Source organism: Archangium sp. Cb G35 (assembly GCF_001896145.1).
In the GTDB taxonomy this organism is placed as follows: Bacteria; Myxococcota; Myxococcia; order Myxococcales; family Myxococcaceae; genus Archangium; species Archangium violaceum.
Genome location: NZ_MPOI01000017.1, coordinates 10001 through 124052 on the forward strand (window position 1 = coordinate 10001; position 114052 = coordinate 124052).

Annotated in this window: 100 protein-coding genes (2 of these 100 cut by a window edge); 23 read left to right on the forward strand and 77 right to left on the reverse strand. The window is 69.1% G+C overall.

Features of this window, described 5'->3' with window-relative positions; genetic code table 11:
* Positions 1–867, reverse strand: the 5' portion of a protein-coding gene (locus BO221_RS42250) for a YicC/YloC family endoribonuclease (protein WP_073566608.1). It extends 12 nt beyond the left edge of the window; 867 of the gene's 879 nt are visible here — the first part of the coding sequence; the start codon lies at positions 865–867; its stop codon lies beyond the left edge, outside the window.
* A gap of 76 nt (positions 868–943) precedes the next feature.
* On the opposite strand from BO221_RS42250, the gene BO221_RS42255 reads away from it, so the two are divergent.
* Positions 944–2044 carry a glycosyltransferase family 9 protein gene (locus tag BO221_RS42255; RefSeq protein ID WP_073566820.1) on the forward strand — a complete coding sequence of 367 codons (1101 nt, stop codon included), beginning with the start codon at positions 944–946 and terminating at the stop codon, positions 2042–2044.
* Here BO221_RS42255 and BO221_RS57730 read toward each other — a convergent pair.
* The 6 genes from BO221_RS57730 to BO221_RS42285 are packed head-to-tail and all read right to left on the reverse strand — an operon-like array spanning position 2033 to position 7300.
* Positions 2033–2275: a Trm112 family protein gene (locus BO221_RS57730; protein ID WP_073566609.1), complete on the reverse strand. Its 243-nt coding sequence runs from the start codon at positions 2273–2275 to the stop codon at positions 2033–2035. The genes BO221_RS42255 and BO221_RS57730 overlap by 12 nt on opposite strands.
* 12 nt (positions 2276–2287) lie before the next feature.
* Complete coding sequence (locus BO221_RS42265; RefSeq protein ID WP_073566610.1) at positions 2288–2779, reverse strand: adenylyltransferase/cytidyltransferase family protein; 492 nt, start codon at positions 2777–2779, stop codon at positions 2288–2290.
* Positions 2776–3792: a bifunctional heptose 7-phosphate kinase/heptose 1-phosphate adenyltransferase gene (locus BO221_RS42270; protein ID WP_073566611.1), complete on the reverse strand. Its 1017-nt coding sequence runs from the start codon at positions 3790–3792 to the stop codon at positions 2776–2778. Before BO221_RS42270 ends, BO221_RS42265 begins: the two co-directional genes overlap by 4 nt.
* A 49-nt stretch (positions 3793–3841) precedes the next feature.
* Positions 3842–4912 carry a tetraacyldisaccharide 4'-kinase gene (lpxK, locus tag BO221_RS42275; RefSeq protein ID WP_073566612.1) on the reverse strand — a complete coding sequence of 357 codons (1071 nt, stop codon included), beginning with the start codon at positions 4910–4912 and terminating at the stop codon, positions 3842–3844.
* Positions 4909–5931 carry a glycosyltransferase gene (locus BO221_RS42280; RefSeq protein ID WP_073566613.1) on the reverse strand — a complete coding sequence of 341 codons (1023 nt, stop codon included), beginning with the start codon at positions 5929–5931 and terminating at the stop codon, positions 4909–4911. The genes lpxK and BO221_RS42280 overlap by 4 nt, the downstream gene beginning before the upstream one ends.
* A gap of 40 nt (positions 5932–5971) precedes the next feature.
* Positions 5972–7300: a 3-deoxy-D-manno-octulosonic acid transferase gene (locus BO221_RS42285; protein ID WP_073566614.1), complete on the reverse strand. Its 1329-nt coding sequence runs from the start codon at positions 7298–7300 to the stop codon at positions 5972–5974.
* Between the two features lie 236 nt (positions 7301–7536).
* Here BO221_RS42285 and BO221_RS42290 point away from each other — a divergent pair, with 236 nt between their 5' ends.
* The gene (locus BO221_RS42290) at positions 7537–9702 is read left to right on the forward strand and encodes a M4 family metallopeptidase (protein WP_073566615.1); all 2166 of its coding nucleotides are present in this window, start codon (positions 7537–7539) and stop codon (positions 9700–9702) included.
* A gap of 135 nt (positions 9703–9837) precedes the next feature.
* Here the strand turns inward: BO221_RS42290 and BO221_RS42295 are convergent, their stop codons facing one another.
* Genes BO221_RS42295 through BO221_RS42305 form a run of 3 tightly spaced genes read right to left on the reverse strand, consistent with a single transcriptional unit; the run spans position 9838 to position 14667 of the window.
* A complete protein-coding gene (locus BO221_RS42295) occupies positions 9838–10998 on the reverse strand; it encodes a PHP domain-containing protein (protein ID WP_073566821.1) in 1161 nt (386 codons plus the stop codon).
* The gene (locus BO221_RS42300) at positions 10995–12776 is read right to left on the reverse strand and encodes an ABC transporter ATP-binding protein (protein ID WP_073566616.1); all 1782 of its coding nucleotides are present in this window, start codon (positions 12774–12776) and stop codon (positions 10995–10997) included. The genes BO221_RS42295 and BO221_RS42300 overlap by 4 nt, the downstream gene beginning before the upstream one ends.
* Before the next feature lie 7 nt (positions 12777–12783).
* Positions 12784–14667, reverse strand: a complete 1884-nt coding sequence (locus tag BO221_RS42305) for a DUF4388 domain-containing protein (RefSeq protein WP_073566822.1) — start codon at positions 14665–14667, stop codon at positions 12784–12786.
* Positions 14668–14905: 238 nt separating this feature from the next.
* Between BO221_RS42305 and BO221_RS42310 the strand changes: the two genes are divergently transcribed.
* A complete protein-coding gene (locus BO221_RS42310) occupies positions 14906–15475 on the forward strand; it encodes a GNAT family N-acetyltransferase (RefSeq protein WP_073566617.1) in 570 nt (189 codons plus the stop codon).
* Positions 15472–17100, forward strand: a complete 1629-nt coding sequence (locus BO221_RS42315) for an aspartate:alanine exchanger family transporter (protein ID WP_073566618.1) — start codon at positions 15472–15474, stop codon at positions 17098–17100. Before BO221_RS42310 ends, BO221_RS42315 begins: the two co-directional genes overlap by 4 nt.
* Positions 17101–17103: 3 nt before the next feature.
* Here BO221_RS42315 and BO221_RS42320 read toward each other — a convergent pair whose 3' ends face one another.
* Both BO221_RS42320 and BO221_RS42325 read right to left on the reverse strand, forming a co-directional pair.
* On the reverse strand, positions 17104–17727 hold the full coding sequence (locus tag BO221_RS42320) for a DUF2378 family protein (protein WP_073566619.1): 624 nt from the start codon (positions 17725–17727) through the stop codon (positions 17104–17106).
* A 105-nt stretch (positions 17728–17832) separates the two neighbouring features.
* Positions 17833–18357, reverse strand: a complete 525-nt coding sequence (locus tag BO221_RS42325; RefSeq protein WP_073566620.1) for a GNAT family N-acetyltransferase — start codon at positions 18355–18357, stop codon at positions 17833–17835.
* A 109-nt stretch (positions 18358–18466) separates the two neighbouring features.
* On the opposite strand from BO221_RS42325, the gene BO221_RS42330 reads away from it, so the two are divergent.
* The 4 genes from BO221_RS42330 to BO221_RS42345 are packed head-to-tail and all read left to right on the forward strand — an operon-like array spanning position 18467 to position 21648.
* On the forward strand, positions 18467–19075 hold the full coding sequence (locus BO221_RS42330) for a hypothetical protein (protein WP_073566621.1): 609 nt from the start codon (positions 18467–18469) through the stop codon (positions 19073–19075).
* Positions 19076–19108: 33 nt separating this feature from the next.
* Positions 19109–20263: a lipid-A-disaccharide synthase gene (gene lpxB / locus BO221_RS42335; protein ID WP_073566622.1), complete on the forward strand. Its 1155-nt coding sequence runs from the start codon at positions 19109–19111 to the stop codon at positions 20261–20263.
* A gap of 39 nt (positions 20264–20302) precedes the next feature.
* Positions 20303–21007: a polyprenol monophosphomannose synthase gene (locus tag BO221_RS42340; RefSeq protein WP_073566623.1), complete on the forward strand. Its 705-nt coding sequence runs from the start codon at positions 20303–20305 to the stop codon at positions 21005–21007.
* An 8-nt stretch (positions 21008–21015) separates the two neighbouring features.
* Positions 21016–21648: a MarC family protein gene (locus BO221_RS42345; RefSeq protein ID WP_043409618.1), complete on the forward strand. Its 633-nt coding sequence runs from the start codon at positions 21016–21018 to the stop codon at positions 21646–21648.
* 20 nt (positions 21649–21668) lie between these two features.
* On the opposite strand, the gene BO221_RS42350 is transcribed toward BO221_RS42345, so the two are convergent.
* From BO221_RS42350 to BO221_RS42445, 20 genes are all read right to left on the reverse strand, one after another.
* Positions 21669–22118 carry a hypothetical protein gene (locus BO221_RS42350; RefSeq protein ID WP_073566823.1) on the reverse strand — a complete coding sequence of 150 codons (450 nt, stop codon included), beginning with the start codon at positions 22116–22118 and terminating at the stop codon, positions 21669–21671.
* Positions 22119–22141: 23 nt separating this feature from the next.
* Positions 22142–23161, reverse strand: coding sequence for an OmpA family protein (locus tag BO221_RS42355; RefSeq protein ID WP_073566624.1), 1020 nt, complete (start codon positions 23159–23161; stop codon positions 22142–22144).
* 228 nt (positions 23162–23389) lie between these two features.
* Entirely contained in the window at positions 23390–24193 is an 804-nt protein-coding gene (locus BO221_RS42360) for an LpxI family protein (RefSeq protein WP_073566824.1), read from the reverse strand.
* A gap of 7 nt (positions 24194–24200) precedes the next feature.
* A complete protein-coding gene (gene lpxA, locus BO221_RS42365) occupies positions 24201–24977 on the reverse strand; it encodes an acyl-ACP--UDP-N-acetylglucosamine O-acyltransferase (RefSeq protein ID WP_073566625.1) in 777 nt (258 codons plus the stop codon).
* A gap of 21 nt (positions 24978–24998) precedes the next feature.
* The gene (fabZ, locus tag BO221_RS42370) at positions 24999–25469 is read right to left on the reverse strand and encodes a 3-hydroxyacyl-ACP dehydratase FabZ (RefSeq protein ID WP_369866019.1); all 471 of its coding nucleotides are present in this window, start codon (positions 25467–25469) and stop codon (positions 24999–25001) included.
* On the reverse strand, positions 25466–26521 hold the full coding sequence (gene lpxD, locus BO221_RS42375) for a UDP-3-O-(3-hydroxymyristoyl)glucosamine N-acyltransferase (RefSeq protein ID WP_073566826.1): 1056 nt from the start codon (positions 26519–26521) through the stop codon (positions 25466–25468). Before lpxD ends, fabZ begins: the two co-directional genes overlap by 4 nt.
* Positions 26522–26538: 17 nt before the next feature.
* Positions 26539–27105: an OmpH family outer membrane protein gene (locus tag BO221_RS42380; protein WP_073566626.1), complete on the reverse strand. Its 567-nt coding sequence runs from the start codon at positions 27103–27105 to the stop codon at positions 26539–26541.
* 103 nt (positions 27106–27208) lie between these two features.
* Positions 27209–29605, reverse strand: a complete 2397-nt coding sequence (gene bamA / locus BO221_RS42385) for an outer membrane protein assembly factor BamA (RefSeq protein ID WP_198956299.1) — start codon at positions 29603–29605, stop codon at positions 27209–27211.
* A 152-nt stretch (positions 29606–29757) separates the two neighbouring features.
* Positions 29758–30432 carry an ABC transporter ATP-binding protein gene (locus BO221_RS42390; RefSeq protein WP_073566828.1) on the reverse strand — a complete coding sequence of 225 codons (675 nt, stop codon included), beginning with the start codon at positions 30430–30432 and terminating at the stop codon, positions 29758–29760.
* 5 nt (positions 30433–30437) lie between these two features.
* On the reverse strand, positions 30438–32801 hold the full coding sequence (locus BO221_RS42395; protein WP_073566627.1) for an ABC transporter permease: 2364 nt from the start codon (positions 32799–32801) through the stop codon (positions 30438–30440).
* Between the two features lie 12 nt (positions 32802–32813).
* The gene (lysS, locus tag BO221_RS42400; protein ID WP_073566628.1) at positions 32814–34358 is read right to left on the reverse strand and encodes a lysine--tRNA ligase; all 1545 of its coding nucleotides are present in this window, start codon (positions 34356–34358) and stop codon (positions 32814–32816) included.
* A gap of 93 nt (positions 34359–34451) precedes the next feature.
* Positions 34452–34805 (reverse strand): anti-sigma factor, encoded by a 354-nt coding sequence (locus BO221_RS42405; RefSeq protein WP_233166506.1) that lies wholly within the window; start codon positions 34803–34805, stop codon positions 34452–34454.
* A 26-nt stretch (positions 34806–34831) separates the two neighbouring features.
* A complete protein-coding gene (locus BO221_RS42410; protein WP_073566630.1) occupies positions 34832–35467 on the reverse strand; it encodes an RNA polymerase sigma factor in 636 nt (211 codons plus the stop codon).
* 118 nt (positions 35468–35585) lie between these two features.
* Positions 35586–36705, reverse strand: a protein-coding gene (gene prfB / locus BO221_RS42415) for a peptide chain release factor 2 (RefSeq protein WP_233166507.1) whose coding sequence is annotated in 2 segments (ribosomal slippage) — positions 35586–36635 and positions 36637–36705 — 1119 coding nt in all. Because the reading frame shifts where the segments join, the coding sequence is not laid out codon by codon here.
* Positions 36706–36759: 54 nt separating this feature from the next.
* Positions 36760–38076 carry a DUF4105 domain-containing protein gene (locus BO221_RS42420; protein WP_073566632.1) on the reverse strand — a complete coding sequence of 439 codons (1317 nt, stop codon included), beginning with the start codon at positions 38074–38076 and terminating at the stop codon, positions 36760–36762.
* 125 nt (positions 38077–38201) lie between these two features.
* Positions 38202–39047 (reverse strand): rRNA maturation RNase YbeY, encoded by an 846-nt coding sequence (gene ybeY, locus BO221_RS42425; protein WP_073566829.1) that lies wholly within the window; start codon positions 39045–39047, stop codon positions 38202–38204.
* 23 nt (positions 39048–39070) lie between these two features.
* Entirely contained in the window at positions 39071–41551 is a 2481-nt protein-coding gene (locus BO221_RS42430) for an HD family phosphohydrolase (RefSeq protein ID WP_073566633.1), read from the reverse strand.
* A 109-nt stretch (positions 41552–41660) separates the two neighbouring features.
* On the reverse strand, positions 41661–42758 hold the full coding sequence (locus BO221_RS42435; protein ID WP_073566634.1) for a PhoH family protein: 1098 nt from the start codon (positions 42756–42758) through the stop codon (positions 41661–41663).
* 99 nt (positions 42759–42857) lie between these two features.
* On the reverse strand, positions 42858–44051 hold the full coding sequence (locus BO221_RS42440) for a DUF4388 domain-containing protein (protein ID WP_073566635.1): 1194 nt from the start codon (positions 44049–44051) through the stop codon (positions 42858–42860).
* Between the two features lie 13 nt (positions 44052–44064).
* A complete protein-coding gene (locus BO221_RS42445) occupies positions 44065–46302 on the reverse strand; it encodes a hypothetical protein (protein WP_073566636.1) in 2238 nt (745 codons plus the stop codon).
* Between the two features lie 112 nt (positions 46303–46414).
* On the opposite strand from BO221_RS42445, the gene mazG reads away from it, so the two are divergent.
* Both mazG and rpsT read left to right on the forward strand, forming a co-directional pair.
* The gene (mazG, locus tag BO221_RS42450; RefSeq protein WP_073566637.1) at positions 46415–47593 is read left to right on the forward strand and encodes a nucleoside triphosphate pyrophosphohydrolase; all 1179 of its coding nucleotides are present in this window, start codon (positions 46415–46417) and stop codon (positions 47591–47593) included.
* Positions 47594–47706: 113 nt separating this feature from the next.
* On the forward strand, positions 47707–47982 hold the full coding sequence (rpsT, locus tag BO221_RS42455; protein WP_073566638.1) for a 30S ribosomal protein S20: 276 nt from the start codon (positions 47707–47709) through the stop codon (positions 47980–47982).
* A 9-nt stretch (positions 47983–47991) separates the two neighbouring features.
* Here the strand turns inward: rpsT and lptE are convergent, their stop codons facing one another.
* The 4 genes from lptE to BO221_RS42475 all read right to left on the reverse strand — a co-directional run bounded on the left by lptE (position 47992) and on the right by BO221_RS42475 (position 52191).
* Positions 47992–48531, reverse strand: a complete 540-nt coding sequence (lptE, locus tag BO221_RS42460) for an LPS assembly lipoprotein LptE (RefSeq protein WP_233166508.1) — start codon at positions 48529–48531, stop codon at positions 47992–47994.
* A gap of 63 nt (positions 48532–48594) precedes the next feature.
* Positions 48595–49161, reverse strand: coding sequence for a hypothetical protein (locus BO221_RS42465; protein ID WP_073566640.1), 567 nt, complete (start codon positions 49159–49161; stop codon positions 48595–48597).
* 12 nt (positions 49162–49173) lie between these two features.
* Positions 49174–51672: a leucine--tRNA ligase gene (leuS, locus tag BO221_RS42470; protein ID WP_073566641.1), complete on the reverse strand. Its 2499-nt coding sequence runs from the start codon at positions 51670–51672 to the stop codon at positions 49174–49176.
* A 135-nt stretch (positions 51673–51807) separates the two neighbouring features.
* Positions 51808–52191, reverse strand: coding sequence for a response regulator (locus BO221_RS42475; RefSeq protein ID WP_043409778.1), 384 nt, complete (start codon positions 52189–52191; stop codon positions 51808–51810).
* A 128-nt stretch (positions 52192–52319) separates the two neighbouring features.
* On the opposite strand from BO221_RS42475, the gene BO221_RS42480 reads away from it, so the two are divergent.
* Both BO221_RS42480 and BO221_RS42485 read left to right on the forward strand, forming a co-directional pair.
* On the forward strand, positions 52320–53180 hold the full coding sequence (locus tag BO221_RS42480; RefSeq protein WP_073566642.1) for an Fpg/Nei family DNA glycosylase: 861 nt from the start codon (positions 52320–52322) through the stop codon (positions 53178–53180).
* Between the two features lie 53 nt (positions 53181–53233).
* Positions 53234–53890 carry a hypothetical protein gene (locus tag BO221_RS42485; protein ID WP_073566643.1) on the forward strand — a complete coding sequence of 219 codons (657 nt, stop codon included), beginning with the start codon at positions 53234–53236 and terminating at the stop codon, positions 53888–53890.
* A 12-nt stretch (positions 53891–53902) separates the two neighbouring features.
* Here the strand turns inward: BO221_RS42485 and BO221_RS42490 are convergent, their stop codons facing one another.
* Positions 53903–54382, reverse strand: a complete 480-nt coding sequence (locus tag BO221_RS42490) for a cupin domain-containing protein (RefSeq protein WP_073566644.1) — start codon at positions 54380–54382, stop codon at positions 53903–53905.
* 104 nt (positions 54383–54486) lie between these two features.
* Between BO221_RS42490 and BO221_RS42495 the strand changes: the two genes are divergently transcribed.
* Positions 54487–55263 (forward strand): alpha/beta hydrolase, encoded by a 777-nt coding sequence (locus BO221_RS42495; protein WP_073566645.1) that lies wholly within the window; start codon positions 54487–54489, stop codon positions 55261–55263.
* A gap of 18 nt (positions 55264–55281) precedes the next feature.
* Here the strand turns inward: BO221_RS42495 and BO221_RS42500 are convergent, their stop codons facing one another.
* The 3 genes from BO221_RS42500 to BO221_RS42510 form a co-directional block, all read right to left on the reverse strand.
* On the reverse strand, positions 55282–56445 hold the full coding sequence (locus tag BO221_RS42500; RefSeq protein WP_073566646.1) for an acetyl-CoA carboxylase biotin carboxylase subunit family protein: 1164 nt from the start codon (positions 56443–56445) through the stop codon (positions 55282–55284).
* Between the two features lie 82 nt (positions 56446–56527).
* Positions 56528–58354, reverse strand: coding sequence for a hypothetical protein (locus BO221_RS42505; protein ID WP_073566647.1), 1827 nt, complete (start codon positions 58352–58354; stop codon positions 56528–56530).
* Positions 58354–58818, reverse strand: coding sequence for a hypothetical protein (locus BO221_RS42510; RefSeq protein WP_143196012.1), 465 nt, complete (start codon positions 58816–58818; stop codon positions 58354–58356). Before BO221_RS42510 ends, BO221_RS42505 begins: the two co-directional genes overlap by 1 nt.
* A 149-nt stretch (positions 58819–58967) precedes the next feature.
* Here BO221_RS42510 and BO221_RS42515 point away from each other — a divergent pair, with 149 nt between their 5' ends.
* Complete coding sequence (locus tag BO221_RS42515; RefSeq protein WP_073566649.1) at positions 58968–61550, forward strand: PAS domain-containing protein; 2583 nt, start codon at positions 58968–58970, stop codon at positions 61548–61550.
* Here BO221_RS42515 and BO221_RS56755 read toward each other — a convergent pair.
* The 17 genes from BO221_RS56755 to BO221_RS42605 form a co-directional block, all read right to left on the reverse strand.
* Positions 61544–62158, reverse strand: coding sequence for a LysM peptidoglycan-binding domain-containing protein (locus tag BO221_RS56755; protein WP_158080011.1), 615 nt, complete (start codon positions 62156–62158; stop codon positions 61544–61546). The genes BO221_RS42515 and BO221_RS56755 overlap by 7 nt on opposite strands.
* Before the next feature lie 224 nt (positions 62159–62382).
* Entirely contained in the window at positions 62383–63174 is a 792-nt protein-coding gene (locus BO221_RS42530) for a hypothetical protein (RefSeq protein ID WP_073566650.1), read from the reverse strand.
* 16 nt (positions 63175–63190) lie between these two features.
* A complete protein-coding gene (locus BO221_RS42535; protein WP_073566651.1) occupies positions 63191–64225 on the reverse strand; it encodes a chemotaxis response regulator protein-glutamate methylesterase in 1035 nt (344 codons plus the stop codon).
* Positions 64222–65091: a protein-glutamate O-methyltransferase CheR gene (locus BO221_RS42540; RefSeq protein ID WP_369866022.1), complete on the reverse strand. Its 870-nt coding sequence runs from the start codon at positions 65089–65091 to the stop codon at positions 64222–64224. The genes BO221_RS42535 and BO221_RS42540 overlap by 4 nt, the downstream gene beginning before the upstream one ends.
* A gap of 25 nt (positions 65092–65116) precedes the next feature.
* Entirely contained in the window at positions 65117–67093 is a 1977-nt protein-coding gene (locus BO221_RS42545; RefSeq protein ID WP_073566653.1) for a HEAT repeat domain-containing protein, read from the reverse strand.
* Entirely contained in the window at positions 67090–67707 is a 618-nt protein-coding gene (locus tag BO221_RS42550; RefSeq protein ID WP_073566654.1) for a chemotaxis protein CheW, read from the reverse strand. The genes BO221_RS42545 and BO221_RS42550 overlap by 4 nt, the downstream gene beginning before the upstream one ends.
* A complete protein-coding gene (locus tag BO221_RS42555; protein ID WP_073566655.1) occupies positions 67704–68267 on the reverse strand; it encodes a chemotaxis protein CheW in 564 nt (187 codons plus the stop codon). Before BO221_RS42555 ends, BO221_RS42550 begins: the two co-directional genes overlap by 4 nt.
* A gap of 34 nt (positions 68268–68301) precedes the next feature.
* Complete coding sequence (locus tag BO221_RS42560) at positions 68302–70638, reverse strand: chemotaxis protein CheA (protein WP_073566656.1); 2337 nt, start codon at positions 70636–70638, stop codon at positions 68302–68304.
* The gene (locus tag BO221_RS42565; RefSeq protein WP_073566657.1) at positions 70635–71009 is read right to left on the reverse strand and encodes a response regulator; all 375 of its coding nucleotides are present in this window, start codon (positions 71007–71009) and stop codon (positions 70635–70637) included. The genes BO221_RS42560 and BO221_RS42565 overlap by 4 nt, the downstream gene beginning before the upstream one ends.
* A 51-nt stretch (positions 71010–71060) precedes the next feature.
* A complete protein-coding gene (locus BO221_RS42570) occupies positions 71061–71552 on the reverse strand; it encodes a M17 family peptidase N-terminal domain-containing protein (RefSeq protein WP_073566658.1) in 492 nt (163 codons plus the stop codon).
* Entirely contained in the window at positions 71549–71968 is a 420-nt protein-coding gene (nusB, locus tag BO221_RS42575) for a transcription antitermination factor NusB (protein WP_073566659.1), read from the reverse strand. Before nusB ends, BO221_RS42570 begins: the two co-directional genes overlap by 4 nt.
* Positions 71969–71970: 2 nt before the next feature.
* Positions 71971–72468 (reverse strand): 6,7-dimethyl-8-ribityllumazine synthase, encoded by a 498-nt coding sequence (gene ribE, locus BO221_RS42580; protein WP_073566660.1) that lies wholly within the window; start codon positions 72466–72468, stop codon positions 71971–71973.
* A gap of 77 nt (positions 72469–72545) precedes the next feature.
* On the reverse strand, positions 72546–73748 hold the full coding sequence (gene ribB / locus BO221_RS42585; RefSeq protein WP_073566661.1) for a 3,4-dihydroxy-2-butanone-4-phosphate synthase: 1203 nt from the start codon (positions 73746–73748) through the stop codon (positions 72546–72548).
* A gap of 23 nt (positions 73749–73771) precedes the next feature.
* Positions 73772–74416, reverse strand: a complete 645-nt coding sequence (locus BO221_RS42590) for a riboflavin synthase (protein WP_073566662.1) — start codon at positions 74414–74416, stop codon at positions 73772–73774.
* 124 nt (positions 74417–74540) lie between these two features.
* A complete protein-coding gene (locus BO221_RS42595; protein WP_073566663.1) occupies positions 74541–75785 on the reverse strand; it encodes a cytochrome P450 in 1245 nt (414 codons plus the stop codon).
* Positions 75786–75984: 199 nt separating this feature from the next.
* Entirely contained in the window at positions 75985–76878 is an 894-nt protein-coding gene (locus BO221_RS42600) for an alpha/beta fold hydrolase (RefSeq protein ID WP_073566830.1), read from the reverse strand.
* Between the two features lie 237 nt (positions 76879–77115).
* Positions 77116–78936: a methyl-accepting chemotaxis protein gene (locus BO221_RS42605; RefSeq protein ID WP_073566664.1), complete on the reverse strand. Its 1821-nt coding sequence runs from the start codon at positions 78934–78936 to the stop codon at positions 77116–77118.
* Positions 78937–79393: 457 nt separating this feature from the next.
* Between BO221_RS42605 and BO221_RS42610 the strand changes: the two genes are divergently transcribed.
* Positions 79394–80251 carry a UbiA family prenyltransferase gene (locus tag BO221_RS42610; RefSeq protein WP_158080012.1) on the forward strand — a complete coding sequence of 286 codons (858 nt, stop codon included), beginning with the start codon at positions 79394–79396 and terminating at the stop codon, positions 80249–80251.
* Positions 80252–80446: 195 nt separating this feature from the next.
* On the opposite strand, the gene BO221_RS42615 is transcribed toward BO221_RS42610, so the two are convergent.
* Complete coding sequence (locus BO221_RS42615) at positions 80447–81838, reverse strand: NAD(P)/FAD-dependent oxidoreductase (protein ID WP_073566666.1); 1392 nt, start codon at positions 81836–81838, stop codon at positions 80447–80449.
* Positions 81839–82062: 224 nt separating this feature from the next.
* Here BO221_RS42615 and BO221_RS42620 point away from each other — a divergent pair, with 224 nt between their 5' ends.
* Positions 82063–84480, forward strand: a complete 2418-nt coding sequence (locus tag BO221_RS42620; protein WP_143196013.1) for a YfhO family protein — start codon at positions 82063–82065, stop codon at positions 84478–84480.
* Here BO221_RS42620 and BO221_RS42625 read toward each other — a convergent pair.
* Genes BO221_RS42625 through BO221_RS42635 form a run of 3 tightly spaced genes read right to left on the reverse strand, consistent with a single transcriptional unit; the run spans position 84453 to position 88965 of the window.
* Positions 84453–84917, reverse strand: coding sequence for an SRPBCC family protein (locus BO221_RS42625; RefSeq protein ID WP_073566668.1), 465 nt, complete (start codon positions 84915–84917; stop codon positions 84453–84455). The two genes, BO221_RS42620 and BO221_RS42625, sit on opposite strands and share 28 nt — an antisense overlap.
* A 23-nt stretch (positions 84918–84940) precedes the next feature.
* Positions 84941–85834: a sigma factor-like helix-turn-helix DNA-binding protein gene (locus BO221_RS42630; protein WP_073566669.1), complete on the reverse strand. Its 894-nt coding sequence runs from the start codon at positions 85832–85834 to the stop codon at positions 84941–84943.
* Complete coding sequence (locus BO221_RS42635; protein WP_073566670.1) at positions 85831–88965, reverse strand: serine/threonine-protein kinase; 3135 nt, start codon at positions 88963–88965, stop codon at positions 85831–85833. The genes BO221_RS42630 and BO221_RS42635 overlap by 4 nt, the downstream gene beginning before the upstream one ends.
* Before the next feature lie 102 nt (positions 88966–89067).
* Between BO221_RS42635 and BO221_RS42640 the strand changes: the two genes are divergently transcribed.
* Positions 89068–89565: a PilZ domain-containing protein gene (locus BO221_RS42640; RefSeq protein WP_073566671.1), complete on the forward strand. Its 498-nt coding sequence runs from the start codon at positions 89068–89070 to the stop codon at positions 89563–89565.
* A 22-nt stretch (positions 89566–89587) separates the two neighbouring features.
* On the opposite strand, the gene ribD is transcribed toward BO221_RS42640, so the two are convergent.
* The 10 genes from ribD to plsX form a co-directional block, all read right to left on the reverse strand.
* A complete protein-coding gene (gene ribD / locus BO221_RS42645; protein ID WP_073566672.1) occupies positions 89588–90760 on the reverse strand; it encodes a bifunctional diaminohydroxyphosphoribosylaminopyrimidine deaminase/5-amino-6-(5-phosphoribosylamino)uracil reductase RibD in 1173 nt (390 codons plus the stop codon).
* Between the two features lie 6 nt (positions 90761–90766).
* On the reverse strand, positions 90767–91264 hold the full coding sequence (gene nrdR, locus BO221_RS42650; RefSeq protein WP_047856817.1) for a transcriptional regulator NrdR: 498 nt from the start codon (positions 91262–91264) through the stop codon (positions 90767–90769).
* Positions 91265–91282: 18 nt separating this feature from the next.
* On the reverse strand, positions 91283–92539 hold the full coding sequence (gene glyA / locus BO221_RS42655) for a serine hydroxymethyltransferase (protein WP_043409741.1): 1257 nt from the start codon (positions 92537–92539) through the stop codon (positions 91283–91285).
* 32 nt (positions 92540–92571) lie between these two features.
* Positions 92572–93021, reverse strand: a complete 450-nt coding sequence (gene rpiB / locus BO221_RS42660) for a ribose 5-phosphate isomerase B (protein ID WP_073566673.1) — start codon at positions 93019–93021, stop codon at positions 92572–92574.
* Between the two features lie 90 nt (positions 93022–93111).
* Positions 93112–94368, reverse strand: coding sequence for a beta-ketoacyl-ACP synthase II (fabF, locus tag BO221_RS42665; RefSeq protein WP_073566674.1), 1257 nt, complete (start codon positions 94366–94368; stop codon positions 93112–93114).
* A gap of 78 nt (positions 94369–94446) precedes the next feature.
* Complete coding sequence (gene acpP / locus BO221_RS42670) at positions 94447–94689, reverse strand: acyl carrier protein (RefSeq protein WP_043409801.1); 243 nt, start codon at positions 94687–94689, stop codon at positions 94447–94449.
* 105 nt (positions 94690–94794) lie between these two features.
* Positions 94795–95541 carry a 3-oxoacyl-[acyl-carrier-protein] reductase gene (gene fabG / locus BO221_RS42675; protein WP_073566675.1) on the reverse strand — a complete coding sequence of 249 codons (747 nt, stop codon included), beginning with the start codon at positions 95539–95541 and terminating at the stop codon, positions 94795–94797.
* A gap of 1 nt (position 95542) precedes the next feature.
* The gene (fabD, locus tag BO221_RS42680; RefSeq protein ID WP_073566676.1) at positions 95543–96475 is read right to left on the reverse strand and encodes an ACP S-malonyltransferase; all 933 of its coding nucleotides are present in this window, start codon (positions 96473–96475) and stop codon (positions 95543–95545) included.
* Positions 96476–96504: 29 nt separating this feature from the next.
* Positions 96505–97488: a beta-ketoacyl-ACP synthase III gene (locus BO221_RS42685; protein WP_073566677.1), complete on the reverse strand. Its 984-nt coding sequence runs from the start codon at positions 97486–97488 to the stop codon at positions 96505–96507.
* Between the two features lie 48 nt (positions 97489–97536).
* Positions 97537–98601, reverse strand: coding sequence for a phosphate acyltransferase PlsX (plsX, locus tag BO221_RS42690; protein ID WP_073566678.1), 1065 nt, complete (start codon positions 98599–98601; stop codon positions 97537–97539).
* Between the two features lie 250 nt (positions 98602–98851).
* Here plsX and rpmF point away from each other — a divergent pair, with 250 nt between their 5' ends.
* Together rpmF and BO221_RS42700 are read left to right on the forward strand one after the other, a co-directional pair.
* Positions 98852–99040 (forward strand): 50S ribosomal protein L32, encoded by a 189-nt coding sequence (gene rpmF / locus BO221_RS42695; RefSeq protein ID WP_043409813.1) that lies wholly within the window; start codon positions 98852–98854, stop codon positions 99038–99040.
* Positions 99041–99180: 140 nt separating this feature from the next.
* Complete coding sequence (locus BO221_RS42700; protein WP_073566679.1) at positions 99181–99585, forward strand: DoxX family protein; 405 nt, start codon at positions 99181–99183, stop codon at positions 99583–99585.
* Between the two features lie 15 nt (positions 99586–99600).
* On the opposite strand, the gene BO221_RS42705 is transcribed toward BO221_RS42700, so the two are convergent.
* Positions 99601–101550, reverse strand: a complete 1950-nt coding sequence (locus tag BO221_RS42705) for a glycoside hydrolase family 15 protein (RefSeq protein ID WP_073566680.1) — start codon at positions 101548–101550, stop codon at positions 99601–99603.
* Positions 101551–101994: 444 nt separating this feature from the next.
* Here BO221_RS42705 and BO221_RS42710 point away from each other — a divergent pair, with 444 nt between their 5' ends.
* Together BO221_RS42710 and BO221_RS42715 are read left to right on the forward strand one after the other, a co-directional pair.
* Positions 101995–102816 carry a mechanosensitive ion channel family protein gene (locus BO221_RS42710; protein WP_073566681.1) on the forward strand — a complete coding sequence of 274 codons (822 nt, stop codon included), beginning with the start codon at positions 101995–101997 and terminating at the stop codon, positions 102814–102816.
* 111 nt (positions 102817–102927) lie between these two features.
* Positions 102928–105549, forward strand: coding sequence for a DUF4962 domain-containing protein (locus BO221_RS42715; RefSeq protein ID WP_073566682.1), 2622 nt, complete (start codon positions 102928–102930; stop codon positions 105547–105549).
* Positions 105550–105616: 67 nt separating this feature from the next.
* Here the strand turns inward: BO221_RS42715 and BO221_RS42720 are convergent, their stop codons facing one another.
* From BO221_RS42720 to BO221_RS42735, 4 genes are all read right to left on the reverse strand, one after another.
* A complete protein-coding gene (locus tag BO221_RS42720) occupies positions 105617–107449 on the reverse strand; it encodes a serine hydrolase (protein WP_073566683.1) in 1833 nt (610 codons plus the stop codon).
* A 175-nt stretch (positions 107450–107624) separates the two neighbouring features.
* The gene (locus BO221_RS42725) at positions 107625–108914 is read right to left on the reverse strand and encodes a hypothetical protein (RefSeq protein ID WP_083682322.1); all 1290 of its coding nucleotides are present in this window, start codon (positions 108912–108914) and stop codon (positions 107625–107627) included.
* Positions 108915–108954: 40 nt separating this feature from the next.
* Positions 108955–109959 (reverse strand): hypothetical protein, encoded by a 1005-nt coding sequence (locus tag BO221_RS42730; RefSeq protein WP_073566684.1) that lies wholly within the window; start codon positions 109957–109959, stop codon positions 108955–108957.
* An 8-nt stretch (positions 109960–109967) separates the two neighbouring features.
* The gene (locus tag BO221_RS42735; protein ID WP_233166510.1) at positions 109968–110906 is read right to left on the reverse strand and encodes a pesticin C-terminus-like muramidase; all 939 of its coding nucleotides are present in this window, start codon (positions 110904–110906) and stop codon (positions 109968–109970) included.
* A 409-nt stretch (positions 110907–111315) separates the two neighbouring features.
* On the opposite strand from BO221_RS42735, the gene BO221_RS55670 reads away from it, so the two are divergent.
* Complete coding sequence (locus BO221_RS55670; RefSeq protein WP_198956310.1) at positions 111316–112710, forward strand: hypothetical protein; 1395 nt, start codon at positions 111316–111318, stop codon at positions 112708–112710.
* Positions 112711–112786: 76 nt separating this feature from the next.
* Here the strand turns inward: BO221_RS55670 and solA are convergent, their stop codons facing one another.
* Positions 112787–113908, reverse strand: coding sequence for an N-methyl-L-tryptophan oxidase (solA, locus tag BO221_RS42745; protein ID WP_073566833.1), 1122 nt, complete (start codon positions 113906–113908; stop codon positions 112787–112789).
* A gap of 110 nt (positions 113909–114018) precedes the next feature.
* Between solA and BO221_RS42750 the strand changes: the two genes are divergently transcribed.
* Positions 114019–114052, forward strand: partial view of a bestrophin family protein gene (locus BO221_RS42750; protein WP_073566686.1) — the start only. 902 nt of this gene lie beyond the right edge of the window; 34 of the gene's 936 nt are visible here — the first part of the coding sequence; the start codon lies at positions 114019–114021; its stop codon lies beyond the right edge, outside the window.

Here is a 114052-nt window from a genome sequence, read left to right on the forward strand (position 1 = left end):
CTGGACCTGTTCGCGGATTCGCTCGACTTCTGCCTTCATCGACACCACGCGCGAGGAGATCTCCGCGTGCTGGCTCTTCGAGCCCGTGGTGTTCACCTCCCGGTGCATCTCCTGCACGAGGAAGTCCATGCGGCGGCCCGACGGCTCGCTTCCCGCCATGAGATGACGGAACTGCTCGAGGTGGCTCGCCAGCCGCGTCATCTCCTCGGCGATGTCCGTCCGCTCGGCGAAGATGGCCACCTCCTGGGCGAGCCGCTGCTCGTCCACGGAGATGCCTCGCGCCAGCTCGGCCACGCGCTCGGCCAGCCGATGGCGGTAGTCCTCCACCGACTTCGGCGCCATCTGGGCCACTTCCTGGCTCCACCGCTCGATGAGTCCGAGCCGGGCCTCCAGATCCGCACGGATGGCCTCGCCCTCCACCTGGCGCATCTGCTCCAGCGCGCTCAGGGCCTGGGCCAGCGCCTCCTGCACCGCCTGCGTGGCCGCCTCCACGTCCATCCCCCGCTCCTCCAGCCGCATCACCCCCGGCTGGTTGGCCACATGCGTCCAGGACACCTCGGCCATCATCCCGAGCGCCTCGGCTACCTGGCGGTAGGCCCGCGAGTACTCCCGCGCCAGTCCGATGTCCACCACCGGCACCGTCCCGGCCGCAGTCACCGTCTGCCTCTTGATGAAGACCTCCACCGAGCCGCGCGCGAGCCGGTCCTTCACCTGCTTCACCAGCGCCGCCTCCAGCGCCGCCAACTCCCGCGGCACCCGCGCCTTCACCTCGCAGAACTTGTGGTTGAGCGAGCGCAGCTCGACGGAAAACTCCTCGTCGCGCACCCGCGCGCGCCCCGCTCCGAATCCAGTCATGCTCTTCAGCATTGGCGGCTTGCTAGGCGCTTCCGGCCAACAGGTCAAGCCACCTGCGCGAATCCTCTCTGCTATGGTCCGCCCCCCGATGGTCTGGCACAAGCGGCTCGAGTTGTGGGCGAAGCTGGCACTCGCTCTGGTGGCTTCCGCCCTCCTCTGGCGTCCCGGCCGGCGGCGGATGCCCGGAACCCCCCTCCCCTCCCCCCGGCGCATCCTCCTCGTCCGGCTCGACAACCGGGTGGGGGAGGCCCTCCTCACCACCCCTCTCCTCTCCACCCTCAAGGCGGCATCCCAACCTCCAGCGGTCCATGTCCTCGTCCACTCGAAGGTCGCCCGCGTCCTCGCTGGCCACCCCGAGGCGGACCGCATCATCCCCTTCGACCGGCGTCTCCTCTGGCTCGGCGCCCTCGCCCCCGGCATCCGCGCCCTCCGGCGCGAGCACTATGACGTCGTCGTCGACTGCTCCAACTGGTCCACTCCCTCCGTTACCTCCGCCCTCATCTCCCGGCTCGTGGGGCCTCGCGCCATCGTCATCGGCCCCCACCAGTGGCCCGTCCGGTATCTCCACTCGCTCTCCGTCCCCGCTCGGGAAGATACGACCCGCGAGGTGCTCCAACGCGTGCACCTGCTCTCCCCCCTCGTTCCCGGCGCGCCCCGTGAGGCGATGTCCTTCCGGCCTCCCCAGGTCAGTGACTCGTTCCGCTCATGGCTCGACGCTGGCTCCAGTTCGCCCCGCGCCGTGGTCAACCCCGGTGGGAGACTGGGTTGGAGACGCATCCCTCCCGAGGCCTTCGCCGCCGCGGCCCGGGCATTGATCGCCTCCGGGCGCACTCCCATCGTCACCTGGGGCCCCGGTGAGGAGGAACTCGCCCGCTCCGTCGTCGCCTCCGCCCCAGGCTCCCAGCTCGCCCCTCCTACCAACATCGACGAGCTCGCGGCCCTCATGCGCTCCGCCGGCCTCACCGTCTGCAACAACACCGGTCCCATGCACCTGTCCGTCGCCGTCGGTGCCCCCACCCTCGGACTCTTCTTCCGCATGGACATGGCCCGCTGGGGACATCCTCTCCCACCCCATCGCATGGTCGACCTCACCCCCGTCGTCGACTCCGGGGGAGATCTGCCCGCTCGTGTCTTCGAAGAGGTGAGCGCCTTCGCCTCAGGAGTCCCGGTACGGACTTCAGCTTCCTGAGCTCAGTGGGCGCGATTCCTCGGGGAGTAACACCGGCACTCCGTCACGGATGGGGTACGCGCGGGCACAGGTGGCGCAGCACAGCTCGGACGGAGTGGTGCTCCCGGGAGGAGAACCCGAGGGGCGGATACCCTCACCCCGTCCCTCTCCCGGGGGGAGAGGGGAAATTGTGAGCGGGCCCTTGCAGCTCGGGCACGCCAGTGTCGCGAGCAGCCAGTCCGGGAGATTCATTCCTCCCCTCCCCTACTTCGTCCCTCGCTCCGCTTGCAGCCGCTGCGCGAGCTCCGTCGTGCTGTGATTCTTCGGATCCCCCGCCACCGCCACCCGTCCTCCGTAGGCCCTCACCTCGTCACCCTCGGGAATCGTGTCCGGCGTGTAGTCCGTCCCCTTCACGTGCACGTCCGGCTTCAACGCCCGGATGATGTTCCTCACGTTCGGCTCGTCGAACACCATCACCCGATCCGTACACGCCAGCGCCGCCACCATCTCCGCCCTCTCCCCCTCGGGAATGTGCGGCCGGCCCGGCCCCTTGTACGCCCTCGTCGAGGCGTCCGAATTCACCGCCACCACCAGGCAGTCCGCCAACTCCTTCGCACCCTCCAGGTAACGCACGTGCCCGACGTGGAGCAGATCGAATACCCCGTTGGCCAACGCCACCGTCTTCCCCTCCGCCCTCCAGCGCTCACGCTGCTCCACCACCTCCGCCAACCGCTGCACCTTGTCCAACGTCCTCACCGCGCACTCCTCAGCTCGCCCAACAGCTCGTCCCGCGCCACCGTCGCCGTCCCCGGCTTCTGCACCGCCAACGCTCCCGCCACGTTCGCCAGTCTCGCCGCGTCCCCGAAGCTCCCTCCCGCCGCCAGCCCGAGCGAAAAGGCCGCGATCACCGTGTCCCCCGCTCCCGTCACGTCCACCGCCTCCTTCGCCCCATGCACCGGAATCACGTCCAGCCCGCCCTTCGCATCGAAGAGCGCCATCCCGTGCCGGCCCCTCGTCACCAATAGCGCCTGGCACTTCAGCCGCTTCACCACCTCGTGCCCCGCCTCCAGCAGCTCCGCCTCCGTCCTCAACGGCCTCCCCACCAGCGAGTGCAGCTCCGGCTCGTTGGGCTTGCACACCGTCACCCCCGTGAACGCCGACAGGCTGTAGCGGCTGTCCACGCACACCGGCAGCCCTTCCGCCGCCAGCCTCCTCAACGCCTCCCTCATCTCCTCCCCCACCACCCCCGCTCCATAGTCCGACACCACCACCGCGTCCGCGTCCTTCGCCGCCTCCTCCACCCTCTTCACCAACGCGCGTCTCAGCTTCGGCGGCAACGGCCCCCGCTGCCCTCGATCCAGCCTCAACATCTGCTGCCGCGTCGTGTTCACCCCTCCCGCCAGGATGCGCGTCTTCGTCTCCGTCTCCACGCCCTTCGCACTCACCGCGCTCAGCTCGATCCCCGCTTCGGCGAACAGCTTCCGCAACGCCTTCCCCATCTCGTCCGCGCCCAACAGCCCCACCGCCGTCACCCGGCCCGACAGCGAACGCACGTTCGCCGCCACGTTCGCCCCGCCTCCCAGCTTCACCTCCGAGGATTCGTGACGCACGATCAGCACCGGCGCCTCCCGGCTCACCCGGTCCGTCTGGCCGTAGATGTAATGGTCCGCGACCAGGTCCCCCACCAGCAGCACCCTCCGGCGCGCGAAGGCCAACGCATACTGGGCCAAGGGGGAAGCAGTCACTCGGGCGGGCAACACGGCAGCCATGGCGGCGCGTTGTCCCACAGCAACTCCCCTTCCACAAGCCGACCTTTTCCTACCCGAGCCCGAGCGCCCGCCGGAGGTGCGACTCGCCCTCGAGCACATCCACCCCAAGCCTCACCGTCCACGTCTCGAAGCCTCCGGGCAGCCGCACCCGGTCCTTCTCCGTCGTCACCACCCGCGCGCCCAGGCCCGCCGCCCGGCTGCTCACCTCGTGGAGCTCCCGCTCGCTGAAGCGATGGTGGTCCGGAAAGAAGGCCGTCCCCCGAACGTCCGCCCCCAACTCCCCCAGCGTCCTCAGGAATCCCCCCGGCCGGGCAAGTCCCGCCAGTGCCAACACCGGCTGCCCCGACAGCGCCTCCACCGGGTGGAGCCCTCCCGCTGGATCCACCCAGGCCGTGGGCCGGTAACGCGTCCTCACGCATGGCGCCAATAGAGGTGGCAGCTCCGGCCCGGGCACCGCCGCGGCTCGCACCCAGAAGAGCGTCGCCCGGCGAAGTCCCGTGAGCGGCTCGCGCAATGGGCCTCGCGGCAACATCCGGCCATTGCCGAAACCCACCGCTTCGTCCACCACCACCACGTCCTCGTCCCTCGCCAGCTTCCGGTGCTGGAAGCCGTCGTCGAGCAGCACCACCTCCAACCCGAACTCGTCCCTCGCCCGGCGCGCCAGCGTCCGCCGATCCGCACCCACCAGCACCCTCGCCTCCGGACACCGGCGCGCCAGCAACAACGGCTCGTCCCCCGCCTCCTCCACCGAGGGCAACGGCCCCGCTCCCGTGAAGCTCAACGGCTCCTTCGAGCTCCGCCCATACCCTCGCGTCAGGATGCCCACCCTCCTCCCCTCCCGCACCAACAACTCCGCCAGGTACAGCACCGCCGGCGTCTTCCCCGTCCCTCCCACGTTCAGGTTGCCCACCGAGACCACCCGCAGCCCCTCCACCCGCTCGCCTCGCAGCACCCCCGCGTCATAGAGCGCTCCCCTCAGCCTCACCCCCGCTCCGTAGCCCCACGCCAGTACCTCCAGCGGTGCCAACGCCGCCCTCCGGCTCCACGGCTCCGGCTTCTCCGGGTAGAAGACCCGCTCGATCGCCGTCGGCGCCTGTGATTTCGGGGCGCCCTCGCTCACCGCTCCGCCCTCGCCTGCTCGTAGAGCGCCAGCACGTCCGCGGCGATACTCGCGTTGCTCGGGTGCTCCACCAGCGCCCTCGCTCCCGACTCCGACGCCGCCACCACCGCTTCTGGCGTCAACTCCTCCACCAGCACGTCCGCCAGCGACGGCAGGTTCCCCTCGTCCACCGCCACTACCCGGACTCCACACGCCCTCGCCTGCGCCGCCGCCCTCGCGCTCCAGTCGTTCCCCAACCCCAACACCCAGACCTCGTCCAGCGCCCTCAGCCAGCGCACGAACGCCTCGCCCTTCTGGTACCCCGCGAACGTCACCCCTTCCTCCAACCCCAGCCTCCTCACCTGCTCGCGCACCGGCTCCACCAACCCTCCATCCCCCACCAACACCAGCCGCCCTCCCGCCTTCTTCTGGCGCAACCTCGCGAAGGCCTCCACCGCCAGCTCATGTCTCCTCGAGGCCTGGAACGTCGACACCATTCCCACCAGCGGCTCCCCCTTCAGTCCCAGCTCCCTCCGGAGTTCCTCTCGGTCCTCCGCGGGACGGAACAGCGGATCCACCAGCGGCGGCAGCACCCTCACCCTCTTCCCCACCAGCTTCGTGATGAGCGATGACGAGGGCACCGTGTACGCATCCGCCGCCGGCAGCGAGGCCCGCAGCGACCTCGGCGCATGCACCGAGCGGATCAACACCGCGCCCCCCGGCCTTCCCCAACGCGCCACCAGGTGATCGTGCGTGAAGTGCGCGTGCACCACGTCCACTTGCATCCGCCTCAGCCGCCTCGTGTCTCCCCACACCTTCCACGGCGGCGACTTCACCGAGAGCTCCAGCCCTCCCTCGTCCAACAGACCCAAGGCCTCGAACCTCGGCGCTCCCGGCTCCTCCGAGCTCACCTCCGTCCGCCGGCGATCCACCGCCACCGTGACCTCGTGCCCCGCTTCGCGCTGCGCCAACGCCAGCAACGCCACGTTCTCCGCGGGGCCACTCCAGAATGGACTCGCGAGCAGGTGCAGGATTTTCATCGCTGGTTTCCTCCGGAGGCCAGCACGGTGACGGGCACCCTCACCCCGTCCCTCTCCCGGAGGGCGAGGGGTGATTGGGATTGGGGGGCACGGGGTGATGCTTCTTCGCCAGGGCGTTCGCCATATGCTCCACGTTGCGCTGGCTCGCTCCCGATATCTGTCTCACCGTCGCCCTCGCCAACTCCCCCAGCGAACCCACCGTCTCCGGCTTCGCCAACAGCTCCGTCATCACCCGGTACAGCTGCTCCCCATCCTTCACCTGGATGCCTCCCCTCCCCACCAACACCTGCACGCTGTCCCGGAAGTTCTCCATGTGCGGACCGAACAACACCGGCTTCCCCTGCCCCGCCGGCTCCAGGATGTTCTGCCCTCCCCTCGTCGTGAACGATCCGCCCACGAACACCAGCGTCGCCAGCCGGTACGCCCTCGACAACTCTCCAATCGTGTCCAGCACCACCACCTGCCCTCCCTCCTCGTTCCCCTTCGAGCGCAACCCCGCGCTCAGCCCCGCCTCCTTCACCAACCCCACGATCCGCCCCGCTCGCTCGATGTACCTCGGCGCGATCACCAGCCTCAGGTCCGGGTGCGCCTCCAACAACCGCCGGTACACCCCCAACAGGTGCTCCTCCTCACCCTCGTGCGTGCTCCCGGCGATCCACACCCGCTCCCCCACCTTCAACCCCAACGCGCTCCGCAGCGTCTCGTCCTCCTGCCCCTGATCCGCCACCGCCAACGCGTCGAACTTCGTGTTCCCCGTCACGAACACCCGCTCGCCCGGCGCCCCCAACCCCAATACCCGCTCCGCCTCGTCCTCCCCCCTCATCAGGAACAGCTCCATGTCCCTCAAGGGGTTGCCGATCAGCCCGAAGAACAGCCGGTACTTCCCCTGCTGCGCCGGAGAGAACCGCCCGTTCGTCAACACCACCTTCCCTCCCGCCCGGCTCGCCGCGCGGATGAGGTTCGGCCAGATCTCCGTGTACTCGAGCACCAGCAGGTCCGGGCCAATCTCCTTCACCGCCCGCCGCGTCGCGCCCCACAGGTCGTACGGCGCGTACACCACCCCGTCCACCTGCTTCGCCAGCCGCTCGCGCCCCATCATGTAGCCCGAGTTCGTCATCGTGGAGAGCACGATGCGGCACCCCGGAAAGCGCGCCCTCAACGGTCCGAACATCGGCGAGAGCGCCAACAGATCCCCCGCGCTCGCCCCGTGCATCCAGATGGTCGGCCCCGGCCCCCGCGCGGGCAACTCGCCCTCCGCGTAGAAACCCAGCCGCTGCCGCAGCCCGTGCCGCGTCTTGCGGTGCAGCGACAACACCGGGAACAGCACGGCGAACAGCACATAACTGGCGAGGACGTAGAGCAGTCGCATGGCACCCGGGCCTCGCCCCTCTACCAGATGCCGCCCCTCCCGACAGCACACATCCCCCTTCCTGCTCTTCCCTCCAAAACCTTCAACCCAGAATCTTTCTCAGAATTTGGGAAAACAGGATAAACAGAACTTATCAGCAATCCTTGAAAATGTCGGACCCCTCGTGCACAGTGTTTTCCATCCTTGAGGCACAAGGATCAGGAGGCAGCACAGTGGCGAATCGCATCCGTGGAGTAATGGGAGTTGCGGCCCTGTCGTTGATGATGGGCGCCTGCACCGAAGGCAGCACGGCTGAGAACAACAAGCCCGGGGCGGTCCGGACGTTGGCGTCCGCGCTCGGCAACAACGTGGTGGACGCGGACAAGGACGGCGTGGCCCGTTTCATCACCGGTGACCTGGGCGCCCTGCCCGAGGCCGGCCTCACCGCGGACCTGAGCCCCGTGCTCGCCACCATCGCGCCCCAGTTCAAGCTGGACGCGGGCAACCTGACCCTCAAGCGCTCCTACACGGATGCGCAGGGTGACACCCACTTCCGCTATGCGGTGAGCCACAACGGCCGGGCCATCTACGGCGGCGAGCTGCGCCTGCACGCGCGCGGCGGGAAGATCATCGCGGCCAACACCAACGTACGCGGTGACCTGGTGGGCCCGGTGAAGGCCTCCATCGCCCCCGAGGCGGCCCTGTCCGCCGCCGAGCAGGACCGCGAGGCCCCCCAGGCCGCCCGCTTCGCCGGCTCGCCGGAGCTCTTCTACTTCCGCAACGGCGACAAGCTCGCGCTGGTGTACGAAGTCCGCCAGACCGGTGAGCAGGCCGACGGTACCCCCGTGGACGACTCGGTGCTGGTGAACGCCGCCGACGGCTCCGTGCTGCTGCGCATCCCGCACGTGCACACCGGCCTCAACCGCAGGCTGTACGACGGCAAGACGCTGTCCACCCTGCCCGGCACCCTGACCCGCTCCGAGGGCCAGGAGCCCGTGGCCGACGCGGTCGTCAACACCAACTACGACCACCTGGGCACCGTCTACAACTGCTACCAGAGCCTGTACGGCCGTGACTCCATCAACAACGCGGGCGCCACGCTCATCAGCACCGTGCACCACCGCGTCAAGTACGTGAACGCCTTCTGGGACGGCACCCAGATGGTGTACGGCGACGGCGACGGCGTCACCGCCTCCAACCTGGCCAACTCGCTGGACGTGACCGCCCACGAGCTGACCCACGCCGTGACGGACAACGAGTCGGACCTCATCTACTCGGGTGAGTCCGGCGGCCTCAACGAGTCCATGTCCGACATCTTCGGCGCCGTGTGCGAGTGGTACGGCGACGGCAAGGTCGTCAGCCCGCGCACCTGGCTCATCGGCGACGACGTGTGGACGCCGGCCACCCCGGGCGACGCCCTGCGCTACATGGCCAACCCCACCCAGGATGGCACGTCGCTGGACTACTACCCGGACTACGCCGCGGGCGTGGACGTGCACTACAGCTCCGGTATCTCCAACCTGGCCTTCTACCTGCTGAGCGAGGGTGGTACGCACCCGAAGGGGAAGACGACCCAGGCCGTGGCCGGCATCGGCATCGAGAAGGCCTCGCGCATCTTCTACAAGGCCAACGCGGACCTGATGACGCCGAGCACCACGTTCGAGCAGGCCAAGGTCGCCACCGAGCAGGCCGCCCAGCAGCTGGGCTACGACGCGGCCACCATCGCCTCGGTGACCAACGCCTGGAAGGCCGTGGGCGTGGGCGTGCCCGTGCCTCCTCCGGTCAGCATCCCGGTCGAGAAGAACACGCCGATCTCCGACATCTCCGGCGCCCGCGGCGCCAAGGCGTACTACAGCTTCCAGGTGCCCGAGGGCGCGACCGATCTGGAGGTCAGCATCTCCGGTGGCACGGGTGACGCGGACCTGTACGTGCGCTTCGCCAACGCGCCGAACACCACCCAGTACGACTGCCGTCCCTACAAGTCCGGCAACGCGGAGAGCTGCCTCTTCGCCGCTCCGGCCCAGGGCACCTGGTACGCCATGCTCAACGGCTTCAGCGCCTACTCCGGCGTGACGCTGAAGGTCACCTGGAAGGGTGGCTACATCCCCATCACCAAGGGCATCCAGCTCAACGGCCTCTCCGGCGTGGCCGGCTCCGAGCAGGTGTACAAGCTCGAGGTCCCCGCTCCCGCCAACGGCAACCGCAACATCCACATCCGCATCTTCGGCGGCTCGGGCAACGCGGACCTCTACGTGCAGCACGGCTCGGCGCCCAGCCACTTCGAGTACGACTGCCGCGAGGTGAAGGAGCACAACAGCGAGAACTGCAACCTCAACAACGCTCGCCCCGGCAACTACTACATCAAGGTCTTCGGAGCGAAGGGCGGCTACGAGAACCTCTCGCTGAGCGCCGACTACAACTGAGTTGATCGCACAGTGACACGGCGGCCGCTCTCGCTCACGCGGGGGCGGCCGTTTCACTTTGCGGGGTCACGGCGGGGAGGACAGGGACGGGCACCCTCACCCCGTCCCTCTCCCGGAGGGCGAGGGGAGGTTGGGTCAGGGGACCTGGGTTTTTTGTGCTGGCAGGACCTTCACCGGGCTCGGCGATATCCAGGGGCGCCACTGTCTTCCGAAGAAGCGTCCCGGTGCCTCCACCCACGCTTCCACCTGCACCGCCCCCTCCTCCACCAGCTCCACCGACCTTCCATCCGGTCTCAACCTCCCCGCCCCTCGGACCTCGATTCGCACCCGCTCACCGGCTCCCGGTGGCAGGTGCACCGTCAGCACGTCTCCTACTTGGGCCTCACGTCTCTCCGTTTTCAGGCCCTCCAACGTGAAGCCCTCGGGCTCCCCCAACGCACGGAAGGCGCAGACGGCGCCTCCTCCCGCCAGGCCCTTCACCACCAGGTCCGCCGCGGCCCGCGCGTCCTCGGGGAGCTTCCGCACGTCCGGCAGGTACATCGCCAACGCCCGGAAGACGTCCTCGTACCTCGGCAAACCGTGCGCGTCGTGCGCGCACAGCGCCACCCGCGGCTTCTCCCGCTCGAGTGCCAGCAGCTTCTCCATCGGCTCGGGACCCGGCTCGGCCAGGAGCATCACCCCGTGCACCGGATTGCCGAACGATGCCCCCACCGCCGGCAGCAACCGGCTGAACGGATTCCGCACCGCATCCCGGAAGAACGTGTCCGCCGAGTAGAGCTCGAAGCCATCCGCCCGCCGCGCCGCCTCCTCGTGGCTCCACGGGTTGCGTTTCTGCACCGGGTGCGCGAGCACGCTCACCCCACCCGCCTTCTCCACCGCCGCCTCGGCTTCCCCTCCGTCCATCCACTTCTGGAAGCCCTCCAGCGGACGCCGCAGGCCGAACGCCACGAGGTGCCCATGTGCCGTGGACAGCTCCACGCCCGGCACCATCAATACCCCGTCCACGAAGGCGGGCTCCCGCGGGGCCACGTCGTTGTGGTCCGTGAGCACCACGAAGTGCAGGCCCGCCGCCTTCGCCGCCGCGGCCACCTCCTCCACAGTGCCCCGCCCGTCCGAGCGCACCGTGTGCACGTGGAAGGCCCCTCGCACCCAACCCGGCCCCTCCGTCTGGGACGCCACCACCGGGTACTCCGCGTACGAGGCCGCCAGGGTGAAGAACCCCGCCACGCCCAGCACCAACAGCACCAGCCCCAGCAGCGCCCGGAGCAGCTTGCCCACCACCACCGCGGGTTTCACGCCGCTCCCCGCTCCGGTGCCGCCGTCTGCAGCGCCCACAACGCCGCGTAGCGGCCTCCCGCCTTCAACAGCTCCGCGTGGCTGCCCCGCTCCACCACCCGCCCCGCCTCCACCACGCAGATGATGTCCGCGTCCACCACCGTCGACAGGCGATGGGCGATCACCAGCGCCGTCCGCCCCGGCAGCACCGCCGCCAGCGCCGCCTGCACCTCGCGCTCACTCTCCGGATCCAGGCTGCTCGTCGCCTCGTCCAGCACCAGCACCGGCGCCCTCGACAACACCGCCCGCGCGATGCACAGCCGCTGCCGCTGGCCTCCGCTCAGCTTCACCCCGCGCTCGCCCACCCGCGTCTCGTAGCCCTCGGGAAGCGCCCGGATGAAGCCGTCCGCGTTCGCCACCCGCGCCGCCGCCTCCACCTCCTCGCGCGTGGCGTCCGGCCTCGCGTACCGCAGGTTGTCCAGCACGCTGCCCGAGAAGAGCAACGGCTCCTGCGTCACCAGCGCGAACTTCGCCCGCACGCTCGCCGCCGTGTAGCCGTCCACGTTCACACCGTCGAAGGACAGGTGGCCCTCCTGGGGCCGCTCGAAGCGCAGCAGCAGGCTGGTGAGCGTGCTCTTCCCTCCACCGCTCGGCCCCACCAGCGCCACCACCCTGCCCACCGGCAGCTCCAGCGTCAGTCCGTCCAGCGCCCGCCGCTCCCCGTACGAGAAACGCACGCCCTCCACCTGGATGCCCTTCTTCAGCGCCGGGGCCTCTACCGCTCCCGGCACGTCCTCCACCGGGTGGCGCAGGTCCAACAGAGAGAAGAGCCGCTCGCCCGCCGCGCCCGCCTGCATCGCGAACTGCGTCACCCGGCCCAGGTCCTTCACCGGCTGGTACACCAGCACCACCGCGGTGAGGAACGACAGCAGCGACTCGGGCTCCATCGCGTGCGTAGCCGCCGCGTAGGCCAGCGCTCCCGCCAACGCCGCGGCCGCCAGCACCTCCATCACCCCAGGCACTCCGCCTCGCGCCCACGCGGCCCGCACCAGCGCCTCCTCGTGCGCCCGCGCGTGCGCCGAGAAGCGCGCCAGCTCCGCCGCCTGCCCGTTGAAGGCCTGGATGGTGCGCATGCCGCCCAGTCCCTCCTGCAACTGCCCCGCGAGGTGACCCAGCTGCACCTGGCCCTCGCGCGTGCCCTTCAGCGCCTTGCGCGTCAGCTTCGAGGCCGGCAGCGCCGCCAGCGGCAGCACGCACAACATCAACCCGCCCAGCATCGGGCTGATGGACAGCGCCACGCCCGCCAGCACCACGATCTGCAGCGAGTCCCTCAGGTACGAGCCCACGGTGTACATGGCCGCCTGCTCCACCGCCTGCACGTCCGCGGAGAAGCGGCTGAGCAGATCTCCCATCCGCTCGCGCGCCAGCTGCGCGGGCGACAGCGAGGTGAGCCGGACGAACACCTCCCGCCGCAGGTCCGCCACCACCTTCTGGGCGAAGAGGCCCATGAAATAGAACTGCCCGAGGTACCCCACGCCCTTCACTACCCCCACCGTCAGCACCACCACCGGGAAGCCCCAAAGCACGGCCTCGCGAGACAGGCTCGACAGCCACGGCACCGGCTGCGCGCCACCAAAGCCCTCCTCGCCTCCCGACAGCAGGAAACGCAGCGCCGGGCCCATCAGGTACGCGTACGCGCCCGTGGCCAGCCCCACCAGCGCCATGCACGCGAAGGCCGTCACCAGCACCCCCACGTGCGGCCGGGCGTACCCCAGCAACCGCCTCAACGACGTCCACATCACGAAATCACCGGCCCACCTTGCGCAGCGCGGCCTTGGCGAGGTTCGCGTTGGGATTGAGCTCGAGCACCTTCAACAGCTTCTTGCGCGCCCCGGACGCATCGTCCATCTCGCTGTCGATGATGGCCGAGATGATGAGCGCCCGCTCCAGGTACGGGTTGAGCGAGAGCGCCTTGCGCAACACCTTCTGCGCCGCCTTGGCCCGGTCCTCCTTCGGCCCCGTGCCGGCCAGGAACGTGGCCCACGCCAGGTACGAGTAGTACTCGGGCTCCTGCGGGTTGAGCGTCACCGCCTCCTCGAAGTGGATGAGCGCCGAGCGGAACTGCTTGCGCTTCAGCGCCGCCTCTCCGCGCCGCAGGATGATCTCCGCGTCCACGTTCACCGTGGTGGAGCGCCCCACGTCCATGCGCGACATCAGGTACTGCAGGTACGCCTTGCGCTTCTCCTCCACCGACAACACCCGGTACGCCGCCGACAGCTTCTCCTGCACCGACTCCAGCAGGTCCTTCATCTCCGAGGTGTCGAACTCGGCGTAGCTGTCCGGATGGAAGTGCGTGGCGAGCTCGTGGTAGGCGCGCTCCACCGCCTCGCTGTCCGCGGCGATGTCCAGCCCCAGGCAACGGAAGTAGCTGCCGGTGATGATCTTCACCGCGCCGTCCCGCAGGTTCGTCTCCGTCTCCGGCGGCAGCGGCTTGCGCTTGCGCGGGGCGATGGACTCCTGCACCGCCACCACCTCGCCGGGACCCGCCGCCACCGGCGTGGACGAGAAGCTCACGCAGCCCGCCAGCTTGAGGAACCACAGCAGCGAGTACCCGCGCCGCAGATCTCCCCGCCCGTGCGCCAGCAGCTCCCTCAGCGGGATGCGCCCGTTCACCTGCATGGCGATCTTCAGATCGTCCGTGTTCAGCCCCAGCTCGGCCAGGTCCTTGCCGAACTCGGGCGTGCGCACCGGGAACTCCGCCTGGTGCGCGCGCAGCGGCGCGGCCATCACCTTGAGCGGAATGGCCCGCCGCGCCCCATCGAGGATCGGCGCCAGCGCCGGCGTCTCCACCGTGGCCACCTCGGCCTGGTACTCGTCGCCCGGATAGAAGGCGTAGCGGCCCTCGCGCATGCCGATGACCTGGGCCAGCCGGTCCGTCGTGTAGTCGCGCAGCAGTTGCAGCAGGTCCTCGCCCGCCGCCTCCACCCCCGCCTCCGCCAACGCCGCGCCAATGCGCAGCCCCGAGCCCAGCGCCTGCACCACCCGCTCCGCCTGCGCCTCCGTCACCACCTTGCGCTGCAGCAGATAACTGGGCAGGGCGTCCTGGCGCGCGCTGGAGTCGTAGTTCACCGCTCCGCCCCGGGCGAAGAACACCCGCCGCGTGAGATCCCTGTACGCCACCACCAGCACGCCATCGCGCTGCATCCGGTGCAGGGACACCAGCAGCGAGGGCAGCGGGAAGCCCTTGAGGTCGCCGCTGACCACCGCCGGACGCGAGAGCAGCGCCCGCACGCCCTTGAGGGGCGCCGCGGAGTTCGCGGCCACGGCCGCCAGCGACTGGAGCTTGCCCACCAGCTCGCCGGGCTTGAGCGGGTCCGCCACGTAGGCGTTCACCTTGAGGTCCAGCACCGAGGCCACCCCGCGCGCCCGGCCCAGGTGCCCCTTGTCGATGGCCACGATGGGCACTCGCGCGCCCTGGCTGTGGTTGCGGATGAGGTGGCCCACGTGCGCGCCCTCGAGGCGCGGCAGGTCCACGGACACCACGACCATGTCCGGGTTGTCGGCGACGAAGTGCTCCATCGCCGAGCCGGGGTCACTCACCGCTCGCACGGTGTACCCTGCTTGAGACAGCAACCCGGTCAGGTGCTCCAGAGTGGGCGGATGGCTCTCGGCCAGAAGAAGCGTCTTCAAGGGCCGCCGAGTGTACACATTCGGCCCGCTCGCATCAGGGGTATCCGTGCTCTCTCGCTCGCGGCCCCCTTCCTCCGCCTCCCGGAAACCGCTTACCCGGTTGCCCAGGGAGAAACCGGGCGCTCCCGGAGTGAAAGAGTTCAGGGAGAGCACCTCGCCCACCGTCCATGTGCAGGAGTCCGGGATCCTTGAAATCGGTGCGGGGACAGCCCCACCCTGGGAAAGTCGGGAGCGAGACATGGAGACAGAGACCACCCCCTGGCGCGGCTACACCCTGCGGCGGGCCCGCCCCGAGGAGCTGCCCGCGCTGCCGGACATCGAGAACCTCGCCGCGCAGCAGTTCCTCCAATCCGCCCATCCCTTCGCCGCCGGGCTGCCCGCGCAGACGCTCGAGCAGCTCCAGGAGTACCAACGGCACGGGGGCGTCTGGGTGGCCGCCACGGAACAGGGGAGCCTCGCGGCCTTCGTCCTGTGCAAGGAGGTGGATGGCGCGATGTTCATCGGGGAGATCGACGTGCACCCGGCCCATGCGCGCCAGGGACTGGGCCGGGCCCTCTTCGAGGTGGTGAAGCGCCAGGCGCTCGAGCGTGGCCATCCGGCGGTGCTGCTCACCACCTTCCGGGACGTGCCGTGGAACGCGCCCAACTACGAGCGCTGGGGCTTCCGCATCATGCGGGACGAGGAACCAGGCCCCGGGCTGCGCGCCATCCGCGAGCAGGAGACCCGCGCGGGACTCCCCGCCGCGAGCCGCGTCTGCATGGTGCTCCCACTGGACGCGACACCCGGCTACGGTCCCCGCGACCCATGATCGAGCTCCTCCTCCACAACCCGCTCCTGCTGCTGTTCGTCGTGGTCGGTATCGGCTACCCGCTGGGACGCGTACGGGTGGCGGGCAGCTCGCTCGGTGTCGCCGCGGTGCTGTTCGTCGGCATCGGCATCGGCGCGCTGCACCCCGACCTCAAGCTGCCGGAGATCATCTACCTGCTCGGTCTGGTGCTCTTCGTCTACACCATCGGCCTGAGCAGCGGCCCGTCCTTCTTCCGCTCCTTCGGGCCTCGTGGGCTGAAGTCCAACCTGCTCGTGCTGGGCATGCTGGCCCTGGGGCTCGGGCTCACGCTGGCCGCGCAGCGCCTGCTGGGGTTGCGGCCCACGCTCGCGGGAGGACTGTTCGCGGGCTCGCTGACGAACACGCCCGCGCTCGCCGCCGAGCTCGAGTTCCTCAAGCTGCGCGCTCCCCACGACACACAGGCCCTGGCGGATCCGGTGGTGGGCTATTCCATCTCCTATCCCCTGGGCGTCATCGGCGTGCTGCTGGCCATCGGCCTCACGCAGTTGCTGTGGAAGGTGGACTACAGCGCCGAAGCCGAGCGCACCCCCGAGCCCGGCTCCGCCCACCAGCCGCTCGAGGCACGGGTGGTGAAGGTGCTCCGCGCGCCCGAGGAGCCCCTGGGCGTGCTCATGCAGCGCCTGGGCTGGGACGTGATCTTCGGCCGGCACCAGCGGGGCGGCCACCTGAGCATCGCCGACCTCTCCACCCGGCTGCAGCCGGGGGACCTGGTCACGGTGGTGGGCCCCGCACGGGAATTGGATGAGGTCGCCGCAGGGCTCGGCGAGGTGAGCCAGGAGCCGCTGGCGCATGACCGGAGCGTGCTCGACTACCGGCGCATCTTCGTCTCCAACCCGGAGGTGTTCGGGCGGCGGCTGGCGGAACTGAATCTCCCGGGACGATTCGGCGCGGTGGCCACCCGGCTGCGGCGCGGCGACGTGGACATGCTCGCCCAGGAGGACACCGTGCTCGAGCCGGGCGATCGGCTCCGCGTACTCACCCGGCGGGACAGGCTCGATGAGGTCAGCCGCTTCCTCGGCGATTCGTACCGGGCCATCAGTGAGATCGACATCCTCAGCTTCAGCCTGGGGCTCGCCCTGGGACTGCTGCTGGGCGCGGTGCCCATTCCCCTGCCCGGCGGCGTGGACCTGAAGCTGGGCTTCGCCGGTGGCCCGCTGGTGGTGGCACTGGTGCTCGGATGGCTGGGACGCACGGGCCGCTTCGTCTGGGGCCTGCCCTACAGCGCCAACCTCACCCTGCGGCAGATCGGCCTGGTGATGTTCCTCGCCGGGGTGGGCACCCGCTCCGGCCATGCCTTCTTCTCCACGCTGACCCAGGGCGGAGGACTCTCGCTGCTCGTCGCGGGCGGCGTCATCACCTTCACCGTCTCGCTGGCCACGCTCGTGCTCGGCCACAAGGTGCTCGGCATCCCCATGAGCGTGCTCACGGGCCTGCTGGGAGGCCTCCAGACCCAACCCGCGGTGCTCGGCTTCGCGCTGGAGCAGACGAAGAACGATCTGCCCAACGTGGGCTACACCACCGTCTACCCGCTGGCCACGGTGGCCAAGATCATCCTCGCCCAGGTGCTGCTGGCGATGCTGCTGTGAGCCTCACCCCCAGCAGATGTCGTACTCGCTATCGAGCGCGGACGTCTGGCGGCCCCGCACCTTCAGCCCGAGTACCTTCGTCTTCTCGAGCAGCTCCAGCAGCACGCCCTCGTGGAACGGATAGGGGATGAAGGTGCGCTCCATCTTGAAACGGGCATGCGCGGGCTCCACCCATGACAGCTCGTACATGCCGAAGCTCAAGGCGATCCGGTACACCACGGGGAGGCAGTCCAGCAGGCGCCGTGCGTCGCTCCCGTGCATCACCCCCAGGGCCCTGCCCGCCGAGGACTCCCGGAAATCCGCCGCCGCCCTCCGGCCGAGCTGCCTCAGCGACTCCTCGATGTCCCCGTACCTCGCCGACAGCAATTGCACCGCGGTGGTGGCCATCCGGAGATAGGTGGCGATGGGGTAGCTGAAGAGCTCCACGAAAGCCGTCTCGCCACTGGCCTGGAGACACTGCCGCGCCGCTTCCGCGCCCCCCAGGTCCTCCATCGCCTTCAACAGGCCGATGCAGAACACGCCTCGCGCGGTGTCGGCCGGCGTTGCCAGGGAGATCCGCCGCGAGAAATCGCGCTCCCAGTGCTCCCGGGAGAACCGCGGTACATCTACCCGCTCTTGCTGGTTCATGTGTCCTCCCCCCATCCGTGCACCCCGGCGAGGTTTCCATGAGCGGGTCTCGAAGTCATGAAGCACCGACAAGCGAATCTTCAGCCATGCGACAGGTGCTGCCGCTCAAAGCATGAGAAACATCAGCTCCTCGTCGACGTACGTGTCACCAACGCGCAACGCGCGCTTCTCCACGCCGTAGGACTGGAAACCCAGGGCGAGGTACAGGGCGCGGGCCGCACCGTTGCCCACCACCACCTCGAGGTGGAGCTGTTCGACGCCGCCCATCTTCCTGCCGGCGTCGATCGCCGCCTCGAGCAGGCGCCTGCCGATGCCTCGGGACTGATACTCGGGGGCGACGAACATGCCCCAGATGCGGGCCTTGTGCGCCGCCTTGCGGAAGGAGTCGCGCCGCAGGCCCGTCATCCCCACCAGCTTGTCGTCCACGAAGGCGCCGAGCACGAGGTTCGTCGAGGGAGACTGGCTGTCGAGCCGGGCCCGCACCACGTCGAGGGGGACGTTCTCCTCTTCCTCGGGAGAGGAGGCGAAACAATCGGGGTGATCCCGAAGCGCCCGGAGCCGGAGGGACCAGAAGGCCGCCGCCTCCGCGGGGAGCAGGGTCCGGATGATCGGTTCGCTGGGAAGAGCCATACCGGGAGCCTGCTGCGTCCGGGGGTGTGCCGTCTACTCCGGCGAAGTCCCGCGCGACGCCTGGACGACTGGAGCATCCGAGCGGAGCCCTCGACCCCGGAGCCGCCCGATGCCCTCCCCTTCCGCCTCGCGCACGAGCCTGGCCCTCCTGTTGCTCCTCTGTACGTCCTTCGCGGCCCAGGCGGCGGAGGCCACCCCCGAGGCCTTCCTGGCCACGCACAACACGGAGGCGGTGAGGCTGAACCAGGCGGCCATGGGCGTGCTGCTGGGCTGGGCGGTACTGAACATCGGGACGGGGACCGTGGGGCACTTCACCACCGAGGGCGAGCGGAAGGCCTTCTGGCAGGCCAACGCGGCCTGGAACGTGGTGAACCTGGCCATCGGGGGTTTCGGCCTGTACGGGCAGCTCACCGCCACGCCGGAGACATGGGACCTGGCGCGCGGCCTGGCCGAGGGGCAGAAGATGGAGAAGCTCCTCCTGCTCAACGCGGGCCTGGACGTAGGCTACATCGCCTTCGGGGGCTTCCTGCTGGAGCGCGGGCTGCGCACGGACTCGGCGCAGCTGCGCGGGTGGGGAAAGAGCCTGCTGCTGCAGGGCGGATTCCTGCTGCTCTTCGACGTGGTGCTGTGGGGACTCAACTGGCACCTGAACTCGCAGCTCACGGCGCGGCTGGTGCCCGCCCCGAATGGTGTGGGCCTTCTGCTGACGTGGCCTTGAGCGGCGCTTCGGTTAGGATGCGCGCCGCTTCTCATGTCCACCGCCCCCCAGATTCTCGTCGTGGCCGGCGAGGCGTCCGGTGACGCCCACGCCTCCGAGCTCGTCGCCGCCCTCAAGGCCCGCCGTCCGGACCTCACCTTCTTCGGCATGGGAGGCTCGCGTCTGGCCGCCCAGGGAGTGGAGCTGCTCTACGGCGCCCACGAGGTCAACGTCATGGGCATCACCGAGGTGCTGCCCAAGATTCCGCGCATCCTCCAGGTGATGGGCGGACTGGCCCGTGCCGCCGCCGAGCGCCGCCCCGTCTGCGCCATCCTCGTGGACATCCCCGACTTCAACCTCCGGCTCGCCGCCCGCCTCAAGAAGCTCGGCATCCCCGTGGCCTACTACGTCTCGCCGATGATCTGGGCCTGGCGCCGCGGCCGGGTGAAGACGATCGCGAAGCTCGTGGACCGGATGCTCTGCATCCTCCCCTTCGAGGAGGATTTCTACCGGGAGGCCGGTGTCGCCGCCCGCTACGTGGGCAGCCCCGTGGTGGAGCAGGTGCCCTCCCCCGCCAGTGCCACCGCCTTCCGCCAGAAGCTCGGCCTGCCCGCGGAGACGCCCACGCTCGCCCTGCTGCCGGGCAGCCGCATGAGCGAAATCCGCCGCATCCTCCCCAGCATGGTGGGCGCGGCGAAGCAGCTCGTGTCCGAGCGTCCCGGGCTCCAGGTCGTCGTGCCGGTGGCCCCCACCATCCCGCGCGAGGAAATCCTCTCCCGCTTCCAGGGCAGCGGCGTGCAACCGGTGCTGGTGGAGGGCCGGGCCCCCGAGGTGGTGGGCGCCAGCGACGCGGCCATCGTCGCCTCGGGCACCGCGGCCCTGGAGGCCGGGCTGATGCAGCGGCCCATGGTGGTGGTGTACCGCGTCTCGCTCGTCACCTACCTCGTGGGCCGGATGATGTTGAAGGTGGCGCACGTGGCACTCGTCAACCTGCTCGCCGGCCGCCGGGTGGTGCCCGAGCTGCTCCAGGGTGACATGACCCCCGAGCGCATCGCCGGGGAAATCCGCCGTTTGTGGGTGCCAGGCACACCACGCGAGGAGATGCTCCAGGGATTGGAGGAGGTCCGCACGCGGCTGGGAGAGCACGGGGCCGCCGGCCGCGCCGCCGAGTCGGTGATGGAGCTGCTCCCCCCCGCCCAAAAAGTCTAGCAGCGGACCCCCCGCCGCTCTGCTATGTCCCGCCGCGCGATGAATCCAGCGCTGGTCTGCATCCCCACCTACAACGAGCGGGACAACCTCGAGCCCATCACCCGCGCGGTGCTCGCGGCCGATCCTCGCGTGGACATCCTCGTCGTCGACGACAACTCGCCAGATGGCACGGGGAAGATCGCGGACGAGCTGGCGGCCAGGGAGCCGCGCATCCGCGTCCTGCACCGCGAGAAGAAGCAGGGATTGGGGCGTGCCTACCTCCATGCCTTCCGCGTGGCGCTCGATGCGGGCTACCAGTACATCATCGAGATGGACGCGGACTTCAGCCATGATCCGCGCTACCTGCCCAACATGCTGGACATGGCGCAGGGGGGCGCGGACCTGGTGCTGGGCTCGCGCTACGTGAGCGGCGGCGGCACCGTCAACTGGGGCACCGGCCGGAAGATCATCAGCCGGGGCGGCTCGCTCTACGCGCGCACCATCCTCGGCGTGGACGTGAGGGACCTGACCGGCGGCTTCAAGTGCTTCAACCGCCGGGTGCTCGAGAGCATCGACCTGGAGGCGGTGCAGAGCACCGGCTACGCCTTCCAGATCGAGCTCACCTACCGCACCCTCAAGAAGGGCTTCACGGTGAAGGAAACTCCCATCGTCTTCGAGGACCGCCGCGTCGGTCAGTCCAAGATGAGCCGGAAGATCTTCCTCGAGGCCCTCACGATGGTGTGGAAGCTGCGCCTCACCGTGTAGAGGGGCACATGCTTTCCGAGCAGCTCTCCCTGTTTCTCGTGTCGCTCCCGGCGGTCCTCTTCGTGGTGGACCCGATCGGAGTCGTGCCCATCTTCCTGGCGATGACGTCGGGGGACTCCGAGGAGAAGATCCGCAGCACCGCGCGGCGGGCGTGCGTGGTGGCGTGCTCGCTGCTGGTGTTCTTCGCCGTCTTCGGCGGCGTCATCTTCAAGGTATTCGGCATCTCGCTGGGCGCCTTCCGGGTGGCGGGCGGCATCCTGCTGCTCATCACCGCGCTGGACATGCTGCGGGCGCGGCCCTCGGAGACGCGCACCACCCCGTCCGAGCAGGCGGAAGGTGAGACCAAGGATGACGTGGCGCTGGTGCCGCTGGCGATGCCGCTGCTGGCGGGCCCGGGAGCCATCGCCACCGCCATGGTGCTGATGGCCCGCGGCGGCGACAGCCTGCTGTCCGCCGTGCCCGTGCTGCTGGCCATCATCATCACCTTCGTGACGAGCTACTTCGTGCTGCGTGCCGCCGGCTTCGTGCAGCGCGTGCTCAAGCAGTCCGGCGTGGCCATCCTCGAGCGCGTGATGGGCCTCATCCTGGCGGCCATCGCGGTGCAGTTCATCGCGGACGGCGGGAAGGACCTGCTCCGGTAGCGAGAGCAGGTCCGGGCGGCTCAGATGCTGGAGGACACCCAGGCGCCGCCTTCGCTCTTCATCACCGCGCCCTTGGCCTCGCCGCCCAGGGACAGCTCGTCCGGGGCCGCGCGCTGCGCGTCGTAGATGTAGCCGCCCACGCGCGGCTGGAGGTAGAGCACCACCGCGTCCGTGGTGATGTTCTGCACCACTTTGTAGTTGGCACCGCCGCACGTGGGCTCGTCGCTCGCGAAGAGCCGCTCCAGCATGGCCTCCTCGGGCCGGCGCACGAAGACGAGCACCTGAGAAGGAGCGTCATCCTCGTCCGACGCCAGCCCGGCCAGCAGTTGCTGGGGCACCTGCTCGCGCATCAGCGCCTGGACCAGCTCACACTTGGCGGCCTCCTCGTCCGGGCGGATGAGGGAGGCCTTGGAGCGCATGCAGCCAGTGGCGGCGAGGGCCAGCAGAGCGGGCAGCACGAGTCGCTTCATCCGTCGGTTCTCCTTGGGGTGCATCACAGCTTCCGCCACTGCGGCGGAAAGGGGGTGGAGGCCAGGGCCGGAGGCTCGATGGCCAGGATGTATTCGGCGCGCCGGTTGGCGGCCTCGTCCGTCTCGTCCTGCGTGGGCACGCGCGGGGACTGCTCGCCGAAGCCCTCGTAGAAGATGGGCAACTTCAGGCCCCGCTTGCGCAGGTACGCGGCGATGATCCGCGCCCGCTCGAGCGACAGCTTCCGGTTGGAGTCCGTGTCCCCCACCGTGTCGGTGTGCCCGAGGATGTAGAGGCGCAGCTCCGCGAAGCGGCCGTAACGCGTCACCGCGCCGGCGATGAGCGTGTGGCTGGCGTCCAGCTTCCGCCGCTCCGCCGCCGGCACGTCCGCCTTGCCCGAGGCGAAGTTGACCTCCTCATGCGGGATGTCCACCCGCCACGGGAAGAGGTCCATCCCCGTGTAGAAGTCCGCGGTGTCGAAGGCCTTGAGCGAGATGCGCAGCACCTTGCCCTCCGCCTCCGGCCACGTCACCTCCAGCGGCTGGCCCGCGGGCGCGCCGTCGAAGGGCACCTCGCCGTCGAAGGCCGTCTTGCCGGTGTCCATCAGCACCGTCACCTGCGCGCGCGCCGCGGGCCGGGACAGCGTGAAGCGCAGCTTGCGCCCCGGCACGTCCACGTCCTCCGGCACCACCGTCATCTTCAACGGCCCCAGCAGCTCCGCGTCGAAGGACAGGGGGATGGAGGCCTCCTCCGCGTCCGGGAAGCGCACCACGAGCTCTCCCTCGTAATGGAAGCGGCCCTCGGGCTGCTCCAGCGGGAGGGCTCGCGTCGTCCCCGGCTTGCCTCCACCCTTCACCCTCACCTGCTGGCCGTCACCACGATCGAGCTTCAGCTCGAAGCCGGCGATGGGCTCCTCGATGTGCACCCGCAGCTCCGGCAGCCCCTTGCCCACCGCGGCCCGGGGCTGGAGCGACACGCGCACCGCGTCCGCGAGCGCGCACAGCGGGGTCAAGGCAAGGCACAGCAGCAGGAGACGGACGTTCATGCGGGGTGGCGACCTCCGGACAAGGCCAACCCTGGCCGGAGCGTGTGTTTCGGTGCAACGCGGACCCGGGGGGAAGCACGGAATAGTGTCCGGAACAGGCCCTTGGGCGGCGAGCATTCCACACAGTGGTGTGAATTGACGACCCTCACCCCAGCCCTCTCCCAGAGGGAGAGGGAGCATGCACGGTGAACAACCAGGGGGGCGTGGCACCCTCACCCCGTTCCTCTCTCAGGGGACTCCCACGAGGGTGATGCCCGCCTTGTCCGCCCCTCGGAAGAGCTCCGGCGCGTCCAGCAGCACCGTCTTGCCTGCTTCCAGCGCCAGTACCTTCGCTCCTACTTCCTGCATGACTTCCAGCGTGCGCGGGCCCACCGCCGGAAGATCGAACCTCAGGTCCTGCCCCGGCTTGCACCGCTTCACCACCACCGCCCCCGCTCCACCGTACTTGCCACCCCGCCGGATGGCCTCGTCCGTGCCCTCCACCGCCTCCAGCGCCAGCACGTGCCCGTTGTGCACCACCACCGTCTGGCCCACGTCCGCCTGGCCCAGCAGCGTGGCCACCTCCCGGCCCAGCGTCACGTCCTTCTCTTGCGCGGCGTTCAGCCGAGGCCCCGCCAGGTGTCCCTCGGGGCACAGCGCCTGCGCCAGCCAGTCCGTGGGCGCCACGATGGTGATGCCATGGGACTCGAAGTAGTCCGCCACCGCGCGCAGCAGGGCGTCGTCCCGGAAGCTGCGCAGGCGCGAGATGATGCGCACCGCGCCCAGGTCCGGCCGGGCCTCCGTCAGGGCCCGCACCCGGCCGATGCCCCCGGCCATCGCCGCCCGCTTCACCCCTCCCTTGCGGAAGGCGCGGACGATCCGGTCCACCTGACCCAGCTTCACCCACGTCAGCTCGGCGACCTCCGCCTCGAGCGAGGGATCCACCTCGCCCCGGTGGGCCACCGCCACGACCTCCAGCCCCTGCTCCCGGGCGGCGCTCGCGAACAGGAAGGGCAACCGTCCGTTGCCCGCGATGAGGCCGATGCGCTCCACGTTCACGTCAGCGCGTCAGCCCGCGCTTGCTCTGGCTGACGAAGTTCAGCAGGTACTCGATCTCCGAGTGCCCGCCCATCTCCGCCTTCAGCTGGGCCACCGCCTCCGCCAACTGCAGCTTCGAGCGGAAGAGGATCTTGTAGGCCTCCTTGATGCGGCCGATCTGCTCCTCGTTGAAACCGTGCCGCTGCAGGCCCACCACGTTGAGGCCGGCCAGCTCCGCCCGGTCTCCCTGCGCCGTGCAGTACGGGGCCACGTCCATCACCACCATGGAGCCACCCGCGATGAAGGCGTGCTTGCCCACCCGGGTGAACTGGTGCACCGCGGACAGCGCACTGATGATCGCGAAGTCCTCGATGAACACGTGCCCGGCCAGCGCGGCGCTATTGGCCAGGATGCAGCCGTTGCCCACCACGCAGTCATGGGCCACGTGGCTGTAGGCCATGAAGAGGTTGTTGTTGCCGATCCGCGTCACTCCGCCGCCACCGGCCGTGCCGATGTTCAGCGTCACCGACTCGCGGATGGTGTTGCCGTCACCGAGAATCAGCTCGGTGTCCTCGCCGGCATACTTCAAGTCCTGGGGCGCCGCGCCCACCGAGGCGAACTGGAAGATGCGCGTGCGCTCTCCGAGCGTCGTGCGCCCCTCGATGACGACATGCGGGCCCACTCGCGAGCCCGCGCCAATCGTCACCTTCTCGCCAATGATGGAATAGGGACCCACCTCCACTGTCTCGTGGAGACGAGCCCCGGGGTGGACCACCGCGGTGGGGTGAACCTGCGCCATGGGTATCTACCTCGTACCTTTTCAGGAAGCGTCGGCCGTGGAGCCGCCCGTGCCCTTGTTCTTGTCCACCACGGTGGCCAGGAATTCACCCTCGGCCACCTTCACGCCATCCACCGTGGCCGTGCCCTTCGTCTTCCAGATGGCACCCTTGTGGCGGATGACCTCGATGTTCAGCTGAAGCCGATCTCCCGGCACCACCGGCTTGCGGAAGCGCGCCCCGTCCACCCCCATGAGGTACGTCACCATGTTCTTGGGGTCCATGTTCTCGGTCTTGTACGCGAGAATGGCCGTGGCCTGCGCCAGCGCCTCCAGGATGAGCACTCCCGGCATCACCGGGTGCCCCGGGAAATGGCCGTTGAAGAACTCCTCGTTCATGGTGACGTTCTTGAACGCCACCAGCTTCTGGCCGGGGACGATCTCCACCACCCGGTCCACCAGGAGGAACGGATAGCGGTGCGGCAGCAACTGCTGGATCTCCTGGATGTCCATCATCCGGCCTTCTCCTTCTTCTCGAGCGTCTCGACCCTGCGGCGCAGGGTACGCACTTCCTTGAGCAGGTCGCTGATCTGCCCGAGAGCGGCCGACATACGCAACCATTCCCTGTGGGGTACGGCCGGGCTGCCGCTGACCACCTGCCCGTCCTCCACGTCATGGGCCACGCCGGACTGGGCGCCCACCTTGGCCATGTCACCCACACGGATGTGGCCCACCACGCCCACCTGCCCCGCCAGCACCACGCCCATGCCCAGCTCCGCCGAGCCGGACACGCCCGCCTGCGCGCAGATGAGCGACAGCGGGCCCACCTTCACGTTGTGGGCGATCTGCACCAGGTTGTCGAGCTTGGAGCCCCGGCCGATGACCGTTTCGCCAATCGTCGCCCGATCGATGGTGGTGCAGGCCCCCACCTCCACGTCGTCCTCGATGCGGACGATGCCGGACTGGGGCACCTTGTAGTGCTCCGGGCCGTTCTCGCCCTCGGGGTTGAACGCGAAGCCGAAGCCGTCCGCGCCCACCACACACGAGGCATGGAGGATGACGCGCGCGCCCACCTGGCAGTGCTCGCGCACGGTGACGTTGGGGTAGAGCAGGCTGTCCTCGCCAATGCCCGAGCCCTCGCCCACGTAGACACCGGGGAAGAGCACGGCGCGAGCGCCCACCGTGGCGCCCTTCTCCACCGTGGCGCCCGCCATCACCGTGGCCTCCGGGTGCACGCGCGCCTCCGGGTGCACGTGCGCCCCGGGCCGCACTCCGGCCGGGTACGAGGGCCTCGGGTGGAAGAGGCTGGAAATCTTCGCGAAGGCCAGGTGCGGATTGGCCACCCGCACCAGGGAAACGCCCTCGCGAGGCTCGGCATCCTGCGTCACCAGCACGGCCGAGGCCCGGGTGGCCTCGAACTGCTTGCGGTAGCGCGGATTGCCGTAGAAGGAGAGCTCGCCCGGACCCGCCTCGGCGAGTCCGTTGAGCCCTGTAATCAAGAGGCCGGCATCTCCGACGAGCTCGCCGCCCACATGGGTGGCGAGTTCACCGAGCCGGCGCGGGGTGATGGCGTTCACGAAGAGGCCTACTTCTTGGGAGCGTCCTTGGCGACCGGCGCATCCTTCGGCTTGGCCGAGGAGCTGTTGTAGTTCCGGATGACCTCGTTGGTCAGGTCATACTGGCTCATCGCGAACACCAGGCCGGAGTCCCGCTTCTCGAAGACCATGCCCAGGTTCTCGCGCTTGGCGATGCCGGCGATGACCTCGTCGATCTTCCCGATGATGGGCTCCATCTCCTTGCGCTCGCGCTCGGCGATCTCCGCGCGGCTCTTCTCGAACTTCTGCATCAGCTCCAGGTACTTCTTCTGGAAGTCGGCGGCCTTCTGAGCACGGACCTCCTCGCTCATGGCGCTGGCCTGCTTCTCCAGCGTCTCCTTCTCCTTGAGGAGGTTCTGCTGCTCCTGGGCGATCTCCTTCTCACGCCCCTCCACCCACTTCTGGAGCCGGTTCTTGGCGGCCTTGCCATCCGCCACCTCGACCAGGACGCGCTGATAGTCCACGTAGGCGACCTTCAGGTCCTGGGCGGCGGCCAGGGTCGGAACAGCGAGCGAGAGAGACAGGGCCAGAACCGACAGTTTGCTTCGAAGCGACATGTGCGACAGCTCCTCGGAGAGGTTTGGAAAGTCCGACGTTCCGGCCCCCTTCCCTGTTCAACGGCCGTGAAATCGGCCGGTTGGGAAGCGGGCAGGCCGCCTGTCAGAAGAAATTGCCGATCGTAAACTCGAAGAGGATGGGCTCGTCTTCCGTGCGCTTGTTGAGCGGGATTCCCCACTCGAAGCGCAAGGGACCGACCGGCGAGAACCAGCGGAAGCCGAAGCCCACCGAGGTGAACAGGCCCGCCAGCGGCAACGGCACACCCCGGTCATTGCGGATGACGAAGAAGTTCTCGTTGGCGGCGAACGCGTTACCCGCGTCGAAGAAGACGACGCCGCGGATGCCGGCCTTCTCGAAGACGGGGAACTCGAGCTCGAGGTTGAGGATGAACTGCTTGTTGCCACCCACGTTGAGCCGCTCGACGGGAGCGTCCGGCGAGCCCGAGCTGGGCGCCAGCAGCGAGGGGCTGATGCTGCGCAGCAGGTAGCCGCGCACCGAGTTGATACCACCCAGGTAGTAGAGCTCGGAGATGGGCAGCGGCCGGTTGGCATCCAACTGCTGGATGTAGCCCACGGTGGCGTTCGTCTTGAAGACGGCGCCCAGGGGCATGGGGAAGTAGAGGCGCGAGTAGGCGGTGTAGCGCGTGAAGAGGAACGGCGAGTTGCCGATGCCCAGGAAGGGCGGCGCGTACTCCACCGAGCCGTAGTGGATGAAGCCCTTGGAGGGGAACAGGCGGTTGTTGCGCTTGTCGTAGGTGACCGAGAAGCGCACCGAGCTCGTCACGCCGCTGAGGAAGCGGTTGGCCAGCAGCACGCCGCCGAAGTCCTGCGAGGCCGACACGTTCACGTGCTCTTGCGAGTAGCCCACGTTGAGGAGCAGGTCCTCGATCACCTGGTAGCCCAGCGACAGGTTGCCGCCGGTGGACTGACGGGTGAAGTCGACGTAGTCCGCCTCTACGCGGAAGAAGTCGGCGGACAGCAGGAAGTTGGTGTCCAGGAAGTACGGATCGAAGAAGGACAGCTGGACGAGCGAGCGCAGGCTGGAGATCTGCGCCGAGGCCGACACGCTCTGGCCCCACCCCAGGAAGTTGTTCTGCGACACCTGGGCCGTGAAGATGAAGTTCTCCACGTTGGAGAAGCCGAGGCCCACCTGGAAGGTACCGGTGGCCTTCTCCTTCACCTCCACCTGGATGACGATGGAGTCGTCGCGGCTGCCCGGGCGCTGGGTGACTTCCACCGTCTCGAAGAAGCCGAGCGCCGTCACGCGCTCCTTGCTGCGGCGCACGCCGGTGCCACTGTAGAGCTCACCCTCGTAGACGCGCAGCTCGCGGCGGATGACCTTGTCGCGCGTCTTGGTGTTGCCCACGAGCTCGATGCGCTCGACGGTGACCTGGGGGCCCTTCTGCACGTCGAACGTCAGGTCCACCGTCTTGGTGTCCGCGTTGACGTTGGTGACGGGGTTGATGTTGGCGTAGGCGTAGCCGCGGTCGTAGTAGACGTCCGTGATGGACTGGATGTCCTGGCCCAGCTCGGTGCGGCTGAAGTGCCGGCCCGTCCCGGAGCTCATCAACGTGGCCAGCTCCTCCTTGGGAATCACCAGGTCGCCAGAGAAGTCGATCTTCCCGATGTCGTAGCGATCACCCTCGGTCAGCTTGATGGTGATGTAGATGTCGCGCTTGTCGGCGGAGAGCGAGACGGTGGGCTTGTCCACGCGGACGTTGATGTAGCCCTCGTCGTAGTAGGTGGCCTGGATGACCGCCAGGTCGCGCTGGAAGGCCTCCTCGCGGTAGGTGCCCTCGCCGGTGACGAAGGAGAGGTAGCCACCCTCCTTGGTGATCATCACGTCCTTGAGCTTGGAGACGGACACCTGCTCCGCGCCCAGGAAGACGATGTCCTTCACCATCACCTTGGAGTTCTCGTCGATGACGAACACCACATCGACCTGGCCGCCCTCCACGGGGGAGATCTCGTGGGTGACCTCGGCGAGGAAGTAGCCCTTGTCGATGTACTTCTCCTGGATCTTCTTCTGGGTGCGGCGCACCGCGTCCATGTCCAGGATGGTGAGGGCCTTGACCTCGATGGACTCCTTGAGGTCGTCCTGGCTGAGCTCCTCGTTGCCGCGCAGCTTCACGGCGCGGATGGAGGGCCGCTCCTGGACGCGCACCACGTAGACGATGCCGCCGTTGGGCAGGCGCTGCGTCAAGAGTTGAACATCGGCGAAGTAGCCGAGCGCCCAGACGGCGCGGAGATCCTCGGCGGTACGGTCCTCGTCGAAAATCTCACCGGCCTTGGTGCGAAGGGCGCGGCGGATGGCCTCGCCCTCGACGCGGCGGTTGCCCTCGATGCGGATGTCGGTGACCTCGTCCTCCCGGACCTCCCGCTCGGGGGCGGCGGGGGCTTCGGAGCCGGGCGTGGCGGGAGCCGGGGGAAGAGCCTCGGCGGGGACGGAGGCCGGAGGCGGGGTGGCCTTGTCCGCCTGCGCGAGCACGCGACCGGGCATCACCGTCCATGCGGCGACGAGGAGCGGAACCAGGAACCTGAGCGAGAGAACGGGGAGCCTCAAGAGAGCGTTCGGCCTGTGAAGGGCGGGGCAATCTACGGGAGGAATTCGGCGGGTCTCAATGGGAAATCGCCGGGAGGGGGGCCAGGAAGTCAAGCCTCGGTCACCTGGCCGGCCACCAACCGCAGCCTTCGGGGCATGGAACGGGCCAGAACCTCGTTGTGGGTGACTACCACGGCGGTGATGCCCAGGTCCCGGTTCACCTCGCGCAGCAACTGGTGGATGCCCTCTCCGGTGGCGGGGTCCAGGTTGCCGGTGGGCTCGTCGGCGAGCAGTACCGCCGGCTTGAGCACCAGGGCCCGGGCCAGGGCCACGCGCTGGGCCTCGCCGCCGGACAGCTCCCCGGGGCGGTGCTCCACCCGGCTGCCCAGCCCCACCCGCTCCAGTAATTCCCGCGAGTAGGTATAGGTCTCGGTCCGGTCCCGCCGCTGGATGAGGGCCGGCATGGCCACGTTCTCCAGGGCGGTGAACTCGGGCAGCAGGTAGTGGCTCTGGAAGACGAAGCCGATGGTGCGGTTGCGGAAGTCGGCGATCTCCGCGTCGTTCATCGCGAACACGTTGCGGCCCTCGAAGCGCAGCTCGCCCGCGGCCGGGATGTCCAGCGTGCCCAGCACGTGCAGGAAGGTGCTCTTCCCCGCTCCGGACGCACCGATGAGGCTCACCAGCTCGCCCTTCTCGATGTCCAGCGACACGCCACGCAGCACGTCGATGCGCTTGCCGTGCAGGAAGTAGCTCTTGAAGACGTTGTGGATGGAGAGCAGCGCCATCTTCTTCACTCCGCCTTCAGGCCTTCCACCGGCTCCACGCTGCTCGCCTTGAGCGCGGGATAGATGGAAGCCAGGTAGGTGACCAGGACCGCGATGACCACCGCGAGCGCGGTCTGCACCGGCTCGATCTTCACCGGCAGTGCGGGGATGTAATAGACGGACGGGTCCAGTTTGATGCCCACCTTCAGGATGAAGTAGCACCACGCCAGGCCGGACAGGAGCCCCAACAGGCCCCCCGCCACGCCAATCTGTAGACCCTCGGCGAGGAATATCTTCACGATGCCGCCATCGGAGACACCGAGTGCCTTGAGCACGGCGATCTCCTTGCGCTTCTCCAGCACGAGCATGATGACGGTGGCCACGATGAGGCCGGCGGCCACCACGATGATGATGGACAGGATGATGCCCATCACCAGCTTCTCCAGCCGGAGCGCGGAGAAGATGTTGCGGTGGATTTCACCCCAGTCGCGCGAGCGGTAGGGGTAGCCACCCAGCTCGCGGGACACCGCCTGGGAGATGCGCCGGGCGTCGTCCACGTCCGCCACCTTCAGCTCGATGCCGCTGGGGCCATCGGTACCGAAGAGCTTCTGCGCCTCGGCCAGCAGGATGTAGGCGAACTTGGCGTCGTACTCGTACATGCCCGAGTAGAAGATGCCGGCCACGCGGAAGGCGCGGCTCTTGGGGATGAGGCCGGCGGGGCCCAGCTCGGCGCCCTGCGGGGAGATGACGTTCACCCGGTCCCCCACCACCACCCGGAGGATGGCGGCCAGTTCCCGGCCGAGGATGATGCCGGGCAGCACCTTGTCCGAGGCGCTCGTCGTGGACTTGCCGATGATCGGGTCCTCGGCCTCTTCCTCCTCGGGCTCATCGGGCTGCTTGCCGAACATCGTGCGCCGGGGGGCGATCTTCTGCGGCTGCTCGAGGTGATCCAGGTTGCCACCCGGCTGCATGTTCTGGCGCAGGTCCAACACCGAGCCCACCGTCTCCGGGTCGATGCCCTTGAGCACGATGCCCTGCACCTCGTCATCGGCGAGCACCATCACCGGGTTGTCGATGGACGGCGTCTGGCCCTGCACGCCGGGCACCTTGGCGATCTGCCCCATCAGCCGCTTGTACTCGGGCAGCTGGCCCGCGTACTTGGACACCACCACGTGCGAGTGGGCTCCGAGGATCTTCTTCTGGAGGTCCTCCTCGAAGCCGCTCATCACCGACAGGACGATGATGAGCGCCATCACGCCCACGCCCACGCCGCCCACCGAGAGCGCCGTCATCATCATGGTGGGCGACTGCTCGCGCAGCTTGAGGTTGTTGAGCGCGGAGGCGGCGGCGAGCGGATCCTTCAGGCCCAGGGCCCGGATGCGCGTGCGCTCCACGGCCGCCTCCACCGCGCGGATGATGCCGTAGACGATGAGCGGCGGGACGATGCCGAACATCAGCACCGCCAGCGTGCCCAGCAGCAGCGAGGGCCGGAAGACACCCACGTGGCGGCGGGCCACGAAGAGCTCGAAGCCCACCCGCAGGTCCAACCGTCCGCTGCCCGCGGCGATGAAGCCGGTGTTGATGCCCAGCACCAGCATGAGCACCAGCAGCGAGAAGACGAGCCAGTAGCCAATCACCGGGCGGCCGAGCATGTCCGCCAGGTACGTCACCTCGCGCAGCCGGTAGCCCAGCGACAGCTGGAGATCCGGCAGCTGCTCCATCAGCGTCAGCAGGATGGGCACGGGCAGGCCCAGGTAGATGACACCGATGGTGGCCTCGGGCATGGCCACCCGCCGCGCACGCGAGGCGCCCACGAAGCCACACGCGAAGGCGACCAGCGACGCGACGATCAACGACACGGCGAAGGCGACCGTCGGCGCCAGCCCCGACGACTCCCCCGCCGATGCGGAGCCGCCCCCGCTGGACAGGAACGTCTGCAGGAGGATGAGCACCAGCTCCGCCAGCAAGACGCCGCCGCCGTAGGCGCCCAGGGTGCTCCAGTAGAAGTCCCGGTACTGGGCCAGCCGCGGGTACAGCGTCGCGCCAGCGGCCGGACTCGGACCCTCGGAGGAGGCCGGGGCGCGCCGGATGCCGGAGGCGATGACCCCCCAGCCGGCCAGCCAGGCCGCCGCACCGGCGATGACGTACTCGGTCCCGACGGGCTTCACCGCGGACGGCAGGGCCGATTGCATCGACTGCATGCCGAGCGCGTTGAGTGCCTGCAGCAGCCCGCCCCAGCTGAGGGTGGACAAGCCGAGCGTGCCGGCCACACGCGCCCAGGCGTCGGCGCGGGTGATGGCCAGGCCGAGCAGCACGGCCCCCACGAGCGCCACGAGGGCGCCGCTCCAGATGAGACTCCAGCGGTAGACGGTCTGCCGTTCGGCGTTCACGAGATTCCCTGCCTACTTCGCAAGCGGCTTGAGGAGGGGGAAGAGGATGACGTCGCGGATCGACGGTGCGTCCGTGAACAGCATCGCGACGCGATCAATCCCGATGCCCTCGCCGGCCGTGGGCGGCATGCCGTGCTCCAGGGCACGGATGTAGTCCTCGTCGTAGTCCATCGTCTCCTGCTGGCCGCGCTGCTTGGCGTCCAGCTGGGCGAGGAAGCGCTCCTTCTGATCGAGCGGGTCATTCAGCTCGGAGAAGGCATTGCCGATCTCCCGGCCGGCGACGAAGAGCTCGAAGCGGTCGGTGATGTCCGGGTTCTGGTCGTTGCGGCGCGCCAGGGGGCTGACGGCGGTCGGGTAGTGGGTGATGAACGTGGGGTGCACCAGCTTCTGCTCCACGTGGTGCTCGAAGAGCGCGCCCACCAGCTCGCCGTGGTGCATGGTCTCCACGGCGCGGCGCTCGGCCTCGCCATGCGACGTCTTGAGCAGCTCGCTCCGCAGCCGCTCCGGGTCCGCCATGTCCTTGTCGCTCAGGGAGGGCACCACCTCGCGGATGGCCTCGGTCATGGGGATGCGCTTCCACCCCTTGCCGAAGTCCAGCACGTGCCCCTGGTACGTCACCTTGGTGTCGCCCGTCACCGCCTTCGCCGCGCCCGAGAGCATCTCCTCGGTGAGGTCCATCAGGTCCTCGAACGTGGCGTAGGCCTGGTAGAACTCGAGCATCGTGAACTCGGGGTTGTGCCGGGTGCTGATGCCCTCGTTGCGGAAGTTGCGGTTGATCTCGTAGACGCGCTCGATGCCGCCCACCACCAGGCGCTTGAGGTACAGCTCCGGGGCGATCCGCATGTACAGATCGATGTCCAGGGCGTTGTGGTGGGTGCGGAAGGGCCGGGCCGCCGCGCCGGACACCAGCGGGTGCATCATCGGCGTCTCCACCTCGACGAAGTCACGCGTGTCGAGGAAGTCCCGGATGAAGCGCACCAGCTTGTTGCGCTTGAGGAAGACCTGCTTCACGTCCGGGTTGGACACCATGTCGAGGTAGCGCTGGCGGTAGCGGACCTCGACGTCCGTGAGGCCGTGCCACTTCTCGGGCAGGGGCCGCAGGGACTTGGTGAGCGGCACGAACTTCGTGGCGGACAGGGTCAGCTCGCCCGTCTTCGAGCGGAACACCGCGCCCTGGGCGGCGACGAAGTCACCCATGTCCGTGAGCTTGAAGAGCTCGTAGGCGTCCCCGAGGGCGTCCTTCTTGAGGTGGACCTGGATCTCCCCCGAGCGGTCGCGCAGCTTGACGAAGGCGGCCTTGCCGAAGCTGCGCACGGCCACGATGCGGCCGGCCACGTCATAGACGGCGGGCTCGGCCTTCTCGAGCTCCTCCATGGACTGGCTGCCGTGACGGGTGAGGATCTCCGCGGCCAGGTGCTGGGGGCGGTAGCCGTTGCCGTACGGGTTGAAGCCGGAATCCCGCCATTTGCGCCCCTTCTCGAGGCGCTGGTCGTAGATTTCCTGCTCCTTGGACCCGAGGTCCGCTTCCGCGTTCTTGTTCTCTGGAGTGTCAGCCATGGGCGTAGGGGCGCGGCACCGTAGCCAAGCCCACCCCGGGACGCAATGAATGGCTGGAAGGGATGTTCCCGAAAAGACCCGGCCCGGCCCGTCTCAGGGCGCGGACATGATGAGGAAGGCCCCCACTGCGGCCGCGATGAGCAGCGGAATGAGGATCTCCACCGGCAGCCGGTAGTGCGCGTGCATCTGGTGCAGCCGCTTGAGGCCAAAGCGCCGCTGGCGCTTCACCCGCGTCATCACCATGGAGGCCAGCGCCGGGGGCGCCTTCTGCTTCTCCACGTTGCGCACCCGCAGCACGGTGGCCGAATAGCGCTGCCACCCCTGCGCGCAGTCACCGCACTCGTCCAGGTGCGAACGCACCGCCTGGGCCTTGTCGGCCGGAAGCTCCTCATCGGCGAGGGCGATGAAGAGGGCCTTGGTCTCGCGGTGGCTGAGCTGCGCTGGCATATCCCGGAGTCTCCGCTGAAAACCGTTCATTCCTCAAGCCGCCCCAGGAGATCCGCCAGCTTCTCCCGTGCCCGGTGGAGCCGACTCTTCACAGTACCCAACGCCAGCTCCGTGATGTCGACGATTTCCTCGTATGACAACCCCTCGATGTCCCTCAGGGCCACCAGCATCCGGGCGTCCGGCTCCAACTGGGAGATGGCCCACTGCACCCGCGCCTGTTCCCTGGCCGACTCCAGCGCCGCGTCCGGGCCCGGCGGCGAGCCCAACAGGTCCGCCAACGCCCCCTCGCTCTGCTCGCCGTACTCCTCCGAGCGTCCCCTGCCCCGCCGCTTCAGGTACTTCAGCCGGTTGATGCAGTGGTTCTTTCCAATCCGGAACAACCACGTGGACAGCTTCGAGTCCTCCCGGAAGCGCGACAGGTTCTGGTGGGCGCTCACGAAAACGTCCTGCACCAGATCGTTCGCCTCCTCCCGGTCCCCCAGCATCCGCACGCAGAAGTCGTAGAGCCGGTCCTGGTGCGTGTTCACCAGCGACTCGAAGGCCTCCGGCTCTCCCCGCCGCAGGCGCGCCAGCAACAGACGCTCCTCGCGCGCGGCGGCCTCGGCTTCGGCGGACACCGGCGTTCCCTCTGTCTCCATCCCGAGCACCCCGCTCGAAGACACCGGTGACCTCCCCACGTGGCCTACACCGCGCGCTTCCATCCTACCCCGCTCCGTTTCTCCCTGTTCCACGGCCTCGGACAACGAGGCCATGGAAAGGTTCCACGGGACTTCCGGGCAATTACTCGGGGACGTTGCGGTTGGGGTTCTTCACACCCATGAGCTGGGCGGTGACGAACTCCTCGAGGCTGCCGTCCAGGACGGCGTCCACGTTGCCCGTCTCCACGCCGGTGCGCAGGTCCTTCACCATGCGGTAGGGCGCGAGCACGTAGGAGCGGATCTGCGAGCCGAAGGAGATGTCCTTCTTCTGGGCCTCGGCGGCGGCCTGCTCGGCCTCGCGCTTCTTGAGCTCCAGCTCGTAGAGGCGGGCGCGGAGGATCTTGAAGGCCATGTCCTTGTTGGCCGACTGCGAGCGCTCCGTCTGGCAGGTGATGAGGATGTTGGTGGGCAGGTGGCGCAACTGCGCCGTGGAGGAGGTCTTGTTGACCTTCTGACCGCCCGCGCCACCGCCGCGGATGAACTTCAGCTCGTAGTCCTTCTCCGGGATGTCGATCTTGATGGTGTCATCCACCTCCGGATAGACGTCCACCGAGGCGAAGGCCGTCTGCCGGCGCGCGTTGGCGTCGAAGGGGCTGATGCGCACCAGCCGGTGCACGCCCACCTCGGCCTTGAGGTAGCCGTAGGCGAACTCGCCCTCGATCCGCAGCGAGACGTTCTTGAAGCCGGCCTCTTCGCCCTCCACCGCGTCGTTGATCTCGACCTTCCAGCCCTTGGTCTCGCAGTAGCGCGTGTACATGCGCATGAGCATGGCGGCCCAGTCCATGGAGTCCGTGCCGCCCGCGCCCGCGTTGATGTCCATGAAGCAGTGGGAGCGGTCCTGCTCGCCGGAGAGCATCCGCGCCAGCTCCAGCTTCGCGACCTCCGCCTCGAGCGTGCCGAGCGACTCCTCGGCCTCCTTCGCGCTGGCCTCGTCGTTGAGCTCGGCGGCGAGCTCGAAGAGCACCTGGGCGTCATCCAGGCCGCGCATCGTCTTCTCATAGGCGCTCACGCTCGACTCGAGCGTGGTCTTCTCCTTGAGCATCGCCTGCGCCTTGGTGTTGTCGTCCCAGAAGTTGGGGAGCGTGGACTCGCGCTCGATCAGTGCGATGCGGGACCTCTTGCGATCGAGGTCAAAGATGCCCCCGGAGCGCGAGCAGCCGCTCCCGAAGTCCGTTGATCTTCTCCATCGAGTCGTTGGCCATGTGTGTCGTGTCCTCGGTGTGCGCGAGGGGTACCCGCGCGCGATTGCCGGATGATCAGCTACCGGAAGCCTTCAGGGAAGGAGACAGTGGCTCCGCGGGCCGGGCCGACGGAGCCGCGAGACGGGCCAGGGTGCACGCCCCCTCCAGGCCCATCGACAGGGGGAGCAGGAGCGCGATGAGGCGCCAGTTGTCCTGGTCGAACGTGGGCAGCACCTTGAGCACCAGCCCCAGCACGCCCAGCGCCGCCAGCGTCCGCCACAGGCGCCGCAGCCGCTCGAGGGCCCGGGGCGAGCCGCGCATCAACTGGATGCCCAGGGGGACGGCCAGCAGGGTGAGCGGGTTGGCCAGGAAGAGGTTCTCGTTGCGGTACGTGACCGTGTGGTCGGTGAACAGCCACATGATGAACAGGGCGAGGCCCGGAATCCCGGCCACCAGGCCCACCAGCAGGTTCTGCAGGCCGAGCAGGATGCGCGGCGCCCGGGCTCCCCCGCTCCGGCCGAGCCAGAACCCCAGAGCCGCCGCGACGCCGCCCAGCAGCAGTCCCAGCACCAGCAGCACGGGCGCGTACTTCGGCGGCTCCGCGGGCGTCACCGGGCGGCCCTGCGCCGCGTAGATGTTGATCGTCTTCGCGACCAGCGGGTGCTTCTGCCCGTCCTCCCCCACCACCTGCAGCTCCGCCGCCTGACGCTCCAGCTCATCCGGGAGGAAGGCCTCCTGCCAGCGGGTGACGGGCTTGTCGATCTCGTCGTTCATCAGGAAGTCGAGCAGCAGGCCCATGGCCGGGCCGACGTCCGAGTAACGGCGCGTGTGGTCGCGCAGCGTCATGCGCCCGGGTCCACTCATGGCCTGGTGGAACTGGCCGCCCACCACCTTGTCGATGGCGTCGCGCAGCCGCGTCACGCAGTTGTCGTTGTAGTGGTGGTAGAGGTAGTGCCGGTTCTCCGGCAGCACGTTCACGGCGAGCAGCCGTCCCATCTCCACCTTCTGCGCGGGCGACAGGTTCAGCTCCTGCAGCCGCACGTCCCGGTTCAGCGAGCGGTAGAAGCGGAAGGTGCCCCCGGGGCCGGCGTCGTCCACCCAGAACTCGAGCCGCCCCATGGCGTAGCGGGCCAGCATGGTCGAGTCGAAGGAGAACATGCCGTAGTTGTAGAGGCGCGACTGCTTCAGCCGCTGATCCTCCACCACCAGCGAGCCGTGCCCGAACCACGACGCCACGTCATCCCCGGGCCCGAAGGTGACCAGGTAGATGCTCAGGTCCTGGCCCTGGCTCTCGCCCGTCCCCCAGGGAGGCAGCTCCTGGGCATGCGTCGGGGTGGAGGCCAGCAGCAACAGGCCGAACAGGCAGGTCAGCAATGGAGCAAGACGAGGCATTGTCCGTCCCAACAAATGAGGGCGGGCCTACCTATCATGCGCACCGCCCGACTCAACTCCGAGAGTGGCTGGCAGGTGAGCGGGCGTCCAGGGCATTCCCACCCCGGCCCACGGCGCGCGTGCCCTCACGTCATGAGCTTGCGGGCCCGGGGGGCCACGGCGTCGCCCACCATGCCGCTCTCGCCGAGCAGCCGCTCCTCGGTGCGCGCCATCTTCTGCGCGTCCTTGGGGCGCTCGTGGTCGTACCCCAGCAGGTGCAACAGGCCGTGGGCCAGGTAGCGCGCCACCTCGGCCTCGAGCGTCCGCTCGTACTCCTTGGCCTGCTTCTTCGCCGTGTCCAGGGAGATGACCACGTCCCCGAGCTGCCTCGGCCCGGGCGTGCCCTTGGGCAGGTCCCCCGCCGGGAAGCTCAGCACGTCCGTCGCCTTGTCCTTCTTGCGCCACGTGCGGTTGAGCCGGCGGATGGCGTGGTCTCCCACCAGGGAGATGGACAGCTCGCACCCCGTCAGCTCCAGCTTGCGCAGGAACGTCTCCGCCAGCTCCGTCACCTGCTTGGAGAAGCGCTTGCCCTGCGGGTGCGCCACCTGCACCGTCACCCGGTTGGCCTGCTCCTCCTCGGGCTCCTCCTCGAAGTGGGCCAGCTCCACCCGGAAGGCCGGCGCGCACACCGAGTAGTAGTCACACGCGCCCTGCCCATCGTTGCGGTGCACCACCCGGTGGTCCCGCGGCACCATCCCCAGCTCCCCTTCCCCGATGAGCTGGCGCCGGCCGTCCACCACCAGCGTCAGCTCCCCCTTGAGGACGATGACCACCTCGTCGAACGCGGCGGTCCGCGCCGGCCCGGACCAGCCCGGCGGCGCCAGCATCCGGGCCACCGACATGGAGTCGGTCCCCGTCGTCGCCGCGCCCACGAACTCCTCGATGCGCTTCCCATCCTCGCGCGGGATGATCTTGCCCTTGCGCAGCTTCACCACGTTCGGCCTCCTCCGCTGCTTCAGGTGCCCGTGCCCGCCGGGCGCGCCTTGCCATCCTGCTTCGTCGTCGTCCCCGCCACCGTCAGCGCCGCCCCCTTGGGGCCCGCCTGCAGCGCTCCCGCCGGGTACTCCGGGCGCGCATGGTAGATGCCCTCCAGCGTGTGCAGGAAGGACTGTGCGATGAGGTTCAGGTCCCTCAGCGTCAGGTCACACTCGTCCAGCTGCCCCTCGGAGAAGATGAGGTTGATCATCTTCTGCACCTGGGACTGCAACCGGGGCGTGGTGGGCTCGGGCAGCGCGCGCGTCGAGGCCTCCACGGCGTCGGCGATCATCACCAGCGCCGCCTCGCGGAACTGCGGCTTGGGGCCCGGGTAGCGGAAGATGCTCTCGTCGATGGGCTGAGCACCTTCCTTGCCCTCCTGCTCCTTGACGGCCTTGTGGAAGAAGTAGCCCACCAGCCGCGTGCCGTGGTGCTGCGGAATCGCATCCGCCACCAGCTTGGGCAGCCGGTACTGGCGCGCCATCTCCAGCCCCTCGGTGACGTGGCGCTTGATGATGACGGCGCTCATCGCCGGGGCGAGGCTGTCGTGCTTGTTGTCGCCCTTCTGGTTCTCGCCGAAGTAGAGCGGATTCCGGCCCTTGCCGATGTCGTGGTAGTAGGCGCACGAGCGCGCCAGCAGCGGGTTGGCTCCAATGGCCTCCGCCGCGTTCTCCACCAACGTGCCGATGATGATGGAGTGGTGGTAGGTGCCCGGCGCCTGGACGATGAGCTCCTTGAGCGCCGGGTGGTTGAGGTTGGCCAGCTCCAGCAGCTTCAGGTCCGACGCGTAGCCGAACACGGACTCGATGAGCGGCGTGAGCGCCATCACCATCACCGGCACCGCCAGGGCCGTGCCCGTGAAGGCGAACAGGGCCGTGATGAGCGTGTCCGGGGTGAGCCCCTTGCCCTCGGCCAGGAAGAGGCAGAGGACCGCCACCAGGTTGACGCCACCGGAGACCACACCCGCCCGGAAGAGGCCCACCCGGTCCTTGGCGTGGGCGACACGGTCCGCCGCCACCAGCGCGCCCACCAGCGCGTAGATGCCGAAGGACAGCGAGTTGCCCAGCATCACCCCGCACAGGCTCGCCAGCACCAGCGCGAAGAAGAGCGCCAGCTCCTCGGAGAGGATGAAGCGCACCAGCATGGCCCCGGCCGCCACCGGGAAGGCGTAATAGAAGGCCTCCAGGGGAATGGCCGTGTACCGGTCCTGCACCGCGTCCGCGATGGACACCCACACCTGCAGCAGGCCCAGCATGGCCACCAGCAGCAGGCCCAGCAGCATCGCGTCCTTGCGCGTGGGGCGGAAGCGCCGGAAGGCCGCCCGGCAGAAGGCGTAGATGGCCGAGATGAGCAGCGCCACCAGCCCCGTGCCACCCACCTGCAACTGCACCAGGTCCAGCCGGTCCGTCTGCGCCCGCATGCCGCGGATGGCCACCAGGTGCGCCTCGTTGACCAGTTCCCCGTCCCCGATGACCCGCTGGCCCTTCTTGATGGAGATGACGGCGTCCTTCACCGCCGCCGCCGCCTGGCGCCGCCGCGCGTCCGTCTCCGCCAGATTGATGGTGAGGTTGGGCCGCACCAGCCGCTTGGACAGCCTCAGCACCGCCCGCCGCTGCACGCCCGGCGCGTCCGGCAGCAGGTTGCCCGGGATGGACGCGAACCGGTCCATCTCCATGTGCGCCTCGCGCACGTCCACCACCGTGGGCGCCGTCCCCGGCAGCGTCTGCTCGCCCTTGTGCCTCAGGTCCCGTACGGTGATGCCCTGCGGGCCCTCGCGCGACACCTCCTCGCGCGAGTTGGTGATGTACACCGGGGTGGGCTCGGCGAAGCCGTACGCCCGCTCCACCAGCGCCACCGTGGCCTGCTCCACCGCCTCGGAGAAGCGCGCCGAGGCCAGCGCCTGGACGTCGTCATTGTCCAGCACCGCGTCCTTGCGCCCGAACAGCAGTCCCAGGAAGAGCTCGCGGTCCTCCGGAGTCACCAGGGACTGCTGCGCTGACTTGCGCGGCTGCGCCTTGCCCGCCTCCGGGGCCGCCCCCTCCTGCTGGGTGGCCTCCGCCCGGGCCGCCAGACGCTGACGCATCTCCTGGAAGGCCGCCCCCACCGACGCGCGGATCTCCAACAGCACGCCCGGGCTCAGGTCGTACACCGGCCGCACCGCGCCGCGCGCCTCCAGGCGCCGCTGCTCGGTCATCGACTGGTGGATGATTTCGTAGTCCCGCCCGGCCTTGAAGCCCGCGGGGGAGTTCGCCCGGAAGGGCTTGCCCAGGTGCTCCTCGGTGAGCGCCGGAATCTGCTGGCTGAAGAGGCCCGGAGAAATGACGAAACCGGCCGCCACCGACACCGTCAGTAGCAACAACACACTCGTCAGGCGCCGGCCCCAACGCGGGCCGAGCCGGAAGCGGTGGGCGAGCGCGTCCAGCGGACTGGGTCCGGGGGGCGACGAGTCCGGTTCGGCCATGGGGTTGTCCAACCTATGGGAGGCGTGGCGGGTTCATCAAGCAAAGCGGGCGGCGGGAATTCCCTCCGCCGCCCGCCGTCTGCTCACCCGGCCATCGAGCTAAGGAAAATCAAGGGGTTGGCGTGTCGGATTCAGACGCACCAGCAGCCACATCCGGTGCCGCTCCACCCGCCACCGCCGCTTCCGCTTCCTTCAGGGCCTTGGCGGCCTGCTGCGCCGCGTCGTACCGGTCGTAGGCGCGGATGACCTCCTGCACCAGCGGGTGACGAACCACGTCCACCTCGGTGAACTCGGAGAAGGAGATGCCCTCCACGTTCTTGAGGATGGAGCGCGCGTGGTGCAGGCCGCTCGTCTTTCCCACCGGCAGGTCCACCTGCGTCACGTCACCCGTGATGACCGCCTTGCTGTTGTAGCCCAGGCGGGTGAGGAACATCTTCATCTGCTCGATGGTGGTGTTCTGCGCCTCGTCGAGGATGACGAAGGAATCATTGAGCGTGCGGCCACGCATGAAGGCCAGCGGGGCCACCTCCACCACGCCCTGTTCGATGAGGTGCAGGGCGCGCTCCACGGCCATCATGTCGTGCAGCGCGTCGTAGAGCGGGCGCAGGTAGGGGTTGACCTTCTCGGCCAGGTCTCCGGGGAGGAAGCCGAGCTTCTCGCCGGCCTCGACGGCCGGACGCGCCAGGACGATGCGCTTGACCTTGCGCTCCTGCAGGGCGGCCACCGCCATGGCCATGGCGAGGTACGTCTTGCCGGTACCGGCGGGGCCGATGCCGAAGACGATGTCATGGGCGCGGATGGCATCCACGTAGCGCTTCTGCGCGATGCTCTTGGGGGCGATCTGCTTGTTGCCCGAGCTCTTGAGCACCGGGCTATTCATCACGTCCTGGAGAGACTCCGCCCCGCCGCGGCCGAGCACCTTGATGGCCTGCTCGACGTCCTCACGATAGATGGGACGGCCGGCGCGGATCATCTCCTCGAGGTTCTCCACGAGGCGCACCGTGAAGGCCACGGCGTCCGCCGGCCCGGACAAGTGGAGCTCGGTCCCCCGCTGTCCGACCCGGACGCCGAGCCGGCGCTCCATGAGCTTCAAGTTCTCGTTCTGGTTGCCACACAGTGCCAGGGTCGTCGCGTTATCGCGGACATCCACCTTGGCCGAGGTGGGGCTGACTGCTGCTTGAGCCTCTACTGTGGCGGGGTTTCGCAATTCGTCTAATCCCTCGGGACGGGTGTCGGACAATTCAAAGCCTCACTGTCAAGCTAACGTCCTCCCACTGCCAGCGAAAGGAGTAAGCGAGCAGCCCACCTAGCGCAGGGGAGACAGGAGGATGAACTGCCGATCTGACGTACGGCGGTAGTAGTAATCCTCCCGCCACGGGTAGCGGAGGTCCTCCTGCTGTAGGAGTCCCACCTCCACCAGGACATTCAAGCGCTCGGGGAGGGCGCCCTTTTCCAGTCGAAACACCTCCAGGGCGGCTTCGATTCGGGCCCGCTGGGCGCGCGCCAGGAGACGCTGGGCCGCCGGATCAGCGAACGAGGAGGCGGAGTCATCCCCCAGGTCCCAGGTGTCCGGCCGGAGCCGCGAGCCCACGAAGCCCAGCGCGGCCAGCACGACGACGGTGACGACGGCGCGGGCCACCACACCGCCCACCCGGACGAGCAGGTTGGCCGCTCCCCCCACGGAGGAGGCCCGGCCCGAGGCATGGTGGGCACGGATGTACTCGAGGTTGAGCAGGTTGACGAGCGCCTTGCTGGTCTCGAACTCGCCCATGCAGCTGAGGTCCACCAGCTTGCGCAGGTCGCGGCCGGGGGCGACGAGCTCGTAGACGCGGCGCTCGGAACTGCCGATGGACTGGAACTCGCCCTTGTTCTCGTCCTTCTTCTCCTCGGAGAAGGCGTCGTCGAAGGCGGCGTCGAAGTCGTCCTCCTCCTTCTTCTTGTTCTTGGGGTTGGGGGCCGGCAGCTCCTTGAGCCGCTCGAAGGTCATGGCCTCGCTGGAGATCTTCTTCCGGACGTGGGGCCACTCGTCCACCATCCGGAAGCCTTCCATCAGCACGCTCTCGGCACGCAGCGGTGTGATGGACTCGCTGTCCGGCTGGACCTCCTCCTGCTTGAACTCGTAGGTGCCCGCCTTCCAGAGGAAGAGCCCGTAGAGGGACTCCGTCACCTGGAGCTGCATCATCTGCTTGAGCTTCTGGGCGGAGATGGCACCGGTGCTGACGAGCACGTCACCCACGCGCTTGAGGGTGCGCTTCTGCGTCTCCAGCGCGCTCTCGAGCTGCTGCTCGGTGATGAGCTCGGCGCGCACCAGCATGTTGCCGATGAGATCCTTCTTCTTCCGGGTGACGCTCTCGGCGCGGACGATGGCGCCGTCCCGGAAGAAGACCTGGACCTCCTGCTCCTTGCTCTTGAGGAACAGGACACCCGTCTTCTGCTGCTGACCGATCAGCTGCAGGATGTCCGCGATACCAAAGTCCTTGAGCGTTCCCGTGAGGGCCATCGTCGGTCCCGGCCTACTCGTTCTGGCGGCGGTACAGGCCGCGCAACGTCAAAAGGTGGAGGGGAATGAGCAGCAGCAGCAGCGGCGCCAGCTTGAGGTACAGCGGAGCCTCGCCATACGGCGCGCGCAGCACCCCGGAGCGCAGCAGCACCCCGGACACCGCGAAGAGGAAGAAGAAGGCGTAGAGCGTGCCGCGGACCGGCAGCCCCTGGAACAGATGGCCCGCGCCGGACACCAGCGCGCCGACGGCGTACGACACGCCACTCTCCCACTGGCGGTGGCGCTCGATTTCAATCTGCTTGCGGGCCCGGACACGCGCCTCCACCGCGCCCTTGCGCGAGAAGGCGTTGACGCACTGGGCGCACATCTTGCTCGCCACGCCCAGCTCCTTGTCGCACCGGCGGCACACCGGGCGGCCGCACTTCTCGCACTCGCGCGAGGCCTTCATCGACTGGCCCGCGAAGCCGAGCCCGAAGGCCAGCAGCGCGCCCAGCACCGGCAGGCCCCAGGCGGTGAGGCCGGAGCCGCCCCCGAGCAGCCTGCGCGACAGCTGCGCCTCCACCCGTGCGCCGGCCTCCGGATCATCCGTGGGCGGCAGGTCCGCATCCACGAGCACGGGGGCGAGCAGCAGGCGGTTCATCAGCAGGCGATCCTCCGGCGGCCGCTGCCACATCAGCAGGCTGGAGTCGAGGCGCTGCGCGGCCTGGAGCGCATCGCGCGCCTTCTGGTTCTCGGAGCCAATCTCCGAGTCCGGAGCCACCGCGGCGCGGCGGCGGTACACCTCGGCCAGGTTGAAGGCGGGAGCGGCCAGTCCCGGATCCGCCGCCGAGGCCTCGGCGTACTTCCGTGCCGCTTCGTCCGTCTCGCCCTTGACCAGCAGCGCGTTGGCCCAGTTGGTCAGCAGGGCCGCGTGCGGGGCGCCGCTCATGGCCGACGCCGCCTTGTAGTGGGCGATGGCCTCGTCCAGCCGGCCGCGGCGGGCCTCGAAGCGCCCGAGCGCGAACAGCTCCGCGAACTCGATCTTGTACTCCTTGTCCTCGCTGCGCGCGCGCACCCGAGCCGCCACCACCTCCGCGGACAGGCCCCCGCGCTCCAGCATGTAGACGTCCTCGGCCACCGTCCCGGCGAAGGCCGACGTCTGGGCGATCTTCCCGGCGGCGAACGGCACGAAGGCCGCCGCCACCAGCAGCACCGCCCCCACCGCCCGCTCCAGCTTCGAGAGGTAGAACGACACCGACAACAGGAGGATGAGCAGCACGGGCACCAGGCCCAGCCGCAGCGCCACCGGCGTTCCAATCAACAGCAGCACCGCCAGGGCCGCGGACTGCCACCGCGCCGCCGCCCGGGGGAAGAGGTGGTGGAAGTCATGGAAGAAGAAGCGCGCCCGCCGCAGGAAGAGCACCCCCACCACCACCGCCGCCGTGGCCAGCACCGCCACCAGGAACACCGCGCCCAGGTCCGCCAGCGCCGGGCGCCGGTAGCGCGGATCCTTCAGCATCACCATCAGCGCGGCCTTGAGCTCCTGGCTGTACGCCCCCACGTCACCGGGCGAGCGGCGCGCATGGGCCTCGGCGAGCGCGAGCCGCGCATAGGGAAGGTTGGGCGAGAGCGACACCGCGTGCTGCAGCAACTGCAACGCACCGGCACCGTCGTTGGCCTTGCGCCGCCCCTCGGCCGCCCGGACGAAGCCGATGCTGAGCGACTCCATGTCCAGCGCGGCCACGTCGTCCTTGAGGGACACCAGTTCCTGCTGCGCCTTGCGCGCCGTCTCCATGTCCAGCGCGGCCACGGCCTTCCGCCACTTGTCCCAGGCGGCCTGTAGATCCGCGTCCGTCACCCGCGGGGCGAGGATGGGCGGAGGCGGAGGCCGGACCACGGGGGCGGGCGCGGGAGGCGGCGGCTTCGTCTCCACCGTCAGGGTGGCGGGCTTCTCGTCCACCGGAGGCGCGGCATCCTCCTCGTCCCGCCCCTTCTGGCCCTTGCGGTTCTTGCCGCGGCCCGCTCGCGGGCTGTCCTCCTCCGGCTCCTCCTCGGAGGAATCGTCGGAGCTCATCTCATCCGAGGGCTCGACCGTCATCTCCGACGGCTCCAACATGGACGGGTCGTCGTACCCGGGCTTCTCGGCGGGAGCCTGACGCTGGGACTTCTGCGCGGAGGGACGCGGCTTCTGCGCATGCGCCTGCCGCGCGGGCATCCACACGGCAAGGCACATCATCAACGACAGGAGGCGCAACAGGGGAAGGCGCGGCATTCAGGGTCCGGATGATAGGCGACGGGCCACCCCCACGGAAGTTGTCACCCCCGTTTCGCGGTTCCCCCGTGTTACAGGAACTCGCTCGCTCGCCCCGGGAGGAGAAGGAATCATGAGTGCAGCAGGGGAGCAATTGGACAGGCTGGTGGAAATCATGGCCCGGCTCCGGTCCCAGGACGGTTGTCCATGGGACAAAGAGCAGGACCTGCGCTCGTTGCGCCCCTATCTGACCGAGGAGGCCTTCGAGGTCATCGACGAGATGGATCGGGTGGCCGAGGGCGGCCCGTGGCGCGCGCTGGGCGAGGAGCTGGGGGATCTGCTCTTCCAGATCGTCTTCCACGCGCGGCTCGCCGAGGAGCTGGGCGAGTTCTCCATGGCGGACGTGTCCCGGTTCATCAGCGACAAGCTCACCAGCCGCCACCCGCACGTCTTCGGCGAGCGGCAGGTGGACGGCACCCCGCAGCCGCTGGCCAACTGGGCGAAGCTGAAGGCCGAGGAGCGCAAGAAGAAGACGGGCCGCGAGGGCTCGGTGCTGGACGGCGTGCCCACGGGTGCCCCCGCCCTGCTGCGCGCCGAGCGGCTCACGGAGAAGGCCAGCCGCATCGGCTTCGACTGGCCGAGCCTCCAGGAGGTGCGCGCCAAGCTGTACGAGGAGCTCGGCGAGCTGGACGAGGCCATCGCCTCGGGGAACCGGGACGCGTTGGAGCACGAGCTGGGGGACGTCCTCTTCTCCCTGGCCAACCTCGCGCGCTTCATCCAGACGCCGGCCGAGGACGCGCTGCGGATGGCCATCCGCCGCTTCACCACGCGCTTCCAGCACATCGAGTCCGCCCTGCGCGCCGAGGGCATCCCCCTGGGCGAGGCGACCCTGGAGCACATGGACCGGCACTGGGACGCCGCCAAGGCCGTGGAGAAGGGCCTGCCGCCCCCCATCCGCGTCCCCCGAGCGCCCCTGGTGGCCCTGCGCCTGCCGGTGACGGACCTCGCCGCCCAGCGGGCCTTCTGGGATCGGCTCGCCCCGCTCCTCGGTTGGAGCGCCGAGCGGGGGGCGGCCGGCGAGGCGGCCTATGGAGACGGGGCGTACCGGCTCGTCTTCACTCCAGGCCCGGGTACCCCCTCCCCCACCACCGTGACCTTCGGGGCCCCCTCCGCCGAGGCGGTGGAGCGGCTACGGACCCTCCTGGAGGGCGCCTCCCCCGGGTGCGTGCTCGAGGGAGGGGGCGCCACCGGGCGGATCACCTTCCGGGACCCCGCCGGCCTGCGTTGGGAATACGCCTTCGGAGCCCGCTGATTGATGGGACTCGGGCGTCCGGAAGGTGGCATGGATCACGCAGGTCTTGACGCTCAGTGGGCGCCGAAGTAGGTACGGCGCCTCTTTTCCACAGAAGTAAGCTGGAGATCACCTTGGCCAACACCAAGTCCGCAGAGAAGCGTAACCGCCAGGCCCAGAAGCGCCGCGCTCGCAACGTCAATGTCCGCACCACGGTGAAGGACGCCGTGAAGAATATGCGCGACACCCTCACCACCAAGGACACGGCGAAGACCGGGGACGCCCTCAAGGCCGCCACCCGCACCCTGAACAAGGCCGCGTCCAAGGGCGTCATCCACAAGCGCGCTGCCTCGCGCCGCATCTCCCGGCTCGCCAAGGCCGCGAACCGCGCCAAGGCCGCCGCGAAGTAATCGCGCCCCTCACCAGTTGCTGGCCAACCGGTCGTAACCCTCGCGCATCAACGTCTCTGCGAGACGCTGCAGCGCGGCCTGCCGGTTGGCCTCCACTTGCAGCACATCTCCGGACATGCTCGTCGTGCCCGGCAGGAAGTCCTCCGTACCGGAGACCTCCGTCTCCGCCAGTACCCGTCCGTCCCGCTCGAGCCGCAGCAGCACCACCGCGGACGCCTGGTAGCCCGCCACCTGGGCTCCGCTCCGCGGATTGCTCTGGAAGGAAGGCTCGGCGATGACGGTGGGCCCGTTGGCCACGCTCCGCACCACCCCTTCCAAGGTGGCCTCACAGGCCCCCGTACCGCCGAGCACCCCGGCGCGCACCAACTCCTGGCGCAGGACGCGGGTGAAGAGCACCTCCAGCCCCGGCTCGGCCGTGTCGTTGCGGAAGACGGGCGCGCACACCGAGCGCACCCCCTCGGGCAGCCCCGCGCCCCGGGACGTGAAGCGATAGCCGCACCCGGCAGCCGACAGCAAGAGAACCCACCCCATCACGCGCATGCGGGACATGGCGCCCACACTAGCGGCGCGATCCCACCGGTCAAGCGCCAGGGGTGCCCCGTCCGAAGCGGACTACACGGGGGGCTCGCTCACCTTCACGCCACGGGAGTGCACCACGTCCGCGAGCGTGCGCCACACCGAGCGCAGACGCTGCTCCTGGGAGGAGCCGCGGCGCACGGTGCCCAACTCCCAGCGCGTTTCCACCTGGCCGGTGGACTCCAGGACGAGCGTGTAGCGCCGGCTGGAGAACGCGAGGGCCAGCCCCACCAGCGCCAGCAGGCCGAGCAGGACACGCGGCCCCTGCTGGGAAACGAAGGGCAGCAGCACGACGGCCGCGGCGGTGAGGGCCAGGGCCTCGTAGCGCGGCCGATGCACCAGGGAGAGCCGGCGCAAGCTGGGCAGCTCGAGGAGGAAGGGCGTCGCGGAGGGACCCGGACGGAAGGAGAGGCGGTTGCCCTCGCCCGCGAGGACGCGCCCGCCCGGGAGCTCCGCCGAGAGGAAACGCTCCGTGGAGGTTGCGCCCACCGGAGGAGGCAGGGGGGCCTCGGGCAGCTCCCCCCCGCACGCGGCACAGCGGCCCGCCCCCGCCTGCTGGGGACGGCCGCACCGCTTGCACATGACGAGGACCTCGGTGGGCACCGGGCTCCCGTCTCAGCCGACGACGAAGTTCACCAGCCGCTTGGGGACGAAGACGAACTTGCGCAGCGTCTTGCCCGCCATGGCCGCCTGCACCCGCTCGTCCGCCTCGGCCGCGGCCCTCACGTCCGCCTCGGCCGCGTCCGCCGCCACGCGGATCTCCGCGCGCAGCTTGCCGTTCACCTGCACCGCGTACGGAATCACGTCGTCCACCACCAGCGACGGATCGAACTCCGGCCAGCCCTGAGTGACGGTGAAGTCCTTCGCGCCGTAGGACTCGGCGATCTCATCCGCCAGGTGCGGAGCGAACGGCGTCAGCACCACCGACAGGATGCGCACGGCCTCGGCCATGGCCGCCTTCTCCGCGGGCGTCTCCGCCGTGCCCAGCGCGTACAGCGCGTTCACGTACTCCATGGAGCCGGCGATGGCCGTGTTGAAGGAGAGCCGCTCGATGGCCTCCCCCACCCGCTTCAGGCACTTGTGCGCCGCGCGGCGGATCTCCAGCGCCTTGCCCTCGTAGGCCCCGGCGTGCGTGGACCCCGCCACGCCCTGGTGCTGCACGGCCAGCGTCCACACCCGCTTCAGGAAGCGGAACGCACCCTCCACCTGATCGTCGGACCAGTCGAAGTCACGCTCGGGCGGGCCGGCGAACAGCACGTAGGTGCGCGCGGTGTCCGCGCCGTACTTCTGCACGATGGAGGCCGGTGCCACCACGTTGCCCCAGCGCTTGGACATCTTCCGCCCGTCCGGGCCGTTGACGATGCCCTGCGTCACCAGGCGCTTCACGGGCTCGTCCACCGGGCTCAGCCCCAGCAGCTTCATCACCCGCGTCCAGAACCGGAAGTACAGCAGGTGCATCACGGCGTGCTCGGGGCCGCCCACGTACACGTCCACCGGCAGCCAGCGCTGGGCCTCCTTCGGATCAATGGGCGCCTCGTCGTAGTGCGGCGACAGGTAGCGCGCGAAGTACCAGCAGGAGTCGACGAACGTATCCATCGTCTCCGTCTCGCGCCGCGCGGGGCCCTGGCACTTGGGACACGTGGTGTTCACCCACGAGGGCACCTTGGCCAGCGGCGGCTCGCCCTTGCCCGTCAGCACCGTCTGCGTGTCGATCTCCGGCAGGCGCACCGGCAACTGGTCCAGCGGCACGGGCTGGCCCTTGCGCTCCGGATCGCACTTCTCGCAGTACACGATGGGGATGGGCGTGCCCCAGTAGCGCTGGCGGCTGAAGCCCCAGTCCTTCTGGCGGTACGTCACCTTGGGCTCGCCGCGGCCCTCGGCGCGCAGCTTCTCGCCCATCTTCTTGCGAGCCTCGGCCGACGGCAGGCCCGAGTACTCGCCCGAGTCCACCAGCACGCCGTCCTCGGTGGACGCCTTCTCCAGCACGTCACCCGGCGGCAGCTTGTCCCCCGTGGCCGGCTGCACCACCACCTTGATGGGCAGGGCGTACTTGCGCGCGAAGTCGAAGTCGCGCTCGTCGTGCGCCGGCACGCTCATCACCGCGCCCGTGCCGTAGTCGGACAGCACGAAGTTGGCGATCCAGATGGGCACCGGCTGGCCCGTGAAGGGGTTGATGGCGTGCGCCCCGGTGAAGACGCCCTCCTTCGTCGCGCCCTCGGCCGTGCGGTCCGTCTTGGAGACGGCCGCCATCTTCTTCACGAAGGCGTCCACCTCGGCGCGCTGCGCGGGCGTCGTCACCTGCGCCACCAGCTTGTGGTCCGGCGCCAGCACCACGTACGTGCAGCCATGGATGGTGTCCACACGCGTGGTGAAGACACGGATGCGCGCGTCACTTCCCTGGATGTTGAAGTCCGCCTCCACACCCTCGGAGCGGCCGATCCAGTTGCGCTGCATCGAGGTGATGCGCTCGGGCCACTCCTTCAGCTCGTCCAGGCCGTCCAGCAGGGCCTGCGAGTACTTCGTGATCCGGAAGGACCACTCGGGCAGCTCCTTGTCCACCACCGGGGACTCGCAGCGCTCGCACGTGCCATCCTTCACCTGCTCGTTGGCGATGACCGTCAGACAGCCCGTACACCAGTTCACCTTGCTGAAGCGGCGATAGACCAGCCCCCGCTCCAGCATCTGGATGAAGAACCACTGGTTCCAGCGGTAGTACTCGGGCTCGCTGGTGTTGACCTCGCGCGTCCAGTCGTAGCTGTAGCCCAGCGAGCGGATCTCCTTCTTGAAGGAGTCGATGTTCTCGCGGGTGCGCACCGCCGGGTGCACGCCGTCCTTGATGGCCGCGTTCTCCGCCGGCAGACCGAAGGCGTCCCAGCCCATGGGGTGCAGCACGTCGTAGCCCCGCATCTGGAAGAAGCGCGCGTAGACGTCACCGATGAGGTAGTTGCGCACGTGCCCCATGTGCATCTTCCCGCTGGGGTACGGCAGCATCTCGAGGATGTACTTCTTGGGAGCCCCGGGGCGCTTGCCCGCTTGGAACACTCCCGCCTCTTCCCAACGGGTCTGCCACTTCTGCTCGATTGCCTGCGGCTCGTAACGCTCGTTCATGGCCATGACGGGGTGCGTCTTAGTGGGACGCCCGGCCCCAAGCAACAACAGACGCCCGGGTCCGTCTCCCTCTGACGCCCGGCATCCAGGCACGAGCGGAACCACCGTTGGCCCGGCGACGAGCGCCCGCCAGGCCGGCCGCTACTCCAGCCGCAACAGGCTCTTCACTGTGTCCTGAACCACCTTGGACTGCACCGGCTTGACCAGGTAGGCGCTGGCCCCGAGCGCCATGGCGCGCTCCCGGTCCTCCACGGCCGACTCGGTGGTGATGACCACGATGGGAACCGTGCGGTACGCGTCCGTCTGCCGGATGTGGCGGATGAGCTTCAGCCCGTCCATCAACGGCATGTTGATGTCCGTCAGCACGAGATCGTAGCGGCCCAGGGTGAGCTTCTTGAGGCCCTCGGCCCCGTCCTGCGCCTCGTCGGTGTGGAGCCACGAGCCCAACCGCTGCAGCGCGTACATGAGACTGCGCCGCATGGCCAAGGAGTCATCCACCACCAGCGCGCGGATCTGCTGCGTCATGCGCCGACCATAGCACCGCCGGACGCCCGCCAGGGGAACACTCGCCGGGCCCTCCCCCATCGGCCGGGCGGGCGAGCGGGTCCGAGGCCCGACGAGACAGGTCATGCGCCCGGCGTTACCTGGGAGGAATGCCCGAAGGCAACATCCTTCATCGTATCGCGCGGATCCACGGCCAGTGGCTCGTGGGGCGGAGCTTCACCGCGGACTCGCCCCAGGGGCGCTTCTCGGCGGGTGCCCGGCGGCTGTCGGGACGGCGGCTCGTGGGCGTGGACGCGCATGGCAAGCACCTCTTCCACCACTTCGAGGGCGGGGTACGGCTGCACATCCATCTGGGCCTCTTCGGCCACCTGCGGCACTTCCGCTCCCGGGCCCCTCCCCCCTCCGCCGCGTGCCGGCTGCGGCTCGCCTCGCCCCAGGTGACGCTCCACCTCGCCGGACCCCAGGCCTGTGAGCTGCTCAGCCCCGAGGACGAAACCGAACTGCGCTCCCGGCTGGGACAGGATCCGCTGCGCCCGGACGCCTCGCCCTCGCGCGCCTTCGAGGCCCTCCGGAAGGGACGGATTCCCCTCGCCGCCGCGCTGCTGGACCAGGAGCGCATCGCCGGCGTGGGCAACATCCTGCGGGCCGAGGCCCTGTTCCTCGCGCGTCTGCCTCCGCTGCGCCCCGCTTCGGAATTGCGACTCGCGGACTTCGAGCGCCTGTGGGAGGCCCTCGGGCGGTTGATGGAGGACGCGGCCCGCGACGGGCGCATCGTCACGCCCCATTCGCCTCCGGCCCCCTGGGAGACTCCCGGCAAGCGCCGCGAGGATCGCTTCAGCGTCTACGACCGCGCGGGACAGCCGTGTCCCCGGTGTGCCACGCCCATCTCTCGCGTGACGCTGGCCGGGCGCGGATTGTTCTTCTGCCCGGGGTGCCAGACGCCAGGCGCACACGGGAGACCGGCTCGCCGTGCTCGGACCGACTCGTCGGGTGGACGCACCCGGATTTGAGTGCCCCGACTGTCCACATGCGCCGGGGCCTCTGGTCGGCTACATACCTTCACATGCTCCGCCGCACCGCCCTCGCCGCCTTCAGCCTGTCGCTGGCCGCCTGCACCACCCCGCAGCACAACACCCGGGAAGTGATTCAGCGCGCCGACACCCGCTTCTTCATCCGGGAGCAGTGCCAGCCCAAGAGCACCGCATCGTTCTCCCGCGCCCAGGTCTCCGGGCTCGACGAGCTGCCCGCCGCCCTGCGCGAACGCCTCCTCTCGGACCTCCCCGCGGAGGCAACCGGGAGCAGACCGTTCATCCAGTGCCAGGATGTCGCGGCCCGGCTCCTCGAGGACCGGCTTCATGCCCTCTGCTGGCCGGAAGCGCGCGTGACGTGGCAGGCGGACACGTCCACCGGAGCCTCCGCCTCCCAGCCCCGGCTGACCGTCCAGCTCGGGGCCCGCTACCAGGTCGATGACATCTGGGTCGTCCAGCGCAAGAACGCGACGGTGCCCGCGGCTCGCATCATCAAGGCGGCACAGAGCGCGCTCCCCAAGGACAGGGCATGCTCGGCCCGCACGTTCGAGGACATCCGCACCCAGGTCTCCAAACTCGGGACCTTCCACCGGGTGCTTGTGGTCCCCGGCCCACCACCAGGCGGCGAGCAGAAGAAGGTCCCCGTGGTCGTCGACATCAGCGAGAAGCCTCCGGCCCCTCGCACGAAGTGACGCTCATCCCGCTCAGGCGGCGGAATGGGAGAGCTGGCGGAACAGCTCCGCGTGCTCGGGATGGCGGGCGGCCAGCTCCTCGCCTCGTGGCATCTCCCAGTCCGCGAAGTCGAAGCCCGGACCCACCGTGCAACCGCACAGCGTGTAGTCCCCTCGGGGCACCGCCGCCTGCAGCACACCGGCCGGCACGAGCACCTGCGGCCACTCGCCCCTGGTCACATCCCGGCCCAGCGTCACCGTCTCCAGGTGGCCACGCTCGTCGAGCAGGTACATCGTCAGGGCGTGCCCGTCGTAGAAGTGCCACAGCTCGTCCGAGCTCACCCGGTGCCAGGCGGCGAACGTGCCTCGCGGCAGCAGGTAGTAGATGGCCGTGCCCACCGAGCGCGTGCCTCGCGGCGTCTCCACCGGCACCGTCGAGCGCCAGGTCTCCCGGAAGAAGCCGCCCTCGGGATGCGGCACCAGCCCCAGTGTCCTCACCAATTCATCGACCATGCTGGCCAGTGTAGCGCCATCGCTGCACGCGGTACGGCCAAGGTGGCGCGAGGCGAAGCACCTGTTTATCTTGCGCCGCCACCATCGACTCCAGCAGCGGCCCCATGGGACACGTTCACATCATCCGAGACTTCCCCTCCCCTCACGAAGGCCGCTCCCGCACCGTGCGCATCTACACGCCCGATGCGTATGACTCCGCCCCCGAGGGCCACCGCTTCCCCGTCCTTTACATGCTCGACGGGCAGAACGTCTTCGCCCACCCCGAGTCCGCCGTCTACGAGACCTGGTGCGCCAACCTTACCCTCGAGCACCTCGTCCGCGAGGGTTCCATCGAGCCGTGGCTCATCGTCGCCGTGGACTCCACCCACAACCGGCTCGCCGAGTACTCACCCTGGGACGAGCCCCGCAGCAACGTGCGCGCCCAGGCCGAGTCCTACATCCGCTTCCTCCTCGACTCGCTCAAGCCCTACGTCGACAGCGTCTACCGCACCCGCCAGGGCTCCGAGTGGACCGGCATCATGGGCTCCTCCCTCGGCGGGTTGATGGCCCTCTACCTCGGCAGGCACTACCCGCACCTGTTCGGCCGCATCGGCGGCCTTTCTCCCTCGGTGATGTGGGGCTGGAACCGGCTCTTCTCCGATTGGACGGGCCACACCCGGCAATGGTCCCGCATCTACCTGGACGCTGGCACCGAGGAGATCATCGATCCCGTCGGCTACACCATGTTCTACGGCGATGCCACGCGCGACTTCTACCTCCACCTCAAGCACCTGGGTTACGCCGACCACGAGCTCCTGCTCGTCCTGGATCCCTCCGGCCGGCATCACGAGCTGGACTGGCAGCGGCGGCTGCCCTTCGCCATGCACTGGCTGCTGCGCTGAGCGGGCCTCGCGCCCCGCTCAGGCGTGTGTCTGCTGGATGAAGCGCAGCGCGTCCAGCATCGCCGGCAGCTCCTGGTGACGCGTGAGGTACATCTCGTCCCCCAGTGCGCTCTGGTAGACGGCGGGCATCTCGCGGTGCAGCAACAGCGAATCGCCGAGCCGCTTCACCACCTCCTGGTGGCCGTAGCGGTACTGGCGGCCCGCGCGCCGGGCCGCGTGACACACGTGGTACTTGGGCGCGTAGCGAAATCCCCGCACGTCCTCCCCGGCCATCATCCGCGCCCACAGGCGGTACACGTCGATGTCGCACGCGTAGTTCATCATGTCCGGCAGGTAGGCCCCGGGCGGACGCAGGTTGGCCTCCAGCGCCACGTAGCTCCCGTCCGACAACCGGAAGAACTCGAGATGGAACCAGCGCTCGCGCAGCCCGAGCACCGCCACCGTCTTGCGCCCCAGCTTGTCCAGCGCGGGGGGAATCTCCTTGTGGCTCCAGATGGCCAGGTCCCGCTTCTCGAGGACCGACTCCATGATGCCGTCGCTGTACTCGTGGCTGAAGACGAAGATGATCTGCCCGTCCCGATCCACGAGCCCGTCGTAGGTGACGATGGTGCCGCGCACGAAGGCCTGCGCCACGTAGCCGGACAGGGACTCACCAAAGGCGGCATCCACCTCGGCGTCACTGGACACCTTGAAGGTGCGCGCGGCGCCGACGCCCACGTCGGGCTTGAGAACGAGCGGGTAGCCCACGCTCCGGGCGAAGGTCTTCACGCCCGCCGCGTCCTTCACGGGAATGGCATCCGGATGGGGCACGCCGGCGCCCTTGAAGGTGTCATGCATGCCCTGCTTGGAGCGCAGGCGGGCGATGTCCGCGGGCAGCAGGCCGGGGACATGGAAGTCCTCGCGCAGGCGCGCCTCCACCTCGAGCCACGTCTCGTTGAGCGAGTCGATGCGATCGATGCGGCCGTGGCGCCAGGTGAAGTAACCGGCGGCGCGCAGCAGGGCGTCGTAGTCGTTGAGGTTGGGGGTGAAGAAGTACTCGGTGAGGGCCTCGCGCAGCTCGGGCCGGAGGGAGTCGTAGGGCGCATCGCCCATCCCCAGCACGTTGACCCCGAGCTCGCGCAGCGCGGCGACGAAGTGGAAGAACTGGGGCGGGAACTGCGGGGAGATGAAGACGACGTTCATGGCGGCATTTCCGGCGGGTGACTGACGCGCTCCCGATGCCGCTCGATGATGACGCAGAGCGGCAAGCAAAGTGAAGGGGAGATCAGGGGCAACCGCACCACGTGCGGGCCAGCGTCTCCGGTGCCCCCGGCCCCGGTTGGTAGAGGTACGGGCCCCCCGAGAGGTAATGGCATAGGGGCTCCGCCGAGGTGTCGTGGAGCGAAGGCGTTCCCACCCGCAGGTGCCGGAGGGCGAACTCCGAGCACACCTCGCAGGCCGCCGCCCGCGTGGGCCCGTCCAGTGACGTGTCCGACGCCCTCGCTCGCAGCGCCTCGAGCGCGTCCGACGTGCTCGTCCGGCACCAGTCCGCCGAGTGTCCCCGGTGGAAGACACGCGCGAGCGCCAGGGCCCGATCCCCCGCTCCGGGCATCGTGTCCGGCGTCGACGGCCACGGCAGCGCCGGATCGATGTACGAGGCCAGCACGCCACCGCCCGCGTACTGCCCATTGGGGCTCGCCCCCAGGAAGGCGCCGAAACGCCCATCCGCCAACTCCGTCCCCTCGGGCCGCTCCTTCGCCATCAGCCGCGTGAGCGAGACGATGCGCTGCATCTCCAGCCGGAACTGGTTCTTCAGCCGCGCTGGCACCGGAACCTCGCCCGTCTCGTGTGCGACCGTGGGGATGATCCACCCCACCACCCGGGAGTCCAGCCCGAGCGTCACCTGCTGTCCAACGATGCGGAACTGCACCGCCGCCGCCTCCAGCATGGCCCGGTTGGTGGCGCGTTGCCCGAAGCACTCCGGGCCCGTGGGCTCCAGCGTCCGCAGTCCCTCCGCCGGAGGCCCCAGCGCTCCATGGTTCTCCCCCGCCGCCGCGTACACCTCGCGCATCCCCGAGACGGCGCATGACAACAGGCGCTCGGACTGGGGCGCGTACGTGCTCCCCGTCCCCACGGGCGGCAGCAGGTGCAGGTAGTCATCTCCGATGGCCGGGTAGCGGGCGCCATCCGGGCTGACGAACTCGACCGAGGGGTGTGGTGCGCAGAGCGCGTCGTTGACGTCGTAGCTCGTCCACTCGGGCAGCCGCTGCAGCACGCCGCGCGCCCCGTGCAGCAGCCCGGAGGCGAGCGCGATGAGCACCGCCCTGTCCCTCGGAGCCGCCCCTTCGTTGGGGAAGTCCGAGAGTTCCGGCGAGCCCCAGCGCTGCCACATGTGGCCCATGCTCCAGGCATCCTGCAGGTAGTGGTGGCCCACCGCCTCCAGCGCCAGCGCCTCGGTCTCACAGGCACGGAGATAGTCACCGTAGCGGCCGGCAGCCGCGCCCAGCAGGTCCTTCATCGCCTTGCACTCCCTCGCCCGCGCGAGCGCCAGCCCGTGGTAGTGCGCGTAGAAGCGCCCGGCCTGCGGCAGGAAGTGGTTCGAGTTCACCGGGCCCATGTGAGTGGCGAAGTCGTGGCACTGCGTCGCATCCGCGCCGATTCCCGGCAGCGGACACGTCTCGTGGCCCGTGGCCCAGTCCCACAGGGCGTACGAGAAGTCGGGGAGCTGGGCGAGCTCGCCCGGCGTGAAGGCGCGCACCTGGACGCGAGCGGTCTCGGCGAAGGGCACGGGCAACAGAGAGGTGAGCGTCTGCCCATCCACGTTCAACGGCTGGCTCGAAGTGAAGACGCGCAGCCGGGCCGTCGCGGAGGTCCCGGCCGGCAGGCCCGCCTTCTCGCGGGTCAGTTCCCAGAGTTGCCGGTGCTCGTCGAGCTCACCCACCCAGCGCTGGCGCGCGGTGTTGGGACCGGCCGCGGGAGCACAGGAGGAACCGGAGCCACGAGGGTACTCGCTCACCTCCTTCGTCGGATCCTTCTGCTCGTAGCAGACGGACTCCCAGGCAGCGGCGGGCAGCGACAGCAGCAGGACCGAGGACACGAGAAGTCCACGCATCACTTGCCCTCCAGCAGCGAGCGGACACCGGGGAAGCAGTCCGGTTGGAGGAAGAAGGTCTGCTCGAAGGCGGAGATCGGCTCCTGTCCCTTGTCACGGGCCTTGGCGTAGGCATCGGTGCAGGTGGCCGGGCAGCACTCCTTCTCCTGCCAGGGCCTGGAGGTCTTGCACTGGGGCACTGCCGCCACGCACTCGTCCAGCGAGCGCTCTCCGGGCTGGAAGCAGTAGGTGACGAGATCGGCGCAGGCGCCCAGCGCGGTGAGGGCGTCGCTGCCCGTCGGGTCGAGCTGGAGGCCACCCGAGGGCGTCTTGATGAGGACGAGGTTGCCGGTATCCAGCTTGGGCAATGGGATGCTCGGGAGGTCTACCTTCGGAAGCTCCGGGAGCTGAAACTTCCCGTCCTCGCAGGCGAGTCCCATGGGGAGCATCGCCACGAGGAGCACTGCACGGAGGATACGGAGCAAGTCACTTCCCCTTTCCGGCCCTGGGAGCCGGAGGGCTCCCCCTGTGACTGTCGAGTCACGCACAGGTCACGAAAAGGAGGCAAGGCCCCCACGAACCTCGCCGCGCCAGGGACAGGCGGCCACGGTCCGCCCCTGCTGAACCCCGGTACATGGCGGAACGGGTTGCCAGGGCGTATGGCTTCTGGCGAGACCTCCGGCTGATTTCCTTCGACATCCCTGCCCCATCCACCATGCCCCCGCCATCCGCACCTGACTTCCAGCTCCTCTTCGAAAAGAGTCCGGGCGCCTACCTCGTCGCCGCCCCGGACGCGGACTTCACCCTCGTGGCGGTGAGCGACGCCTACCTGCGCGCCACCTTGACGACCCGCGAGGGCATCCTCGGCCGCCCCTTCTTCGAGGTGTTCCCCGACAACCCGGCGGACCCGAATGCCACCGGCGTGCGCAACCTGCGCGCCTCGCTCGAGCGGGCCGTGGCCACGCGTGCACCGGACACCATGGCCGTGCAGAAGTACGACATCCGGCGTCCCGAGGCCGAAGGAGGTGGTTTCGAGGAGCGGTACTGGAGTCCCATCAACACCCCCGTCCTCTCTCCCGAGGGCAAGGTGCTCTACCTCCTCCACCGCGTGGAGGACGTGACGGACTTCGTGCGCCTGTCCCATCGGCGCGAAGAAGAACGGGAGCACACGGCGGCCCTCCAGAGCCGCAACCTGGAGATGGAGGTGGAGCTCCTCCACCGGGGTCAGGAGCTCCTGGTCACCAACCAGGAGTTGGGCGAGGCGGTGCGCGAGCGCGACGAGTCCCTGGCCTTCACCGCCCAGGCCCGCGCACAAGCCGAGCACCAGCGCGAGTGGCTCCATTCGCTCTTCATGCAGGCGCCCATCGCCATCTCCATCTTCCGGGGGCCTCGCTACGTCATCGAGCTGGCCAATCCTGTCGTCTGCCGCCTGTGGGGCCGCCGCCCCGAGCAGCTGCTGGGCAAGCCCTTGTTCGAGGCCCTGCCCGAAGCCGCGGGCCAGGGATTCGAGGAGCGCCTGAACGGAGTGCTCGCCACGGGAGTGCCCTACGTCGGCACGGAGATGCCCGCCCGGCTGGCGCGCCTGGAAGGCGGAGCCATCGAGAAAGTGTATTTGAACTTCGTCTACGAGCCCATGCGTGATGCCCAGGGCCAGGTAGAGGCCGTCATCGTCGTCGCCTCGGACGTGACGGAGCTGGTGCAGGCGCGCCGGCGGATGGAGATGCTCGCCGCCGAGAAGGTGCGCGTCGCCGAGGAGCGGCTCCGTCTGGCCACGGAGGCCATGGGACTGGGAATCTGGGACATGGACCCCACCACGGGCGCGCTGGTGTGGGACGAGCGCATGCGCGCCATCTTCGGGCTGCCAGCGGATGTGCCCATGGACTACCCCACCTTCCTCTCGCGCGTGCACCCCGAGGACCGCCCCCAGGTGGAACGCCGCATGCGGGAGGCCATCGCTCCGGGCGGCAAGGGGAGCTTCGCCATGGAGTACCGCACCCTTCCCCTCGAGAACGAGGAGGAGCGGTGGGTGAGCACGCAAGGCCAGGTCCACCGCGACGCCTCGGGACAGCCCATCCGATTCCTGGGCGTGGGACTGGACATCACCGAGCGCAAGCGGGCCGCGCAGGAAGTGGCCCGCAACACGGCCATTCTCGAGGCCATCCTCCAGAGCATCCCGGATGCCCTGTACGTGGGCGATGCCAACGGCATCCGGCTGGCCAACACCCCAGCGCTGGAGATGCTGGGATTTCAATCACTGGAGGAGCTGAATCAGCACGTCGCCACCCTGGGGGAGCGGCTCCAGAACCGCTCCGCCGAGGACGGCCACCGGCTCACGCCGGAAGAGGAGCCCTTCATACGGGCCTTCCGCGGGCAGCCGACCACTCAAGAGGTCCACTCCCGTCATCTCCTGACGGGCAGGGACGTGGTGGTGCGCTGCGCCGCCGCCCCGGTGCATGTGGGTGACGACATCGTGGGCGCCGTCGCCGTCAACACGGATGTCACCGACCGCAAGCGCGCCGAGACGGAGCTGCGGCAGGCGGCGGAATTCCGCGAGCGCTTCATCGGCATCGTCTCCCATGATCTGCGCAACCCGCTCAACGCCATCCTCCTGTCCGCCAACGCGATGATGCGCTCGGATTGCGTGGTCGAGCACCACCTGAAGAACGTGCGCCGCATCACCACGAGCGCCGAGCGGATGCAACGGATGATCTCCGACCTGCTCGACTTCACGCGCGGGCGGTTGGGCGGCGGCATTCCCATCAGCCCCCGCCCGGCCAATCTCCGCACCATCTGCCGGCAGGTGCTGGAGGAGCTCGAGGCCGGAAACCCCCAGCGGGAGTTCCGGCTGAGCACGATGGGGGAATTCCAGGGCGAGTGGGACTCGGACCGCCTCGCCCAGTTGCTCGGCAACCTGGGCAAGAACGCGCTGGACTACAGCCCCGACGGCCTCCCCGTGGACTTCGTGCTGCGCGACGAAGGGGACACGGTGCGCGTGGAGATCCACAACGGGGGCCCGCCCATTCCCGAGGAGATGCTCGAGCGCATCTTCGAGCCCTTCCAGCGGGCCACGGACGAAGGGCATCCGGCGTCCGGCCTGGGTCTGGGCCTCTTCATCGTCCAGCAGATAGCGCGCGCCCACCGGGGCCGCATCGAGGTGCGCTCCACCCGGACGGAAGGCACCACGTTCACCGTGCTGCTGCCACGAACCGCTCAGTAGCCCACGTAGGACTGACCCTGGCGGAGTGCCTGGATGCCGGGCACGTTGGACACCGAGCCGTAGCGCTCCACCGCGTAGCGGACGCCCGCGATGATGTTGTCCACGGGGTTGCGGATGTCGTCGTGGCCCGGGAGCTTGTTCGCGTCGAACGTCGGCTGGATGGTCTGCATCAGGCCGATGGACGGATGGCCCGCCTGGGCGTTGTAGTCCCAGTTGTTCTGCGCGTTCGGGTCGCCGCTGGACTCGTGATGGATGATGGACGCGATGTCCTGCGGGTTCATCTTGTCGGCCGGCACGCCCGCGGCGCTCAGCTTCTGCATGGCCTCCTTGATCCAATCACCCACCTGCCCCTGCGGAACGTTGCCCACCGGAGCGCTGGCCTGCGCGCCCTTCGTGGAGGAGGCACCCCCGTCGAGGTTCACGCCCTTGGGACCCGAGGCCTTCACGAACTCATCCTTGCTGCCCGGGATGTTGAGCTTGTCGCCCGCGAGGATCAGGTTGGAGTCCTTGATCTGCGAGTTGGCCTTCATCAGCTCGCCGACGCTGGTGTTGTAGCGCTTCGCGATGTTGCCCAGCGTGTCCCCGGCCTTGATGCTGTAGTTGCCCATGTGCGTGCCCTCGAAGTGTCGGAAGCGAAGTCGATGCACCGGCACAAAGCAGGAGGCGTGCCATGCACCACGCCCTCCTGCCCGGGCCCGCAAGCCCTTGATCCCACTCGCATGCACGCTCATGCCGGGCCGCACCTGGTGACAGCCGGCACCGCTTCACACGGGTTGCCCTGATGACTGCCCTCATCCCCTGGTGACTGGGGTCACCACCTGGGGACCGGGCCTCATCCGGGCCGCGCGACGGACGGGGGCGGCTCGATGGCGGTGCCCTGGCGGCGCTCCCTGGGCGCGTCCAGGAACGTGCCCAGCAGCACCCAGCGCCGAGCGTCCTCGGCGGCTCCCGGCTTCGCCATCAAGGGCGTCGTGTAGTGCCAGAAGGGCAGCCGGTACACCGTGATGCCGCCCACGGTGTTCACGCTCTGCATCTCCGAGAAGTGTCCGCCCTTCGCGTAGATGAGCCACTGGTGCGCCACCGCGGGCGTGGCGAACGTGAGGTGCATGTCCACGTAGCCATCGAAGGCCTCGGCGTCCTCGGGGTGGTGGTCGTTGTGCGGGCCCGAGTAGTCCCCCGGGCCGTAGCACAGCGCCTGAATCCCCCACTTGCGCCGCAGCGCCCTGCCGCTCACCGACGCCGCGAACGCCGCGAAGCTCTCCGAGCGCATCATCGCCACCAGCCCCACCGCCTCGGCGGCCTTCCACGAGCGCGAGCGCCGGCTCTCCAGCAGCGCCGTCCTCACCCGCACCGTCTTGGGCAGCAGCTCCGCGTAGTTCTCCGTCATCCCCCAGATGCTCTCCGGGGGAATCGGGTCCTCCATCTGCGTCAGCGTGTCCCGCAGCGCCGTCTCCAGCAGCTCCCGGCACGCCACCGCCTTGCGCGCGTCCAGCACCCCGCCGAGCGCCACGAAGCGCTGTCCCGGCCGCAGCAGCGCTCCACACGCCTCGCTGTCTCTCCCCTCCAGGATGCGCCGCCCCTTCGGGGTGAGCAGCTCCGCGAACTCCGTGGGAAACCTCTTCATGTCACCGCATCTACCGTCACCGGCGCTTGCGCGCCAGATCCACCAGCGCCGGGCCGATCGCCCCCAGCGGCAGCACCCGGCTCACCGCTCCGGTGGCCACCGCCTCCTGGGGCATCCCGTAGATGACGGCCGTCTCCTCGGACTCGGCCCACACCTCGCCGCCCGCCTTGCGGATGCTCTTGGCGCCCACCGCCCCGTCCGAGCCCATTCCCGTCAGCACCACGCCAACCGTCTTGGACCCGAACACCTCGGCCAGGCTCACGAAGAGCCGGTCCACCGAGGGCGCGTGTTTGTCCTGCATCGTCGGCGGCGGCGTGCCCAGCACGTACTGCCCGTTCTGCCGGTACACCACCAGCTGCCGCCCGCCGGGCGCGATGAACACGTGGCCCGGAGCCAGCACATCGCCCTCCTGCGCCTCGCGCACGGAGAAGGGCCCCAGCTTGTCCAGCCGCTCCGCGAAGGCGCGGGTGAACTGCTTGGGCATGTGCTGGCACACCAGCAGGCACATGGACGGCTCCGGCGCGAGCGACTCCAGCAGCCGCTGCACCGCCGGCGGCCCACCCGTGGACGCCCCGATTCCCACCACGAACGAGGGCTCCAGCGGCGTCACCTTCGGCTTGCGCACCACCGGCTTCACTTCCGCCGGGCGGATCAGCTTCGCCGCCTGCACCTTCTCGTACAGCTCCTTGCGCAGCTTCTCCAGCACGTCCGGGGTGGGCTTGGCCGGCTTGGCGATGAAGTCGAAGGCCCCCAGCTCCAGCGCCTTGAAGACGTCCGTCTTGTGCGCGTAGCTGGAGATGACGATCACGGGCGTGGGCGCCGAGCTCTTCAGCAGCCGCAGGAAGGAGTACCCGCCCAGCCGCGGCATCTCCAGATCCAACGTCACCACGTCCGGGTGCAGGGCCATGACCTGGCGCAGGCCCTCGTTGCCGTCGCTCGCCGTGCCCACCACCTTCACGTCCGGCGAGGACTCGAGCAGCTCCGTCAGCAGCCTCCTGTTGTGGGCGGAGTCATCCACCACCAGCACCTTCACGGGCTCCAGGGCACTCACGGGCTACCTCCTCCGCCGAGCTCCGGCTTGCGGTAGACGAGATCACTGCGCAGGTGCACCAGCTCGAAGTCCGCGCTGAGGTTGATGAGGTTCTCCGAGTGCCCCAGCAGGAGGTAACCGCCGGGCACCAGCTTGTCGTAGATGAGGCGCAACACCCGCTGCCGCGCGGGGGTGTCGAAGTAGATCATCACATTCCGGCAGAAGACGACGTCGGGCCGGGAGACGTGCAGGGCCGCGTCAGGGTCCTGCAGGTTGTGGTGCCCGAAGGACACCCAGGAGCGGATGTCATCGCGCACGCGCACGCGGTTGGGCCCCACGTGGACGAAGTAGCGGGCCACCTTGTCCGGAGGCGTGGCGCGGAGCGCGGAGGGCCCGTACTCGCCCTGGCGCGCGGCGGCCAGCACCCGGCGGGAGATGTCCGTGCCGTGCACCTCCACGTCCCAGCCCTCGAAGCGCCCGCTGTCCTTGAGGAGCATGGCCACCGTATAGGCCTCCTCCCCGGACGAGCACCCCGCCGACCAGATGCGCAGCCGCTTCGTGCGTGCGTTGCGGCGCTCCAGCTGGGGCAGCACCTCCTCGGAGAAGGCCTTGAGCTGGCGCGGCTCGCGGAAGAAGTAGGTCTCGTGCGTGGTGAGGGCCTCGATGGCCGTCTCCAGCTCGGCGCGGCGCTGCGCGTCGAAGCGCAGGTAGCGGTAGTAGGCGCTGAAGTCCGTCAGGCCCAGCGCCTCCAACCGGGGCCACAGCCGCCGTTGCATGACGTACTTCATGTCGTCACGCACGAGGATGCCGCAATGGCCATAGACGAAGTCCCGCAGCAGGCGGAACTCCTCCGCGGACATCTCCGGCCTGCCTGTATCGAAAGGCATCACCCCCGAGACCCCCCGCGGCCGCTCAGCGCCCAGACAACCGCTCCACCGCGTCCACCAGCGCGCGGCGAGCCAATGAATCCATCTCGGCCGCCAGGGCGGCCCGTGTCGCCGGCAGGCACTCGGGCCCACCAGAGTCCCCCAGCACCCGCGCCGCCGCGGCACGCACGTCCCAACTCGCGTGGCCCAGCAGCCCCACCGCCAGCGACACCCCCTCGGTCGAGGCCGCGCCCGCCATCAGCGCCGCCTTCACCACCTCGTGGTCTCCATGGCCCACGGCCTTCCGCAGCACCTCGTCATGCAGCGCCCCCATTCGCGCCAGTGCCTGCACCGCCCGGTAGGCGATGGCTCCATCCGGATGCGGCACCAGGGCCTCCAGGTCCGTCACGCGATCCACGGCCCCGCACTCGCCCACCGCCTCCAGGGCGGCGAGCCGCACCTCCAGGGCCTCGTCGGTCAGGGCCTGCTTCAACAGTCCCGCCATCGTCCTGTCCCCCACCTGGCCCAGCACCCGCACCGCCGCGGTGCGCACCCGGGGAGACTCGTCCGACAGCGACTGACGCGCCAGCTCCAGGCCTCCCACGGGGTCCACCGCGGCCAGCACCTCCACCGCGGTGGCGCGCAGCGGCACGGAGGCCTCGCGCGCCGTCCGCCGCACCAGGGGCAACATGGCCGTGCCTCCCACGCGCACCAGCGCGCCCAGCACCACTGGCTCCGCGCCGTGCTCCAGCGCCGACTCCAATGCCTGCACCACCTGCCGCGAGAAGTTGGCGGCGAGTATCACCAGCGCGCGCGCCGCCGGACCGGCCAGCTCCGGGTGCGAGAGCAGCTGCGCCAGGGGCTCCACCGCCTCCAGCGAGCTCGTCCGTCCCAGGGCCTGCACCGCCACCGCCTTCAGGTCCACCTCGCCCCAGTCGAGCATCTGCACCAGCTCGGGGACGAACGTGGCGTCCACCAGCTCCACCAGCACGTGCCCCGCCACCTCGCGCGCCGGGAAGGAGAGCCGATCCATGCTCGCCAGCAGCTCGCGCCCCGTCTCCGGGCCGAAGTACGCCAGCGTGCGCATCACTTCCGGCATCAGCCGCTCTTCCTGCGCCACCTCCGCCACCAGGGGCGCCAGCTGCGGCTCGCGCAAGGCCGCCGCCGCCACGAGCGCTCCGGCCTTCAGCTCGATGTCATCCGACTCCAGCGCGCTGGCCACCCACCCCACCGCCTCCGGCAGCCGCTTGAGCGCCAGCCGCACCGCGGCTTCCATCTCGGGCCGCAGCGAGGGCTCGGCGAGGCCCGCCTGGGTGCCCAGGGCCACGAGCGCCGCCTCGCGGGTGGAGCGCGACTCCGCGCCCAGTCCCCGGCACACCAGCTCCGTGGCGGCCACCTGCGGAATGAGGCCCAGCACCCGGTAGGCGCTGCGCTTGAGCGTGGGATTTCCCAGCAACCGCACCACCTCCGGCAGGGGCGGCGGGTGGCGCAGGGCCGCGAGCGACTCCAGCGCGCTCAACTGCAACAGCGGCTCGGGGTCGTACAGGATGCGCTCCAGCGCGCGGGCCGCGACCTTGCCGCCCACCTTGCCCAGCGCCTCGGCCGCGGCCACCCGGACGTTGAGGTCCGTGTCCTCCAGCATCGCCTGCACCAGCGCGTCCTCGGACTGGGACTGTCCCAGCTGTCCGAGGATGTCCGCGGCGAACTTGCGCTGATCCGGATCCACGTGCCCGAGCAGCCGCACCAACGGCCCCACCGCTTCCAGGCCCATGCCGGACAGCGACTCGGCCGCCGCGTTGCGCGCGCCCGTCTCGTCGCGCTCGCCCAGCACGGAGATGAGACGCTCCACCACCTGGTCACGCTCGGGCACCCGGGTGAGGCCCTCGGCGGCGGCGCGGCGCACCCGCCAGCTCTCGTCATGGAGCCCCGTCACGAGCGTCTCCCGCGCGCCCGCCGCGGACACGTCCAGCTCCAGCAGGGCGCGGTAACGCGCCTCCTCGGCGTTCCGCCCCTCCTCGATCATCCGTTCACCCTCCGGCCGGAGTCGCGCACCATCTCCGAGAGCAGCAACGCCTTCACGTCCAGCAGCAGCTTGAGCCGCTCCTGCCCGCGCGACTCCGGGGCGCGCCGCTCCAGCCCGCGCCGCTCCGGCTCGCGCTTCTCCTGCTTCTCCTGCTCCCGCTTCTCCTGCTCGCCGTACACGCCGACGACGAAGGGAGCCGGACCCACCGCGCCAATGGCCGGGGCGGGTTTGATTTCACTGCGCCGCAGCCGCACCACCTCGGACACGCGGTCCACGGTGAAGGCCACGCGCCTGCGGCCCAGCCAGCACACCAGCAGCCGCGTCTTGGGCGTGTCCACCGGGGCCTCCACGCCGAGCAGCCGCTTGCGGAGATCCACCACGGGGATGATGGAGCCGCGCAGGCGGATGACGCCCTCGATGAAGAGCGGCGCGCCGCGGATGGGGGTGAGGCGCTGGGGCTGGAGGATCTCCTCCACCCGCATGATGTCCACCGCGTACTCCTCGGGCCCGACGAAGAAGGCGCACAGCTGGACGAGCGGATCCCTCTCGGCCGCGGCGGCCTCGTCGGCCTGGGACTGCGTGAGCTGGCTCAGGACATTGAAGCGCTGTCTCATGTGAGGGCCTGCCAGATGTCGAGCAGGATGAAGAGCTGCTGTTTGCGCCGCCCGAGCCCCACCACGCAGTCGCGCTCGCCGCCGCCCACGCCGGGAGGAGCCAGTTCCAGCATCGAGGGCCGGAGCCGCACCACCTCGGAGACCGAGTCCACCCAGATGCCCGCCAGCCCGTCCGCCGTCTGCACCACGATGATGCGCGCACCGCGTGGAGGCTCCGACGCATCCGGACCCGCCACCAACGGAGCCTTGTCCGCCAGCCGCAGCTTCACCTTGATGTCGTAGACGGGCAACACTTCGCCCCGCAGGTACATCACCCCGAGCAGGTTGGCCGCGGCGCGGGGCACCTCGGTGAGCGGCGGAACCTTGACGATCTCCCGCACCCCGTGGATGGGCACCGCGTAGTGCTCCCCTTCCAGCCGGAAGGCCAGGTACTCCTCGGGGATCTCCTCGGGAACGGGCTCGACCGTTTCATCGGTGCCGGCCACCAGCTCCTGGATGGGGCCGACGTCCTCATCCGGACGGTAGAAGAAGCTGTCGAGCAGGACGGACAGGGAAGGCACGAGGTAGAGGATAGCAGCCCTACGGCCGGAGACATCACGCGCGGCGTCGTTCCAGGCTCATCCCCTCCTCCAGCAAGGCACCGACGTCCAGCACCAGCACGGTGCGCCGGTTGGCCAGGTCCGCGGCGCCGGAGATCCCTCGCACGCCCTGCAAGCGGCCGCCCAGGGACTTCACGACGATGTCCTGCTGGCCCTGAAGCTCGTCCACGGCGATGCCCAGCCGCTCCTGGGCCAGGCCGGCGACCACCACGAAGTGCCGGTCGTTCTGGCGCTCGGGGTGGCCGAACTGCCGGGCCAGGCGCATCAGGGGCAACGTGGTTCCCCGTACGTCCAGCACCTCGCGCCGCTCCACGGTGCGGATCTCCGAGGGCTTCACGGAGAGGATCTCCAGCACGCTGTTGAGTGGAACCGCGTAGGTGCGCCCGCTCACGCCCACCACCAGGGCGCGGATGATGGCCAGGGTGACGGGCAGCGTGAGGTGGAAGGCCGTGCCCTGCCCGCGCTCGCTCCACACGTCGATGATGCCGGACAGGTTGCCGATGTTGTTCTTCACCACGTCCAGGCCCACGCCGCGGCCGGACAGCTCGGACACGCTGCGGGCGGTGGAGAAGCCCGGCAGGAAGATGAGGTTGAGCAGCTCACGCCGGCTCATTTCCCGCGCCTGGGCCTCGGTGATGAGGTTCTTGCGCAGCGCCATGTCGCGCACGCCCAGCTCGTCGATGCCCGCCCCGTCGTCGCTCACCTCGATGACGACGTGATTGCCCTTCTGCTCGGCCCGCAGGGACACGCGCGCCCGCCGGGACTTGCCCGCCGCCAGCCGCGCCTCCGGCGACTCCGCGCCGTGGTCGATGGCGTTGCGGATGATGTGCATCAACGGATCGCTCAGCTCCTCGACGATGAGCTTGTCCAGCTCCACGTCGCCGCCGCCGATGACGAAGTCGATCTCCTTGCCCGCGTCCCGGGCGATCCGGCGCACCAGCCGGGCCAGCCGGTCGAACACCTGGCCCACGGGCACCATGCGCGCCTCGAGCAGGCCCTGCTGGAGCGCGTCCAGCTTGCGCTCCAACTGCCGCGTCTCGCGCGACAGCTCCTGGCCCCACATCTTGCTGGAGAGCATCACCGAGCCCTCCTGCTGACGCGAGGCCTCCACCATGCGCTGCAGGTTGGCCTTGATGAGCAGCAGCTCGCCCACGGTGTTCATCAGCGCGTCCAGGCGGCTGATGTCCACGCGCACCGTCTGGGTGAGCGAGCGCGCCGACTCGTTCTCCATCCGCGGACCGCGCGGGGACACCGGCTCGTCCGTGAGCGTGCGCACCGGGGGCCCGGCCAGCTCGGCGCGGGGAGGCGAGGTGGACTCGCCCATCCGCATCGCCTCCAGCACCCCCTGGGTGAGATCCTCCGGGCTGGCCTCCTCCACGGCGCGCAGCAGCGGGGCCTGGACGGGGCTCTCCGTCACCGCGGCGGGTGTCTCCGCGCCACCGCCCTTGGGAGCCCGCTTCTTGCGCGGCTTCTTGGGCGCCGCGGGCGCCTCGGCGGCGGAAGGAACGGACTGACGGAGCCCCTGGGCCACGGACTGCGCCACGGGGGCGTGCGCCGCGGGAGCCGGAGCACCGCCGGCCGCGGCGCGCACCTTCAGCGCGAAGAGCTGCGCGGGCGTGCCCTGGAGCTTCGCCGCCAGCTCCGACTCCGGCACCTTGGCGCCGAAGATGAGATCGAACGCGATGCCCGAGGCCCCGCCCGGCTCCGAGGAAGGCAGCGTGCTGACGACCTCACCCAGCGGCTTGAGGCGCGAGTTGAGCTCGGCCAGCCCCGTGTCGAAGTCGGACAGGTCGAACGCGGCGCGCACGCGGAAGAGGGCCACGCCGCGGCGCACGTTCTCGCGCAGGCGGTGCTCCTCGTACTCGGTGAAGACGGCGCGCACCTGCGCGTCCAGCTCCAGCCGGTCGAGCGGATCCTCGTCCACGGCGGCCGACGTCATGCCCAGGTTCGCCAGCCGCGTGCCCAGCTCCGTCACGCGTCCGCTCAGCGCGTCCGAGGACTCCTCGCGGGACGCCTCGGCCAGCAGGGCCTGGAGCACGTCCAGCGTCTCGATGAGCGAGTCCAGCGCCTGATCATCCAGCGACAGCTTGCCCAGCCGCAGCCGGTCCAGCAGATCCTCGGCCTGATGGGCGAGCTTCGAGATGCGCTCCTGCCCGAAGAGCGCGGACAGGCCCTTGAGCGAGTGCGCCGCCCGGAAGATGCCGTTGATGAGATCCGGTTCCGGATCCGTGCCGCGCTGTTGATCCAGCACGAGCAGATCCTTGCCCAGGGCCTCGAGGATCTCCGTCCCCTCGGCAACGAACTCCGCGAGTGCTTTTCCGGCCTGGTTCACGCGAGCTTGAGGTAGCGGCGCACGAGCCCGATCAGGCTCTGCGGCGAGAAGGGCTTGACGAGATACTCCGCCGCGCCGAGCGCCAGTCCGCGGTCGCGATCCTTCTCACGGCCCTCGGTGGTGACGATGAACAGCGGCGTGTCGCGGTAGTTGGGGTTCTTCTTGACGAAGTTGATGAGCTCCAGCCCGTTGATGTCCGGCATGTTGATGTCGGTGATGATGAGATCGAACCGGTGCCGGGGCAGGAGCTTGAGGGCCTCGAAGCCGCTGCTGGTGGCGAACGCCTCCAGACCGGAGATGGACTCCACCGTCGCGGCGATCAGCTCGCGCGACGCCTTGGAATCCTCCACGATCAGGATCTTGAACTTCATGGGTTGGAACCGGCCCCCCCATCGTAGCAGAACGGAGGGCGGCGGCGAGCTTCAGCCCTTACGTCCCGGCAGGCGGCGTGCCAGTTCCTTGTCCGCCAGGACGGCGACCTTCTTGCCTCCCTTGAAAGACGGGATGAACTTGTCTGTCAGGGAAGCGGCCCGGGCGGCCTCGTCCAGCGCGCCGGTGCCAGGGATTTCCAGGGCCACGCCCTCCACCTTCGCCCGGGCGAGCACCTGGCCGGCGTTGGCGAGGGCCTCGCCCAGCGAGGAGGCATCCATGCCCTTCCTGCGCCCCAGGCCGATGACGAAGATGCGGGGCACGGGGAAGCGGCCATCGGCGGGCAGCAGGAGCGAGTCACCTTGGGCGCCCACGAAGAAGCCGGACTGGAGCACGCGCGACAGGGCGCCGCACAGCCGCCAGTCCACGTAACCGGCCGAGCCCGGCAGGGGCCGGTCGTCCTCGCCGACGAAGAGGCAGAGCGCGTCCACCCCCTCCAGCGAGTCCAGGCCCTGCAGGCCGACGTCGTAGGCGGCGACGTTCACTGCTTCCCCAGCGCGGCGGCCACGCGGTCCAGCAGGCCGTTGACGAAGGCGCTGGACTCCTCGGTGCCGAAATTCTTGCCCAGCTCCACCGCTTCGTTGAGGGACACCTTCTTGGGGATGTCCGGGCGGTACTTCAGCTCGAAGACGCCCAGGCGCAGCACGTTGCGGTCGATGCGGGACATGCGATCCAACCGCCAGTTGTGGCTGTGCTGCTCGATGAGCCGGTCGATCTCCGCGCGGTTCCCCATGACGCCGTCCACCAGCTCGCGGGCGAACTTCACCGCCTCGGGCTCCTTGTGGGCCTCCTCGGTGGCGGCCCACGCGGACTCGAGGGCCTCGTGGACGGACCCGGGCGTCATCTCCAGTTGGTAGAGCGCCTGCAGCGCGCGCTCGCGTGCGGTTCTCCGAGCGCCCATGGCTAACCCTTCTTCCCGTCCGTGGCCAGGGTGGTGGCCAGCTTCGCGTGGAGGTTGACCATCTCGATGCAAGCGGCGGCGGCCTCGGCGCCCTTGTTGCCGGCCTTCACGCCGGCCCGGTCGATGGCCTGCTCCACCGTGTCGCACGTCAGCACGCCGAAGGTGACGGCCGCCTGCGCGTTGAAGGCCACATTGCCGATGCCCTTGGCGCACTCGCCCGCCACGTAGTCGAAGTGCGGGGTGCCGCCGCGGATGACGGCGCCCAGGGTGATGATGCCCACGTAGGCACGCGATTCCGCCACGCGCCGCGTGAGCGCCGGCAGTTCGTAGGTGCCGGGGCAGCGGAAGACGTCGATGTCGCCGTCGGACACTCCATGGCGCACCAGCGTGTCCACCGCGCCCTTCACCAGCTCCTCGGTGATGAATGCGTTGAAACGGGCCACGCAGATGGCGAAACGGCCCTTGGGAGGAAGAAAGTCACCTTCGATGTAGCGAGGCATGTGCGGCTCCTCTCTACACCAGCCACCCGGCTGGCGTCCCTACAGAGTTTTCCTGAGTCTTTTTCAAGCAGTGAGCTTCAGGACGTCTTACGGCGGCGGGGAGGGCGGCGCGCGGCCACCCGCCGGACGGGCTCGGCGGACAGGGTGAGCGGAATCTGCTCCACCACCTCCAGCGAGTAGCTCTCCAACCCCACGATCTTCTTGGGGTTGTTGGTGAGCAGCCGCAGCCGGGACAGCCCCAGGTCCTTGAGGATTTGAGCCCCCACGCCGAACTCGCGCAGGCGCGTCTGGTCGTTGTTGCCCGGCACGGCCTCCTCGTTGGAGACGTGGGTGCACTGCAGCCGGTTCTTCGGGGGCACGTCGCGCTGGAGGAAGACGACCACGCCGCGCCCCGCCGCCTGAATCCGCTGGAAGGCCTGCTCGAGCTGGCTGCCGCAGTCGCACCCGGCGCTGCCCAACAGGTCCCCCACGAGGCAGGCCCGGTGGACGCGGGTGAGCACGGGCTCGCGGCCGGAGATGTCGCCCTTGACGAGGGCCACGTGCACCGCGCTGTCCACGTCGCTGCCGTAGGTGTAGGCCTGGAAGGTGCCCTGCCCCCGGCGCTCCAGCTTCGCCTCGCCGATGCGCCGGATGAGCCGCTCGCGTTCCAGCCGGTAGCGGATGATGTCGGCCACGGACAGCAGCACCATCTTGTGCTTCCGGGCGAACTTCACCAGGTCCGGCCGGCGGGCCATGGTCCCGTCCGGGTTCATGATCTCGCAGATGACGCCGGAGGGCGAGAGGCCGGCCAGGCGCGCCAGGTCCACGCTGCCCTCGGTCTGGCCGGTGCGCACGAGCACCCCGCCGTCACGGGCGCGCAGCGGGAAGACGTGGCCGGGCCGGGCCAGGTCGCTCGGCTTCGCGTTGGGGGCCACGGCGACCTTGATGGTGTGGGCGCGGTCCGCGGCGGAGATGCCGGTGGAGACGCCCTGCGCGGCCTCGATGGAGACGGTGAAGGCCGTCTGGAAGGACGAGGTGTTGTCCTGCACCATGAGGGGCAGGTTGAGCCGGCGGATGCGCTCCTCGACGAGCGACAGGCAGATGAGCCCGCGCCCGTGGGTGGCCATGAAGTTGATGGCCTCCGGCGTCACCTTCTCCGCCGCCATGACGAGGTCTCCCTCGTTCTCCCGGTCCTCGTCATCCGTGAGGATGACCATGCGCCCCTTGCGGATCTCCGCGAGCGCCTGCTCCACCAGGGAGATGCTGTCCGACTCGTGCTGCCTGCCACCACCGCGCGCCATTGCGTCCTGGCCTTTCCTTCTAATCATCCGCCGAAACCGGCCGCCTTGATGACCGCCTCGGAGAGCCCGCCACCGGGCCCCTGACGCAGCGACACCAGCCGCGCCACGTACTTGCCAATCATGTCCCCCTCCAGGTTCACCCGCTCCCCCACGGCCTTGGCCCGGAGCGTGGTGCGCTCCTGCGTCTCGGGGATGAGTTGCACGCTGAAGCGGTCCACCCCCACCGTGTTGACGGTGAGGCTGATGCCGTCGATGGCCACCGAGCCCTTCTCGATGAAGAAGGGGGCCAGCGCCTCGGGGAGCCGGAAGGCCATCACCCACGAGCCGCCCTCGGGCCGCGTCTCCAACACCTCGCTCACGGCGTCCACGTGCCCGCTGACGAGGTGGCCGCCCAGCCGGTCGCCCAGGGCCAGCGCCCGCTCGAGGTTGACGCGCGAGCCGGGGCCCACGGCCCCCAGGGTGGTGCGCCGGAGCGTCTCCGGAGCCGCCTGCACCCGGAACGAGTCCCCGCTCCGCTCCACCACCGTCAGGCAGGCGCCGTCCACGGCGATCGATTCACCGAGCGCGAAGTCCTTCGCACCCAGCGCCGTGCGAATCCACACGTCCGTCATCCCTCCGGGGATGACCCGCTCCACCACGCCGATGTCCTGGATGAGTCCGGTGAACATTTCGGGCTGGCTTATAACGGATTCCAGCCCGAGGTTCCGCTAGAGCCTGCCTCGACCCCGCAGGCAAGCTCACGAGGGCCATCACCCCCGGATGCCGTCCAGGAGGAAGGCCTTGCCCGTGGCTTCACCACCGCACGGGCAGAGACTCGAAACCGCGGAACATCAGGCTGTGGCACTTGAGCTGCGGCGCCTGCTCCTCGTCCAGGCGCAGGCCCGGCAGGAGCGTCAACAGCACCTCGAACGTAATCTCCAGCTCGCGGCGAGCCAGACCCGCACCAATGCAATGATGGGGCCCGAAGGTGAAGGCCATGTGCTTGTTGTGCAGGTGGTCGCGGCTGATGTCGAACCGATCTGGATCCGGGAAGGCCTGGGGATCGCGGTTGGCGGCGGCCAGCCCCATGAACACCACGTCCCCCTTCTTGATGGTCTTGCCACGCAGCTCGAAGGTCTCCGCGGCGATCCGGTGCATGAAGGGGACCGCCGGGCTGAAGCGCAGCATCTCCTCCACGGCGGACTTCACCAGGCCGAGATCCGACTGGAGCTTCTGGAGTTCCTCCGGATGCGTCAGCAGCGCGTACAGACCGTTGCTGATCTGATCCGTGGTGGTGGTGTGTCCGGCGAAGAGGATGAGGCTGGTGTTGGACACCAGCTCATTCAGGGTCATGCGCCCTGCCTCCTGCGCCTGCACCATCTGGCTGAGCGCGTCGTGCCCGGGGTTGTGGCGGCGCTCCTCGATGAGGCCCTTGAGATATTGGGTCAACTCCCCGATCGCCTTGTTGCCCTCACGGGCCAGTGCCACCACGTCGGTGCCCGCGGCGGGGGCATTGAAATCCGCGATGGGGTGCGACCACTCCAGGAACTTGTCACGATCCTCCCGGGGAATCCCGAGGAACTCCGCGATCACGATGGGAGGCAGCTGGGTGGACACCGCCTTCACCACGTCCATGCGCCCCTGTTGCTTGACGCGCTCCACCAACTGCTCCGCGGTCTGGCGGATGGCCGGGCGCCAGGCGTCGAGCGCCTGGGGCGAGAAACCCACGGAGGTCTGCCGGCGCATCCGGATATGCTCCGAGCCGTCCCGCATGGACATCTGATGGGTGAGCGACCACATGAGGTTGTCGATGAGGCCCGGGCCAATCTGCTCGAGCGGCCCGAGCTGGGCCTGGTAGAACGCCATCCGGTTGGCGCTCAGGCGCGGATCGCGAAAGCAATTCAGCACGTCGTCGTAGCGCGTGACGAACCACGCATGCACCGCGTCCGACCAATAGACCGGGTCTGCCTCTCTCAGCCGCTTGTAGAAAGGAAGAGGCTCGAGGAGATTCTTGGGGCTGACGGGGTTGCCGTCGAACTGCTCCGCTTCGCTCGCCATAGCGTCCCTGGTAGAAGTGACAGGCTCGGTGGGGTCGGGCACGAGCGGGAGGCTAAGCGCTACGGACGGGGTTGTCGACGTTCGTGAGACCCTGAGTGTGCCGTACGCGATGCCCTTGCCCCCGCGCTCCTCGGAGCGCCCGCGGGACCCGCCGGGTCAGGACTGGCGGGCCCAACCCCTGGCGGTGTGAGCAGCGCACTCACCCCTTGCGGGCCATGAATTCGCGGATGTACGGGATGACCTGTGCCGACCGCTGCAAGGTGACCCAGTGTGTCGCCCCTGGGAACTCATGGAAGGTGAGATCGGGCACGTACTCCTTCAATCCATCGAGGCAGCCCGAGAGGAGCGCGGGGTCCGCAGTCCCCCAGAGCATGAGCACGGGGAAGCTCGCCTTCCACTTCTCCTGGGGAACCCCCTCCAGGAGGTTGCTGCCACCCGGGTAGCCATTCCCGTCCGGGGGGCCGAGCCTCGCGGCCCGGTAGTAGTTGAGGCTGGACTCGATTGCGCCAGGAGCCCCCCAGGTGCCCACCCACTCCGCGACATCCTCGTCCGAGAGCTGCGCTCCCCCTTTGCGAGCGTCCTCGATGACCGACTGGCGCATGAAGGCGAAGTCGTTTGCCTCGAGCTGGGCGCCGATGCCCGGAATGGAGAAGGTCAGCATGTACTTGCTGGCCTCCTGCTGCTTTGGGTTCTCCCGCAGCTCGCGGTTGAACAGGGCAGGGTGTGTGATGTTGGCGGTGATGAACCTTCGGACGTACTCCGGGTGCCGCAGCGCGAAGCTCCAGCCCAGCAGTGCGCCCCAGTCCTGGCTCACCACGGTGACCTTGCGCAGGCCCAGGTGGTCCAACAGCGCGCGCACGTCCTCCACCAGGAGCTTGATGTCGTACTGCTCGACCTCATTGGGCCGCGTGGTCTGGTTGTAACCCCGGAGATCTGGAGCGATGGCCAGATGGTCCTTCGAGAACTCCGCGAGATACCGCTTCCAGACTCCCCAGTATTCGGGACATCCGTGGAGGAAAAGGATGGGCTCCCCCTTCCCTTCCATCACGTAGTGCATTCGGATGCCGTTGATATCCGCGTAGGCGTGCCGCATGTCGCTCATCCAGGGGAACAAGGTGCGCTCGCCGCACCATGTTCCAGATGATGCCACGACCGCAGAATGCTTCTAATCGGAATCAGGAGCACATGTGCTCGAACGCGATCAGGCAGTGAACAGAACACGAAAGCACAGTGCGGAGGGTGCCGGGGCAGAGGTTCGGTTGACCCGAACCCCGCCTGCAGCGGCAGCCCTCCGTGAAACAAGCGCCAGCGCGGGACTGGGGCGCGCCGCTCAGCCCTGGGCGTCGCTCCGCCCGCCCCGCTTCTCGTCGCCCTGCCAGCCGTAGTTGCCCACGAACTGGGTCACCGTCTCGGCCACTCCATTCACCACGGTCAGCGCCTCGTCCGAGGCACGCAGCTGTTCCATCGTCTGGTCCATCATCGTGGAGAGCTGGGTGACCGCCTGGACGATCTGCACGATACCGCTGTTCTGCTGCGTCACGGCCGCGGTGATCTGCCGCACCGACGAGGCGTTGTCCCTCACGATGCCCGCGAGCTCCTGGATGCGGGTGCCGAACTCACGCACCTGGACGATACTGGCCTCCACGCGCACGGTGCCCTGCTCCATCATCGACACCGAGGTGCGAATGGCCGAGCTGATGTCCAGGAGGATCTCCCGCACCTTGGTGGTCGCCTTGATGGACTGATCCGCCAGCGAGCGGATTTCTCGCGCCACCACACCGAAACCCCGTCCGTGCTCACCGGAGCGCACGGCCTCGATGGCGGCGTTGAGCGCCAGCATGTTCGACTGGTCGGCCAGATCCTTCACCGTGGTCGTGATGTGGCCGATCTGACGCGCCCGATCTCCAAGCGCCTTGATCTGCCGCGACATCTCTCGCACCTGATCGCCGATCTGCTGGATGCTGTCGAGGCTGTGCTCGATGGCGGACTGACCCAGCCGGCTGATCTCGTCGGCCTTCTCCGTCTTGTGCAGGATGTCTTCTGCCTTCTGAGCGGCAAGCGCGGAGGTCTCCTTGATCTCCTGGGTGGTGACCTGGGTCTCCTGCAAGGCCGTCGCCTGGAGGGTGAGCACCTCCGTCTGCTTGGAGGTGGACAACCCCAGCTGCTCGGCCGAGCCGCGCAGGTTGTTCGCCGACTCACCCAGCGACAGCGAGAAGGCGCGCAGCTGCTCGAAGGCCTGCGCGGTGGCCAGCGAGAGATCGCCGACCTCATCGGTGGAGATCCAATCCGGCAGCTTCGGCTTGCCCGACGCCAGGGCCTGCATGGCCTCTTGCACGCACCGGGCAGCCTCGGACTGATGCTGGGCAATCCGCCACGCGGACAGCGCGGCGTTGACCAGCAGGAAGATGCCCAGCAACGTCAACGGAACCCCGATGCTCACCTTCAGCTTGTCGATGGATTGTTCCAGCACATCGAGGAACGGGAGCGAAGGGTTGCTCACCACGAGGGTCCGCATGTCCTCATAGGCGCCGAGCGCCTCCTTCCCGACGATGGTGGCGGTGAACATCAACGTGTTCGCCACGAACAACCCGAACGCGTAGGGCAGGTACCAGCGCTGCCGCGGCCACAAGAGTCCACCACCCCGGAGGGCCGCCTCTGGGTGTTTATGGAACTCCTCGATGGCGTACGGGCTCATGATCTTCTCGAGGGCGAGACGGATCTGCAGCCAGACCAGCAGCGAAATCAGCATCGCGACGAACGTGGCCCAGGGCACGACCGCGAGGTTCGTCCCGTAGTAGAGGGCCGGGAGACCCACGTACAGACCGACGCCAATCCCCGTACCCGTCGTGAGGTACATCTCGATCGTACGCGGCACCTTCAAGATGCGCGTCAGCCGATCGCCGGGCGCGTCTTCGGCATTGTGGGTGAGCGCCTTCTTCAGCGTGGTGCGAATGACGACAAAGGGCAGGATCAGACCCAGCGTCACGATGAGCCCCGGAAGCAGAGCGATGGCGATGTTGCGCGACCGCTCTCCTTCATGATCCATGATCAGCATGGTCAAGTAGACCAACGGCGGCGTCGCCATGCCCGAGTGGTTCTGATAGCTCTGGAACAGCTTTTTGGTGATCGCGTTCAGCTCAGTTGGCGTCATTTCTAGAAGCGCCCTTAAGTCGCCCTGCTGGAGGAACTGGTTGGCCCGACCATAGCCGACCCGGAGAGCGCAGTGAAGAGCAGGTCGCCCCCTGGCTCAGGGAGCGGGAATGCGGGGCCCCGCCCTCTACCCCAGGCCCCGCGAGGAGAACCCATGAGGTGGGCTCACAGAACCCGCCTTTCGGAGGAAGATTTCTCGTTTTTCTCTTTATCCTGCATTTTGACTTTCCAAAAAGATTCTGCTAGGAGAGTTAGCTCTATGAGCCTCCTGAGCTGGGGGCAATTGCGGCCCCTGCCCGTCCGAGAGGTGGGTAAACATGCGAGGGGGGTCGAGGAGGCAAGGCCCAATGGACTCCAAAGCACTGACTGAGTCGTGGCCGGCGGAAACGCCCTCCGGGACGCAACAGGAGAGTCAGCGTCCGCGGTCACGCGCCCTTTGGGCAGTGGTGGCACACGAGGTGTCATTCATCTACCAGGTCATCCGGAGGGACATCTCTTCGGCTGTCATGCCGGGCCTCATCTTCGGGATCGCGGCCTGGCATGCCGCGGGCGGTTCCGCGCTCGAACTGGTGCCGCAGTTGGGGCGGGGCCTGCTGTACTTCACGCTCTACGCTTTCACGTTCTGCCTCTCCAACCAGCTCATGGGTGTGGAGGAGGATCGGATCAACAAGCCGGACCGTCCGCTGGCACGTGAAATGGTGTCGCTCCGGGGCGCGAGCATCCGTTGGGTGATCGCCATGACCCTCTACACGCTGGTGGGCTGGTGGCTCGGCGTGCTGGAGTGGACCTTGCTCTGGCAGGCAGTGACCATCGTCCACAACCTGCTGCGCGGTGCTCGCAACTGGTTCATCAAGAACCTGTCGATGGGGCTGGGGGTATGGGCGTCACTGGAAGCGGGATGGAGGATCGCGTCCCCCATTGTTCCCCAGGGAGCCCGCGAATGGATGACCTTCCTGTCAGTGTCCGTCTTCCTCCTGGTGCCGCTGCAGGACCTGCGCGACATCGAAGGTGACAAGGACAGCGGGCGCAAGACATTCCCAATGGTGTTCGGCATCACGGCCACACGCAGATTCCTGGGCGTTGGCTTCGTGGCGATGGCGGTGCTCACCCACCTGCTGATGATGCGGCTGGTGGGCGCGCCCATGGCCGACGCCTCACCTCAGGTTCTCGTCTTCGATGCCTTGCTCGCGTTCACGAGTTTGATGATCGCCCTCCAGGTGCTCACCCGGCACCGCCCCGAGCAGGATCACAAGACCTACATGCACTACACGTACTGGTATTGCCTGGCTCTCGCGAGCACCTTCGTCATCATCTGAGGAGATACCCGCCGCGGGGCGAGATGCAGACCCGCCGCCAGGCAAATGCGGTGCGCCCCGGCGTCCCGTCCCGGGGCACTGCCGGGCCACGCCCACCAGGTGGGGGCCCTTGCTGGGAGGCCGATCAGCGCCCCTTCCGGGCGGAGGTGGGCACCGCTCGACCGGAGCCCCCCCCTTCTCCAGTCCGGGCAATCACTACGAGGAGTGGGAGGCCCCGGAAACACCTGCGGAGTTGCCCTCCGGCGGGCGTGCCGTCAACACGCGCCACAGAATGCCAGGGGAGAACAACGTCGCGGGGGACTTCAGCATGTGCTGCACATTCGCGAAGCTCCGGACGACATCCTCATCATGCGCGGCCAGGGACATGATCTGTTTGGTGTACCAACTCATGAACCCGAAGCCTGGAGGCCGGGCACCCTCCACCTCCGGGTGGCTCATGTCCTGGCTCATGGCCATCATCCACGGCAATAGCAACACGGAAGGTACCTGCTTGCGGAAACGCTGAGCCAGGCCGGTGAGAGAACCCGGAGGCTGGTTGCGCAAACACTTGTCGAGCAGCATCACCTGCAGCGCAGCGGACGTCATGCCCTGGCCGTACAGCGGGTTGAGGCTGCACACCGCATCCCCGAGCACCACCAGGTGCTCAGGGAAGCGGCTCATCTGATCATAATGCCGGCGCTGGCTGCCGGGAATCTTGTGCTGGACGATCGGCCCCGCCGGCTCGGCGTCCTTGATGGCATCGTAGACGTCGGGCCGCGCCAACGAGCGCGCGTACTCCAGGAACCCGGCATCGTCCGTCGGAGCGTGATCCTTGAGGTAACCCGCCAGCGTCACGAGCCAGCGATCCTTCTCGATGGGGAAGACCATGCCCACGCGCTTCCCATGGGGCGGCTCGGCGTAGATGGCCACCATCAACCAATTCGCCTGATGGTTCTTGGGCCGGTGGAAGATACGGCTGGTGTAGCAGACGTCCGTCTTGATGAGTGTCTGCGGTACACGGGGATAGCCGAGTTGCTCCAACCACTGGGGCGTCTGGGAGCCACGGCCGCTCGCGTCCACCACGAGGTCCACTCCGTCCAGTGTCGTCTCGGCCTCCCCCTTGCGGTGGAGCTGGACGCCCGTGACGCGCGTGTTGTCCGGGGTAGTCAGATAGCCCTTCACCTCGCAGCGATCCATGACCTCCACGTTGGGCAATGCCCGTACGCGCTGACGCACCTTCCAATCCAGCAACCCCCGGCTCTGGCTGTAGGCGATCACACCCGTCTTGGCGCGTACCAACCAATGGCCCGAGTGGAACCAGGCCGCGTCAGACATCTCCGCGGGTGTCGAACCCACGGCCACGAGATCCTCGAAGAGCCCAGGGAAGAGCTCCGCCATGATTTGAGCGCCCTTGGCCAGCAACACGTGGGGGTGTTGGATCTGGGGCGTGCCCTTGCGTGGCTCCGGATCGTCCCGCAGTTCGTCCCGCTCGATGAGGGTGACCTTCTCGAACTGATCGGACAGGACCCTGGCCGTCAGAAGACCCGCCATACTCGAACCGAGTACGACCGCGTGCTTGCCCAACTTGCCCTTCGCGTCACCCGACATCGTCATCACCCTCAGTCTGGGAGGAATTTTACAGGCTGAAGAATAACCGATGAGAGTGTTCGATCCCAAGCAGCGGGTGAGGACAGAGGAGAAGCCGTGCACAGGTACGGCAGGCGGGCAGGTACGGAGCGTGTCCGGACGAGCGCTCGGCGGAGTTGGATTGCTGTCCGATACGTGCTCCTGGCAAGGTGGTCGGCCGCTTCCACGCGACCGACTCGAAGCCCATGCCCCTCTCCCAGCAAGCCAGGACCCGCTTCGCGGTGGTGGCGGCGGCCTTCGCCCTTCCCCTCCTCTACTTCCACCGGGCGGCCTTCTCCGGGAAGATCTTCGCCTCGCGAGACATCCTCCGGGTCTACTACCCGCTGAAGCAGTACTGGGCCGAGCGCGTCTCGCAGTTCCAGTTCCCGGACTGGTACCCGTACAACGCGCTGGGGCAGCCCTACCCGGGCATGCTCATCTCCGGCGCGTTCCACCCGGCCAACCTGCTCTACCTGCTGTTGCCGCTGGGGATGGCGCTCAAGTTCATCACCCTGCTGTCCTATATGGCGGCGCTGGGCGGCACGTACCTCTTCGGCCGGCTGTGGGGCCTGGGCCGCGGTCCCGCGCTGTTCTCGGGACTCACCTACGCGCTATGCGGCTACATGGTGGGCATCAGCAACAACCTGCTCTACCTCATGGCGGCCGCCACGTTCCCCTGGGCCCTCTGGGGTGCCGAGCGCTTCCTGCGTGCGCCCTCCGTGGGCCGCGCCACCGCCGCCGCCCTCCCGCTGTGCCTCGTCCTCCTCAGTGGAGATGCCCAGAGCTTCGCTCTGTGCAACGGCATGCTGCTGGTGCTCGTGCTGCTGCGCCCGGATCGCCCGGGCGCGCTGCGGGCCGCCCCCCGGGCCGGACTGCTCATCGTGCTCGGCGCGCTCCTGTCCGCGGTGCAGATCCTCCCCATCCTCACCACGGTGAAGAACGCCTGGCCCAGCGCGCCCACGCTCCAGGTGGCCACCTTCTTCCCGTTCCATCCCCTGCGGCTGCTCGAGCTCGCCCTCGGGGCGATCTTCCTCGACCCGGGGTCCGGCACGGCGGCCTCGAGCGTGATGGCGAATGAGCTGTTCCGGACAGGCATGGGGGGCTTCTGGGTGAGCTCGGTGTACATGGGACTCCCGGCCGTCCTGCTGCTCGGCGGCGCCCTGTGGACCTGGCGGCGCCACCCGCTGACCTGGAAGGTGTCCGCCGTCACGCTGGCGATCCTCGCCCTGACGCTGGCGAACCACTTCCCGCTGTACCGCTGGTTCTACCAGTGGGTTCCCCTCTGGAATGCCTTCCGCTACCCGGAGAAGCTGCTGCCCTACGTCCTGTTCCCCTTCGCCCTGGGCGCTGGCACCGGGCTGGAGGCCGTCCTCCGGGATTCCACCCTGTCACGGCGGCTCGGCCGGGCCGGTCTCGTGCTCGCCGGTGTTTGTGGACTGCTCGCGCTGGGCGAGTGGCGGTTGCGGCTGTTCTCCAGCGGCGTCATCCACTCCCTCTGGAAGAGGGCGGATTCCCCCACCCTGGAGGTGCTCCACGGCAACTTCCTCCAGGCCACCGGGGTGGGCGCCATCACGCTCGCGCTGATGGGCCTGGTGCTGGCGGCGCTGGCGCGAGCCCTCCCCCCGGCACGGGGCGTGGCGCTCCTCCTCGGGCTCCAGTTCGCCGCCCTCTACCAGGCCAACGAGGGCACCTACCACGTGACCTACCCGGACGTGCTTGAACAGCCCACGGGCTTCATGAAGGTCATCGTGCAGCGAGAGGCGGAGGCGGGCGCGGTGCGGCCGCGGGTCTTCGCGGGCGCGGAGGATCTCTCACCCCGCGAGGTCCCCGAGGAGCTCCATCCCGTGGACATCATGTCCATCAACTTCGTCGCGGGGCTCGCGCCGGATACGCCCGCGCTCTGGCACATGGAGAGCGCAGGGCCCTACCTGCCCGCCGCCTCCCGGCGGATGGCCGGGCTGCTCTACTCGCCCGACTCCGCCCAGCTCTGGTGGGGCCGCCTCGCCGGCCTCTACCACGTGCGCTACCTCACCCTGGAGACCCGGACCTATCAGCAGATCTCCGGCAACCCGAAGGTCGTCCTCGGGCAGGATCGCCTCCTGGGGCCGGGCGTGGTGCTGCTCAACCATCCGAACACGCTGCCTCGCGCCTACCTGGCCACGCCCGTCTGCGTGCCGGACGAGCCCTCCGCTCGCGCCCTCCTGCTCTCGCGCACCTTCCATCCCCACCAGCAGGCCGTGCTGGAGTGCCCTCCCGGAACCCCACGCGACGAGGCACCCGCCTCGCCTGGAGAGCCCGGCCAGGTGCGCATCGTCCACTACGCGCCGGAGTCCGTGGAGCTCGAGGTGGACGCACGCGCGCCGGCGGCCCTGGTGCTCAACGACGCCTTCTACGACGGGTGGAGCGCGACGCTGGACGGACAGCCCACGCCCGTCCTCCCGGCCAACCTCGCGGTGCGCGGCGTGCGCGTGCCCGCGGGCTCCCACCGCGTCACCTTCACCTACCGCACGCCGCATCTGGTGCTCGGGGCCGTCATCTCCCTGGCGACCCTGGGACTGCTCGGGCTCGCGGTGCTCGTGGAGCGCCGGAGGCGGGCTCAGGCCTTCTTCGAGCCCTCGATGTAGCCCGCCATCGCCTCCAGGTCCGAGATGATGGCCTTCTTGAAGCTGCCCAGCAGGAACCGGCCGAACAGCTCTAGGATGAACCCCATCCCGCCGATCTCCGCCTCCATGGTCAGCGCCGTCTTCCCGCCCGAGGGCTCGAGCCGGTAGCGGAAGCGGTAGTGTCCGCGCTTCGAGCTGCCCTGCGTCCCGTCCACGTACAGCTCGAGCGACTTGCTGGGCTCCAGCCCGGTGACCTCGAAGAGCTCGCTGGCGTCCCTGCCGAACATACGCCGCGTCTCGCGCCACTTCGTTCCCACCCCGAATCTGCCCGGGGTGAGCTTCTCGATGCCCACGAAGTTCGGCATCCACCTGCTCGCGGCGTCCAGGTCCTTCAGGGCGTCGAAGACACGCTCCGGTGACGCGGCGATCTCCTTCCGTACGGTGAACTCAAGGGCCATGGCATGCGCTCCGGTATTCTCTTTCAGTCCATCAAGCGGTTGAGGCTGAGATCCAACCTGCTGCGCACCAGCCCCAGGAGGCTCTCCAGCTCGGAGCCATCGAGCCTCAGCCGGGAAGCCAGCTCCCCACGGGTGAGCTTCAGCAACCGCTCGCGGGCATGCATCACCCGGCGCGCGATGCTGGAGCGGGGCTCGCCATACATCGTCGCCAGCCGGTCCATGGTGAGGCCATGGATGTGGTGCAGGCGCAACAGGGCGCGCTCCCCCTCGGGCATGGCGGCCAGGGCCGTCCTCAGCGCGGTGACGAGCGCCTGGCGCGAGTTCTCCTTGAGAAGATCCCTCTCCGGATCACCCGGCGCCAGCATCCGCGCGAGCGTCTCCGGCGGCTCGTCGAAGAGCTCCTGGCGCCCGTCCTGGCTCGCCAGCTCGCCCACGATGCGCACCCCGATGATGCGCACCCAGGACAGCAGCGAGCCCCGGCCCGAGTAGTCGGCGATCCTCGGAGGGGTGTCTCCCCGGCCCAGCAACAACCGCTGGCGCATCACCTGCAATACCTCGTCCGCGGTGGACGCGGCGATCTGCCCGAGCCGCGCGGGCACCTTCTGGAGGACATGCTGCTCGAAGGCGAGCAGGGCATGGCGCTCGCCCACGGCGCAGGCACACGCGAGGTACAGATCCGCCCCATGGAGCTGGCGCAGCACCTCGGCGCCTCCTTCCGCGGGCAGGTGCCGGGCCAGGTGCCTCACGAAGGTCTCCGCCGGGAGCGTGACCGCGGGCCACGCCTCCCGCCCCTTCCCCAGCAGCTCCCGCAGGAGTGTTTCCAGGCCCTCCACCCCCTCCCATCCGGCGCTCCGCTCCGGCGGCACATGGGCCCGCAGCAGCGCGGAGAGGGACTCGTCCTCCCGTGTCCCGCTCATGGCGCCCCCGCCTTGCGCGCCACGGAGGACGGAGCCGGGTGCCGCTCCTGCCAGGCCGTCACCTCGCGCAACTCCAGGCGCGCCCGTGTGCCCAGGGCGGCCATCTCGGCCCGCGCCTCCTCCGCCAGGACGGCGGCACGCGCGAGCTCCACCGCGGGCTCCTGCTCTCCGAGCGCCCGGGCCAGCAGGAAGGAGACCCACGCCTCCTCCAGCGGATCCCTCGGGGTCCGCTCGATGACACTCCGGGCCCGCTCGAGCAGCGGCACGGCCCGCGCCGCTTCACCGAGCGCCAGGTGCGCCTCCGCGACGCACGCGAGATCCATCGCCACGTCCGGGGTCTCCGTCCCCTGTGCCCGCTCGTCGTTCCCCAGGGCGCGCTGGCAGTACGCGAGCGCCTTCCTGGGCGCCCCGGCCGACAGCTCGAGCCGGGCCAGGGGGCGCAGCGCGTTGTTGACCGTGGCGCTCTCCGGGCCGTTCTCCTTCTCCCACAGGTGCAGGGCGCGCAGCAGGTGGCGCCGGGCCTCGTCGTGGCGGCCCATCCGGTGCTGGACGATCCCGAGGTACATCAGCGGCGCGGCGACCCGCGGCGAGTCCGGGCCCAGCGCGCTCTGGACGCGCTCCAGCGCCTGCCGCTGGTAGCCCAGCGCCTCGTCGAGATTCTGCGAGTCGTAGGCCACCATCCCGAGCGCGCTGAGCGCGGTGGCGGTGTTGGGATGATTCGGGCCCTTGCTGCGCTCGAAGATGGCGAACGCCCGCTGGAGGTACTTCCGGGCCTCGTCCAGCCGGCCCCGATCGCGCAGCGCCGAGCCGAGGTTGTTGAGCGGAGGGCCGAGGCTCGCATGATCCGGGGGACGCGAGGCCTCCAGGAGCGACAGGGAGCGGCGCCACGCGGCGATCGCCTCGTCGGGCCGTCCGAGGGACAGCAGTTCCGTGGCGAGGTTGCTGAGATTGAGGGCGAGCGCGGGGTGCTCGGAGCCCCAGAGCCGCTCCCGCAGCTCCTGGGCCTGCTGGTACAACGCCAACGCCTCCGCGGGCCGGTTCTGACGGGAGCGGACCCGGCCCAGGCTGGAGAGGAAATAGGAGGTGCGCAGGCTGTCGGGCCCGTACGTCTTGCGCGACAGCTCCAGGCCCTGGGTGAGCTCGTCGTCCGCCTGCTCCAGCTTGCCCTGGACGAGCCGCACCCCGCCCAACCGCAGGTGGAGATCCGTGGCGATGGCCGGGAAGCGCTCGCGTCCCAGCCGCTCCACCACGGCCCGGGCGTGCTGGGCGAGCCGATCCGCCTCCCCCACGCGCGCCATCTGATCTCCCACGATCCACACGAGGAGCACCCAGACGCGCGCCACCGTCTCGTCATCGCGGCCGGCCTCGGCGGCCCAGAGGGCGCGGTAGAGGATGTCCTCGGCCTCCTTCGACTTGCCCGCGTGGCCGTGGAGCTGGCCGAGGAGGAAGAGCACCTCCGCCTCCAACGGCCGGTAGTCGAGCCCGTCCACCTCCTTCAGGAGGGCCGACGTCATCTCGATGCCCTCGGCGTGCCTGCCGGCCTCCATGCGGGCACGGGCCTCGGCCAGCTTGCGGCGAGCGGCATCCACGCGGGGGCGGAGCAGCTCGGACGGCTGGGGCCGGGTGGCGCTGGCCGGAGCGTCCCGGCAACCGGCGAGTCCCTCGAGCGAGGCCACGAGCTGCGGCACGTTCTGCACCGTCTGCGCGTCCGCCTTCTCCAACACCTCGGTGACGGCGGCGAACTGCCACAGCCGGGCGTCGAGGCACGCGGACGTCTGCAAGGCGGGGCCCGAGGTACCATCGTCCGCCGCCACACAGGACTCGGTGCGCAGCGAGCGCCAGAGGGAGGCGTGGGCATCCAGCGCGGAGGAGAGCTTCTCCCAGGCGTCCGCGGCATACGGCTTGTTCGTGGCGAGGAAGGCCGCGCGCACCCGGTCTCGCCGTGCGGGCCCCCAGGCCGCGTCGAGCTTCTCCACTTCCTGTGTGCAGCGCACGTCGCGCCGGTGCGCCACCACGTAGCCCACGGCCACGCCCACCAGACAGGCCGTGGCGGCGGACACGGCCACCCAGGTGCGCACGCGGCTGGGGCCCGGGGCGAGCGCCTCCAGCAGGGCCTCCATGGAGGGGAAGCGATCCTCGGGCCGGGGCCGCAACCCACGCAGCACCGCGTTGCGCACCCGCGCGGGCACCTTCGAGTCGCGCCCGGGCGCCCTCACCTTGCCCTCGCGCGCGGCCCGGCCGAGCTCCCGCAGACTCAGGCCATCGAAGGGACGTACCCCGTGGAGCGCCTCGTAGAGGGCCACGCAGAAGCTGAACTGGTCCGAGAGCGCGTCCACCCCATGGCCGTCGAGCTGCTCCGGCGCCATGTAGGCCGGAGTCCCCAGCAGCGCGCCCGTCCGGGTGAGCTGTCCGAGCGAGTCCTCCTCCGGCACGGCCGGCGGGGCCGTGGGCGTCTCCGGGAGTGCGCCCGCGCGAGTGGCGGGACGGGCCAGTCCGAAGTCCGTCACCCGGGCCCGTCCATCCCGGCCCACGAGGACGTTGGCGGGCTTGAAGTCCCGGTGCACCAGCCCCGCCGCGTGCGCGGCCGCCAGCCCCCGCCCCGCGTCCAGGAAGACCCGCAGCACCTCGCGCCAGGGCCGCGGCTCCTTCAACCAGTCCGCCAGCGTGGTGCCGTCCACCAGCTCCAGCGCCAGGAAGACGCCGTCTCCGCACACCCCCACGTCATGCACGGCGACGACATGGGGATGGGAGAGCCGGGCCAGCGCCTGGGCCTCGCGCAGCAGCCGCTGTTTCAGCTCCTCCACATGGCGGCCCTCGGGACGCAGCAGCTTGAGGGCCACCTGCCGGTCCAGCTCCGGGTCATACGCCGCGTACACCACCCCCATGGCCCCGGAGCCGAGCCGCTCCCGCACCACGTACCGCGAGAGCGTGGCGCCCCGGGCCAGCAGCTCGGGACTCCCCGGGGGAGACGCTTCCGGGACACCGGCCGTCGGCGTGGAATCGCCGCCCGCCGCCAGCGCCCGCTGACACGCGGCACAGCCCTCCACGTGCGCCAGGACCTCCTGCCTGCGCGCCTCCGGCAGAAGTCCCACCAGGAAGTCGCTCAGCGTCGTTTCGTCTGGGCACCCCATCCGCCGCTCAAATTATCAGGGTCAGGGATTTCTTGTATATCCGATTCCCGGCGAGGGCCCGGCTGGCGGAACTGTCCGAAAAACCACGCTATAATGGGGGGTATGGATCTGTCCGTCTGGCTGACGAACTTCCGGGAGTTGCACGAACGCGCGCGCCGCCGGCTGCACACGAGCGATGAGCGGGCGCTCTATCTGGAGGCTCGCGAGCAACTCGCACGCTCCCTGCTCGCGGCCCAGGGTCAGAACGTACAACCGGGAGCGACCGCCCGGCGCAGCTTTCGCGTGCCCAAGGGGATGCACGTGGACGTCAGCTTCCGAGCCGGCGCCGTCCGCAGCCGCACCCTGGACATCTCCTCCGGAGGCTTCTCCTGCTTGATGGGGGGTGCCCCCGGCGAGGGCACGCTCAGCGGCTTCGCGCTGTGGCTGCCCGGGCAGGACGAGGCGCCGGTGGTGGGCCGTGCACGCATCGTCGCGGCGACCCCGCCTTCCGAGCAGGGCAACCAGCGGGTCTCCTTCACCTTCGAGAACGTGAGCGACGAGGACCACGAGCGGCTGGAGATGCTGATCTTCGACCTGGCGCTCGGCTACATCGTGGCCTGAGCGGCCGCGCGGGACCGGGCCCTCACCCCGGCTCGGAGAGCCGGGCCCGGAGCAGCAGATCCTCCCCCACCTGCTCGAAGGAGAGCTTGCCCACCGTGAGTGCGCGGGCCATCTGCTTCACGCCCAGCGCGCCGGACCAGGACAGGCCCTCGCTCCCGATGAGCTTGGGGGCGACGAAGAGCAGCAGCTCGTCCGCGAGCCCTCCGCGCAGGAACGAGCCGTACATCTCCGCGCCGCCCTCCACCAGCACGTGGTTGAGGCCCTCCCTGGCGAGGCGGCGCATCAACGCCTCGAGGTCCACGCGGCCCTGCTTCGCGGGCATCCGCCAGACCTCGGCGCCGGCGGCGATGAAACGCTTCGCCTTGCGGCCCGTGGGCTCCTCCAGCGTGGCCACCACGGTGCGCGCCGGAGAGCGCTGGGTGAAGACGGTGAGCTTCGGGGACAGGCGCAGGTGCGAGTCCACCACCACGCGCACCGGATCCTTCCCCGAGCCCTCGGGGAGCCGCGTGGTGAGCTGGGGATTGTCGCGCTGGACGGTGGTGGCGCCCACGAGGATGACGTCCACCTGGTCGCGCAGCCGGTGCACCCACGCCCGGGCCTGCTCACCCGTCACCCAGCGCGAGTCACCCGTGGCGGTGGCCAGCTTGCCATCCAACGTCACCGCCGCCTTCAGGGTGACGTAGGGCAGGCCGGTGCTCATGGCCTTGAAGAAGGGCCGGTTGAGCTTGTCGGCCTCCTCCTTCAGCACGCCGGTGACGACCTCCACGCCAGCGCGCCGCAGCCGCGCCACGCCCTTGCCATTCACCTTGGGGTTGGGATCGGACGAGCCGACGAAGACGCGGCGCACACCGGCATCGAGCACGGCCTGGCTGCACGGCGGGGTGCGCCCGTAGTGGTCGCACGGCTCCAGCGTCGTGTAGAGGTCCGCCCCACGGGCCCTGGCGCCCGCGGCCTCCAACGCCACCACCTCGGCGTGTGCCGTGCCGGCCCGCCGGTGGTAGCCGCGCGCGATGATCCGGCCGCCCTTCACCAGCACCGCCCCCACCACGGGGTTGGGGCTGGTGCGACCGAGTCCCTTGGAGGCCTCCTCCAGCGCCAGGCGCATGAAGAACTCCGCCACCGCCTTGTCGAAGTCCTCCGTGCGCTTCGCCCGGGGGGTGCGCTTCTGCATCCGCGCTCGCGTCAAGAGCCGCATGGCCCGTCAACCGTCCTTGCCCGCGGGACGCGGCGGCTTGAGCTCCCGCGTCCGGTCAGACAGAAGATCCTTCAGCTCCTCCATGAACTCGGAGATGTCACGGAAGCTCCGGTACACCGAGGCGAAGCGGACATAGGCCACCTCGTCCAGGCCGTGCAGCCGGCGCATCACCTCCTCGCCGATGACCGACGAGGGCACCTCCTTCTCGCCCATGCCCTGCAGCAACCGCTCGATGGCGACCACCGTCTCCTCGAGCTGATCCGCCGACACCGGCCGCTTCTCGCAGGCCTTCTTCAGCCCCGCGAGCAGCTTGTCCCGATCGAACGTCTCCCGCCGCCCGTCCTTCTTCACGATGAGCGGGTAGAGCTCCTCCACCCGCTCGTACGTGGTGAAGCGCCGCTTGCACTGCAGACACTCGCGGCGCCGGCGGATGACAGACCCCTCGTGAGACTCGCGCGAGTCGATGACCTTGTTCTCGGCGTCCTGGCAGAAGGGGCAACGCATGAATAGGGAGAGGGAGGGTTACTTCAGCCGCGAGGCGTAGAGCGGGAAGCTCCGGGTGAACTCCTCGATGCGCGAGCGGATGTTGGCCAGCCGCTTCTCGTCCGACGCGTTGTCGAGCGCCTCCACGACGAAGGCGCCGACGGTGGCCATCTCCGCCTCCTTCATCCCGCGAGCGGACACGGCCGGCGTGCCCACGCGCACGCCCGACGTCACCATGGGCTTCTCCGGGTCGAAGGGGATCATGTTCTTGTTCACCGTGATGCCGGCCTTGCCCAGAACCTCCTCGGCCACCTTGCCGGTGAGGTTCTTGGGGCGCAGGTCCACCAGCATCAGGTGGTTGTCCGTGCCGCCCGAGCACAGGCGCAGGCCCCCGCGCTTGAGTGCCTCGGCCAGGGCCTGGGCGTTGGCGACGATCTGCCGCTGGTAGGCCTTGAACTCGGGGCTGAGCGCCTCGCGGAAGGCCACGGCCTTGGCGGCGATGACGTGCATCAGCGGACCGCCCTGGATGCCCGGGAAGATCTGGCTGTTGAGCGTCTTGGCGTACTGCTCCTTGCTCAGCACGAGGCCACCGCGCGGGCCACGCAGCGTCTTGTGCGTGGTGGAGGTGACGATGTCCGCCAGGGGCACCGGCGAGGGGTGCACGCCCGCGGCCACCAGGCCGGCGATGTGCGCCATGTCCACCATCATCGCCGCGCCCACGCTGTCGGCGATCTCACGGAACTTGGCGAAGTCGATGGTGCGCGGGTACGCCGAGGCGCCCACCACCACGACCTTCGGCTTGTGCTCCTTGGCGAGCGCCGCGGCCTGCGCGTAGTCCAGCGTCTCGGTGTCCTTGGTGAGCCCGTAGTGGACGATCTTGTAGAGCTTGCCGGAGAAGTTGAACGCGGCGCCGTGGGTGAGATGGCCGCCCGAGTTCAGGTCCAGCGAGAGGATGGTGTCACCGGGCTTCATCAGCGCCATGTAGGCGCCCATGTTGGCCTGGCTGCCGGAGTGCGGCTGGACGTTGACGTAGTCCGCGCCGAACAACTCCTTGGCCCGGGAGATGGCGAGGTTCTCCGCCACGTCCACCACCTCGCAACCGCCGTAGTAGCGCTTGCCCGGGTAGCCCTCGGCGTACTTGTTCGTCAGCACCGAGCCCATCGCCTCCATCACGGCGGGGCTCACGAAGTTCTCCGAGGCGATCAGCTCCAGGCCCTCTTCCTGGCGGCGCGTCTCGTCGTGAACGACCTTGGCAATCTCCGGATCGACCTCGGCCAGCTTACGGATGTTCTCCATGGACACGCTCTCCTCGGTTGGGAACGAGGGCCTCAGCGTCCGCCTTCGGACTCGGCCTCGCGAATCTTGTCCAGGCGCTTCTGGTGCCGGCCGCCCTCGAAGGGCGTGGCCACGAAGGCCTCCACGATGCTGCGCGCCAGCCCCGCTCCGACGACGCGCTGGCCCAGGCACAGCACGTTGGCGTCGTTGTGGGCCCGCGTCATGCGCGCCTCGAACTCACTGGTGCACAGCGCCGCGCGGATGCCCCGGTACTTGTTGGCCGTGATGCTCATGCCAATCCCGGTTCCGCACACCAGCACGCCGTACTGGTACTCGCCCGCCGCCACCGCCTTGCACACCGTCTTCGCGAAGTCCGGGTAGTCCACCGAGGCGTTCGTGGTGGGGCCCACGTCATGGACCTCGGCGCGCAACTCCTGGAGCGCGCTCACCAGCTCGCGGCGCAGCTCCAGACCCGCATGATCCGACGCGATGATGATCTTCACGTGAGCCCTCCCTCTTCCACTCGGACCCGGGGTGGGGAGACCCTCACCCCGGCCCTCTCCCAGGGGGAGAGGGAGTGCTGGGTGCTGGTGCTACTTGAAGCGCTTGAAGACGAGCACCGCGTTGGTGCCGCCGAAGCCGAACGAGTTGCTCATCACCGCGTCCACGCGCTGCTCACGCGCCTGGTTGGGCACGTAGTCCAGATCGCAGTCCGGATCCGGCGTGGTGTAGTTGATGGTCGGCGGAAGCACGCCGCGCTGCAGCGTCAGCACGCTCACCACCGCCTCGGCGCCACCGGCCGCGCCCAGCATGTGGCCCGTCATGGACTTGGTGGAGGACACGGCCACCTTGCGGGCGTGCGCCCCGAAGACCGCCTTGATGGCCTTCGTCTCGTTGGCGTCGTTGAACGGCGTCGAGGTGCCGTGCGCGTTGATGTAGCCCACGTCCTCGGGGTTCATCCCCGCGGACTGCAGCGCCAGACGCATGCAGCGCGCCGCGCCCTCGCCCTCGGGGGCCGGCTGCGTCACGTGGTGCGCGTCCGAGTTGGCGCCGTAGCCCACCAGCTCCGCCAGGATGTTGGCGCCGCGCTTCTTCGCGTGCTCCAGCTCCTCGAGCACGATGACGCCCGCGCCCTCGCCCATCACGAAACCGTCGCGATCCTTGTCGAAGGGACGGCTGGCGGCCGCCGGGTTGTCGTTGCGGTTGGACAGCGCCTTCATCACCGAGAAGCCACCCATGCCCAGCGGGGTGATGGCTGCCTCGGAGCCGCCGGCGATGACCGCGTCCGTCTCACCCAGGCGGATGGACTTCCAGGCCTCGCCGATGGCGTGGGCACTGGTGGCGCAAGCCGACACGGGCGCCCAGTTGGGGCCCTTGCAGCCATAGCGCATGGAGATGAGGCCCGGCGCCATGTTGATGATCATCTGGATGATGAAGAAGGGAGACAGACGGTCGAAGCCCTTCTCCAGCCCCTTGCGGTGCTGCTCCTCCAGGGAGGAAAGGCCGCCGATGCCCGAGCCGACGATGACGCCCACCTTCTCGGGCGCATAGCCGTTGGGCTTGTCCAGACCGACCGGCAGGCCGCTCTCCTTCACGGCCATCTCGGCCGCGGCGAGCGCGAACTGGGAGAACAGGTCCATCCGGCGCACTTCGCGCTTGTCGATGAACTGCTCCGGCTCGAAGTCCTTCGCCTCACCGGCGAAGTTCGTATCGATCTTCTTCGTCTCGAAGCGGGTGATGGGTCCGATACCAGACTTGCCGGCGAGCATCGCCTGCCAGTTCTTCTCGGTCCCGGTTCCCAGTGCCGTGATGATTCCGGTGCCGGTGACGACGACTCGACGGTTTGACACGTTGCTCTCCACTCAAATACGCGCTGCTGCCATGGAACGCTGGCGGGGGTCCAGCGCTCCCCGGCCCTACGGCGATGCCTACTTCTTGTGGGTGTTGATGTAGTTGATGGCGTCCCCAACGCTCTTGATGTTCTCGGCCTCCTCGTCGGGGATCTCGACCTCGAACTCCTCCTCCATCGCCATCACCAGCTCCACGATGTCGAGGCTGTCCGCGCCCAGGTCCTCGATGAAGGAGGACTCCGGCCTGATCTCCTCCTCCCCCACGCCCAGCTGATCGGCGATGATGCTCTTGACCTTGGCCTCGATAGCAGAAGTCGACATAGGTATTGAACCCTCCAGGAACCGCGTGGTGGCCCGGCATACTCCCCGGACCTATGTAAAGGCGGGCGCGGTATAACCCACGACCGTCGCCGATCCAACCCTTGGCTACATGTACATGCCGCCATTCACCTTCAGGACTTCTCCGGTGATGTAGGCGGCCGCATCACTGGCCAGGAAGAGGACGGCATTGGCCACGTCCTCCGGGGAGCCCAGGCGCCCCAGGGGGATGGCGGCCTCCATCTTCTCCCGCGTCTCCCCGCCCAGGTGCGAGGTCATGTCCGTGCCGATGAAACCCGGGGACACGGCGTTGACGCGGATGTTCCGGCTGGCCAGCTCGCGGGCCACGGACTTGGTCAGGCCGATGAGGCCCGCTTTGGAAGCCGAGTAGGCGGCCTGTCCGCCATTGCCCATCTCCCCGACCACGGAGGTCAGGTTGATGATGGCCCCGCCCTTCTGCTTCATCATCGGCCGGCTGACGGCGCGGATGAGCGAGAAGGCGCCCTTGAGGTTGGTGTCCAGCTGCTTGTCCCAGTCCTCGTCCTTCACCCGCATGACCAGGCCGTCCACGGCCACGCCCGCGTTGTTGACGAGCACATCCAGCCGGCCGTGCGTCTTGAGGACACCCTCCACGGCACTGGCGCAGGCGGTGGCGTCCGACACGTCGAAGCGCACCGCCTCGCCCTTGGCGCCCGCCGCCTGGATGAGGCCCAGGGTCTCCTGCGCCGCGGCCTCGTTGCCCGCGTAGCTGAACACCACCGTGGCGCCCTGCTTCGCGAAGCCCAGGGCGATGGAGCGGCCGATACCCCGGGAGCCACCCGTCACCAGCACCACCTTGTCCTTGAACGCGCTCATCTCAGGCTCCCAGTGCCGCGAGGGTCTTCTCCAGGCTCGCGGAGTCTTCGACGTTGAACGACTCGATATCCTTGGTGATGCGCTTGATGAGGCCGCTGAGCACCTTGCCCGGGCCCACCTCGACGACCCGCGTCACGCCCTGGGCGTGCAGGTACTGGATGCTCTCCACCCAACGCACCGAGGAGCTCACCTGCTCCAACAGCAGCGGCACCACGCGAGCGGCGTCGCTGTTGGCGGCCGCCTCCACGTTCGTCACCACCGGGACGGAGGGGGCGGACACCTTCACCTTCGCCAGCACCTCGGCCAGCCGGGGCTTCACCGGCTCCATCAGCGCGCAGTGGAAGGGGGCGGACACGGGCAGCACCTTCGCCTTGCCCCCCATCTCCTTCGCCTTGGCGATGGCCCGCTCCACGGCCTGGGCGTTGCCGGCGATCACCGTCTGCTCCGGCGAGTTGTAGTTGGCCGGGGACACCACCTGGCCTTCGCCCGCCGCGTCGCACGCCGCCTTCACCTTGGCCGGATCCAGGGCCAGCACCGCGGCCATGGCGCCCACGCCCTCGGGGACGGCCTCCTGCATGAAGGTGCCACGGGCCCGCACCGCCCGGACCGCGTCCGCCAGTTGCAGCGCGCCCGCCGCCACCAGCGCCGAGTACTCACCCAGCGAGTGCCCCGCCACGAAGGCCGGCACAGGTCCCCGCTTGGAGAAGACGGCATGCGCCGCCACGGACACCATGAGGATGGCGGGCTGCGTGTTGGCCGTCAGCTTCAGCGCGGCCTCCGGTCCCTCGAACAACACCTGGGAGAACTTCTCGCCCAGCGCCTCGTCGGCCGCCTCGAAGACGGCCCGGGCCTCGGGGAACTTCTCGTACAGGTCCTTCCCCATGCCGACAGCCTGGCTGCCCTGCCCTGGGAAGACGAACGCGATCTTCGACATGTTCCTGCTCCCTCCCTTTCAACAGCGCGTCACCAGCGCATCACCGCACTGCCCCACGTCATCCCCGCGCCGATGGCCATCATCGCCACCACCTCACCCTGCTTGAGCCGGCCGGCCCGGTTGGCCTCGTCCAGCGTCATGGGCAGCGACGCGGAGGACGTATTGCCGTATTCGTGCAGGTTGAGCCAGCACTTCTCCACCGGCAGCTCCAGCCGCTGCAGCACGGCCTCGAGGATGCGGATGTTGGCCTGGTGCGAAATGACGTGGTCCACTTCCCGCACGTGCAGCCCGTTGGACTTCAGGGCCGTGTGCGTCGAGTCCGCCAGCGCGCGCACCGCGAACTTGAAGACCTCTCGGCCATTCATGTGCAGCGTGTGCAGCTTCTCCTTCAGCACCTCTTCACAGGTGGGCTTGCTCGTGCCGCCACCCGGGATGCAGAGGATGTCCGCGAAGGAGCCGTCCGTGTACAGGTGCGTGGAGAGCAGCCCGCGGTCCGCGTCCTCCGTGGGCGCGAGAACCATGGCGCCCGCCGCGTCCCCGAAGAGCACGCACGTGTTGCGGTCCTCCCAGTTGACCGCCCGGCTGAGCATCTCCGCGCCGATGACCAGCGCGCGCTTCACCTGGCCGGTGCGGATGAACTGGTCCGCCACGTTGAGCGCGTAGAGCGAGCCCGAGCACGCCGCCGACACGTCGAAGGCGAAGGCGTTCTTCGCGCCCAGCTTGGCCTGCACCACCGCCGCGCAGGAGGGCATGGGCATGTCCGGCGTGACGGTGCCCACCACGATGAGCCCCAGCTCCTCCGGCCGCACTCCCGCCATCTCCAGCGCACGGCGGGCCGCCTGCACGGCCATGTCACTGGTCGCCTCGCCCGGCGCCGCCACGCGGCGCTTGCGGATACCGGTACGCGCGGTGATCCACTCGTCGGTCGTATCGACGATCTTTTCGAGGTCGGCGTTGGTCAGGACCTTCTCCGGTGCGTACGAGCCGGTACCGATGATTTGCGTGCGTGCCAAGGGGACTCCCTGTGGGTGTACCGGACACGAACGCCTCGGGCGCGCTCTCTAATCGGAAAAGGCCTCGGCTGTCGCTCCCTTTCCCCGCTGCCGGGCGGGGAGCCAGGCGGAGGCGTCCGCGATGCAACGCGTCAACTCGGTGCGCAATCCAGCCTGGGCCGTCTGCAGGGCGGCCTCCAACGCCTTCTGGATCGCCCGGGGCGAGCTGCGGCCATGCGCGACGATGCCCACGCCCTCGATCCCCAGCAGCGGCGCGCCGCCGTACTCCGCGTAGTCCATCACCTTCTTCAGGCCGGTGAAGGTGGGCTGGAGCAGCAGCGCGCCCAGCTTCTCCGGCAGGCCTCCGCGCCGCTCGATGGCCGAGCGCAGAAGCCCCGTGACGGCCGCCGCCACGCCCTCGGACGTCTTGAGGACCACGTTGCCGGTGAAACCATCGGTGACCACCACCTCCACCTCCCCGGAGAAGAGATCCTTCCCCTCCACGTAGCCGGTGAAGTCCAGATCCGAGGCGCGCAGCAGCGCGGAGGCCTCGCGGGTGAGGGAGGAGCCCTTGGAGGGCTCCTCGCCATTGGAGAGCACCGCCACCCGGGGACGGGGGATGCCCAGGCGGGCGCGCACGTAGGCGGCGCCCAGCACCGCCCACTGGGCCAGGTGGACGGGCCGGCACTCCACATTGGCCCCGGCGTCCAGCAGCAGACAGCGTCCCACGCCCTCCAGGGCCGGCAGCAGCGTGGCGATGGCCGGGCGCTCCACCCCGGGGATGCGGCCCAACACCAGCAGCCCCCCCGCCATCACCGCGCCCGAGTGCCCCGCCGACACCAGGGCGTCCGCCTCCCCCCGGCGCACCAGCTCGAAGCCCACCCGGAGGGAGGAGTCCTTCTTGCGGCGAATGGCGGAGAAGGCGTGATCCTCCATCTCCACCACCTGGGAGGCGGGGTGGAGGTGCACATTGGGGGGGAGCCCCCCGGCCCGGGCCAGGGGCTCCCGGAGCCGCACCGGGTCCCCCACCAACACCACCTCGTGCGCCGGGTGCTCGCGCGCGAACAAGAGGGCCCCCTCCACGGGGGCCGCGGGGGCATGGTCACCCCCCATCGCATCCAGGACGAGCCTCATCGCGGGCGCATCCTTCCATGGACGCTCCAAGGCTGGGAGCACGGAGAGCAAGCGGGTGGACACCCCCGGGCCCGGGGACGTAAGAATGGGGGCAGCCAGGTCAGGGTTGGACAGGGCACGGCGAACCCCGCACAGGCGCGTTGACTCACACGCTCCGAGCGGCTAGGGTCCGCCGCCTTCCGAGTTTTTGCCGGTCGGGACTGGTGGGGAAGCCCCGGAGTCCAGGGCCGTGACGATATAGAGGTGAGCCGTGGGTGTTCCCAAGAAGCGTACGTCCAAGATGCGTCGTGACCGCCGCCGGGCGGCCAACAACAACCTGCGGAGCGCGGTGCAGGTGATTTCGTGCTCCAACTGCAAGGAGCCGGTGCTCCCCCACCGCGCCTGCGCGGCGTGCGGCCACTACAAGGGCCGTGAGACGGTGCCGGGCGCTCAGGCCTGATCTCCAGTTCCACTGGAAGGCACGAAGGCCGCTCCCTCTCGCGAGGGGCGGCCTTTCTGCTTTGGACCGAACGGCTCTAGTGTCCCGGCCGCGCCGGCCGTGGCTCCCCGCCCCCGGCACGACAGGGAGGCACACACCACATGAAGTTGAAGATCGCGTACTGGGCCGTCACCGGCTTGTTCTGCCTGATGATGTCGTACTCGGGATTCTCGGGCCTCTCCGGCAGCCCGCAGGTGGTGGAGGGCTTCCGCCACCTCGGCTACCCGGACTACTTCCGCGTCCTGCTGGGCACCGCGAAGCTGTTGGGCGTGGTGGCCCTGCTGGTGCCGCTGGTGCCGCGCACGCTGCGCGAGTGGGCCTACGCGGGATTCACCATCAACCTGATCTCGGCCTCGGTGTCCCACTACGCCTCGGGAGATCCGACGGGCAATGTGATGGGGCCGCTCATCTTCCTCGGCGTGATGCTCACCTCGCACCAGCTCTGGCACCGGGTGTCGCGAGGCGCCGCCGAGCCGCGGCCCTCCGTCCAGCCCGCGATGGGCTGAGCACCCCGCTCCCCTTCACGGCCCCGGCCCGAGCCACGCGTCATGGCAGGAGCTGCCCGCGATGGGGGGCGGCTCGGACTCGAGCAGATGCGGGGGAGCCAGCTCGCCCTCGTCCCGCATCCGCAGCGCCAGATCGATGCGCGCCGCGGCGTTGATGAGTCCCAGGTGGCTGAAGGCCTGGGGGAAGTTGCCCAGCTGCTCGCGCGTGAGCGGGTGCACCTCCTCGGCGAGCAGCCCGAGGTGGTTGGCCGCCTCCGCGTGATACATGAAGACCTTCTCGGCCTCATCCAGCCGGTTGGACAGCACCAGCGCCTCGACGAGCCAGAAGCCGCACAGCAGGAAGCCGCCCTCCGGCCCCGCTACCCCATCGTCCATCCGGTAGCGGCGCAGGAAACGGCCCGCCCCCAGCTCCGAGCGCAACCAGTCGATGGTGCCCTGCACGAGCGGCTCGCAGGCCCGGAAGCACCCCGCGATGGGCAGCAGCAGCAGCGAAGCATCCGGCTCGTTGCCCCCATAGAAGCCCACGAAGTGCCGGCCCGTGGGGTCCACGCCGTGCTGGAGGATGTCCTGGCGGATGAGCTCCGCCTCGTAGGTGCAGAACTCCTGGAGCGCGGGCTCGGCGAAGAGCCGGGCCAGGTGGCGGCCGCGGTGGAGCGCCAGCCAGCACATCAGCTTGGAGTGCACGTTGTGCCGCTTCTCCCGGCGCGGCTCCCAGATGCCGTGATCCGGCTCGCGCCAGCGGCGGGCGGTGGTCTCGATGACCCGCTTGAGCAGCGCCCAGGTGCGCAGCGGCAGCCGGCCCCCGAACCGCTCGTAGAGATACGCCGCGTCCAGCAGCGCCCCCGCGGTGTCGAACTGGAGCTGATCCCGCGCATCGTTGCCGATCCGCACGGGGCTCGAGCCCTGGAACCCGGACAGGTGCTCGAGGATCCGCTCCTCGGGCACCGGCCCCCCATCCAGCGAGTACATCACCTGGAGGGGCTCGCCGTGCTTGAGCGTGTCGCGCACGAAGTAGAAGAACTCGCGGGACTCGGTCGGGTAGCCGATCAGATTGGTGGCCCGCACGGCCATGGCCGCGTCACGCACCCAGCTGTAGCGGTAGTCCCAGTTGCGAGGCCCTCCAATCCACTCGGGCAGCGAGGTGGTGGCCGCGGCCACCATGGCGCCGGTGGGCGCGTACATCAGCAGCTTCAACGCCAGCGCCGAGCGCAGCACATGGTGCCGCCATGGCCCCTCGTACTGGAGCTGCCGGGACCATTCCCGCCAGGCCTGGCGCGTGGCCCGGAGCAGCTCGTAGGGCCGGTACGCGGCCACGGGCTCCGGGTGCTCCGAGTCCCACGCGAGGATCATCCAGCGCCGCTCTCCCCTGCCGAGCCGGATGCGCGTCCGCAGGCCCGACCCGCCCCGCGGCGCCCAGTGCGCCTCCCCATCAAGCACCGCGACCATCCGCTCGCCCCGGGCGCCCTTCGCGACCAGCCCATGCTCCTCGAGCTCCACCCGCGTCTCCGATTCGCCGAACCTGAACTGCGGATCGAAGACGACGTCCAGCTCGAGCGAGCCCTCCACGCACTCGATGCGCCGGTGCACCTCGTGGATGGTGGCCCGGGGATCGTTCGTCCACGGCATGTAGTCGATGATCCGCACCACGCCCTGGCGCTCGACGCGGAAGAGCGTCTCCAGCACGTTGGTGTCCGGGTCGTAGCGCTGCAGGCTCTCGAAGGGCCAGACCGCCGGGGTGATGCCGGTGAAGCCACCCCGCTCGTCATCGAGGATCGCCGCGAAGGCACTTGGGCTGTCGAAGCGGGGAAAGCATAGCCAGTCGATGACACCGTCCGGCCGGACCAGGGCGCACGTGATGCCGTCCCCGATCAGTCCCCGGCTGGCCAGGGAGATCTCCCGGTACGACGCCGGATTCGAGAACCGGAACGGCCGGTTCATCCGCTTGGCGGCACTGTAGAGGTCCATGCACGCTGCCCTCTCCTGCCCCAAGGGTAGGAACCCTCGCGGACCACGACGCCAACCCGGGCGGACACCAGCCGGACATTCACGCCACGCACCGCCAGAATCGGGGAATTGACGGCGGGTCCACGTGCTCCGTCCGCGCTGACATGTCAGCCGCCTGGACTGACACGTCAGCCGCCACGTCAGGACAGCCCCATCACGTCCACCGCCAGGCCCGAGGCACGTTCCTTCGCGGCTCTACGCGCCGGGCTCCCCTGGCCTGGCCCATGCACATGTCACCGCGTGGCAAGCCACCGCGTGATGAGCGCGTGTCTTGCCTTTTGAGGGACTGGAAAACCATCCCCCCCTCTTCTCCCCGAGAGTTCCGTTTCTATAGATTGCCAAGGGTTCACGGAAAAACACTTTGAACCCAAACAATCCTCAAACACCGCCCCGCGCAGGAACGCCATGGAAGCACTCATTGATCAATTGAAGTCGCTGGCCCTCACGGAAGCCCTCCCGTTCATCCTCAAGGCCGTGGGCGCGCTGGTGCTGTGGTTCGCGGGCCGGACGGTCATCGTCGGGTTCCAGCGAGTGCTGAACCTGGCCCTGCAGAAGCGCCAGCTCGACGCCACGCTCATCCGCTACATCGAGTCGCTCTTCGTGGGCTCCCTCACCATCCTCCTGCTGCTGGCCATCCTGGGAATGATGGGGGTGGAGACGACCTCGTTCGCCGCGCTGCTGGCGGCCGCGGGCATCGCGATCGGCACGGCCTGGTCCGGCCTGCTGTCCAACTTCGCCGCGGGCGTCTTCCTGCTCGTGCTGCGTCCCTTCCGCGTGGGCGATGAGATCTCCGCGGGCGGCGCCACCGGCATCGTGCAGGAGATTGGCCTGTTCGCCACCACCGTCGACACCGGCGACAACCTGCGCATCTCCGTGGGCAACGGCCGGCTGTTCGGCGACAACATCATCAACTTCACCCACCACCCCAACCGCAAGGTCACCATCAAGGTGCCGCTGCTGCACGGTGTGGACGTGGCCATGATGATCCGCGCTCTGGAAGAGCGCGTGGCGGTGGTGCCCGGAGTCCAGGAGCAGCCCGCCCCCAACGTCGAGGTGGTGGAGTTCACCGCGGCCGGGCCCGTGCTGGGCGTGGGCGCGTTCTGCAAGTCCACCCAGGCTGGAGCCACCCAGGCCGCCATCTCCCAGGCCGTCGCGGAGATCCTCCTGGCCTCCAGGTACGGCGTCCCCCAGCCGGCCGCCCCGCAGCCGCTCGCCAAGGCCAGCTGAGCATCCGGGCGGACACGTCCAGGCCCGGAGGACGACCCCCGGCCTGGCGGGCGGGCCCTCCACCGCCCCTGTGTGGGAAGTGGGCGGAATAAAGGGTGGCATCCACCCCGCATGAAGCACTTCCTCACGCGTGGGTGGGCGCTGTCCTGGCTGGTGCTGTGGGTGTCCCTTCCCGCGCTCGCGGGGCCCCACCCCGGCCTCTTCTTCGACGCCTCCCAGGTCGAGGCGTTGCGCCAGAAGGCGCAGACGACCCACCAGGCCATCTACCAGCCCCTGCTCAAGGGCGCGACGAGCTATCTGGACAGCACCGTCGCGCCCTCGGGGCTCGTCACCTGGAAGACGGCCGGGAAGACGCTGCAATTGGATCGCCGCGAGGTCGGCAACCTGCTGGTGGTGCTCGCCTTCGTGGGGCAGATGTCCACCGACAGCCGTCACCTCGAGCTGGCCAGGAACTGGCTGCTGACGGTCTCCTCATGGGGAAACCTGGACCTCGACGGCACGCATGACCTCATCCAGGCGCACCTGCTCGGAGGCGTCGCGGTGGCCTACGACCTGGTGGCCCCGAAACTCTCCGCCACCGAGGCCTCCCGCGTCCGCGCCACCCTCCAGCAGAACGCCAACGCCCTGATGCAGTCCTCCAAGGGCGGCGAGTGGTGGGCGGACGAGTACCTGCAGAACCACAACTGGGTGAACCATGCCGCCATCGGGCTCGCGGCGCTCGCCACCCGGGGAGAGCTGCCGGACAGCACCACGCAGCCGTGGCTGGAACTGGCCACCGGCAACGCGCGCAAGGTGAAGCGGGTGCTGGACCTGGTCACCGATGGCCTCTGGCACGAGGGCTTCGGCTACGTCACGTACGGGCTGAGCTGGCACCTGCCCTTCGTCAGCGCGCTCCAGCGCGTCACCGGCACGGACGTGGGTGACCTGGCCCTGGTGAAGGCCATGCCACGCGCCCTGGCGGCCACCCAGCTCCCGGAGCGGCCCTATCAATCGCTGCTCCTCCACGGGAACTTCTACGCCATCAGCAAGGACATGGGGCTGATGCCCCTGCGCTACGCCGCCACGCGCTACCGGGACCCGGTGGCCCAGGCCACGGCGGACACCTGGCTGCGCGGCACCACCTTCAGCAGCTACGCGCCCGAGCTCAACCAGCGCGTCTTCGAGTTCCTCTTCCATGACGCCTCCCTGCGCGCCGCGGACCCGCGAGCCCTGCCGCTGGACTGGTACGGCGACAACCAGCAGGTGGCCGTGTTCCGAGGCGGCTGGGACAAGGGCTCGCTCCTGTTCGCGCTCAAGAACGGCCCGTATGGCGGCATGGCCGGGTGGCAGTGGCTGAAGAGCGGTATGGAGCCTCGCGGCACCCTCAACATCAGCCACGACCACGCCGACGACAACGGCTTCTACCTGTATGGCCAGGGCTCGTGGCTCGCCCCCGAGGCCCCCGGTTACTACATCGGCCACACGGGCTCGCCGGGGCCCGCCGCCAACCAGACCGTCTTCCACAACTCGCTGACCATCGACGGCGTGGGGCAGCTCGGCGAGGGCGTACGCGACCGGAGCGACTCCGCCGCGTCCTACAGCTGGTACCTCGACCGCAAGGGCGGCATCCCCTTCTTCGGCTCCAGCGAGCACTACGGCTACACCATCGGCGACGGCGCCTCGCTCTACGCCTCCACCTTCGGGCTGCGCCGCTGGGACCGGCATGCCCTCTTCCTCGACCGCAAGTGGGTGGTGCTGCGGGACGTGGTGCAGGCCTCGCGCTCCCACGTGTACCGGTGGTCCTGCCACTTCATGAATGGCGCGGCCCGCGAGGGCACCTGGCTCCACGGGCGCGGCGAGAACGGCCAGGCCCTCGGCGTCGCGGTGGTGGCCCCTGAGTCCTTCGACGCCACCTTCACCGAGCAGAAGCCCGTCCACGTCCAGAAGTTCAACGCCACCGGCTCCGTCACCCACGCCGAGGTGAAGCCCACCACCGCCTCCGCCAACGTCACCTTCCTCACCGCCCTGGTGCCCACGCCGGAGTCGGCCTGGGCCTCGCGCCCCGTGGTGATGACACTCGACGCGCGGACACCCGATGCGGGACTGAAGGTGACCGAGGGCACCGCCACCGTCTACGCCCTCTTCAACGACTTGCCCGGACAGAGCCGGAGCGCGGGGGGCTTCCGGCTGGAGGGCCTCGCCGGTGCCGTGCGCTACGAGGGCACCACGCCCACCCGGGCGCTGCTCGTCCAGGGCACGAGCCTCTCCGATGCCTCGCGTACGCTCATCAGCCAGACGGATGGCATCCGGATGCTGGAAGCGGACGGGCTCGCCACCGAGACGCTGCGGCTGTCTGGAAACGGCCAGGGCTCGCCCCGCGTCCACGCGCCCCAGGCCACCCGCGTCCTCTGGAACGGCGTGGAGGTCCCCTTCCATCGCGACGGCGACGCCATCGTGGTGGGAAGGAGCGACGCTCCGCTTCCGGCTGACGTCCCCCCCGTGGACTCCGCCGATCCCCAGCCCCCGATCGACCTCGAGCCCTCGGCCTCCGACTCCGGTGAGTACGACCCCGAGGAAGGCACCACCTCGGCGATGCCGCCCCTCGAGGCGCCTGAGCCCGGGACCTCCCGCTTCCGCGTGGGCCCGTCCTGTGCCGTGGGTGGAGAACAACTCGCCTTCACATGGAGCCTGCTCGCCCTGGGCGGAGTGCTCGCCCATTGCCGGCGCCGCCGCTCGCGCCCGCCCACGCGCTGAGACCTGGAGCAGACGAAGAGGGGCTCGGTGGGAAGTCGAGCACCGGCCGGTGAAGGCGAGGCCGCCACTACCATCGCCACAATGCCAAGGGGAGCAGGTGGAAGCCCGCGAGCCACAGGCTGAGGACCAGCGCGGACACGGACCCCAGCAGGCCGCGCCACTTGGCCACCGTCCCGGTCTCCTGGCACCAGGTGCGGACGCTGACCGCGACACCGGCCACGGCCAGCGCCGGGAAGAGGACGGTCGCGGCCCAGAGTCCCACGGTCTGCCAGTTCATCTGGCCCAGCAGGCGGAACTCGAGATTCGCCGCGCAGACGATGCCGAGTACCAATACCAGCAAGGCCAGGCTGGGAAGGCGGCGCACCCAGCGGTTGCGCAGGGCCTTGCGCCGTCCGAAAGGCGCGCTCAGCAAGAGCGGCACGGCCAGCAGCACGCTCAGTTGCGGGAGCACCGCCGCCGCCATGGACGTGCGCTGCAAGCTGTCGCCGCCCAGCTCGAGGCCGATGACTGCCCCGCCCTCATCGCGGAGCACGACACCGTTGACGACGTCGCCGTAGTCGGTATCGGCGAGCAGTCCGTTACCGTGATGCTTCAGGCTCGCCCCGTAGCCCAGGCCCGGTATGAAGGGTGAGATCTTCAGCTGGTCCCCCTGCGCCTGCACATGACCGGTGTCGAGCAGGTAGGTGGGAAGGCTGAGCAGCGAGATGCGCGGGTTGACGAGGCGATACCACCCATCGACATCGCTCTGGATGGGGCGGGCCGCGGCAGTGGGCGCCTTCCACTGCGTCTGCGCGGAGATGTAGGCAGCGAGCGGTGTCTCGAGCTCGCGCAGCGTGTTCTCGCTGTTGACCAGGAGCACGTAGCCCATGCCTTGCTCGGCGTGAAAGTGCAGACTCGCCTTCGCGCCCAGCACGCCACCGGTATGGCCCAGCCACAGTCCGCCGTTCACGATCCGGGGGCGAAGGCCCAGCCCCGGGCCGTAGGTCAGCTGCGCGCCCACGCCGAGTGTCCCCTGAGCCCGCTTCATCGCGCGGACGGTCTCGGGCTGCAGCACGCCAGGTGCGGACGCACCGTCGGTGAGGAGGAAACGCCCGAGCCTGGCCAGGTCCTTCGCGCTGCACCACAGGGCTCCGTCGGCCTGCGTCTGCTCGAAGGGCATCCCGGTCCGGTGCATGTCGCTGCCGCTGTGGCCCTCGGCGTGGTCACGCTTCGCCGCCTCCGAGTTCAGCGCAGCCGTCTGCTCGATTCCCAGCGGCTTCAAGACCTTGCTGGAGACGATCTCCTCCCACGGTTGCCCGTAGTGGGCTTCCAGGATCGCGCCGAGCAGCACATACCCCGGGTTGCTGTAGCTCTCGGAGGTCCCGGGGCGCCAGCGCACCACCAGCGGCTCTGGATGGGCGATGCTGCTCTCCAGGTGGTTCCCGCGGCGCTCCACGGGGCTGAAGAAGGCCTTGGGATGCGTATCGTCGAAGCCCGCCGTGTGGGTCAGGAGATGAACCACGCGGACCGGGTCGCTGGCGTGAAATGCATTGTCGATGGGCGCGGACGGCAGCAGGTCCGAGACCGGCGTCCGCAGGCTGAAGTGGCCCTGCTCAACGAGTTGCAGGATGGCGATCGCCGTCACCGTCTTCGTGATCGACCCGAGGCGGAACAACGTTTCTCCGCTGACCGGGGCCCGGGTGTCGTGGTTGGCCAGCCCGAGGCTCTCGCTGAGCACGGTGCCATTGCGGTCGAACACGGCATAGCTCGCACCTGGAACGTGCTCCTCGCGCATCAACCCGGTCAGGGTCTGGCGCAACTCGGCCGGTGTCGACGGTGCGGATGCCCCGGTGGGGCTCGCCGCGAGCACGAGTGTGGGAACGAGCAACGCGACGACACACAGGGGGGCAATGCGCGTCATCCATCCTCCTGGGCGAGCTGCGGCTGTGTGGCCAGGCGCCGGACGCCAGGGTGGCCCGTTGCCCGGGCGCAATGTCTTCATGAGGCAGTCCTTCCGTCGGTTTTACGGACGTTAGGACTTCCGGATCCGGTTTCTTGGATTCACCCCCTGTTGTTTTTCCGCGCCGCGGGGGAGCTCAGCGCAACCAGCCGATGAAGCCCTGCAGGGGCCGGCCCAGCGAAGACGAGGGCTCATCGACCCGAACGCTGGCGGCGAGGAGCTCCTCCAGGGAGGTGCGGGCCTCGAAGCGGGAGCGCTCGGCCACGAGGAGGGCCTCGAAGGCGTGCATCGCGCACCCATCCCTGTCCAGCGGGCGGCGAGCGACCACGGCCATCAGCACGTACGCATCGTCCGGAGAGAAATCGAGCACCACCAGCCAGGGGTACTTCGTGCGGTGCTCCACCCGGGGCGTGTTCCCTTCCACCGCCACCCGGTAGAGCGCGGGCGGTGGCTGCATCGAGGCAATGCAATCGCCGCCATACCCCCGGTAGATGGTGAGGTAGGCCACGGGCTGTCCATGCATCCAGGCCACGCGCTGCGCGAAGAGAGGATGGAAGTCTGGGGGCACCTCCAACTCCTGGCCATTCCACAGCGGGGCGGGCGGCTGCCGTTCCCAGCGGGGCTGGGAGGGGAGCAGGAGCAGATGCTGGCCATCGGGGGACAGGGAGCCCCGCGCGTGGAGTTCCCGTACGCCCCCTGCCAGCCGCAGGGTGACGAAGCTGCCGGTCGACCAGGGCTGATCGGGTGGCGTCCCGCACTGCCGCGAGAAGAAGAACTCCCCCCGCTCCACGGACCAGCCTCGGGGTTGGAGCAACCCAGGCTTCGGGGAGGTGAACAAGGTTTCCCGGCGTCCGCTGGCGAGCTCCACGGCCTCGACGGTAGCGAGGGGGCAGCCCCGCGGCCGCTCGCGGGACTTCTTCGCGAACGACTCCAGCACGTACGCCACCCGGCTTCCATCCGAGGACCAGAGGATGGGCCCGGCACGGACATCCTCCTTGGGAGGCGGGCGTTCGCGCAGGTCCACCAGCAGGCGGCGGCCCGAGCCGTCGGCGTTCACGACCCACAGCAGACTCCACCCTCCGATGGAGGTGGTGCCAGGGCGTCCGGCCTTCTCCACGTAGGCCACCTGGCGCCCATCCGGAGAGATGGCCACGCCATTCCACCCCAGCTCCGTCCCGACGAGCGGAGTGGCCGCCACCCGGCCTGTCCGGGTCAGGGCGTAGCCCGTATCTCCAGAGGGCGTCCGAACCCACAGGTTGGACTGCTCGAACCGCAGCAGCCACGGCCCCGGCCCCATCCGGCCAGGGCTGGGAGCGGGCTCCGGCACGATGGGCGGTGCCGGACGCGTACCCATGCACCCCAGGCTCAGGAGCAGCAGGGCCGTGATGGCCAGGAGTTCCCCGCGCATGCGCTGCGTGCGTTGCATTCTCCGCCTCCCGGGTCCGCGAGGTATTGCCACCCCGGCCTCAACGCCCGAGGGGGAGCCGGTACAGGAGGCCCTGCTCTGAGCCGGCGAACAGCGCGGGAGGATGGGTGGACGCGGCCAGTGCCACGGCCTTCGCTCCGGAGGGCAGGACGCGCCGGGGCAGCCGTTCGCGTGTCCGGACATCCATGCCAAGAATCGCTCCCGCTTCGAGCCACCAGACATGATGGGCGTCCGTCCAGGCGGCGTGGGCCGGACCCGGCGCGAGTGCGAACTCCTCGCCGCTCTCTCCATCACACACGGTGAGAGCGTTCGAGTCCTTCAGGCGCCAGGCGATGTACCGCCCCTCCGGTGAGAACCGCACCGGCTCCGAGGGGGTCAGCCGGTGGGCCTCCACCCTGGGGGCACATCTCCAATCGCCCACCACCCTGGGGGCGGTGCGTCCATCCCATTCCCAGACATGGCCCGCGTGCATGTACCGTACGGTGTCGGGCTCGTGTCCGGGCAGGAACAGCGCGTCCTGGACCGCGCGCCAGTCGGGCACCGCCTTGCCCCGCCGCGAGCCATCCGCGTTGTACGCCCCGGAGGAGCCGCCAAACCAACCACCTCCACGGGCCCAGGTGCCCCCCGTGAATTCCACCTCGGACATCACGATGGGCGCGGCGGACACCCGGAAGACGAGGAAGGCGGCCTCCGGACCGCTGGGCAGGAAGACAAAGCCCGCTCCGCCCTCCGGACTCAGCACGAGCGTCCAGAGGCCATTCTGGAGGCTGCCCCACCAATCCCAGACGGGCTCACCCGACGTCAGGTCCACCACGCGGTAGTCGAAGGCGTCCTCCTCGAGCGCCCACCGGGTGAAGAGCAGGCGCCCGTCCTCCGAGACCCGGAGCTGGTCCAGGCGCTGGCCGCGCGGCACGGGAAGGCCGAGCGGTTCAACAACGTCCGGTCCCGGCTCCGCCGCGGGCCTCGTTTCCACCTCGGGACCATGGCGGCAATGCGTGAGCAGCGCGCTGGCGAGCACCAGTGCGGACAGGACCGGGCGTCTCATGCGCGCGCCTACCGAGCCGCCGCCTGCTCGGCCAGCGCGTTCGCCAGGTAGTCCCGGCGCTGCTCGAAGCGATCGCGCGGGACGTTCCACTCATTGACCATCTTGTCCTCATTGGAGAAGAGGTCGTACAGCCCCTGGAGATCATTGTTGACGATGAGCGGCTGGACTTCCTTCCGTGTGAGCGGCGTGTAGTCGCCCCGGAAGCGCAGGTCCACGGCGAGATCCAGGATCGCGGGATCCAGGTTCTCCCAATCGACCTGTCCATAGGCCTCGAGCTGAGACGGCCCATTGGCGATGCGCATCATGTCCTGCTCATGCTCGTCATACACCGTGTTGAACAGGTTCTTCTGCGCGCTCTGGCTGATCTCGATCGCCGCGACGTCGGGGCGGTTGACGAAATCCCTGGCGGCCTGGTCCGTCAGCTTCGCCCCCTGGGCCAGGAGCTCGGCATCCGCCTGGGGAACGCCCGCGGCCGTCAGGTCGGCCACCACCTCCTCCGTCGACCGGTGCTTCATGTCGTAGCCCCGGCCGATGGTGACCCCGGACGACATCGTGGGATGGTGGGGCGTGCGGCTGAAGTACCGCCCCCTCTCCTCCTGTCCCTCGGCGTCGAACGTCAGTTGACCCTTCGGCACCTTGAACGCGCTCTCGAAGTTCTCGGGGAGGGCGGGCAGTGGGTTGGTGAAGGTCTGGGCAACCGGGTTGAGCGGCGCGGAATCGAAGAGGCCGGGCACCGACGCGCTCGCCTGGGCCGGATCGAAGCTGCTCCGCTCGAAGTTCATCCGGTTCACGGGCGTGGGCTGTGTGAGCGCCGGCATCGAGCGGACGCTGTTGGCCGGATCGAAGCTGCTCTGCTCGAAGTTCACCGCCGGAGCGCGCGACGGCACGGTGTTCTGCGCCGTGCCCACACCGGAGGCCGTCGGGCTGGCGGCCGACGTGGGACCCAACCCGCCTCCGGAGGAGGAAGCCGGGTTCGACCGGGAACTGGAAGACGAACCGCCAACGGAATCAATACCCATGGGACCTCATCGCGGGCTGGAGGAGGGTGAGACGATACGGGCGAATGTGGGTTGATGTCGATGGATGTCCAACCTCTTGGGGCGCGTTTCTCGGGTGTGCGAGTCGCCACCCGGCAGGCCTGGCCCCCCCTGGTGACTCCACTCACCAGTGGTGACTCGACTCCACCCCCCGCCTGGTGAGCACCGTCACCAGCCTGGCCCCCGAGGCGCGCTCCCCTTCGCCCAACCCCTTGAGAAGACAGCGTTTGGCCAGAAACCACGGCTTGGCACGCGCGCTGCACTAACGCTTCGCCATCTCGGATTCCTCTTCTCAATCCTCTTTCTTCCGGAGCACGTCATGGGCATCAAACTCGGTGGTGCGAGCAACCTCTTCAAGAGCGGCGGCAACAAGGTTCCGGATTTCAAGCCCAGCGCTCCCAAGCCGGACGCGAAGCCCCAGTTCACGCCGCGCCCCGACATCAACGGCAACAAGCCGGGCCAGAACGCTCCGGGCTTCAACCGGGACAGCTTCGAGCCCAACAAGCTGAACAACTCCAAGCTCAACGGGCTGGGCAATGTGTTGGGTGGCGTGGGTGATGCCTTCGGCGGGGCCGCGGGGCTGGCCGGGGCCGGACTCGACGCCGCCTCCACGCTCGGCATGCTGGCGCCGCAGATGATGGCGCCGCAGATGATGGCGCCCGCGATGGACCCCTACGCGGCCGCGGGCCTCGGCCAGGGCTTCGGTGGTGCGCCGATGATGGACCCCTACGCCGCCGCGGGCCTCGGCCAGGGCTTCGGTGGTGCGCCGATGATGGACCCCTACGCGGCCGCGGGTGGCCTGCCGCCGGAACTGACCGGTACGGCGATGATGGACCCCTTCGGCGGCCTGCCCCCTCGCGTTGGCGGGGAACTTGCCCCCACCCCGGCCCTCCTTCCCCGTAGCCCTGCGTCCGTGAGCAAGAATTCCCCGAGCAAGGCCTCCGCGCCGGCCGCGCCGCTCGCGGAGGACGGGACGCCCATTCCCCAGGCCACGGACAAGCGGCCGAAGGGAGACACCCGCTCGGCGGCGGACATCGTCAGCGATTCTCCCGCTCTGGCGAAGCTCGGCCGTCAGAAGGACATCAAGTTCGATCAGTTGTGCAAGCAGACCGGTGTGGATCCCAAGATCGACCTGAAGGATTCCCGTCAGAACCCCGATGCCGTCTACCGGCTGGCGAAGGTGCTGGAGTACATCGACAGCTCCAAGATTTCCGACGGTGGGGAGCGGACGGGCAAGGTCCAGGGCGGTAAGGGAGACGGCAACATCGAGGGCATCACCAAGGATGGAGACGCCCGGCACGGCACCGAGGCCGGAATGGTCAAGGACTTCGCCGAGAAGGGCTACTCCTCCCTGGGCAAGGATCACCGGCTGCCGACCACGAACGACACCCACGTCAAGAAGGACGGGAGCAACAAGGACAACTTCCAGTGGTTCGCCGGCGAGGCGGGCAAGCACCTGTGGTTCATTCCGGGCGTCAGCAATGTCCTGACTGGGATTGGCAACTCCGAGGGTGGCGTCAAGGGCGTCATCGAGGGGGGCCTGGGTGGCGTGGTCAAGACCTGGAAGGGAGCCGCCGAGGGAGTGATCGGGGCGCTGGGGACTGGCAAGATCAACCCCGCCTCCGCGCTGCTGGGTGCCTACACGGGCGCGCTGGCTGAGACCGATGCCGCTCCCCAGAAGGTGAAGGACCTCATCAACGTGCTGCCCGTCTGATTCGAGAGGGTCTGGTCCATCGAAAGACAAGTGCCGGGGCCGGTCCGGGAGCGATTCCGGGCCGGCCTCGTGCATCTCACGCGAAGCGAGCCAGTGCGAAGCGTGACAGTTCCCAGGGGATGGGGTGGTCCGTGGCCATCCATGCGGCGAGGCGGCCGAGCAGAACGGTGAACTTGAAACCGTGCCCGCTCAAGCCGCCCACCACTGTCACCCGAGGCTCTCCTGGCAGCCGGTCCACCACGAAGTCCTCGTCCGGCGTCATCGTGTACAGACACACCTTCTCGAACGCCACACGCGGCGACAATCCTGGCAGGTGTTCCGCGCAGACCTGGCGCAGCGGCTCCCTATCCGACTCGTGCACCTCCCGGTCTACCCGGTGGGGCTCCGTGGGCAGGCCCGGCTGATGCAGCGCCACCTTCACGCCGGGCTGCTGTCCATCGTGCGGAAAGCCATAGAAGTACGTGCCGAAGTCGATCCACACCGGAAAGCGCTCCGCACTGAACTCCGCCAGTGGCGCCGAGGGCTCGAAGTGACAGTACACCTGCCGCGTCACCGTGAACGGCAGGGAGACGTGCCCCGTCAACAGCCGGGCGGTCCAGGGCCCCGCGCAGACCACCACCCGATCGAACTCGAGCACCTCGCCTCCCGCGAGAACGAGGGCGATTCCTCGCGCCCGGGGCTCGAGGGCCTCCACCCGCGCTCCCGCGCGCACCTGGGCTCCGTGCGCCGACGCGAGGCGAAGCTGGGCGCGCACACACGCGGAGGCCCGGAGGAAACCCGCCTCGGGCTCGAACACCCCCGACTCCCCTGCCCGCAGTCGGAACCCGGGGAACCTCCGGGCACAGGCGGTGGGATCCAGCTCCTCGAATGGCACCCGGTGCTCTCCGAGCGCCCGGCGGATGGCGGCCAGCTCTCGATGTCCACTGGGAGCGAAGAACAAGCCCCCCGTGCGAACGAAGAGCGACTCACCCGCCTCGTGCTCCAGCGCGTCCCAGAGCGGGTAGGCCTCGCCCATCAGCGACGTGTAGAGCCCATCCGTGTACGTCTTGCGGATGATTCGCGAGGTGCCGTACGAGCTGCCCTGCTCATGGTCAGGCGAGAACTGCTCCACGACGGTGACGGAGTGACCCTCGTGGGCGAGGAACCGGGCCGTCGCGCTGCCCACTCCTCCCGCTCCCAGGACCGCGATGCGTGCCATGCCGGCCATCTAACCGCAGTTCGCCGTGCACTTCACACCTCTGCCTCTTCGCCCTCGCTTCTGCCGGGGCGCTTGCATCGGCGGGCGGGTTGCGGCAACTGGCAGCACCAATGATCGTTCGAGAGCGTCCGAGCCCCCTGCGGC

Excerpts from the sequence above, each read along its gene's own strand:
- BO221_RS42615 (WP_073566666.1), bottom strand. The coding sequence starts at position 81,838 with ATGTCGGGTGACGCGAAGGGCAAGTTGGGCAAGCACGCGGTCGTACTC.
- BO221_RS42540 (WP_369866022.1), bottom strand. The coding sequence starts at position 65,091 with ATGCCTTTCGATACAGGCAGGCCGGAGATGTCCGCGGAGGAGTTCCGC.
- BO221_RS42600 (WP_073566830.1), bottom strand. The coding sequence starts at position 76,878 with ATGCGGCACGCCTACGCGGATATCAACGGCATCCGAATGCACTACGTG.
- BO221_RS42340 (WP_073566623.1), top strand. The coding sequence starts at position 20,303 with ATGAATCCAGCGCTGGTCTGCATCCCCACCTACAACGAGCGGGACAAC.
- ribB (WP_073566661.1), bottom strand. The coding sequence starts at position 73,748 with ATGGCGCGCGGTGGTGGCAGGCAGCACGAGTCGGACAGCATCTCCCTG.
- BO221_RS56755 (WP_158080011.1), bottom strand. The coding sequence starts at position 62,158 with ATGGGCAACTACAGCATCAAGGCCGGGGACACGCTGGGCAACATCGCG.
- bamA (WP_198956299.1), bottom strand. The coding sequence starts at position 29,605 with ATGCCCGGTCGCGTGCTCGCGCAGGCGGACAAGGCCACCCCGCCTCCG.
- BO221_RS55670 (WP_198956310.1), top strand. The coding sequence starts at position 111,316 with ATGGGCATCAAACTCGGTGGTGCGAGCAACCTCTTCAAGAGCGGCGGC.
- nusB (WP_073566659.1), bottom strand. The coding sequence starts at position 71,968 with ATGGGCGCTCGGAGAACCGCACGCGAGCGCGCGCTGCAGGCGCTCTAC.
- BO221_RS42725 (WP_083682322.1), bottom strand. The coding sequence starts at position 108,914 with ATGCAACGCACGCAGCGCATGCGCGGGGAACTCCTGGCCATCACGGCC.
- BO221_RS42565 (WP_073566657.1), bottom strand. The coding sequence starts at position 71,009 with ATGAAGTTCAAGATCCTGATCGTGGAGGATTCCAAGGCGTCGCGCGAG.
- BO221_RS42590 (WP_073566662.1), bottom strand. The coding sequence starts at position 74,416 with ATGTTCACCGGACTCATCCAGGACATCGGCGTGGTGGAGCGGGTCATC.
- BO221_RS42595 (WP_073566663.1), bottom strand. The coding sequence starts at position 75,785 with ATGGCGAGCGAAGCGGAGCAGTTCGACGGCAACCCCGTCAGCCCCAAG.
- fabD (WP_073566676.1), bottom strand. The coding sequence starts at position 96,475 with ATGTCGAAGATCGCGTTCGTCTTCCCAGGGCAGGGCAGCCAGGCTGTC.
- mazG (WP_073566637.1), top strand. The coding sequence starts at position 46,415 with ATGAGTGCAGCAGGGGAGCAATTGGACAGGCTGGTGGAAATCATGGCC.
- BO221_RS42475 (WP_043409778.1), bottom strand. The coding sequence starts at position 52,191 with ATGACGCAGCAGATCCGCGCGCTGGTGGTGGATGACTCCTTGGCCATG.
- lpxB (WP_073566622.1), top strand. The coding sequence starts at position 19,109 with ATGTCCACCGCCCCCCAGATTCTCGTCGTGGCCGGCGAGGCGTCCGGT.
- BO221_RS42550 (WP_073566654.1), bottom strand. The coding sequence starts at position 67,707 with ATGAGACAGCGCTTCAATGTCCTGAGCCAGCTCACGCAGTCCCAGGCC.
- BO221_RS42495 (WP_073566645.1), top strand. The coding sequence starts at position 54,487 with ATGGGACACGTTCACATCATCCGAGACTTCCCCTCCCCTCACGAAGGC.
- BO221_RS42330 (WP_073566621.1), top strand. The coding sequence starts at position 18,467 with ATGCCCTCCCCTTCCGCCTCGCGCACGAGCCTGGCCCTCCTGTTGCTC.
- BO221_RS42490 (WP_073566644.1), bottom strand. The coding sequence starts at position 54,382 with ATGGTCGATGAATTGGTGAGGACACTGGGGCTGGTGCCGCATCCCGAG.
- plsX (WP_073566678.1), bottom strand. The coding sequence starts at position 98,601 with ATGAGGCTCGTCCTGGATGCGATGGGGGGTGACCATGCCCCCGCGGCC.
- BO221_RS42325 (WP_073566620.1), bottom strand. The coding sequence starts at position 18,357 with ATGGCTCTTCCCAGCGAACCGATCATCCGGACCCTGCTCCCCGCGGAG.
- BO221_RS42320 (WP_073566619.1), bottom strand. The coding sequence starts at position 17,727 with ATGAACCAGCAAGAGCGGGTAGATGTACCGCGGTTCTCCCGGGAGCAC.
- BO221_RS57730 (WP_073566609.1), bottom strand. The coding sequence starts at position 2,275 with ATGAATCTCCCGGACTGGCTGCTCGCGACACTGGCGTGCCCGAGCTGC.
- BO221_RS42635 (WP_073566670.1), bottom strand. The coding sequence starts at position 88,965 with ATGGGGTGCCCAGACGAAACGACGCTGAGCGACTTCCTGGTGGGACTT.
- BO221_RS42515 (WP_073566649.1), top strand. The coding sequence starts at position 58,968 with ATGGCGGAACGGGTTGCCAGGGCGTATGGCTTCTGGCGAGACCTCCGG.
- BO221_RS42345 (WP_043409618.1), top strand. The coding sequence starts at position 21,016 with ATGCTTTCCGAGCAGCTCTCCCTGTTTCTCGTGTCGCTCCCGGCGGTC.
- BO221_RS42380 (WP_073566626.1), bottom strand. The coding sequence starts at position 27,105 with ATGTCGCTTCGAAGCAAACTGTCGGTTCTGGCCCTGTCTCTCTCGCTC.
- BO221_RS42605 (WP_073566664.1), bottom strand. The coding sequence starts at position 78,936 with ATGACGCCAACTGAGCTGAACGCGATCACCAAAAAGCTGTTCCAGAGC.
- BO221_RS42715 (WP_073566682.1), top strand. The coding sequence starts at position 102,928 with ATGAAGCACTTCCTCACGCGTGGGTGGGCGCTGTCCTGGCTGGTGCTG.
- BO221_RS42355 (WP_073566624.1), bottom strand. The coding sequence starts at position 23,161 with ATGAACGTCCGTCTCCTGCTGCTGTGCCTTGCCTTGACCCCGCTGTGC.
- BO221_RS42315 (WP_073566618.1), top strand. The coding sequence starts at position 15,472 with ATGATCGAGCTCCTCCTCCACAACCCGCTCCTGCTGCTGTTCGTCGTG.
- BO221_RS42730 (WP_073566684.1), bottom strand. The coding sequence starts at position 109,959 with ATGAGACGCCCGGTCCTGTCCGCACTGGTGCTCGCCAGCGCGCTGCTC.
- BO221_RS42440 (WP_073566635.1), bottom strand. The coding sequence starts at position 44,051 with ATGGCCCTCACGGGAACGCTCAAGGACTTTGGTATCGCGGACATCCTG.
- BO221_RS42710 (WP_073566681.1), top strand. The coding sequence starts at position 101,995 with ATGGAAGCACTCATTGATCAATTGAAGTCGCTGGCCCTCACGGAAGCC.
- BO221_RS42620 (WP_143196013.1), top strand. The coding sequence starts at position 82,063 with ATGCCCCTCTCCCAGCAAGCCAGGACCCGCTTCGCGGTGGTGGCGGCG.
- fabZ (WP_369866019.1), bottom strand. The coding sequence starts at position 25,469 with ATGATGGACATCCAGGAGATCCAGCAGTTGCTGCCGCACCGCTATCCG.
- glyA (WP_043409741.1), bottom strand. The coding sequence starts at position 92,539 with ATGGAGAACATCCGTAAGCTGGCCGAGGTCGATCCGGAGATTGCCAAG.
- BO221_RS42640 (WP_073566671.1), top strand. The coding sequence starts at position 89,068 with ATGGATCTGTCCGTCTGGCTGACGAACTTCCGGGAGTTGCACGAACGC.
- BO221_RS42705 (WP_073566680.1), bottom strand. The coding sequence starts at position 101,550 with ATGGACCTCTACAGTGCCGCCAAGCGGATGAACCGGCCGTTCCGGTTC.
- BO221_RS42480 (WP_073566642.1), top strand. The coding sequence starts at position 52,320 with ATGCCCGAAGGCAACATCCTTCATCGTATCGCGCGGATCCACGGCCAG.
- BO221_RS42720 (WP_073566683.1), bottom strand. The coding sequence starts at position 107,449 with ATGACGCGCATTGCCCCCCTGTGTGTCGTCGCGTTGCTCGTTCCCACA.
- lpxA (WP_073566625.1), bottom strand. The coding sequence starts at position 24,977 with ATGGCGCAGGTTCACCCCACCGCGGTGGTCCACCCCGGGGCTCGTCTC.
- BO221_RS42500 (WP_073566646.1), bottom strand. The coding sequence starts at position 56,445 with ATGAACGTCGTCTTCATCTCCCCGCAGTTCCCGCCCCAGTTCTTCCAC.
- BO221_RS42270 (WP_073566611.1), bottom strand. The coding sequence starts at position 3,792 with ATGGCTGCCGTGTTGCCCGCCCGAGTGACTGCTTCCCCCTTGGCCCAG.
- BO221_RS42700 (WP_073566679.1), top strand. The coding sequence starts at position 99,181 with ATGAAGTTGAAGATCGCGTACTGGGCCGTCACCGGCTTGTTCTGCCTG.
- ribE (WP_073566660.1), bottom strand. The coding sequence starts at position 72,468 with ATGCCTCGCTACATCGAAGGTGACTTTCTTCCTCCCAAGGGCCGTTTC.
- ribD (WP_073566672.1), bottom strand. The coding sequence starts at position 90,760 with ATGCGGCTCTTGACGCGAGCGCGGATGCAGAAGCGCACCCCCCGGGCG.
- BO221_RS42350 (WP_073566823.1), bottom strand. The coding sequence starts at position 22,118 with ATGAAGCGACTCGTGCTGCCCGCTCTGCTGGCCCTCGCCGCCACTGGC.
- acpP (WP_043409801.1), bottom strand. The coding sequence starts at position 94,689 with ATGTCGACTTCTGCTATCGAGGCCAAGGTCAAGAGCATCATCGCCGAT.
- lptE (WP_233166508.1), bottom strand. The coding sequence starts at position 48,531 with ATGTCCCGCATGCGCGTGATGGGGTGGGTTCTCTTGCTGTCGGCTGCC.
- leuS (WP_073566641.1), bottom strand. The coding sequence starts at position 51,672 with ATGGCCATGAACGAGCGTTACGAGCCGCAGGCAATCGAGCAGAAGTGG.
- BO221_RS42285 (WP_073566614.1), bottom strand. The coding sequence starts at position 7,300 with ATGCGACTGCTCTACGTCCTCGCCAGTTATGTGCTGTTCGCCGTGCTG.
- fabG (WP_073566675.1), bottom strand. The coding sequence starts at position 95,541 with ATGAGCGCGTTCAAGGACAAGGTGGTGCTGGTGACGGGTGGCTCCCGG.
- BO221_RS42300 (WP_073566616.1), bottom strand. The coding sequence starts at position 12,776 with ATGTGGACGTCGTTGAGGCGGTTGCTGGGGTACGCCCGGCCGCACGTG.
- BO221_RS42430 (WP_073566633.1), bottom strand. The coding sequence starts at position 41,551 with ATGGCCGAACCGGACTCGTCGCCCCCCGGACCCAGTCCGCTGGACGCG.
- BO221_RS42630 (WP_073566669.1), bottom strand. The coding sequence starts at position 85,834 with ATGAGCGGGACACGGGAGGACGAGTCCCTCTCCGCGCTGCTGCGGGCC.
- BO221_RS42420 (WP_073566632.1), bottom strand. The coding sequence starts at position 38,076 with ATGCCTCGTCTTGCTCCATTGCTGACCTGCCTGTTCGGCCTGTTGCTG.
- BO221_RS42390 (WP_073566828.1), bottom strand. The coding sequence starts at position 30,432 with ATGGCGCTGCTCTCCATCCACAACGTCTTCAAGAGCTACTTCCTGCAC.
- lysS (WP_073566628.1), bottom strand. The coding sequence starts at position 34,358 with ATGGCTGACACTCCAGAGAACAAGAACGCGGAAGCGGACCTCGGGTCC.
- BO221_RS42290 (WP_073566615.1), top strand. The coding sequence starts at position 7,537 with ATGGGAGTTGCGGCCCTGTCGTTGATGATGGGCGCCTGCACCGAAGGC.
- BO221_RS42545 (WP_073566653.1), bottom strand. The coding sequence starts at position 67,093 with ATGATCGAGGAGGGGCGGAACGCCGAGGAGGCGCGTTACCGCGCCCTG.
- BO221_RS42310 (WP_073566617.1), top strand. The coding sequence starts at position 14,906 with ATGGAGACAGAGACCACCCCCTGGCGCGGCTACACCCTGCGGCGGGCC.
- BO221_RS42505 (WP_073566647.1), bottom strand. The coding sequence starts at position 58,354 with ATGCGTGGACTTCTCGTGTCCTCGGTCCTGCTGCTGTCGCTGCCCGCC.
- BO221_RS42530 (WP_073566650.1), bottom strand. The coding sequence starts at position 63,174 with ATGAAGAGGTTTCCCACGGAGTTCGCGGAGCTGCTCACCCCGAAGGGG.
- nrdR (WP_047856817.1), bottom strand. The coding sequence starts at position 91,264 with ATGCGTTGCCCCTTCTGCCAGGACGCCGAGAACAAGGTCATCGACTCG.
- BO221_RS42255 (WP_073566820.1), top strand. The coding sequence starts at position 944 with ATGGTCTGGCACAAGCGGCTCGAGTTGTGGGCGAAGCTGGCACTCGCT.
- BO221_RS42280 (WP_073566613.1), bottom strand. The coding sequence starts at position 5,931 with ATGAAAATCCTGCACCTGCTCGCGAGTCCATTCTGGAGTGGCCCCGCG.
- BO221_RS42405 (WP_233166506.1), bottom strand. The coding sequence starts at position 34,805 with ATGCCAGCGCAGCTCAGCCACCGCGAGACCAAGGCCCTCTTCATCGCC.
- BO221_RS42625 (WP_073566668.1), bottom strand. The coding sequence starts at position 84,917 with ATGGCCCTTGAGTTCACCGTACGGAAGGAGATCGCCGCGTCACCGGAG.
- BO221_RS42485 (WP_073566643.1), top strand. The coding sequence starts at position 53,234 with ATGCTCCGCCGCACCGCCCTCGCCGCCTTCAGCCTGTCGCTGGCCGCC.
- solA (WP_073566833.1), bottom strand. The coding sequence starts at position 113,908 with ATGGCACGCATCGCGGTCCTGGGAGCGGGAGGAGTGGGCAGCGCGACG.
- BO221_RS42445 (WP_073566636.1), bottom strand. The coding sequence starts at position 46,302 with ATGCCGCGCCTTCCCCTGTTGCGCCTCCTGTCGTTGATGATGTGCCTT.